This window comes from Caballeronia sp. LjRoot31, from assembly GCF_964253885.1.
Lineage (GTDB): Bacteria > Pseudomonadota > Gammaproteobacteria > Burkholderiales > Burkholderiaceae > Caballeronia.
In genome coordinates this window covers 341,651-456,993 of sequence record NZ_CAXURX020000001.1, presented here as the reverse complement: position 1 = coordinate 456,993, position 115,343 = coordinate 341,651, and the positions used below count along the sequence as shown (strand labels likewise).

82 protein-coding genes (1 of these 82 cut by a window edge) are annotated in these 115,343 nt (G+C 57.1%); 27 read left to right on the top strand and 55 right to left on the bottom strand.

What is annotated here, in order from left to right:
- Positions 1-30: 30 nt before the first annotated feature.
- The 10 genes from ACSQ8V_RS01970 to ACSQ8V_RS01925 all read right to left on the bottom strand — a co-directional run bounded on the left by ACSQ8V_RS01970 (position 31) and on the right by ACSQ8V_RS01925 (position 11,565).
- Complete coding sequence (locus ACSQ8V_RS01970; RefSeq protein WP_436204739.1) at positions 31-687, bottom strand: DUF502 domain-containing protein; 657 nt, start codon at positions 685-687, stop codon at positions 31-33.
- Positions 688-885: 198 nt separating this feature from the next.
- Positions 886-1,305 (bottom strand): FmdB family zinc ribbon protein, encoded by a 420-nt coding sequence (locus ACSQ8V_RS01965; protein WP_213765805.1) that lies wholly within the window; start codon positions 1,303-1,305, stop codon positions 886-888.
- A 190-nt stretch (positions 1,306-1,495) separates the two neighbouring features.
- Complete coding sequence (locus ACSQ8V_RS01960) at positions 1,496-2,191, bottom strand: methyltransferase (protein ID WP_436204738.1); 696 nt, start codon at positions 2,189-2,191, stop codon at positions 1,496-1,498.
- 7 nt (positions 2,192-2,198) lie between these two features.
- Entirely contained in the window at positions 2,199-3,776 is a 1,578-nt protein-coding gene (ubiB, locus tag ACSQ8V_RS01955) for a ubiquinone biosynthesis regulatory protein kinase UbiB (protein WP_436204737.1), read from the bottom strand.
- 11 nt (positions 3,777-3,787) lie between these two features.
- Positions 3,788-4,489, bottom strand: coding sequence for a ubiquinone biosynthesis accessory factor UbiJ (locus ACSQ8V_RS01950; protein ID WP_436204736.1), 702 nt, complete (start codon positions 4,487-4,489; stop codon positions 3,788-3,790).
- 180 nt (positions 4,490-4,669) lie between these two features.
- The gene (locus tag ACSQ8V_RS01945; protein WP_436204735.1) at positions 4,670-5,695 is read right to left on the bottom strand and encodes a Tim44 domain-containing protein; all 1,026 of its coding nucleotides are present in this window, start codon (positions 5,693-5,695) and stop codon (positions 4,670-4,672) included.
- Positions 5,696-5,720: 25 nt separating this feature from the next.
- On the bottom strand, positions 5,721-6,452 hold the full coding sequence (gene ubiE / locus ACSQ8V_RS01940) for a bifunctional demethylmenaquinone methyltransferase/2-methoxy-6-polyprenyl-1,4-benzoquinol methylase UbiE (protein ID WP_213765800.1): 732 nt from the start codon (positions 6,450-6,452) through the stop codon (positions 5,721-5,723).
- A gap of 96 nt (positions 6,453-6,548) precedes the next feature.
- On the bottom strand, positions 6,549-6,959 hold the full coding sequence (locus ACSQ8V_RS01935; RefSeq protein ID WP_436180707.1) for a gamma-butyrobetaine hydroxylase-like domain-containing protein: 411 nt from the start codon (positions 6,957-6,959) through the stop codon (positions 6,549-6,551).
- Positions 6,960-7,008: 49 nt separating this feature from the next.
- The gene (locus tag ACSQ8V_RS01930) at positions 7,009-7,437 is read right to left on the bottom strand and encodes an HIT family protein (protein ID WP_436183066.1); all 429 of its coding nucleotides are present in this window, start codon (positions 7,435-7,437) and stop codon (positions 7,009-7,011) included.
- Between the two features lie 36 nt (positions 7,438-7,473).
- Positions 7,474-11,565: a DUF3683 domain-containing protein gene (locus ACSQ8V_RS01925; RefSeq protein ID WP_436204734.1), complete on the bottom strand. Its 4,092-nt coding sequence runs from the start codon at positions 11,563-11,565 to the stop codon at positions 7,474-7,476.
- A 1,671-nt stretch (positions 11,566-13,236) separates the two neighbouring features.
- Here ACSQ8V_RS01925 and ilvA point away from each other — a divergent pair.
- The 3 genes from ilvA to queF are packed head-to-tail and all read left to right on the top strand — an operon-like array spanning position 13,237 to position 16,509.
- Positions 13,237-14,760, top strand: coding sequence for a threonine ammonia-lyase, biosynthetic (gene ilvA / locus ACSQ8V_RS01920; protein WP_436204733.1), 1,524 nt, complete (start codon positions 13,237-13,239; stop codon positions 14,758-14,760).
- 16 nt (positions 14,761-14,776) lie between these two features.
- Entirely contained in the window at positions 14,777-15,679 is a 903-nt protein-coding gene (locus ACSQ8V_RS01915; RefSeq protein ID WP_436204732.1) for a 5'-nucleotidase, read from the top strand.
- On the top strand, positions 15,679-16,509 hold the full coding sequence (gene queF, locus ACSQ8V_RS01910) for an NADPH-dependent 7-cyano-7-deazaguanine reductase QueF (RefSeq protein WP_436204731.1): 831 nt from the start codon (positions 15,679-15,681) through the stop codon (positions 16,507-16,509). The genes ACSQ8V_RS01915 and queF overlap by 1 nt, the downstream gene beginning before the upstream one ends.
- Positions 16,510-16,512: 3 nt before the next feature.
- On the opposite strand, the gene ACSQ8V_RS01905 is transcribed toward queF, so the two are convergent.
- From ACSQ8V_RS01905 to ACSQ8V_RS01890, 4 genes are all read right to left on the bottom strand, one after another.
- On the bottom strand, positions 16,513-17,532 hold the full coding sequence (locus tag ACSQ8V_RS01905) for a fimbrial protein (RefSeq protein ID WP_436204730.1): 1,020 nt from the start codon (positions 17,530-17,532) through the stop codon (positions 16,513-16,515).
- Between the two features lie 184 nt (positions 17,533-17,716).
- Positions 17,717-18,100: a RidA family protein gene (locus tag ACSQ8V_RS01900; protein ID WP_436204729.1), complete on the bottom strand. Its 384-nt coding sequence runs from the start codon at positions 18,098-18,100 to the stop codon at positions 17,717-17,719.
- 19 nt (positions 18,101-18,119) lie between these two features.
- Positions 18,120-19,601, bottom strand: coding sequence for an N-acyl-D-amino-acid deacylase family protein (locus tag ACSQ8V_RS01895; RefSeq protein ID WP_436204728.1), 1,482 nt, complete (start codon positions 19,599-19,601; stop codon positions 18,120-18,122).
- 41 nt (positions 19,602-19,642) lie between these two features.
- A complete protein-coding gene (locus tag ACSQ8V_RS01890) occupies positions 19,643-20,554 on the bottom strand; it encodes a MurR/RpiR family transcriptional regulator (protein WP_436204727.1) in 912 nt (303 codons plus the stop codon).
- Between the two features lie 146 nt (positions 20,555-20,700).
- Here ACSQ8V_RS01890 and ACSQ8V_RS01885 point away from each other — a divergent pair, with 146 nt between their 5' ends.
- On the top strand, positions 20,701-21,975 hold the full coding sequence (locus tag ACSQ8V_RS01885) for an amino acid deaminase (RefSeq protein ID WP_436204726.1): 1,275 nt from the start codon (positions 20,701-20,703) through the stop codon (positions 21,973-21,975).
- Here the strand turns inward: ACSQ8V_RS01885 and ACSQ8V_RS01880 are convergent.
- The gene (locus ACSQ8V_RS01880) at positions 21,972-22,460 is read right to left on the bottom strand and encodes a MarR family winged helix-turn-helix transcriptional regulator (RefSeq protein WP_213765904.1); all 489 of its coding nucleotides are present in this window, start codon (positions 22,458-22,460) and stop codon (positions 21,972-21,974) included. The two genes, ACSQ8V_RS01885 and ACSQ8V_RS01880, sit on opposite strands and share 4 nt — an antisense overlap.
- Positions 22,461-22,579: 119 nt before the next feature.
- Complete coding sequence (locus tag ACSQ8V_RS01875) at positions 22,580-24,178, bottom strand: MDR family MFS transporter (protein WP_436204725.1); 1,599 nt, start codon at positions 24,176-24,178, stop codon at positions 22,580-22,582.
- A 107-nt stretch (positions 24,179-24,285) separates the two neighbouring features.
- Here ACSQ8V_RS01875 and ACSQ8V_RS01870 point away from each other — a divergent pair, with 107 nt between their 5' ends.
- Positions 24,286-25,128, top strand: coding sequence for an EcsC family protein (locus tag ACSQ8V_RS01870; protein WP_436180696.1), 843 nt, complete (start codon positions 24,286-24,288; stop codon positions 25,126-25,128).
- Between the two features lie 20 nt (positions 25,129-25,148).
- On the opposite strand, the gene ACSQ8V_RS01865 is transcribed toward ACSQ8V_RS01870, so the two are convergent.
- The 3 genes from ACSQ8V_RS01865 to ACSQ8V_RS01855 all read right to left on the bottom strand — a co-directional run bounded on the left by ACSQ8V_RS01865 (position 25,149) and on the right by ACSQ8V_RS01855 (position 27,979).
- Positions 25,149-26,075 (bottom strand): alpha/beta hydrolase, encoded by a 927-nt coding sequence (locus tag ACSQ8V_RS01865; RefSeq protein WP_436204724.1) that lies wholly within the window; start codon positions 26,073-26,075, stop codon positions 25,149-25,151.
- A 101-nt stretch (positions 26,076-26,176) separates the two neighbouring features.
- Positions 26,177-26,593, bottom strand: coding sequence for a CHRD domain-containing protein (locus ACSQ8V_RS01860; protein WP_255631501.1), 417 nt, complete (start codon positions 26,591-26,593; stop codon positions 26,177-26,179).
- A 222-nt stretch (positions 26,594-26,815) separates the two neighbouring features.
- Positions 26,816-27,979, bottom strand: coding sequence for a porin (locus ACSQ8V_RS01855; protein ID WP_213765783.1), 1,164 nt, complete (start codon positions 27,977-27,979; stop codon positions 26,816-26,818).
- A 476-nt stretch (positions 27,980-28,455) separates the two neighbouring features.
- On the opposite strand from ACSQ8V_RS01855, the gene ACSQ8V_RS01850 reads away from it, so the two are divergent.
- Positions 28,456-29,376, top strand: coding sequence for a LysR family transcriptional regulator (locus ACSQ8V_RS01850; protein ID WP_213765782.1), 921 nt, complete (start codon positions 28,456-28,458; stop codon positions 29,374-29,376).
- A 174-nt stretch (positions 29,377-29,550) separates the two neighbouring features.
- Here ACSQ8V_RS01850 and ACSQ8V_RS01845 read toward each other — a convergent pair whose 3' ends face one another.
- The 11 genes from ACSQ8V_RS01845 to drmD form a co-directional block, all read right to left on the bottom strand.
- Complete coding sequence (locus ACSQ8V_RS01845) at positions 29,551-33,324, bottom strand: ATP-binding protein (protein ID WP_436204723.1); 3,774 nt, start codon at positions 33,322-33,324, stop codon at positions 29,551-29,553.
- Positions 33,325-33,338: 14 nt separating this feature from the next.
- Positions 33,339-34,115 carry an aquaporin gene (locus ACSQ8V_RS01840; protein ID WP_213765781.1) on the bottom strand — a complete coding sequence of 259 codons (777 nt, stop codon included), beginning with the start codon at positions 34,113-34,115 and terminating at the stop codon, positions 33,339-33,341.
- A 241-nt stretch (positions 34,116-34,356) separates the two neighbouring features.
- Positions 34,357-35,001 (bottom strand): response regulator, encoded by a 645-nt coding sequence (locus tag ACSQ8V_RS01835; protein ID WP_436204722.1) that lies wholly within the window; start codon positions 34,999-35,001, stop codon positions 34,357-34,359.
- Between the two features lie 97 nt (positions 35,002-35,098).
- Positions 35,099-35,776, bottom strand: a complete 678-nt coding sequence (locus ACSQ8V_RS01830; protein ID WP_436204721.1) for a response regulator — start codon at positions 35,774-35,776, stop codon at positions 35,099-35,101.
- 154 nt (positions 35,777-35,930) lie between these two features.
- On the bottom strand, positions 35,931-36,578 hold the full coding sequence (locus ACSQ8V_RS01825; RefSeq protein ID WP_213765778.1) for a response regulator transcription factor: 648 nt from the start codon (positions 36,576-36,578) through the stop codon (positions 35,931-35,933).
- Between the two features lie 1,144 nt (positions 36,579-37,722).
- Complete coding sequence (locus tag ACSQ8V_RS01820) at positions 37,723-41,253, bottom strand: P-loop NTPase fold protein (RefSeq protein ID WP_436204720.1); 3,531 nt, start codon at positions 41,251-41,253, stop codon at positions 37,723-37,725.
- Positions 41,254-41,598: 345 nt separating this feature from the next.
- Complete coding sequence (gene drmC, locus ACSQ8V_RS01815; RefSeq protein ID WP_436204719.1) at positions 41,599-42,420, bottom strand: DISARM system phospholipase D-like protein DrmC; 822 nt, start codon at positions 42,418-42,420, stop codon at positions 41,599-41,601.
- Between the two features lie 2 nt (positions 42,421-42,422).
- Positions 42,423-44,258 (bottom strand): DrmB family protein, encoded by a 1,836-nt coding sequence (gene drmB / locus ACSQ8V_RS01810; protein ID WP_436204718.1) that lies wholly within the window; start codon positions 44,256-44,258, stop codon positions 42,423-42,425.
- Entirely contained in the window at positions 44,255-47,815 is a 3,561-nt protein-coding gene (gene drmA / locus ACSQ8V_RS01805) for a DISARM system helicase DrmA (protein ID WP_436204717.1), read from the bottom strand. Before drmA ends, drmB begins: the two co-directional genes overlap by 4 nt.
- 29 nt (positions 47,816-47,844) lie before the next feature.
- Positions 47,845-52,107 carry an Eco57I restriction-modification methylase domain-containing protein gene (locus ACSQ8V_RS01800; RefSeq protein ID WP_436204716.1) on the bottom strand — a complete coding sequence of 1,421 codons (4,263 nt, stop codon included), beginning with the start codon at positions 52,105-52,107 and terminating at the stop codon, positions 47,845-47,847.
- Positions 52,108-52,110: 3 nt separating this feature from the next.
- Positions 52,111-55,293 carry a DISARM system SNF2-like helicase DrmD gene (gene drmD, locus ACSQ8V_RS01795; protein WP_436204715.1) on the bottom strand — a complete coding sequence of 1,061 codons (3,183 nt, stop codon included), beginning with the start codon at positions 55,291-55,293 and terminating at the stop codon, positions 52,111-52,113.
- A gap of 197 nt (positions 55,294-55,490) precedes the next feature.
- Between drmD and ACSQ8V_RS01790 the strand changes: the two genes are divergently transcribed.
- Together ACSQ8V_RS01790 and ACSQ8V_RS01785 are read left to right on the top strand one after the other, a co-directional pair.
- Positions 55,491-58,229, top strand: a complete 2,739-nt coding sequence (locus tag ACSQ8V_RS01790; RefSeq protein ID WP_436204714.1) for a hypothetical protein — start codon at positions 55,491-55,493, stop codon at positions 58,227-58,229.
- 3 nt (positions 58,230-58,232) lie between these two features.
- Positions 58,233-59,978 (top strand): hypothetical protein, encoded by a 1,746-nt coding sequence (locus ACSQ8V_RS01785; RefSeq protein WP_436204713.1) that lies wholly within the window; start codon positions 58,233-58,235, stop codon positions 59,976-59,978.
- Positions 59,979-60,229: 251 nt separating this feature from the next.
- Here the strand turns inward: ACSQ8V_RS01785 and tcmP are convergent, their stop codons facing one another.
- The 4 genes from tcmP to ACSQ8V_RS01765 form a co-directional block, all read right to left on the bottom strand.
- A complete protein-coding gene (gene tcmP / locus ACSQ8V_RS01780) occupies positions 60,230-60,979 on the bottom strand; it encodes a three-Cys-motif partner protein TcmP (protein WP_436204712.1) in 750 nt (249 codons plus the stop codon).
- 426 nt (positions 60,980-61,405) lie between these two features.
- The gene (locus tag ACSQ8V_RS01775; protein WP_436204711.1) at positions 61,406-62,839 is read right to left on the bottom strand and encodes a hypothetical protein; all 1,434 of its coding nucleotides are present in this window, start codon (positions 62,837-62,839) and stop codon (positions 61,406-61,408) included.
- Positions 62,840-62,954: 115 nt separating this feature from the next.
- The gene (locus ACSQ8V_RS01770) at positions 62,955-63,608 is read right to left on the bottom strand and encodes a glycoside hydrolase family 25 protein (protein WP_436204710.1); all 654 of its coding nucleotides are present in this window, start codon (positions 63,606-63,608) and stop codon (positions 62,955-62,957) included.
- Between the two features lie 358 nt (positions 63,609-63,966).
- Positions 63,967-64,362 (bottom strand): DUF5675 family protein, encoded by a 396-nt coding sequence (locus ACSQ8V_RS01765; RefSeq protein WP_436204709.1) that lies wholly within the window; start codon positions 64,360-64,362, stop codon positions 63,967-63,969.
- A gap of 1,151 nt (positions 64,363-65,513) precedes the next feature.
- Between ACSQ8V_RS01765 and ACSQ8V_RS01760 the strand changes: the two genes are divergently transcribed.
- The gene (locus ACSQ8V_RS01760) at positions 65,514-66,056 is read left to right on the top strand and encodes a hypothetical protein (protein ID WP_436204708.1); all 543 of its coding nucleotides are present in this window, start codon (positions 65,514-65,516) and stop codon (positions 66,054-66,056) included.
- Between the two features lie 667 nt (positions 66,057-66,723).
- Here ACSQ8V_RS01760 and ACSQ8V_RS01755 read toward each other — a convergent pair.
- The 7 genes from ACSQ8V_RS01755 to ACSQ8V_RS01725 form a co-directional block, all read right to left on the bottom strand.
- A complete protein-coding gene (locus tag ACSQ8V_RS01755; RefSeq protein ID WP_436204707.1) occupies positions 66,724-68,403 on the bottom strand; it encodes a CHAT domain-containing protein in 1,680 nt (559 codons plus the stop codon).
- 182 nt (positions 68,404-68,585) lie between these two features.
- Positions 68,586-69,086, bottom strand: coding sequence for a hypothetical protein (locus ACSQ8V_RS01750; protein WP_436204706.1), 501 nt, complete (start codon positions 69,084-69,086; stop codon positions 68,586-68,588).
- Positions 69,087-70,055: 969 nt separating this feature from the next.
- Positions 70,056-71,909 (bottom strand): DUF3732 domain-containing protein, encoded by a 1,854-nt coding sequence (locus ACSQ8V_RS01745; RefSeq protein WP_436204705.1) that lies wholly within the window; start codon positions 71,907-71,909, stop codon positions 70,056-70,058.
- Positions 71,906-72,352, bottom strand: a complete 447-nt coding sequence (locus tag ACSQ8V_RS01740) for a three component ABC system middle component (protein ID WP_436204704.1) — start codon at positions 72,350-72,352, stop codon at positions 71,906-71,908. Before ACSQ8V_RS01740 ends, ACSQ8V_RS01745 begins: the two co-directional genes overlap by 4 nt.
- A complete protein-coding gene (locus ACSQ8V_RS01735) occupies positions 72,349-73,560 on the bottom strand; it encodes a hypothetical protein (RefSeq protein ID WP_436204703.1) in 1,212 nt (403 codons plus the stop codon). Before ACSQ8V_RS01735 ends, ACSQ8V_RS01740 begins: the two co-directional genes overlap by 4 nt.
- Positions 73,561-74,277: 717 nt before the next feature.
- Complete coding sequence (locus ACSQ8V_RS01730) at positions 74,278-75,432, bottom strand: hypothetical protein (protein WP_436204702.1); 1,155 nt, start codon at positions 75,430-75,432, stop codon at positions 74,278-74,280.
- 84 nt (positions 75,433-75,516) lie between these two features.
- Positions 75,517-77,133: a hypothetical protein gene (locus tag ACSQ8V_RS01725; protein ID WP_436204701.1), complete on the bottom strand. Its 1,617-nt coding sequence runs from the start codon at positions 77,131-77,133 to the stop codon at positions 75,517-75,519.
- Positions 77,134-77,628: 495 nt separating this feature from the next.
- Here ACSQ8V_RS01725 and ACSQ8V_RS01720 point away from each other — a divergent pair, with 495 nt between their 5' ends.
- The gene (locus tag ACSQ8V_RS01720; protein WP_436204700.1) at positions 77,629-79,584 is read left to right on the top strand and encodes an ATP-dependent nuclease; all 1,956 of its coding nucleotides are present in this window, start codon (positions 77,629-77,631) and stop codon (positions 79,582-79,584) included.
- Positions 79,581-81,485, top strand: coding sequence for a UvrD-helicase domain-containing protein (locus ACSQ8V_RS01715; protein WP_436204699.1), 1,905 nt, complete (start codon positions 79,581-79,583; stop codon positions 81,483-81,485). The genes ACSQ8V_RS01720 and ACSQ8V_RS01715 overlap by 4 nt, the downstream gene beginning before the upstream one ends.
- A 216-nt stretch (positions 81,486-81,701) precedes the next feature.
- Here the strand turns inward: ACSQ8V_RS01715 and ACSQ8V_RS01710 are convergent, their stop codons facing one another.
- Complete coding sequence (locus ACSQ8V_RS01710; RefSeq protein ID WP_436204698.1) at positions 81,702-81,941, bottom strand: helix-turn-helix domain-containing protein; 240 nt, start codon at positions 81,939-81,941, stop codon at positions 81,702-81,704.
- A 352-nt stretch (positions 81,942-82,293) separates the two neighbouring features.
- Here ACSQ8V_RS01710 and ACSQ8V_RS01705 point away from each other — a divergent pair, with 352 nt between their 5' ends.
- The 4 genes from ACSQ8V_RS01705 to ACSQ8V_RS01690 all read left to right on the top strand — a co-directional run bounded on the left by ACSQ8V_RS01705 (position 82,294) and on the right by ACSQ8V_RS01690 (position 85,321).
- Entirely contained in the window at positions 82,294-82,836 is a 543-nt protein-coding gene (locus ACSQ8V_RS01705; protein WP_436204697.1) for a hypothetical protein, read from the top strand.
- Between the two features lie 32 nt (positions 82,837-82,868).
- Positions 82,869-83,657, top strand: a complete 789-nt coding sequence (locus ACSQ8V_RS01700) for a metallophosphoesterase family protein (protein WP_436204696.1) — start codon at positions 82,869-82,871, stop codon at positions 83,655-83,657.
- Positions 83,658-83,721: 64 nt separating this feature from the next.
- Positions 83,722-83,910, top strand: a complete 189-nt coding sequence (locus ACSQ8V_RS01695; protein WP_436204695.1) for a hypothetical protein — start codon at positions 83,722-83,724, stop codon at positions 83,908-83,910.
- A gap of 1,063 nt (positions 83,911-84,973) precedes the next feature.
- Positions 84,974-85,321 (top strand): hypothetical protein, encoded by a 348-nt coding sequence (locus tag ACSQ8V_RS01690; RefSeq protein ID WP_436204694.1) that lies wholly within the window; start codon positions 84,974-84,976, stop codon positions 85,319-85,321.
- 570 nt (positions 85,322-85,891) lie between these two features.
- Here ACSQ8V_RS01690 and ACSQ8V_RS01685 read toward each other — a convergent pair.
- On the bottom strand, positions 85,892-86,917 hold the full coding sequence (locus ACSQ8V_RS01685; protein ID WP_436204693.1) for an IS30 family transposase: 1,026 nt from the start codon (positions 86,915-86,917) through the stop codon (positions 85,892-85,894).
- 203 nt (positions 86,918-87,120) lie between these two features.
- On the opposite strand from ACSQ8V_RS01685, the gene ACSQ8V_RS01680 reads away from it, so the two are divergent.
- A complete protein-coding gene (locus ACSQ8V_RS01680) occupies positions 87,121-87,678 on the top strand; it encodes a nucleotidyltransferase domain-containing protein (RefSeq protein WP_436204692.1) in 558 nt (185 codons plus the stop codon).
- 72 nt (positions 87,679-87,750) lie between these two features.
- On the opposite strand, the gene ACSQ8V_RS01675 is transcribed toward ACSQ8V_RS01680, so the two are convergent.
- The gene (locus ACSQ8V_RS01675) at positions 87,751-88,032 is read right to left on the bottom strand and encodes a hypothetical protein (protein WP_436204691.1); all 282 of its coding nucleotides are present in this window, start codon (positions 88,030-88,032) and stop codon (positions 87,751-87,753) included.
- A gap of 313 nt (positions 88,033-88,345) precedes the next feature.
- Here ACSQ8V_RS01675 and ACSQ8V_RS01670 point away from each other — a divergent pair, with 313 nt between their 5' ends.
- The gene (locus ACSQ8V_RS01670; protein WP_436204690.1) at positions 88,346-88,546 is read left to right on the top strand and encodes a hypothetical protein; all 201 of its coding nucleotides are present in this window, start codon (positions 88,346-88,348) and stop codon (positions 88,544-88,546) included.
- 277 nt (positions 88,547-88,823) lie between these two features.
- Complete coding sequence (locus ACSQ8V_RS01665) at positions 88,824-89,588, top strand: type IV toxin-antitoxin system AbiEi family antitoxin domain-containing protein (RefSeq protein ID WP_436204689.1); 765 nt, start codon at positions 88,824-88,826, stop codon at positions 89,586-89,588.
- 663 nt (positions 89,589-90,251) lie between these two features.
- Here the strand turns inward: ACSQ8V_RS01665 and ACSQ8V_RS01660 are convergent.
- The 6 genes from ACSQ8V_RS01660 to ACSQ8V_RS01635 all read right to left on the bottom strand — a co-directional run bounded on the left by ACSQ8V_RS01660 (position 90,252) and on the right by ACSQ8V_RS01635 (position 98,631).
- Positions 90,252-90,755, bottom strand: coding sequence for a hypothetical protein (locus ACSQ8V_RS01660; protein ID WP_436204688.1), 504 nt, complete (start codon positions 90,753-90,755; stop codon positions 90,252-90,254).
- A complete protein-coding gene (locus ACSQ8V_RS01655; protein WP_436204687.1) occupies positions 90,748-92,784 on the bottom strand; it encodes a hypothetical protein in 2,037 nt (678 codons plus the stop codon). Before ACSQ8V_RS01655 ends, ACSQ8V_RS01660 begins: the two co-directional genes overlap by 8 nt.
- The gene (locus ACSQ8V_RS01650) at positions 92,781-94,553 is read right to left on the bottom strand and encodes a tyrosine-type recombinase/integrase (RefSeq protein ID WP_436204686.1); all 1,773 of its coding nucleotides are present in this window, start codon (positions 94,551-94,553) and stop codon (positions 92,781-92,783) included. The genes ACSQ8V_RS01655 and ACSQ8V_RS01650 overlap by 4 nt, the downstream gene beginning before the upstream one ends.
- Before the next feature lie 791 nt (positions 94,554-95,344).
- Positions 95,345-96,556 (bottom strand): tyrosine-type recombinase/integrase, encoded by a 1,212-nt coding sequence (locus ACSQ8V_RS01645; protein WP_436206574.1) that lies wholly within the window; start codon positions 96,554-96,556, stop codon positions 95,345-95,347.
- 159 nt (positions 96,557-96,715) lie between these two features.
- A complete protein-coding gene (locus ACSQ8V_RS01640) occupies positions 96,716-97,249 on the bottom strand; it encodes a single-stranded DNA-binding protein (RefSeq protein WP_213765777.1) in 534 nt (177 codons plus the stop codon).
- A 179-nt stretch (positions 97,250-97,428) separates the two neighbouring features.
- Positions 97,429-98,631 (bottom strand): MFS transporter, encoded by a 1,203-nt coding sequence (locus ACSQ8V_RS01635; protein ID WP_213765776.1) that lies wholly within the window; start codon positions 98,629-98,631, stop codon positions 97,429-97,431.
- 328 nt (positions 98,632-98,959) lie between these two features.
- Between ACSQ8V_RS01635 and uvrA the strand changes: the two genes are divergently transcribed.
- Both uvrA and ACSQ8V_RS01625 read left to right on the top strand, forming a co-directional pair.
- Positions 98,960-101,833, top strand: a complete 2,874-nt coding sequence (gene uvrA / locus ACSQ8V_RS01630) for an excinuclease ABC subunit UvrA (RefSeq protein WP_213765775.1) — start codon at positions 98,960-98,962, stop codon at positions 101,831-101,833.
- An 88-nt stretch (positions 101,834-101,921) separates the two neighbouring features.
- Positions 101,922-102,995: an AI-2E family transporter gene (locus ACSQ8V_RS01625; protein ID WP_213765774.1), complete on the top strand. Its 1,074-nt coding sequence runs from the start codon at positions 101,922-101,924 to the stop codon at positions 102,993-102,995.
- Between the two features lie 1,109 nt (positions 102,996-104,104).
- Here ACSQ8V_RS01625 and purU read toward each other — a convergent pair.
- The 5 genes from purU to ACSQ8V_RS01600 form a co-directional block, all read right to left on the bottom strand.
- The gene (gene purU, locus ACSQ8V_RS01620; protein ID WP_436180684.1) at positions 104,105-104,974 is read right to left on the bottom strand and encodes a formyltetrahydrofolate deformylase; all 870 of its coding nucleotides are present in this window, start codon (positions 104,972-104,974) and stop codon (positions 104,105-104,107) included.
- Between the two features lie 67 nt (positions 104,975-105,041).
- On the bottom strand, positions 105,042-105,887 hold the full coding sequence (locus ACSQ8V_RS01615; protein ID WP_436204685.1) for a DUF4743 domain-containing protein: 846 nt from the start codon (positions 105,885-105,887) through the stop codon (positions 105,042-105,044).
- Positions 105,888-106,091: 204 nt separating this feature from the next.
- The gene (locus ACSQ8V_RS01610; RefSeq protein ID WP_213764797.1) at positions 106,092-106,706 is read right to left on the bottom strand and encodes a LysE family translocator; all 615 of its coding nucleotides are present in this window, start codon (positions 106,704-106,706) and stop codon (positions 106,092-106,094) included.
- Positions 106,707-106,736: 30 nt separating this feature from the next.
- A complete protein-coding gene (locus tag ACSQ8V_RS01605) occupies positions 106,737-107,312 on the bottom strand; it encodes an adenine phosphoribosyltransferase (RefSeq protein ID WP_436206573.1) in 576 nt (191 codons plus the stop codon).
- 31 nt (positions 107,313-107,343) lie between these two features.
- Positions 107,344-109,344, bottom strand: coding sequence for a cation:proton antiporter domain-containing protein (locus ACSQ8V_RS01600; RefSeq protein WP_436204684.1), 2,001 nt, complete (start codon positions 109,342-109,344; stop codon positions 107,344-107,346).
- Between the two features lie 181 nt (positions 109,345-109,525).
- Between ACSQ8V_RS01600 and kdsD the strand changes: the two genes are divergently transcribed.
- The 7 genes from kdsD to hpf all read left to right on the top strand — a co-directional run.
- Positions 109,526-110,509 carry an arabinose 5-phosphate isomerase KdsD gene (gene kdsD, locus ACSQ8V_RS01595; RefSeq protein WP_213764794.1) on the top strand — a complete coding sequence of 328 codons (984 nt, stop codon included), beginning with the start codon at positions 109,526-109,528 and terminating at the stop codon, positions 110,507-110,509.
- Positions 110,509-111,072: a KdsC family phosphatase gene (locus tag ACSQ8V_RS01590; protein WP_213764793.1), complete on the top strand. Its 564-nt coding sequence runs from the start codon at positions 110,509-110,511 to the stop codon at positions 111,070-111,072. Before kdsD ends, ACSQ8V_RS01590 begins: the two co-directional genes overlap by 1 nt.
- Before the next feature lie 5 nt (positions 111,073-111,077).
- The gene (gene lptC, locus ACSQ8V_RS01585; RefSeq protein ID WP_213764792.1) at positions 111,078-111,677 is read left to right on the top strand and encodes an LPS export ABC transporter periplasmic protein LptC; all 600 of its coding nucleotides are present in this window, start codon (positions 111,078-111,080) and stop codon (positions 111,675-111,677) included.
- Between the two features lie 48 nt (positions 111,678-111,725).
- On the top strand, positions 111,726-112,436 hold the full coding sequence (gene lptA, locus ACSQ8V_RS01580) for a lipopolysaccharide transport periplasmic protein LptA (RefSeq protein ID WP_436204683.1): 711 nt from the start codon (positions 111,726-111,728) through the stop codon (positions 112,434-112,436).
- Between the two features lie 11 nt (positions 112,437-112,447).
- Positions 112,448-113,215 carry an LPS export ABC transporter ATP-binding protein gene (gene lptB / locus ACSQ8V_RS01575; RefSeq protein WP_213764817.1) on the top strand — a complete coding sequence of 256 codons (768 nt, stop codon included), beginning with the start codon at positions 112,448-112,450 and terminating at the stop codon, positions 113,213-113,215.
- Between the two features lie 164 nt (positions 113,216-113,379).
- Positions 113,380-114,903: an RNA polymerase factor sigma-54 gene (locus ACSQ8V_RS01570; RefSeq protein ID WP_436204682.1), complete on the top strand. Its 1,524-nt coding sequence runs from the start codon at positions 113,380-113,382 to the stop codon at positions 114,901-114,903.
- Between the two features lie 175 nt (positions 114,904-115,078).
- Positions 115,079-115,343, top strand: partial view of a ribosome hibernation-promoting factor, HPF/YfiA family gene (gene hpf, locus ACSQ8V_RS01565; RefSeq protein ID WP_213764789.1) — the 5' portion only. Its footprint extends 95 nt past the window's final position; only the first 265 of its 360 coding nucleotides appear in the window; the start codon lies at positions 115,079-115,081; its stop codon lies off the right edge, out of view.

Sequence of the window (115,343 nt, the reverse complement as noted above, 5' to 3'; positions counted from 1 at the left end):
CCCTCAAGCGTTGTTCGCGGCACGCCGGCATTACAGCGGCGGATCGACGGGGCGACGCGGCGCAGCGTGCGCTTGCGGCATGGACGGCGCGACTACTCCCATCGAGACGATGTACTTCAACGCAGCATCGACAGACATGTCGAGCTCGATGACTTCGCTTTTCGGCACCATCAGGAAGAAACCCGAGGTGGGATTCGGCGTGGTCGGCACGTAGACGCTCACATGATCTTCGGTCAGGTGATTGACCACGTCGCCGCCGGGAATGCCCGTCAGGAAACCGATGGTGTAGGACCCCGAATGCGGGTAACGGATCAGCAGTGCCTTGCGAAACGCGTTGCCGCTGCTGGAGAGCAACGTGTCCGACACCTGTTTAACGCTGGTATACAGCGGTCCGACCACGGGAATGTGACGCACGATCACATCCCACCACTCGACCAGTTTCTGGCCGACGAAGTTCTGCGTGAGCAAGCCCACGACGAAAATGAAGGCGAGCGTCAGCACAGCGCCGAGGCCCGGCAGATGAAAACCGAACAGCCGCTCGGGCTGCCAGGATTCCGGCAGCAGCAGGAGCGTCTGGTCCATGGTCCCGATCACGAGCCCGATCACCCACAGCGTGATGGCGAGTGGAACCAGCACCAGCAGGCCGGTCGCGAACACGGATTTCAACGTAGTCTTTTTGGTCGTCATTTACACAGCCGGAAGGCCGCCCCGCGTGGGCCTCAACGGTTTGGCTGGTTCGCCGCCCGGTGCACATTCATGGCGTCGGGCGGTCATCTTCTTGCGTGCGATCGGACAGATCGAGCAGATCGTGCAACTGAGCGCACTGGACGCACAGGTCGGGCAAGATTGCGTTGCAGGCTTCGCGCTTCGCTCCAGCCACAAGCATCAATTCGATGCAGGCGACGCCGGTTTGCCCGATGACGCAGCAGCCGACGTCGTGCTGCCTGCCGCCGGCGCGCTTGCAGTGGCCGAATCGGTCTTCGACGACTGATTACCTGAATCCTTGCTCGACTCTTTACTCGAATTACCCGAATCCGATGCGCCTTCGCTCTTCGTTTCGGCTTTGGCGCCCTCGTCCTTCTTACCGCCCTCTTCCTTCCGAGCAGCGGCGGCGCCATTATTGCCACCGCGGAAGTCGGTCACGTACCAGCCGGAACCCTTCAACTGAAAGCCCGCGGCCGTCACCTGCTTGACGAATGTTTCCTTCCCGCACTGCGGGCACTGTTTGAGCGGTGCATCGCTCATCTTCTGGAGCGCGTCTTTTTCGAAGCCGCAGGACTCGCAGCGGTACGCGTAGATCGGCATGTCACTCTTCCTACGATTAACGTTTCGGCGCTTGCAAAGCCTTGAATTATAGCCGCAAACCATCGGCCAACCCTTAATTTTGGGCTGGCAGGCCTAGGTTTCAAGGGGATGCGGCAGGTTTGCGCAGGTTTCTTTTGTCGAAACAGAGCGTGTGCAAGCGCAGGCCGCTTGATGCAGGTACGGGGTCGTGTCAGCCGACTACAGGCGACACGCTGGATACGATGGATTCAGGCAGGAGGGTAGCTGTCGGTGCACGCCGACGCCAGGTAAGCCAGCGTTCGCGTCCGGCGAAGACGTTGATAGATCCGGTCACTTCGTGCTCTTCCACGAGCTCGAAATACGGCGTCAGCAGGGCATCGAGCGCGCCCCGCTCAATGCCGAACGGCGGCCCCTTGGGCGTCTCGCCGAGGAAATAGAAACCCGCCAGCAGCGCGCCGGGCCGTAGCAGTTCGGCCATGCGCACGGCGTAATCCTGCCAGCGGTCTCGTGGCAAAGCGCACAGGAACGCGCGCTCATAAATCCAGTTCGTTTCGAACGGCGGCTGGTACGTGAAGAAATCGGCTTGCTCAACCACGCCAGCGTGTTCGCCCAATTGTTCACGTGCCGCCGCAATGGCGCTTGGCGAAAAATCGATAGCCCTGACCGGCCAGTTTTCGCGCGCAAGCCATAGCGCTTCGTACGCGCTGCCACAGCCGGGGATCAGGACATTCGCCGACGTGTTCCGATGTTCGAGGGCAAACGCCTTGAACGCTTCAGGCACGCCGGCCTGATCCCAAGGCATAAAGCGCTGGTCGAAGCGCTCGTTCCAGAAATCAGGGGAATTCGGGTCGCGCGTGTCGAAGCTGGGCGGAACAGCGGGCTCAGCAGGTTTGCGAGTGTCGATCATGGTGCCCTCAACCTCCGTATGCAAATACCTGCCAGAACTGGACAAGCACAGCGCCCGCGCCCACCGCCAACCCGAATATCAGCAACGCTTGCAGCAAACGATTCGTGCGTTTCTGCTCCAGCAGGATCATGCGCATGAGCTCGTCATTGCCGCCACCGGGCTGGTCGTGCCGGTCAGCCAGCACTTGATGGATCAGGCGCGGCAACTGCGGCAGCGTCTTGCTCCATTGCGGCGCTTCCAGTTTCAGCCTCTCGTACCAGCCGCGCCAGCCGACCTGCTCGTTCATCCAGCGCTCGAGATATGGCTTGGCGGTCTTCCAAAGATCGAGTTCGGGATCGAGCGACCGGCCGAGCCCTTCCACGTTCAGCATCGTTTTCTGCAGCAGCACGAGTTGTGGCTGAATCTCGACGTTGAAGCGGCGCGAAGTGGAAAAGAGCCGCATCAGCACCTGGCCCAGCGAAATATCCTTCAACGCCCGGTCGAAGTAAGGCTCGCAGACCGCGCGGATAGCACTTTCCAGCTCTTCGACACGCGTGCTCGGCGGCACCCAGCCCGATTCCAGATGCAGCGTGGCCACCCGGTGATAGTCGCGCTTGAAGAAGGCCAGGAAATTCTGCGCCAGATAGTTTTTATCGAAATCGGACAACGCGCCGACAATCCCGAAGTCCAGCGCGATATATCGCCCGAACGTCTCTTCCGCGAGACTCACCTGGATGTTGCCGGGATGCATGTCGGCGTGGAAAAAACCGTCGCGGAATACCTGCGTGAAGAATATCTCGACGCCTTCCTGCGCCAGCTTCGGAATATCCACGCCGGCCGCTCGCAGCACTTCCACCTGACTGATCGGCACGCCGACCATGCGCTCCATCACCAGCACGGTGGGCGCTGAATAGTCCCAATACATCTCGGGCACCATCAGCAAATCAAGGCCCGCGAAATTGCGGCGCAACTGGCTGCCGTTCGCAGCCTCGCGCATCAGGTCAAGTTCGTCGTGCAGATATTTATCGAACTCGGCAACCACTTCGCGTGGCTTCAGCCGCTTGCCGTCCGCCCATAGCCGCTCGGTCCAGTACGCGATGTCGCGCAGCAGCGCGAGATCCGAGTCGATCACGGGCAGCATGTTCGGCCGCAACACCTTCACCGCTACTGCCTTGCCCGCATGCGCTCCGGTCTTGATCTTGGCGAAGTGCACCTGCGCGATCGATGCGCTCGCCACCGGTACACGTTCGAAGTCGTCGAACAAAACGTCGATGGGTGAGCCCAGCGACTTCTCCACAAGGCCGATAGCAACATCCGAATCGAATGGCGGCACTTGGTCCTGAAGCTTGGCGAGTTCGTTCGCTATGTCGACAGGAAGCAAATCGCGCCGCGTTGACAGCACCTGCCCGAACTTGACGAAGATGGGTCCAAGGCTTTCGAGCGCGAGACGCAGCCGCACCCCGCGTGGAACGTCGAACTTGCGGCCGAACGTGGTGACGCGCATGAGCAAGCGGACACGGCGGTCCTGGATGCCGCTCATCACCAGTTCGTCGAGCCCGAATCGCACTACGGTGAAAAAAATCTTGAGGAAACGCAGAAGACGCATGGTTCAGCCCATTACTTGCTCGTGCCGCGCGCTGACGCGGCGCCGGACGCTGACGCGCCTCGGGCTTCGGCTTTTTGTTCGAGTCGCTCGATGCGTTTTTCGACGCGCGCAAGCGCGTCCCGGGCTTCCGACAGTTCGGCATTGAACGTGTCGAGGGCGCTGCGGCGCACGAGTTGAGGTTGTTCGTCGAGCAGATATTCAGCCACCGATTCAAGCAGATTCCGACCCGAGCGGCGCGCTTGTTCACCCACCTTGCGTACGGTCGAACCAATGCGGTGAGCGGGGCCGTCGCCAATTACGCGGGCCAGATCTTCTTCGGGCTCCCAGCGCAGATGTTCGGCCAGCTTCGCGATGGTCGTCGCGAACTCCGCGTCGCCTTCTATGCGGACGTGTTTCATCACAGCCGCCTGGCCGCCTTGCAGGAACGCCGGGACGGCCTCGGCGGGAACAGAGAGGGTAACGTCGAAAGTGCGCGCCTCGGTTTCGTCGACGGCGGCAATGAACCCGTCCGGCTGGACCATCAACAACAGCGAGAACGGCGAGAGTGCCAGCCGCGCGGTCTTGCCGGCGTAAGGCACAAGGCGCTCGCGAGCCCAGGATTCGCGCGCGAGCACATGGTTCACAGCGGCCGCGAACGCTTTCGATGCGGTTCTGGCTGCGGCCTGAGTGGCAGAAGGTGCTGCGGGGGGGGCGAATTCGTCTGCGTGCGTCATCGGCTCTGAGATGAAAAAACCCGCGCAAGCGGTCACTCGCGCGGGTTTCTATTCTACCTTTGCAACCGGCGTTATCGTTTGCCCCCTGTCTACGCGAACGTCACGTTAGCCATAAGGCCTACACTCCAACGCCCGGACGACCGGCTTTTTCAGCCCGTCATCCAGCTTGCTACCTGCCAATTAACTGACCTGCTGAATCCCGGCCAGCAACCAGCCTTCGTTGCCGTACTTCTGCTTCGACAAGTTCCAGATCTCGATGAACGGTTCGGCAGCAGCGCCTTCCGTTTCACGAATCAGGCCGTGGAAACGCACGCTGGCAAGGCTTTCCGTGCCACGCTCCTCGACGCCCAGGATGTCGGCGTTGAGTTGCACGACGTCAGTGCGGTTCGGCTGCGTACCGCGTGCATCGATATCCAGCTTCACTTCCGCGAACATTTCCGGCGTGGTGAATTCGCGGATATCGTTGGAATTGCCTCGGTCCCATGCGTCCTGCAAGCGCACGAAATAGACCTTGGCGTTACGCACGAACGCTTCGCTGTCGAAGCCTGCCGGCACCTCAACTTGCGGCGCCGCGTCCACGGCGCCCACCGTGTTCGCACTGGTCAGCGCAGCGGCGGACGGACCATAACCACCCGGCGCCGACGGCGGAACATAGCTCGGCTCGTGCTGGTTAAACCCGGTACGTGCCGATCCGCCGAACGGCGAACCCGCGCCGGCGGCTGCATACGCCGGTGTGTTTGCGTTTTTCCTGCGGTTCATGATGAAGCGGAACACCATCACAGCGGCCATCACGATCAACGCGATCATGATCATGTTTGCCATTGCGCCGGCGAACGCGCCGCCAAGACCGAAGTGAGACAACAGCGCTGCTATGCCAAGACCCGCGGCGAGACCGGCGAGCGGTCCCATCCAGCGATTACGCGCAGGCTGTGCAGCCGCGGCGGCAGGCGCCGCTGCCGGTGCTGCACGTTGCGCATTGGCGGCCTGGCTCGACTGCATGGACTGCGAGGGCGGCGTAGCTTGATTCTGTTGAGCTGCAGTCGTTGATTGACGACCCATGCTGCGGCCGCCACCCATGCGGCGTGCCTCTGCATCTTCAGCGATCAAAGCACCGGCCATGATTACGCCAGCCAGCGCAACGACCCCGGCTTTCCTGAATAACGACTTCAGGAAACCCCGAGTTTGGGGTAAGCGCGAATCGGACATTTCGAATCCTTATAAAAGTGGAACACTAAAATTTGGTCCCGACGTGTAAAGCTACCACGCCACCTGACAAATTGTAATATTCGACTCGATCCAATCCTGCGCGTTCCATCATTATTTTTAACGTTTCCTGGTCCGGATGCATCCGGATTGACTCTGCGAGATAGCGATAGCTATCCGCATCTTTCGCGAATTTGTCGCCAAGCCACGGTAAAAACTTGAAACTGTAGAGATCGTACGCCTTCTTTAACGGCTCCCATACCTTCGAGAACTCCAGAACCAGAACTCGGCCGCCCGGCTTCAGTACCCGGTACATTTCTGCTAACGCACCATCTTTGTGCGTCATATTACGAAGTCCAAAGGCAACTGTAACTATATCGAAATAATTGTCCGGGAACGGAATCTTCTCCGCGTCGCAGATCAGGGTGGGGGTGATCACGCCTCGATCGATCAGGCGGTCACGCCCGACGCGCAGCATGGATTCATTGATATCCGTGTGCCAGACTTCGCCTTTTTCGCCCGCCTGTTTCGCGAACGCTTTCGCCAGATCGCCCGTCCCGCCTGCCAGATCGAGCACTTTGTAGCCTGGACGAACCTTCGCCTGGCCGATCGCGAAGAACTTCCACGCGCGATGCAGACCACCCGACATCAGGTCGTTCATCAAGTCGTAATTGCTTGCGACCGAATCGAAAACGCCCGCCACCTTCTTCGCTTTTTCCTGTTCGTCGACCGTTTCAAAACCGAAGTGGGTCTTGCTCATCGCGTTCGTCCTTGTCTTGTTCATGTTGTTGGCCGCGCCCGAAAGGGGGTTTTGGCCAGTTGCCGCGACAAATTGCCGCGACAAGGTAAAAATCGGTCAATGGCAGTGGCCACCGGACGCTTTTGGCATCATTGGCGTGTCGCGGTCAACGCCCGCCGCTTCCAGTTTGGCGAGATAGCCTGCCCAGAGTTCATCCTGGCGGACCGCGAGGTCATGCAGGATGTCCCAGGAATAAAGACCGGTATTGTGACCATCGGAAAAATTGAGCTGCAACGCGTAGTGGCCGACCGGCTCGATCGCGATGATCAGCACGTCGCGCTTGCCCGTTTGCAGAGTTTCCTGCCCGGGACCGTGGCCCTGCACTTCCGCCGACGGCGAATATACGCGCAACAGCTCGAACGGGATCCGATACGTCTGATCGTTGCCATATTGCAACTCAAGGGCGCGCGTTTTCGAATGCACGACAATCCCCGTCGGAATCGGCGTTTGTTTGGTCAGTCCGCTCATGGTGAGCCTTTTTATTGAATCAGGAGGTCAGTTAGCCCGGGTCAGAGGGTCAGCCGAACGCCAGCGCCATCTCGGCGCGCACTGCTTCGCGCAACAAAGTGGCCTGTGCCCGGCGATTCGACAACAGCGCTTGGGACACCGTGCGCTGGCGCGGCGCCCAGACAGGCAGCGGGAAACGGGAATCGTTGGAATGGCGCGGAATGACGTGCCAGTGAACGTGAGGAACCTGGTTGCCGAGGCTTGCCAGATTGATCTTCGCCGGCGCGAGCACACGACGGATCGCGCGCTCCACGCCGTTTACCGCCGTCATGATCTTGAGCCGGGCGGCGTTGTCGAGATCGGACATCTCCGCCACGTGCGCATGCCAGATCACCCGGCAAAAGCCCGGCCATTCGGGCTCATCGGCGAGGACGACGCGCACCGCGTCATCCGACCACAAGACCTCGCCGCCGTCTTCACGGCAAAAGACACAGTCCATCATTTTCCTCTAGCGAAACAAGCCCCGGTTCCGCTATTACACCAGCACGCGCTCGATACCGCCATCGTTAGCGCGCGCCACGTAATCTTCCATCCAGCTCGCGCCGAGCACCTTGCGGGCAATTTCCACGACGATGTAATCCGCCTCGATGTTCGCGTCCTCGTTATACCGCGACAAACCCTGCAGGCAGGACGGGCAGCTCGTGAGGATCTTGACGTCGGTTCCGGTGGATTGTGCGCCGTCGCCTGCTTTTAACACTGAACCCGGTGCAGCACCCGCCGTTCCCGCCGACGCGTTCGCCATATTCACAGCGTTTGCACCCGCCTCGCCTACGAGCGGAATGTCGCGCAGCTTGGCCGCGCCCTTGCGGATTTCCTCTTCCTTGCGGAAACGGACCTGCGTGGAAATGTCCGGCCGCGTGACCGCGAGCGTGCCCGATTCGCCGCAGCATCGATCATTCTTCTCGATCTTGTAGCCGTCGTGCGCCGAACCCATGATTTCATTCACGAGCTTGATCGGGTCCATCGTCTTGATCGGCGAGTGGCAGGGGTCGTGGTACATGTAGCGCGTACCGGCCACACCTTCCAGCCGGATGTTCTTTTCCAGCAGGAATTCGTGGATATCGATAATCCGGCAGCCCGGGAAAATCTTCTCGAATTCATAGCCGGCCAATTGGTCGTAGCAAGTCCCGCACGACACCACCACCGTCTTGATATCCAGATAATTCAGCGTATTGGCCACACGGTGGAACAACACGCGATTGTCCGTGACGATCTTCTCGGCTTTATCGAATTGACCAGCGCCGCGTTGCGGATAACCGCAGCACAGGTAACCCGGCGGCAACACCGTCTGCACGCCCGCTTCCCACAGCATGGCTTGCGTGGCGAGACCGACTTGCGAGAACAGGCGCTCCGAACCGCAGCCCGGGAAGTAGAAGACCGCTTCCGTATCCGATGTGGTCGTCTTCGGATTGCGGATGATCGGAACAATCTTGTTGTCCTCGATGTCCAGCAACGCCCGCGCCGTCTTCTTCGGCAGGTTGCCCGGCATCTTCTTGTTCATGAAGTGGATGACTTGCTGCGTCACCGCCGGTTTACCGACCGTTGCCGGTGGTTTCGCCGTCTGTTTCTTCGCGAACTTCTTCAGCACTTCATTGCCCAGCCGCTGCGCCTTGTAGCCGACGCCCATCATCGCCGTGCGGGCAAGGTTGATGGTCTGCGGGTTCGTGGCGTTGAGGAAGAACATGCCGGCCGCGTTGCCCGCGTTGAACTTCTTCTTGCCCATCTTGCGCAGCAGGTTGCGCATGTTCATGGTGACATCGCCGAAATCGATCTTCACCGGGCACGGCGTCACGCACTTGTGGCAGACGGTGCAGTGATCGGCGACGTCGTTGAATTCGTCCCAATGCTTGATGGATACCCCGCGGCGGGTCTGCTCTTCATATAAGAACGCCTCGACCAGCAGCGACGTCGCGAGGATCTTGTTGCGCGGGCTATACAGCAGGTTGGCGCGCGGCACGTGGGTCGCGCAGACCGGCTTGCACTTGCCGCAACGCAGGCAGTCCTTGATGGAATCCGCAATCGCGCCAATATCCGACTGCTGCATGATCAGCGATTCGTAGCCCATCAAGCCAAAGCTCGGCGTGTAGGCGTTACGCAGATCGGCGCCCGCGAGCAACTTGCCCGCATTGAAACGGCCTTGCGGGTCAACGCGCTGTTTGTACGCGCGGAATTCCGCGATCTCGTCTTCGGTCAGGAACTCCAGCTTCGTGATGCCGATTCCATGTTCGCCCGAAATCACGCCATCCAGATCGCGCGCCAGCTTCATGATGCGTGCGACCGCGACATGCGCGTCCTGCAGCATCTCGTAGTTGTCGGAGTTCACCGGGATATTGGTGTGGACGTTGCCGTCCCCGGCGTGCATATGGAGCGCGACAAATACGCGACCGCGCAGAACCTTCTTATGGATGTTCTGCGCTTCTTCGAGGATGGGCTTGAACTCGCCGCCGTTGAAGATGTGACGCAATTCGGCGCGGATTTCCTGCTTCCAGGAAACGCGAATCGTGCGGTCTTGCGCGACGTCGAATACGCGGACGCCCGGCTGCGAATCCACCCGATCGGCCAGTTTTTCGGCGAGCCCTTCATAGCCGAGCTGAACCATATAATGCTGCGCTTCGCGCAACGGCAGATCCAGCTTCTCGCCGACGAACGTCCAGCGTTCACGCACTCGCTGCAACAGATCGAGCGCTTGCTGTACACGATCCTCAAGCAATTCGGCGCTCGGAATTTCGTTGGCGTCATCGCTCTTTCCGAGCGGCAGCTTGCCCGTCTTGAAGAACGTTTCGAGGGCATCCACGAGTTGCAGCTTGTTCTTGATCGACAACTCGATGTTGATCCGCTCGATCCCGTCCGTGTACTCACCCATGCGGTTCAGCGGGATCACGACATCTTCGTTGATCTTGAACGCGTTCGTATGCTTCGCGATGGCCGCCGTGCGCGAGCGATCCAGCCAGAAACGCTTGCGCGCTTCGGCGTTCACCGCGACAAAGCCTTCGCCGCTCTTGCCGTTCGCCATGCGGACGACTTCGGACGTGGCCTGGGCGACCGCATCGGGATCGTTACCGACGATATCGCCGATCAGCACCATCTTCGGAAACGCGTTGCGCTTGCTCTTGGTCGCGTAACCGACAGCGCGCAAATACCGTTCGTCGAGATGTTCGAGACCGGCGAGAATCGCGCCGCCCTGTTTCGACGTCTCGAACAAGTAATCCTTGATTTCCACGATGCTCGGAATCGCATCGCGTGCCTGGCCGAAGAATTCCAGGCAGACGGTGCGCGTATGCGCGGGCATCTTGTGCAGGATCCAGCGCGCCGATGTGATCAGACCGTCGCAGCCTTCCTTCTGCACGCCCGGCAGACCCGACAGGAATTTATCCGTCACGTCCTTGCCGAGCCCTTCCTTGCGGAATTTGCTGCCGGCAATATCGAGCGATTCAGTGCGCAGCAATTTCTCGCCCGGTGCACGCGATCCGTCGAACCAGTCGAGCCGGAAACGCGCCACGGGGATGTCATGAATCTTGCCGCAGTTGTGATCCAGGCGCGTGACTTCGAGCCAGTCGCCCTGCGGATCGACCATGCGCCACCAGGCCAGATTGTCGAGCGCCGTGCCCCACAGAACGGCCTTTTTGCCGCCGGCGTTCATCGCGACATTGCCGCCGACGCACGATGCATCCAGCGACGTCGGATCGACGGCGAACACAAAACCGGCATGTTCGGCCGCTTCCGTTACGCGGCGCGTGACCACGCCCGCGCCCGAGAAAATGGTCGCGACTTTATGGTCGACGCCCGGCAGATCCGTCATTTCGACGGGTCCGAGTTGCTCGAGCTTTTCGGTATTGATGACGGCCGCGAACGGCGTCAGGGGAATCGCGCCGCCGGTGTAACCCGTGCCGCCTCCACGCGGGATCACGGTCAGCCCGAGTTCGAAACACGCCTTGATCATGCCGGCGATTTCCGCTTCGGTATCCGGCGTCAGCACGACGAACGGGTATTCGACGCGCCAGTCGGTTGCGTCCGTCACGTGGGAAACCCGCGACAGGCCGTCGAACTTGATGTTGTCTTTCTCGGTGACCTTACTGAATACCTTCGATGCCTTCTTGCGCAGATCGTAGGTTTGCTCAAATTCCTTCTTGAAGTCTTCGACCGCGCGGCAGGCGGCGCTGATCAGCAGTTCCACGCGCGCTGCGCGATCCCGGCCGGCGTCGTCCTGATGTTGCGACAAATCCGCTTTGCGACGCTTTTCGATATCGCCCAGACGGTGATTCAACGCTTCGATCAGCAATGCGCGGCGTTTCGGGTTATCGAGCAGGTCGTCCTGCAGATACGGGTTGCGACGCACGACCCAGATATCACCGAGCACTTCGTACAGCATCCGTGCCGAGCGGCCCGTGCGGCGTTCGCTGCGCAGGATGGCCAACGCGGCCCAGGCTTCCTCGCCCAGCAGGCGGATTACGATTTCGCGATCGGAAAACGACGTGTAGTTATAGGGAATTTCGCGCAGGCGCGGCTCGGTATCCAGGGCCACGGCATGCGCGGCGCCGTTCGGATCGAAGGCTTGGGGTGCGTTCATATTCGACAGTTCGGTGAGCCGGCGCCTGTGCTGACAATGAAATCACGAGCAGCGCTATAGCCGGCATTGCGCGGGGAGGCGCAGATTTTCGAGTGATACTTTTTTTTGTGAAGGTGCTCGCCGGCAGCAGTTGGCAAACGATGCAAAACCTTCGGAGGGTCCGGAATCAGCGGCACGATCGCTGATGACGCGCATGTCGTTCCGAAGCCGCGTGGATAGCGCAGCAGAGCGCGCAGCACTCGCGTAGAGCGTCGCGGGGAACATGCGTCAAAAAGCCGGTCCGGGACTGCCGTTGCATCTTCCGATCCTGTATCGAAAAAGGAATTCTAACTCATCGGGGTGTTTGTCGTTCGCACTCGGTAGTGGGTTGAAGGGCTTTGTGCATGTCAGTTTTCGACGGGGTTTTGGTGGTTTTTTCAACTGTTGTTGGGTTTGGTGGGGATCGCGGGGGGGGGCGGGCAGCGGCGGGGATGTCGTTGGTTCTGGGGTTTGCGGTCGGGTTGGTGCCGGGGTGGTGGGTTCTAGGTTAGCGGTCGGGGTTCATGCCGGGTTGCTGCTTTCAGTGTTAGTGGTCTGCGTGAGTCGGATTTTCTCTTTATCACTATTAGCCACTGTGCGTGGCGGCACGTCATTTCTTTGTCCAAAGCGACAAAGAAACGAAGCAAAGAAAACGCTTTCAAACCACGCTACCCTAAGTGTCCACAGCGTGCAGTTTTGATTCATAGGTGCCCCAAAAGCACGGTGCTCGCCAGAGCCACGGATGTGTGAACCCCTCCTTCTCGCGAATCCTGACACGAACACGCTTCGCCCCGTACGCTCTCGGGCAAGCACCAGCGTTCAAGAATCAGCGCAGCCTCACGCGTTCTGGATGCCGCGCTCTTCGCGTGTCAGCTACGTGGTCTGACGGTTATGTCCATAGGTCACGGCACCACGCGTGTTGTTGCTCCGGTTTTGGTGAGTTACCCGCGCGGTCCGCACAGTTATTTTCGTCGGTTACGGCCGCGCGCATCTTCGCGACCTCGTTTCCAGCAGGGTTGGCGACGTGGTTCGAGGCGCGTACACATTTGGAGGGAGGTTGTTCGCGGATAGCGCGGGGTGTCCCTTGGGCAGGTTCAATCACCGGTGGCGAAGCGGTGGGTATCCGTGTTCGGAGAAGGAGGGGTTCACACATCCAAAGACGCGTGAGGCCGGGGTGGTTCCTTGGCAATGGTGCTTGCCCGAGAGCGTACGGGGCGAAGCGTGTTCGTGTCAGGATTCGCGAGAAGGAGGGGTTCAAACATCCTCAGCTCTGGCGAGCACCGTGCTTTTGGGGCACCTATGAATCAAAACTGCACGCTGTGGACACTTAGGGTAGCGTGGTTGAAAGCGCTTTCTTTGCTTCGTTTCTTTGTCGCTTTGGACAAAGAAATGACGTGCCGCCACGCACAGTGGCTAATAGTGATAAAGAGAAAATCCGACTCTCGCAGACCACCACGGCCGAAAGCACCAACCCGGCATAGACCCAGAACCGCTAACCCAGAACCTAGCAACCCAGCACCGACCCCGACCGCTCCCCCCAGAACCAACGCCCCCCAAAGCCCCAAAACCCGAGCGCCAGCGAGCCCCTACGCTATTATCAACGTTTTCGCTCACAAAAAATGGCGCGCAAAGCCGCGCGCGAACGGCTCCGCAATGACATACCCCGATTACCTCAAGAAAGTCCTGACCGCGCGCGTCTACGACGTCGCCCGCGAAAGCGAACTCGAACCCGCCCGCAATTTGTCCGCGCGGCTGCACAACTCGGTCTACCTGAAGCGCGAAGACAACCAGCCGGTGTTCTCGTTCAAGATTCGCGGCGCGTACAACAAGATGGTGCAACTTTCCTCTGACGTGCTGGCACGCGGAGTGATTACGGCATCGGCGGGAAATCATGCTCAAGGCGTCGCTTATTCAGCCACGCGGCTCGGCTGCAAAGCCGTCATCGTCGTGCCGGTCACCACGCCCCAGGTCAAGATCGACGCCATGCGAGCGTTCGGCGGCCCGACCGTGGAAATCGTCCAGCACGGCGAATCCTATAGCGACGCATACGGCCACGCCGTCAAGTTGCAGGCAGAACGTGGCCTGACCTTCGTTCATCCTTTCGATGACCCCGACGTCATCGCCGGCCAAGGCACCGTCGCGATGGAAATCCTGCGCCAGCACCAAGGCCCGATCCACGCCATCTTCGTCCCCATCGGCGGCGGCGGGCTCGCAGCCGGCGTCGCGGCGTACGTCAAAGCGGTGCGCCCGGAGATCCGCGTCATCGGCGTGCAAGCCATCGACTCGTGCGCGATGAAGCAATCCATCGCGGCAGGCGAACGCGTCACGCTGGCCGAAGTCGGGCTGTTCGCCGATGGCACCGCGGTGAAACTCGTCGGCGAGGAAACATTCCGGCTGTGCCGCGAATTGCTCGACGAAGTCATTACGGTGGACACCGACGCTCTCTGTGCCGCGATCAAGGACGTCTTCCAGGACACGCGCAGCGTGCTGGAACCGTCGGGCGCGCTGGCGGTTGCGGGTGCAAAGCTATACGCGGAGCGCGATGGGCTGGAAGCGCAGACGCTGGTCGCCGTGACGTCCGGCGCGAACATGAACTTCGACCGGATGCGTTTTGTCGCCGAACGCGCCGAAGTGGGCGAAGCGCGCGAAGCCGTGTTCGCGGTGACCATTCCGGAAGAGCGTGGCAGCTTCAAACGGTTTTGCGAACTGGTCGGAACACGCAGCGTGACCGAGTTCAACTATCGGATCGCCGATGCCCACGCCGCCCATATCTTCGTTGGCGTGCAGATCAAGACGCGCGGCGAAGCGGTGCAGATGGCGAACGCGTTTATCGAACACGGATTTGCTACGGTCGATCTCAGCCACGACGAGTTGTCGAAGCAACATATCCGCTACATGGTGGGCGGCCATTCGCCGCTCGCGCAAGACGAAAGGCTGCTGCGTTTCGAATTCCCCGAGCGCCCGGGCGCGCTGATGAAATTCCTGTCGTCGATGGCGCCGAACTGGAATATCAGCCTGTTCCACTACCGGAATCAAGGCGCGGATACGAGTTCGATTCTCGTTGGCGTTCAAGTGCCGGCGACGGAGAACGCGGCGTTCGGGCAATTCCTTGCGACCTTGGGTTATCAGTGGTGGGACGAAGGCGCGAACCCCGTGTACAAACTGTTCCTGGCCTGACGGGCGGATGTTTCGCATGGCTTTCACGCTGGACGACAAGCTGGTGGTCGCGATTTCATCGCGGGCGCTGTTTGATTTCGAAGAAGAGAACGAAGTCTATGAAACCGGTGACTTGCGCGAATACGAGGCGCTGCAGCGTTCGCGGCTTCATGTTCCGGCTAAACCCGGTATCGCGTTCTCGCTGATCGAGAAGTTGCTCGCGTTGAACGTGGACGGCGAGCGGCGCGTGGAAGTCGTGATCTTGTCGCGTAGTGATCCCATCAGCGGTTTGCGCGCGTTCAGTTCGTGCAAGGAACACGGCTTGGCGATCGAGCGCGGGGTCTTTACGCGCGGTGAATCGCCGTTCCGGTATCTGGAGCCGTTCCGAGCCTCCTTGTTCCTATCCGCGAATTCCACCGATGTCCGCGCCGCCCTCGCCGCCGGCTTTCCCGCCGCGACGGTCGTGCCGCGAGCGCCGCTTGCCGCGAGCCGGTATCCTGACGAAATTCGGATTGCTTTCGACGGCGATGCCGTGCTTTTCTCCGACGAAGCCGAGCAAGTGTTCCAGGCGCAAGGCTTGCCCGCGTTTGTGGCGCACGAAGTCGGCAAGAAAGACCTGGCGTTGGCGAACGGCCCGTTGAAACCGTTGCTGGAAGCGCTTCACAAGCTGCAAAAACTTAGCCACGACACCACGCGGATGCGGATTCGCACGGCGCTTGTGACAGCGCGATCCGCGCCGGCGCACGAGCGGGCGATCCGGACGTTGATGGACTGGAACATCGAAATCGACGAAGCGATGTTCCTCGGTGGATTGGACAAAGGCCCGTTCCTGGGCAAGTTCGAACCCGACTTTTTCTTCGACGACCAAATTGGCCATTGCGAGTCGGCCCGCGTCGTGACAGCGACGGGGCACGTCCCGAGCGGCATATCGAACGAATAATGAATACGCCCGAACACTCACCCCTTGGCAAGCCGGTCCAGTACTTCGAACGGTACGATCCGGCGCTGCTTTTTCCCATCGGCCGAAAGCCGGGGCGCGACGCGCTCGGTCTCACGGGTCCGCTACCGTTCTTCGGCACCGATATCTGGAACGCCTACGAACTGTCGTGGCTCAACCGTAAGGGCAAACCGCAGATCGCGGTGGCAACGTTTATCGTGCCGGCGGATTCGCCGAATATTGTGGAGTCGAAATCATTCAAGCTGTATCTGGGATCTTTCTCACAGACGGCGTTTGATTCTATCGATGAGGTTCGTGCGGCGATTCGCAAGGACGTTTCCGCGGTCTGCGGTGCGAACGTGTCCGTGCAGCTTGTCGCGCCTTATGAGTTTGGCGTGAAGCTCAAGATGGAAGAGTTTGAAGGTTTATCGCTGGATCGGCTGGATCTGGATACCGATGTTTATTCTCCCGATCCTTCGCTATTGCGCGCTTCGTTTGGCGAATCGCCGGTTGATGAAACGCTGTTTTCCAATCTGCTGAAATCGAATTGTCCGGTGACCGGGCAGCCGGATTGGGGCAGCGTGCAAATTCGTTATGTCGGCGCGCCAATTGATCATGCGGGATTGCTGCGATATATCATTTCTTATCGCGAACACACCGGGTTTCATGAGCAATGCGTTGAGCAGATATTTCTGGATGTGATGCGTGAATGCAAGCCGGAACGCCTCGCCGTTTATGCGCGATATACACGGCGAGGTGGTTTGGACATTAATCCGTTTCGGACCAACTTTAATTTGCCACTGCCGGATAACGCACGGTTGGCGCGGCAGTAACCACTATTGATACGTAAAGGTGAAGGTAGCTCTCCCGAGCACACTCCCGGGCGTTAAATTGCCGGTCCGTATATATCTCGCCGTGAATGGAAGATGAATACCACCGGAAACAGTGCCTAAATCCAGCGAATTGGTAATCGCAGCGCCCGATCCCGTGTAGAAGATTGGAGCAGGTCCCAGGCGTACCAGTGCGTCATTATAAAGAATCTGAATTGCGATGCCTGAAGCAGTAGAACCGGGGGCGAGCGTCAGCTCCGTAGATTGATTTAGCGGTGTGGCCGCATCTGTCAAAGTGATTTGAGGCCTGGCATTGCTTTCACACCGAAGATCTATTCCAAAATTCGTTGGATAGGCAATGGAACCTGGAGCCGGCAATTCGGAAACATGCACATTTTGCAGCGGCACCGCAATATCTGATTTTACGACGGAGCACGCGGCGACTGTCACCGGGTTGATGGTATAGCCCCAACTCAAAAGACTATTCGATCCGCTACCACCATTCGCATACTCGGTGCTTGGCGCGCTGACATATGCGCCAAATTTGAAAGACCCCGCCGCGACGGCGCTAGCGGTCTTAACTAGTTCGAATGATCCCTGGAGCACGCTCACGCCAGTTTGTGCCACACCGAAATCGAACGTATTTGATGTGCCGCTGTACGAAATGGGCTTCATGACTGTTCCATCAATCGCGCGCATCCGGAAGCCGATCCCTTGCGTTATCCCCGGAAACATATATACATCCGAATATCCATCCACCAGTGCGGCAGACAACCCGGACACTTGTGCGTACCAATGCACGGTTCCATTGAATTTATTTGTACAGGTAATGGTGATAGAAAAACTGGCCTTCGCGCCAGGAATATCTTGTCCGACTGCCAGGTTAGTCGGCACCGAAACTGACGGCAAGTTGACAAACGCTGGCAGCGGAGCAGTGCAGTCGGCATACGCTGAAAAGGCCTTTATCGGAAATAGCGCCGCCAGCATAAATACCGAATAGCGAATAGTGCTAATGAGGTAGCGCAAGAACATGTCCGTTTAATTAATTGAAACGATGACACCTCACCTGGATACGAGACTATAACTTGAAGAAGCCCCTTCGCTACGCTCGCTTACAGAAAAACGAATCGCAATTGAAACGGTTAATTTCACGTTACGCGCCCGGACGCTCAAGTTCGCGGACGCGCTCTGTCTTTGAATCGATTTTCCTTTAGATAGACTGCTTATAAGCCACGCAATCCACCTCGACCTTGCAATCGATCACCATCGATGAAACCACGCAAGCGCGTGCTGGCGGATGTTCCCCGAAGTACTCTTTGAATACCTTGTTAAACGACGCAAAATCCCGCGGATCGTCAAGCCAGACGCCGCATCGCACGACGTGCTCCGCGCCATATCCGGCTTCCTTCAAAATCGCGAAAACATTCTGAATCGCCTTATGCGATTGGGCAACAATCCCGCCTTCAATCACTTCGCCATTTTCCATCGGCGTCTGGCCGGAAACAAAAAGCCATCCGTCCGCTTCTACAGCCCGCGAAAACGGCATGACCGCGCCGCCTTGTCCTTTACCACCTTCCACGCCATATCGTTTCATTACACATCCTCAACGTTAATCAAAAGTGCCCAAGCGCATCGAGTCTGGAACCCTCGCCACGCGCCACAAAATGTCCTGCTCGCAATCCTGTCACCGCACCGTCGAGATACGACAGCACCCCATTCACCCAAACCGCATCAATACCAGTAGCCGCCTGTCGAGGCTCGACGAACGTTGCGGTGTCACTAACCTTGTCGGCATCGAAGAGAACGAGATCTGCGTGATATCCCACTTGAATCTGACCGCGCTCCGACAACCCAAACCGCCGCGCCGATAACCCCGTCATCTTCCGCACCGCTTCTTCAAGCGCGATCAGCGATGTATCCCGCGCGTAATGCCCCAACACCCGCGGAAACGCGCCCCATAAACGCGGATGCGGCAGCGGATCATTCGGCAAACCATCGGAACCGACCATTGTTGCGGGATGCGACAGGATCCGCCGCACGTCGTCTTCCGACATGTTGTGATAAACCGCCCCCGCCGGCTGCAAGCGCTTGCCCGCCTCCTGCTGCGTCACGCCCCACTCCGCCGCGATTCCCGAGATCAGCTTGCCCGCCATCTCCGGATGCGGCTCCGACCACGTGATCGTGATCTCGATATCGCCGGTCACCTGCTTCAAATCGAGTGTCGATGAACTCCGGTTGTACGGATAACAATCGCATCCGACCGGCTGACCCTCGCGCGTATTTTCAAGCGACTTCAACACCTCGGCGCTGCGCCCCCAGTTCGATGGCCCCGCGCACTTCAAATGCGAGATCACGACGGGAACACGCGCGTGTTTTCCCACCCGATACGCCTCGTCCATCGCGTCGAGAATGGCGTCGAATTCGGTGCGCATGTGCGTGGTGTACAACGCGCCGGCGTGGGCCAAAGGCTCGGCCAGCGCCATCACTTCTTCCGGCGGTGCACTGAACGCCGAGCCATAAGCAAGACCGCTGCTCAACCCAAGCGCCCCATGCGACAACGCTTCTTCCAACTGCGCGCGCATGCCATCGATTTCCTGCGCCGATGCACCGCGATCCAGCCGGTCCATATGATTGTTGCGCAGCGCCGTATGCCCGATCAACGCGCCCACATTTACGGCCGGCCGCGCCAGATTCACCGCGTCGATATAAGCCGCGAAGGTCGGATAAGAGAAATCGCGCCGCTCCCCTAATAAATTCATCGGATCGGGCGGATCGCCCTTCAACGTCACCGGCGACGCGCTGATGCCGCAATTGCCGACAATCACCGTCGTCACACCCTGCGATAGCTTCGGCAGCATCTGCGGGGACCGAATGACGTGGGTATCGTCGTGCGTATGGACATCGATAAAACCCGGCGCCAGCACGCGGCCTTCTGCTTCAACGACGTTCTCCGCTGTCCAGTCGTTCAGCGCACCGATCGCGACAACCCGGCCATCTTTCACCGCCACATCGCGCTGAACCGCCGGCGCGCCCGTTCCGTCGATCACCCGCGCGCCTTTGATCAGCGTATCGACGTGTTCTCCATCCGATGCCATGCTCTATCCCCTCACTATTCGCGCGCTTGTTTGAGCGCAGGTTAATCGCCCAACGGCTGACGTTCATCGACGCCGCCGCCTCGATACGCGTCCAGCGCATGTTTCATGCGCCGCAAAAGCTCGCGGCTCGTATCGCCTTGCTTCACGGCAAGTTCAGTGACGAGCAGGTCGAGCGCCATCAACATGGCGTATCGCGACGTCGAAGGCTTGTAGATAAAATCAGTTTCGTTCGCGATGATCGGGATCAGCCAGTTGGCCAGTTGCGCGAGCGGCGACGCGGGCGCGGTCAGCGCAATCACCCGCGCGCCATATTCCCGCGCGATCCGGCAACTCTCCACCATCTCGGGCGTCTGCCCCGTCACCGATAAAGCCACTACCACATGCTCGCGCGAGAGCGTCGCGGCGACCATCCGCTGCAGCAAACCATCCTGATACGACGCCACCGGCCGGCCCAGCCGAACCAGACGAAAACGCATTTCATCGGCTAAAGCGGTCGACCCGCCGCCCATGCCGAACACGTAGATCATCTGTGCATCGGCGAGCGCATCGGCAGCGGCGGCAATAGGCGCCGCTCGCAACGCGCCGCGATTGTGGGCGAGCGTGGTCTGGATATCGTCGAAAATACGGGCGGCGAGTGAATCGGCGGGATCATCGGCACCGGTTTCATCGTACGAACCGCCGCGCAGGAACCGCTGGCCGACCGCCGCCGCCTGAGCCAGCCGCAATTTAAGCTCGCGCACGTCATGGCACCCAACCGCCTTCGCAAAACGCGTCACCGTCGCAATGCTGACCTCGGCTTTTTTTGCGAGCGCACCAATGCTGGCGCGCGATGCGCCGGTCAAATCGTCGAGAATGAGCGCCGCGACCTTTCGTTCCGCCGAACGCAATTCGGGCGCGCGCTCGGCAATCCGGGCGACGATATCGAAGGCTGGTGGTTCGGACGACACATCCATGAAAACCCTTTCGGAGCGCTTGGTACTAAATAACAATGTCTGAGGCATCGTACTTTCTGTACCATTGTCGAGTCAATCTCGATATCAATCGAATCCAGCAAAATAAGCCTCCAACTCTATACAACCGAACGATGGAGTAGCAGCACATGAAAGTTACAAACTATCAAAGCGCGACAATCGACCCTTTCGGCAAGGGTCTGGGCATGGTGCCGGGTGTCAGCGTGCATCTGGCGGATGCCGCGCGCCTTGACTGGAATCTGCTGGACGAGGACGTGAGCCTGCCGGCCGCCGTGCTGTACGCGGACCGGATCGAGCACAACCTGAAGTGGATGCAGGCCTTCGTGGCCGAATATGGCGTAAAGCTCGCGCCGCACGGCAAGACGACCATGGCGCCGCAATTGTTTCGACGCCAGTTGGAAGCCGGCGCGTGGGGCATTACGCTTGCCACCGCGCATCAAGTGCGGGCGGCGTATCGCGGCGGTGTGCATCGTGTGCTGATGGCGAACCAATTGGTCGGCAAGCGCAACATGGGCATGATCGCGGAATTGCTGACCGATCCCAATTTTGAGTTCCATTGCCTTGTTGATTCGGCCGACAACGTCGATCAACTCGGCGCGTTTTTCAACGATGTGAACAAGCAGGTGAACGTACTGCTCGAACTGGGCGTGGCGGGCGGCCGAACCGGCATTCGCGACGACACGCAGCGCGACGCGGTGCTGGCCGCCATCGCGCGCTGGCCCAATGCCGTGAAGCTCACCGGCGTCGAGATTTACGAGGGCGTGCTGCAAGACGAATCGAAGGTACGGGCGTTTCTACAGAACGCGGTGGACGTAACGCGCGCGCTGGTCGCCGACGGCAAGATCGAACGCAAGCCGGCCATTCTCTCGGGCGCGGGGTCTGCCTGGTACGACGTCGTCGCCGATGAATTCGCGAAAGCGAATAGCGATGCAATCGAAGTGATCCTGCGTCCGGGCTGTTATCTGACGCACGACGTGGGTGTGTACAAGAAAGCGCAGAACGAGATTTTCGCGCGCAACCCGATTGCGAAGAAAATGGGCGAAGGGTTGAAACCGGCGCTGCAATTGTGGGCCTATGTGCAATCGATTCCGGAGCCGGATCGCGTGATCATCGGCCTGGGAAAACGGGATGCCGCCTTCGACGCCGGCATGCCCGAACCGGCTCGCCATTTCCGTCCGGGCACGCAATGGCCGCGCGACATCACGACGGATGAAGGCTGGGAGATCTTCGGCATGATGGATCAGCACGCCTACTTGCGGATCAAGCCGGGCGACGACATCAAGGTCGGCGACATGATCGCGTTCGACATCTCGCACCCCTGCCTTACCTTCGACAAATGGCGCCAGATTCTGGTCGTCGATACAAAATATCGCGTGAAGGAAGTGATCGAAACGTCGTTCTAGGCTTCGTCGGAGACGGCGCTGCCCGGCTCGCCCGGGCCGTTCAGTTCGGCGGTTCCGGCGGCAACTTCCTGGATGCGCTGCTCGAGCGCCCGCAGCGCGCCGGAGAGCGCCGTGACGGCGTCGTCGGGAAGGGTCGACAGTGTCTCGTGAAGGAAGGTATTGCGGCGCGGCATGCCGGCTTCGGTGACAGCGCGGCCGGTATCGGTCAGGACCACATTCGATACCCGGTTGTCACGCTGATCAACACTGCGCGCAATCCAGCCCAGCGCCTCCAGCGTCTTCAACTGCCGCGTGAGCGCGCCCGGGTCCACGCGCAGCCTCTCAACCAACCGCTTCTGCGACAACTCGCCCGCATGATCGTGCAGCGCGAGCAAGATGCGCCAGCGCGGCATCGGATGGCCGACCTGCGATTCGAACGCCTGCATGAACGCACGATAAGTGCGCCCGAACTGCTGTATGAAGGCGATACGTTCCGTCTCGTCCATGCTGAGTGGTTCCCGGCTGACTGCTTTGGTGCTGGTTACTTCCGTGTTGCGCGTTCGCGCGTCGTTCGTGGCAGTGGTGCGGGTGGTGCCGTCGGCGTGCCTGCTTTCTGCTGTCGAGCTCATTCCGCCACAATCGTCGGTTCGATCTTCGCGCCCTTCAGGCGCACCGGCGGTACGCGACGCGATTGCCACACAGCCAGCACCGCCACAACCGCCGCCACCGCCAGACCGATGTGAATGGCCGCAACCAGCGACTCGCGTGCCGATTCAAGCAGCATCGCGCCGTTATGACCCGCGGCCGCGAGTTGCGAAAGCAGCGTGGCTTGCGCGTCGTGGTTGATGAGAATCTGCGGATCGCTCAGGTCCCCGAGCCAGTGAGTGGCGCTGTCCTTGTCGAGTGCGAGCTGCACGCCGCTCGCATACAGATGGCCGATCAGCGTGCCGGTCAACGCCGTGCCGATCATCCCGCCAATCATGCGCAGCGACTGCAGCAGCGCCGTCGCAATCCCCAGATGCTCCCTTCCCGCGGTCAACTGCGCGAACACGGTCAGGTTCGGCATGACAAAACCCAGCCCCATTCCGCCCAGCACCATGAACATCATCAACAGCGGACGCGGCATTGAGCGCGTGGCGATCACCACGCCGAGACACGCCACCGCGAGCAGCGTGAAACCGACGAACAGCATGGCGTTGGGATTCTTCACGCGCGTCACGATCCGGCCATTCACGATACTGCCGATCGTAATGAACACCACCAGCGGCGTGATCATCAGACCGGCGTCTTTCGGCGACATGCCAAAACCGCCCTGAAACAGCAAAGGCGCGTAAAACAGCAACGAAAACATGGCGAAACCGCCAAGAATCGCCAGCGTAAAGAGCGCAGACAGGCTCTTGTTGCGGAACATATCGACGGGAAGAATGGCGTAATCGCAGCTACGTTCCCATTTCCAGAGCGCATAGCTGGACGCAACGCTCGCGGCCAGCAGCAGCAACGACTCGGCCGACAAGCCGTGCTTCGGCAACATTTCGACAAACAGTTGCAACGAACCCAGCGCAATCGCGATCAGGCCCGCGCCTTGCCAGTCCAGACGCATCTTGCCCTCGTGCTTGATGTGCCGAAGGTGCGGAAGGAAGCGCCAGACGAAAAACACTGACAGCAGGCCGACCGGCAGATTTACGTAGAACACAGAGCGCCAGCCGTAGTATTGCGTCAGAATCCCGCCAAGCGAGGGCCCGACCGCGTTCGCAATACCGAACGCCGAACTCATCATCACCTGCCACCGCAGACGCACGACGGAGTCAGGAAACAGATCGGCAATGCACGCAAACGCGGTCCCGACCAGCATGCCGCCGCCAATGCCCTGAAGTCCGCGCGCGAGCACGAGGAACAGCATGTTGTTGGCGAGGCCGCAAAGCGCGGACGCAACGGTAAACACGACGATAGACGCGATCACGAACGGTTTGCGACCGTAATAGTCGCCGAGCCGGCCGAAAATAGGCACGGTGATGACGGACGTAAGCAAGTACGAGGTGGCGACCCAGGCGTAAAGGTCAAAACCCCTGAGTTCGGCGACGATGGTGGGCAACGCCGTGCCGACCACGGTTTGATCGAGTGCGACCAGCATGGTCACGAAGCAGATGCCCAGCATCGCCATCAGCGATTCGCGAAACGGGAGCACTTGTCCCGCGGAGTGGTGCTCGGCAGTATGAACGGCCATTTTTTTGATACCGCAATGATTGACTTGTCAACAGAATGTGAATCATAGCACGCTGAAAGGCTCTAATCCAAGGCCAGACGCCTTCTCAACCTTTTTCTAAAATTGCCATGGAACCGACGCCGATCGCCGCTTCGCCCCTCTCGCAGGAAGATCTCGCGACCTTGCGCCGTGCCAAGGAAGCACTGGAAAGTCCATCGCTGACGATGAAACTGGCGAGCGTGGTTGGCTCGCCCATCGAAAAGCTGATGGCGCGGATGCCGAACGTCGCGCAGGAAAAAATCGACGACGCAACCCAGGCAGCGCTCAAAAAATGTCTGCAACTCGCGCTGCGCACGCTGAGTAAAAGTACGGTTGACGGCGTCTTGCTGCCGCCCGAAAAACCGCACAACCTGATGCACAAGCTGGCCGTCGCGACAACGGGCGCAGCGGGCGGTGCGTTTGGGCTGTTCGCGTTGCCGGTGGAATTGCCCGTCACGACCACGCTGATGTTCCGTTCGATCTGCGACATTGCGCGCAGCGAGGGCGAAGACGTGCATCTGATCGACACCCAGTTGCAATGCCTGATGGTGCTCGGCATGGGCGGCCCGAGTTCGAGCGACGATGCCGCCGATATCGGCTATTTCATTGTGCGTGGGACCTTGGCGCAGTCGGTATCGAAGGCGACGAGCGAGCTTGCGTCGAAGGGTTTGAGCGGGCACGGCTCGACCGCGTTACTCAAGTTCTTGCAGACGGTGGCGTCACGGTTCTCGGTGCAGGTCAGCGAACAAGTTGCCGCCAAGTCGATCCCGGCAATCGGCGCCGTGCTCGGGGCCATGGTCAACACGGTGTTCATCGATCACTTCCAGCAGATGGCGCATGGGCATTTCACCGTGCGCCGGCTGGAGCGGGAATACGGGCAACTGGCCGTCGAGCGCGCTTTTCAGACCATCGATATAGCGAGCGGGAAGTGAACCGCTAGCTTGTCTACTTTCTACAATGCTTCCACGGCTTGCGGAGCCGTCACCCGGCGCGCGAACTCCGCCGCCCGCTCCAGCGCGCGGTTCGCCTCCGGCACGAACGGCGCGAACATCTGGAAGACGTGCGGCATTTTCGGCCAGATCTCGAGGTCCACGTTCACGCCGGCCGCACGCGCTTTCTCGGCCACGCGCGTGGAATCGTCGAGCAGCACTTCGGTATCGCCGACCTGGATGAAGAGCGGCGGCAAACCGTCGAACCGCCCATAGAGTGGCGACACGTACGGGTTACGTACATCGGCATCGCCGGTATAAAGCTTGCCCGCCGGCGCGAATGCTCGGCCGTAGAACATGGGATCGAGGCCATCGTTGGTCGTCATCGACGCGCCGGTCGCCGCCAGATCCGTCCACGGCGCAAACAACGCCGCGCCTGCGGGAAGTGAATCGCCTGCATCGCGTAAAGCCAGCAACGTCGCGAGCGCGAGACCGCCCCCGGCCGAATCGCCGGCTATCACGATGGACGCAGGCGGCACGCCATCGGCCAACAGCTTTCGATAAGCAGTCAGTGTGTCGTCCAGCGCGGCGGGAAACGGGTGCTCGGGGGCAAGCCGGTAATCGAGGGAAAAGGTCCGCGCGCCTGACCGTCTCGCGAGGGGAAACACGAGCCCGCGATGCGTCGCGGGCGAGCAAAAATAATAACCGCCGCCATGCAGGTACAGGATCGTGATGCCAGACGGCTGAGCGGGCAACAGCCACTCACCGCGAAGCGGGGCATCGTCCTGGCCGTATCGCTCTTCAAGACGCCAGCCCGACGGCACTTTCGGCAACCACGCGCGCTTCGACGTCAACGCTCGCGCTCGCGCAACATCGATACCCGGCTTAGCCGTTTCGGGTCGCATCCGGCGACGTAAAACCCAGCAGGCCAACGCACTTTGCCAACTCATGGCGACTCCTCTTTCGATGAACGTCAATAGTACGATCGTTCGCGAAGCCGTGTATAGAGAAGAGAAGGCCGCAGCGCGTGTCCTGCAAACCAAACGCCTTGTCAGTTCGCCGGCATTACCTGGCCGCGAATCTCTCCGGTCGGGTTCTTCTCGGTGTGGATATTGAAGTAGTACTGCCCGGCCATCAGGTCGGTGGACTGTTGCTCAGAAAGCGTGGCCTGGCCGGCGATTGGACTGGGCAGCGCGTTCTTGTCGATAGCAACCTGCACCTTCGCGTTCTGCCCCACGGGCGCGGGGCCGTGGAAATGGGCCATGGTCGCGGGACCCGACAAGTCAGCGTACGTCACGGTCCACTGCAGCGTCTTCGTGGTGGTGTCGAAGGTGGCTTTCAGCACCCCATGACCCTTGCTCACGCGCGGCGGCACTTCACTCGACGGTTGCAGGTTCGCTTGCAAAGCGACGGTATCGGCGAAAGCTGAGCTCGACGCGATTGTCGCGACAGACGACATCAACACCATGCTCAGACCCAACACGCTGTTACGCAGACGAAATCTCGTGAACATGTTTGCTCTCCCCTGGGTGACTGACGAGCGGACGAGTCGTCTGCTCATCGACGCGCCATGGTAGTGCATTTTGCTTGTCAAGCCTTTACCCATGAACCCGGGTAGCCGATACCGGGCTGGAAATGCGAAAAGGCGCCTTGCGGCGCCTTTTCGTTACAACATCAAACTTTCAGCAATTTAGAAGCGGTGACGGATACCCGTCGATACCACAACCTGGTTGCCGTGAACCGAGTTGGCGTTCGTGCCATAAATCTGCGCTTCAGCACCTTGCTTACCAAGCTGAACGATGCCTTCAGCATAGATGTCCGTACGCTTCGACAACGAATAGTCCGTCTGCAAACCAAACTGATGGAACTTCATGTGGTCGTTGTTGTTCGGACCGGCGGTGTAACCCTTCACGTCGGTGTACGTATACGCGGCGCCAAGTGCCAATGCCGGCGTCAGTGCATAACGTGCATTCACTTCATAGTTGTTGAAGCGCGCAGTGGAATCGCCCACCGCGAACTGGAAGCGGCTTTGCGTCCATGCACCGCCAACCGTCACCGGCCCGATCGCGTAGTTGCCGCCAACACCGTACGTGCGTTGCGTCTGCACTGACGCGCCCGCACTTTGTGCCACCAGGTTCGTCCCGGCGCCGTTGTCCGTCATCGCACCGCCAGCGAGGTTGGAATCAGGATTTTGCAGTTGCAGGTAAGCCGCTGCAATCTTGAACGGACCGTTTGCGTACTGTGCGCCAGCGCTGTACGCACGGTTGTTACCGAATCCACCAGCCTGGTTCGAGAAGCCATACAGACCGCCAAACGTGAAGCCGGAGTAGTTCGCGCTTTGGTACTTGACCGAATTGTTGACGCGGAACGAGTTCTGCGTGTTGTCATTGTCGAACGGATGCGCGAAGTACGTACCACCCCAGCTACCGGTAGCCGTCATTGGGGCAAGATAGTCGACTACGGAGTCGTACTGACGACCCAACGTTACCGTGCCGAACTGAGCAGTCGAGATACCTGCGAATGCCTGACGACCGAACTCAGTACCGTTGGTGCCGCCGTTCTGCTTTTGAAGCGCCGAACCATCGCCCATGCTGAAACCGCTTTCCAACGTGAAGATTGCCTTCATGCCGCCACCGAGGTCTTCCGTGCCCCTCAGGCCCCAACGGCTGCCGTTGAGGTTGCCGCTCGACAGGCGGAATGCTGCAGCGCTGCCCTTGGCAACGTTCGTAGCAGCTTCATTGTTCACATAGCTGAAACCAGCATCGATAAGGCCGTACAACGTAACGCTGCTCTGCGCATTTGCGGCGGTCGCAAAAGAAGCGGCAACGGCCGCGACGATCAGAGTCTTTTTCATGTGTGATCCCTTTAATGAGTCTGACGACTCGACTGGTTGCATAACGCGACGCCTTCCTGCGTAACACCAAGGCGACTCGTTTCCGGTCTTCACCGGACACCGTGATTCGGCTGAAACAAAGTTTAGGGCGCTGGCTTTTAACCAAACCATCAAGACGCACACAAAAGGCTTTTTGAATAAATCAAAAAATGGGGTTCGTTTTCGCTCAAACGCTTGTTCCGTCAGGCATTCGTGTTATCTCGAATTAACCTCTGGATACCTAATTAGTTGAACGCGTTGCAGAGTTGCGACAGTAGCAACTGCGCGACACAAACGCGCTTTCATCAGCTTTCGTCTTATTCCTATTTCACCGACAACCCCACCGCATTAGCATCGCGCACGCGAGTGAGGCTTGAGAAAGAGCGCCCTCACTCGTGTCTTTTTTCGGCCCCGAGGCGTGACATACACGGGGCGACTCTTTGTTCATCGGTTGGTCAATGAATCATCTTCAAGCCATGCGCGTCTTCGTGAAAGTCGCTGAAACCGGGTCATTCGGCCGGGCTGCGGCTGCGCTCGATTTATCGAACGCTGTCATCACGCGTTACGTCGCGTTGCTCGAGGCGCACCTCAATACGCGACTGCTCAACCGCACGACGCGAAGCGTGTCGCTCACCGAAGCCGGCGCGTCGTACGCCGAAGGCTGCCGGGCGGTGATAGAACAGGTCGAGTCGATTGAATCGACGGTCTCGCAAACATCGTTCGATCCCTCCGGCACGCTGAAGCTCGTGGCATCGGCGTCTTTCTCACTGTTCGGACTCACGCCGCTGCTGTGTGAGTATCGCGACGCGTTTCCCAACGTGAAACTGCGTCTCACGCTGCTGCATCGGCCAGTGGATCTGGTGGATGAGGGTTTCGACGTTGGTATTGTCGTGCCGCGCATGGTGAACAGCGGCACGTTGATCAATCGGCCCTTGTTCAAGGTGACGCCGGTCATCGTGGCCGCACCGGATTACCTCGCGAAACACGGCGTACCGCTGCGGCCCGCTGATCTGGCCGCTCACGCGTTCCTGTCGCCGTCAGCGGACATACACGGGTCCACGTGGTCGTTCACGGGCGCGACCGGTGAGGACGAGGATATCGTCATCGATCCGGATTACACGGTCAACAATTCGCAAATGCTTCGACAAGCCGCGCTGTCCGGCATGGGCGTCACGGCACTGCCGGAAAGCCATGTCGCAGACGATCTTGAACAGGGCACGCTCGTGCGGTTGCTCACTGACTACGCGGTAAGTAACGCGGACAAGGAAGTCTCGCTGGTGTATCCAGGACGCCGTCACGTGTCCGCAAAAACGCGTTCGTTTGTTGATTTCGCGCTCGCACATTTCAGGAAAGACACGGCGATGAACGCCTTGTTTTAACGGGCTTGAAAACGCAGGCATGACGAACAAACGGGCCAATTCCAACCTGCGTTGAAATTGGCCCGTTTTGTTTGCAGCGCCTGGTTGAAACTTCAGCGCTCGATCACCATGCGTTTAGCCGCCGGCAAGAAGACCGGTGCTGCAGCACCAGACTAACGCCCCAATCCGCAAACATCACGCCATCTCCGCACGTTGCGCTTCAATCCGCTCGAGTAGAACCTCGCAGCGCACGATCAGCGCTGCGCCATCCTGGCGGCGAAGGCCGTCCGGTTTGTCGACGAGATCACGTCGGAACCTGTCGAGGGCAATCTGCAACGGCCGGTACTGCAAAATGCTAGCCGCTCCGATCACCCGGTGATGCCACTCGCGCAACTGCGCCACGCTACCGCCATTGAGCAAGGTTCTGAGCGTGTCGAGATCATCACGGAATGACGACACGAATGCGTCGAGCAACGCCTTGACCGTGGTCCCGCTGCCCCAGAGTTGCGTCATGTAGTCCAGATCGATCTCATCGGTTTCTGCGTCGAAGGTATCAACATCCTGTTCCTCGACAACAACCGGTTCCGGCGCCGCCGATGCGCTGTCCATGACACGCCATCGATTCAAATGGTCGCGCAACGTGACGAGCCGCGTGGGCTTGATGAAGCAGTCGTCCATGCCGGCGTCGCGGCACATGGACAACTCCTCGGGCGCCGTGCTCGCGGTAATGCCCAGGATCGGCAATCTCTTCGACAACCCCAGTTCGCTCGCGCGCACGCGCCGCGCCAGTTCATAGCCGGTCATGTTCGGCATGTGGCAATCGGTGATGAGGAAGCCGTAGTGCGTCTGCTTGAGCGCCGCGAGCGCCTCCACGCCGTCCTGCACCACGTCGCACGCAAAGCCCAGCAGCGCCAGTTGATGGCGGATCAGCTCCTGATTCACGGGATGATCTTCCGCGACGAGCACAAGCCGTCCCATGCGGATTGCGCGCTCGCGATCGGGCGGCTCGTTGTTCGTATCGATACCGCGCGTTGCACGCGAGACAAGCTGCGGCAACCCTGTCAACGCGGCCACGCATGCAGCGCCCAAACCGCGCCAGGAGATTGGATTGACGCTTACGCGAATGTCGTTGTCCAGAATGCGATAACCCGTGGGTTTCGGTTTTTCCGTGACGTGAATCACGCGCGTTTTCAGTGGCAGCGCTTGCGGATGGGTGTCGCTGAGAAACACGAGATCGATGCCGTCGAAGGTATGCGGATCACGCAGCGCGGCGTCGTCGCTGGACCGGATTGCCAGCTTGAGGCCGAGCGCCTGACCGTAGTCAACAAGCGCACGCGCCACCCGCTGATCGTCGATGGCGATAATCCCGCTCTTGCCCCGCAAGCCATCGATCTGATAGTTGGCCGTTTCGACCGGCATGTCGAGCCGCACGATCATTCGCGTGCCCACGCCTACCTGACTTTGCAGCTCCAGCGTTCCGCCCATCAGTTCGACCAGCTTGCGACAGATCGTCAACCCGAGGCCCGTGCCACCGAAGCGGCGTGTAGTGGACGATTCCGCCTGCACGAACGGCTCGAACAGACTCGCCTGGGCCTCAGCCGCAATCCCGATCCCTGTGTCTTCCACGTTCAATTCGACTGTCTGCACGCCGTGCTCGCTGTCGACCAGATTCACCGTGAGCGCGACCTCGCCTTTCATCGTGAACTTGATAGCATTGCTTATCAGATTGAAAAGCACCTGCCGCAGCCGAACGCTGTCACCGCGCAAACTCGCGGCAATATCCGGCGATACATCCACCCGCACGCGCAATCCTTTTTCGTGCGCGCGCCCCGCGAGCAAACCGATGGCGTTATCGACCAGTTCACGCAGGTCGATCGGCATGGATTCAATGGTGAGACGCCCCGCCTCGATCTTCGAATAGTCGAGCAGGTCGTCGAGAATCTGCAGCAACGCGCTCGCCGAGTCCTGGATCATGCCAAGCATCTGCGATTGATCGGGATTGAGCGGTGTGTTCTCGAATACCTCCACCAGTCCGAGCACCCCGTTCATGGGGGTACGGATTTCGTGGCTCATCATCGCGAGAAAATCATCCTTGGCGCGGGAGGCCGCTTCCGCCGCATCGCGCGCCGCGGCGAGTTCGTCGGCACGCGCGCGCTCGACACTGGCGTCGACCCAATAGCCATTCCAGACCACCGATCCGTCCGCTTCGCGGTGCGCCACGAGATGCGCGCGGATCCAGTGGCGGCCTTCGTCGACGATCGAGCGAAACTCCATGTGAACCGGATCCAGCGTGAGCGCCGAACGTTCGATCGCCTCGCCCAGACCGCGCTTGTCGTCGGCGTGAATCAGTGATAGACCCGCCACCTGGTCGCTGCCGAGCGCCGCGAGATCAGTGCCGAATAAATGACGCGTATCGCCGCCGATGTACGGGAAGCTGTACGCCCCATCCTTCGTGCGCCGCAACTGAAACACGATGGCCGGCAGGGAGCGTGTGACGTCGTGCAGGCGGCGTTCGTTTTCGCGCGCGCGCATTTCCGCGTCGCGAATGTCCGTGATGTCGATCATCGTGCCGACGACACCCGCCATTGCCCCATTCGCCGCCGCGAATGCGCCGGTCCAGAAGAGCCCGTGACGCAGCGCGCCGTCGCGATTGTGAAACGTGATTTCGATCTGCTCGCGCCGCCCGTGCTCGATACTCATGCCCACGAGATCATGCAGGCGCTGGCTGTTATCAACCCCCCACGACTGAACCTCGAGCGTCGTGCGTCCGATAATGTCCTCGCGCTTCAGCCCGAGCGTCTTTTCGAACGCGCGATTCACCGCGATGTAGCGATTCTCCCGATCCTTCGCGACCAGCGGATACGGCACGACCTCCATCATGGTCTGCTGGAAACTGAGTTGCGTAGCGAGACGCTGCTCCGTTTCCACGCGCCGTGCCATTTCGCGCTGGAGGAGGACGAACGCCCTCAACGTGACCGCCAGCACCACGGCAATAGCAATCAGCGCCGGTAGCAGCCGCATGGCATTGACACTCCAGCCGCTTGCCGGCGGGTCGAGCGCTGCCCGACGGACGGCGAGGATGCTCTGTTTGTCGGCGTCCGACATGGCGCTCAACGCACGGTCGATCAGTGGCACGAGACGGCCGAATTCCGGACGCAGCGCGAAGCTCATATGCTCGAAATTGCCGGCCGGCCCGACGATCTTCAATTCGTCCTCGTAACGCGCGGCGAGGGCGATATCGACAGTAACGAGATCGCCGACGAACAAATCCGCCTTGCCCCGGACCACGCGGTCGAGCGCGGCATTCAGGTTGGGCGCGATGATAAGCGCGGCGCCCGACGGCAAATTGCCAAGCCGCCCGCTAGCCGCCAGCCGCGCCGTCACGACGATCCGCCGCGATGACGCCTGCTCTATACCCTTCATCACCGGTTCGCCCAGCCGCCCGACTATGACGAGCGGATAGTCCACCACCGAGCCGGTCGGGATTCCGCCGGCAAGACGCGGCGTCTCGCGCTCGGTAGTCGCTACCATGTCGATCTGCCCGCGCGCGAAGGCGTTCAACACATCGCCCCAGTCCTGATACACACGCCGCTCGAGATCGATATCCAGCGCCTTCGACAAATAGCTTGCGTATGCCATTGCGATGCCTCTCGACTCGCCGCTGGAATCCACATAGGTGAACGGCGCCCAACTGGCGTCGACGCCGAGCGTAAGAGGCGGCAGCGAGTGCAAATAGGCGCGCTCGTCGGCGCTTAGGCTCAGCGTCTGCGGCTGTTCGGTACCGGTGCTTCCGGGAATGGGTTCTGAGCGGCGAGCCTGGGATTCGTCGCGGGTCAGCGTCGAATAGTCTTGCGTAGTTTGTTTCGCGGGTTGAACACGCAAGGGTCCGGCTGAAACGCCCGATGCTGCCCACACGAGCACCAACAGCGTCATCAGGCGAACCAGACGGAGGATGGAGGGAGAGGACATGATGTTCGCGCTCGTTACGACAGCTGCTTATCGAGCGCGCCGTCGATACCGAGCGCGCCGTCGATACGGCCGACGTGTGTCAGCGGCTCGCCGTTACTCGAAGCGCCGCGCTGGAGCATGGGATGGACGAGGCCTGCCAGCACGCCGCCCGCAAGGGGCGCCGCCCAAAACATCCAGAGCTGATCCAGCGGCCAGCCAGCCACCACGAGCGCGACGCCAGTGGAACGAGCCGGGTTCAAAGACGCATTTGTCACCGGAATGGCGAGCAGCGAACATAACGCCAGCGACAGCCCGATCAGCACGGCGCCGCTCAAACGCGCTTGCCGGTCAGACTCGACACAGAGATTCACGAGGACAAAGACGAAGGTCGTCAGCGCCTCGACGATCAGCGCCGCGTGCAACTGATATCCGGCCGGCGAATGAGCCCCGTAACCATTGGCGCCGAATGCGATGAGATGGGGCGAGACACCCGGGCGTGCGCTCGCAACGACATATAGGAGCCACGCGCCGGCGGTCGCTCCCCCGACCTGAGCAGTGATAGCCGGGATCAGGTCCCGCACGGGAAAACGGTTGGCGACGGCAAACCCGACGGTGACCGCGGGATTGAAATGAGCGGCGCAAACGGGACGTAGAACGTAGACCAGCGTGGTTGCCGCAAGGCCGAAGACCACCGCCTGGCAGACGAGTCCGATGTCGGGGCGAAAATTACCACTCGCCAGTGCGATGCTGCCGCAGCCGAAGAAGACAAGCGAAAAGCTTCCCACGCACTCGCCTATCAGTTTCTTGAACATCCCGTCACCCCGTCTGAAATTCGCCCTCGGCCGACACACGTCCGACCGCACAGAAAAGATTGGCTGGGTCACGCGCGTTGGCGAAGTAAAGCGTTCAAGTCTGGAGCGAAAGGCGAACCTATTTAATCAGAGCATTCCTAAACATTTCTGAGAAACAATGCGTGTCCGTTTGTTGCCTATGCGATTCCGGTGGTGTCGGTTGGAACGGGCGCTTCAACGTGGTTTCGACGTGGTTTCGACGTTATGTGAGGCCAATTTGCCTCAAGTAGTCGATCAATTCATTCTCGCTTCTCAGCCCAAGCTTACGCATCGCGCTGCGCCTTTGCGTGCCAATGGTTTTCACGCTGCGCTCCAGGCGTTGCGCAATGCTGATCAGCGACAAGCCGCTCGCGTACAACTGGAAGACTTCCCATTCGCGGGCGCTTAGTACGCCGGCGCGACCGGTGACATTGACGAGTTCGTTGCCCAGAAGCGCCCCCGCGTGCTTCGAGACGAAACGTCCGCCATCGACCACCTCGACAACCGCCTGGTTCAGCGCCTCCATGCAATCGCGCTTGTCGACCAGGCCGTCCACACCCAGTTCCAGCAACCCTGTCAGCATTTGGGGCTGAGCGATCATGGTCACAATGATTACTCGCGGCCGCCGTGCTTGCCTCAGGAAACGTCGTAGATACGCTATGGCATTGTTTTCGCCGTTGATACCCCGCATGCCAATGTCGGATATCACGACCTCGCACGGAAAGCTGTCTATCCGGTCTGCGAGCGATTCAGTATCTGCAGCCGTAGCCACTACCTTTACTCGCGGATCCCGCTCAAGCCAGATGCGGATCCCCTCTCGCACGACAGCATGATCGTCTGCCACGATAATCCGGATTTTCGAATCCATTTTTGTTTTATACGCCTGGTACGTGATGGCCCACGTGTCTCCTGGACCTGATGTATACAAGTCGTGCTTGTATTGCGACGGCTTTTAATGCCGTTGGCTAAACTCCCAGCCGTTGTGCCTGGACCAGGCCACTATCGAATGCAAACCGGTAAAGCTCGGCATCCGTCAATAACTCGAGCTTGCGCATGGCGGCGCATTTTTGCGCGCTGATTGTCTTGACGCTGCGACCGAGTTCGCGCGCAATTTCGGTGACGTTGCCACCGCGCGCATAGCGAGCAATGACGTCCAGTTCGCGGCGCGTGAGTTTCTGTCGAATGAGGTCCACCCGGTTTGCCGAACTCGCGTCCGCGAGCAGTGCGCGCACTGACGGACCGAGATAATCCTCGTGCGCGAGCACCGTCACGATAGCCACATAGATAAGCTCTAGCCGGTCCTGCTTGCTGACTACCGCGTTGGCGCCCGCATCAAGGGCACGCGCGATCAGGTCCGCATCCGTTGTCATGGATAAAACCACGATTGCCGCTTTCGGATGATGTTCGACGATGTATTTGATCAGATCGATACCATCACCATGCTCGCCGCCCGGCATATAAAAATCCATGATGACGACGTCGCATTCCTGCTTCTCGAGTGCTTCCACCAGCCCGGTTGAATCCTGCGCCCGAGACACAATTTCAATATTCTGCACATTAGCGATCAGGCGCTCGATGGCAAGAACAACTAATGGATGATCGTCCGCTACCGCCAATTTGATTCGTTGAGTGAACGCAATCATTTACTAACCTCTTCTAACCTGAAATTCGCCCAGGTGATGCGTCCGCTCGCGGCGGGTTTCAATTTACCGGTGGTTGCACGGCCCGCTGAAGGATCGTTGATTCGCGCCGTCATCGACATAAGATGCCTCCGAAAGCCTTTCGCAATCTGCAACATCACGTCATTCCGTGCGCGCGTGCAAACGCGAATAATCCCGGATCGTTCTGGACCCCGAGCTTGCCCATGGCGTCGCGTTTCTGACGGCTGATCGTGCGGACATCGCGCTTCATGAAACGCGCGATCTCGGTGATCGACAAACCGCTCGCGAACATCCGCACGACTTCGATCTCTCGCGGCGAAAGGCGCGGACCCTCTCCTAGTGCGTCGGTTTCTGCTCCGGCCACCGCCAGCGCCGAGACGATCGACGTGCTCAGGTAACGGCGTCCAACACCTGCAAACTTGACCGCTGCCGCAAGCTCGTCCATGGACTCGACCTTGTTGAGCAAGCTCATTGCGCCAGCGGCCAGGATTGAACGGAGGATTGCGACGTTGCTCATGCTGGTTAGCACGACAATGCTGATGGCCGGCCAGTCTCGCCGCAAGCGCTTGATGAGACGCAGGCCGTCTTCCGCCTGCGAGCCTTGCTCGGGCATGGCGAAGTCGGTCACCAGCACGTCGCATGGTGTGTACACCAGCAGCCTCAGCAGCTCTGCAGCGCTTGCAGCCTCGGCCACGACTTCCAGATTTTCATCCATGCTGAACGTCGCTCGAATGCCGAGCAAAACGAACGGATGATCGTCTGCCAGAACGATTCGCAGTTTCAATGCTGCCTCTCAGTTTTTTTTGTATGCACTTCGGGTTGAATCCGCGCCGAGTGGCAACAATCAATTTGGTAATGCGCCGTTGCACATAAGAACACGGCGATAAGCCGCTCCATATAGGAACACTCTCAATGTTCCTGGTACACAGCGCGTCACTTCCAAGAGTTGTCTTATTGCACGCGGATCGGCGCGCTCGTTTGCCTGGCTTGTGCCTGCTATGGGCGACTTGTGGCCGGCATGCTGTATCGCGCGGTTCAACGAGGATCAGAGTAGTTTTTAAGTGCCCGACGATTCCATACGAATTGTCCTAATCCTCTCGATCTAGAAACGACGCTCTAATTAGTCGAGAAATACGGAATCCGACGATGCGCACGGAGGACGGCTATATGTACCGGCCAACAGAGTGGCGGACAAAAATTGGGCGTTGTCGATATCCGTCGCTCATGGCACGGTCATCTGTCCACGCGCCTTTTATCCCGGTGATGAATACGCTGGAAACCCCTTCATCCTGACATCGTGCGCTGGAGCCGGCGAAGTGAGCGCGGCGACGTCCTGCGTTTCATATCGGACATTTTTTCCTGGTCTTCATATTTTTCGGCGATCGCGTGCTGGCCCGGTGGCACGTGGCGCGATCGCAACGCTTATCTTCTCGATACCACCGGTCGAGCCGCGCCGAGCCCCGAGAAGGCGGTGAACGCCAGCGACCGGCTGATCGTCGCCTCGACGTACGCACAACGCAAAAAGCCCGCGCGAGGCGGGCTTTTTAGTCAAACGCAGCGAAAACTGCTTTGGTGGGTTTAAAACGGTTAGCGGAACCCACGTATGTCAAATTCGCTTCAAACCCATGATTTATTTATAAAAATAGTGAATAAAAAAACAGCTTGTAAAAAATCTATGTGTTAAACAGCGCCGTTGCTTACTTAGGAAACGCCCGCTTAGCGGGCGTTTTGGTCTTTTCGTTATTCACTTTTGAATTTGCGACTTTCGCATGTCTTTCCAGCTTTTGGGAGAGGTGCAGGAGAGGGGGCGCTGAGGCCCGCCAGGAGCGAAAAGTTATCCACAGGGCGCGCCGACTCGATTGGCCGGGCGGCTGCAGAGGCCAGCCGGTCTGTATATTGGCCTCTTCAAGCTTCGATATCTTTTGCAGTTAGCGGTTGTCAAGAAACATTCGAGCGGTTAAGAATGAATACCGTGCGACTCTGGGCAACCACTCGCAAATGACTTTCGTGTCGTGAGGGAACAGTTCGCGTCCAGCGACTGAATCAATGGTCTTCAACATGCGAGCGACTCCCTCGTTTTCCGTCGCTCCTACCTTATCTATCCACCACTTTTCATCGTCCGCAGTCGCCTGCAGCAAAAACATGGGGAACGTAGCAGAGGCCGACGATGAATCTCCAATCAGTGCAGCAAGCAGTAGCATGGGCACCTGAAAAATGCCGGGCACCTCGGCTGTTCCCTCAAAGGCGGCAAGACTGCGGGGTGGCACCGAAGCTTTCAAGAGACGGTAGACGTTTGCAAACCTCTTCGCACTTCGCGGAGTTGATAGGAGCCCATATAACCCTCCTGCGAAAGCGGCTTCAGCTTTGTTGATGGAAAGCGCCTGAGCCAATTGCGTAAGGTCTCGCAGCGCCTCTACTTCGTTTTCCCGCGCACTTGCCAATGTCGAGCTTCGACTTTGCGTTGCATCCAGTGAAACTTCCGCCGCGATATGGTCCGGCACACCATCCAAGCGTGCACCGCGCTCTCCATCTTGGCCGGTATCGCTGGTAGCCGACGGAAGAGCTTTCGTCGGTGCTAGCAATCTTTGCATCATCCGCGCAAAGGCTGAGCCGTTCATTGGACGGACGCTAAATGGGATTTGAAAAATCTTGTCCAAATAATCCTGAGCTGTTGCAAAACTGCCTACGACCGGTCCTTCGTTCTTCAGGTGGCTAAACTTTGCTTCGAGTGAACGCAGCAACCAACGCGGGTCAACGCTGACCACGACAACAAACAATTCATAGGCCAGCAAAAGATGTACTGCTTGCAGGATTTCAACAACGACATCCGGCGGGCAGCGGTCTACGTCGTCTATGTACAGGACAATGCGGTCAACATGGCGTAACCCTTCTTGCCCCGTTCGCAGCCTTTGTACGAGACCGTCGAAATCTTTTCGCACTACCGAAATTAAGCCTAGATGTTGACGATAGTCCTCGGACCTCGCGCGCTCCGCGACAAAATAGCTCAGCGAACGCCCCTGCTGTGTCGCTGTTACACGGTCTTCTAATCCTTTGGCCCGTGCACTGACGACGGCCACTCGCTCAACCGCTGCCTGCTCGGTTGCCTTCGCTTGAGTAAGTTCGCTTTCGAGTTTGATTTCGGCGTCTGTCGGTTCGGAGCGTTTCTTCGCTAAGCGCTCATCGACTTTGCGTTTAGCCTCTGAAAGGGCATTTAGCGCTGTTTTCGCGCGACCGAGGGCTTTCCCAATGACCAGAGATGTCGAGCCGAGTATCACTGTCACTTGCGCGGCCAATGCAGATAGCGCAGCGGCGCTTGGCGCCACGAACCGCTCGGTAACCCATGCGACAGCCGGAGGCAAGATAAAGAGTAACGCAATGCCACCGACCATCCACGGAACGCTTCGGCCAGTAAATATAGAAACGATAAGAGAAGCCGCGCGGCCACCTATTGAATAGCTTTGCTCCACCACCCGGCTCAGTTCGTTGATGCTGTCGATTGCGGCTGGTGCACCAACTTGGCTCAAGGCCTTCTCGACCTCGGTCTTAAGGGCATCATCCCCGTTTAGCAGTTTGGCGAGGTCGCCGTACCGCAGGTCACGCAATTTGAGCTCTCGTCGCTCGCGTTCGACAATGCTCACCTGAAGGGCTTGTGACGCTTCCCTTAACTGACCAGCGGCTAGATTGCGTTCGGCCTCCGCAACTTTTACTTCAGCGCGAACGCTTTCGAGTTCGCGAGTCAGATTGGCATGCGCTTCGGACGGGTCGAGCTTGGGAGTTAGGTAGCTTGAGAGTTCGTCCAGAATGTTACTCACGAGACTAGCTAGGAGACTTGTATCGACATAGTGCCAAGCATTAAAGTGAATTTGAACTACGTCCGAGCAGAATTGCCCGTTATCCTGCGCCTTTGCTTTTCCTGCAATGCGGTCCACTGCTGCAGAGATTGAGCGCATAAAGAAACTCTTGCCAGCACCCCATTCTCCAAATAGTCCGATGGCAAGGGGCGGAGTAACCTCGCGAGCGAGCATTACAGAAGCGAGAGTCTCTACGTCTCGACTGATACCGATGTCGTCCTGCGAGATATCGATGGTATCGGATGCGTAGCCGGCTATAAGAGGGCCGAAGGGCGCCTCGATTTTTCGCGCTTCAGACATGTCTGAGAGCAAGCGATTCACTATCTCTCTATCTGATTCGCTTGCCAAGCCTAGCAACGCATCACGCACGTCGTTTGAATCAAATATCGAAAGCAGCTGACCAAATGGTCGCCGAGAAAGCGGTGTAGCAGAGCGAGCCTCATTTAAAACGAGTTCGCTGAATCGGCGCACGCCAAAGCGAGTTGCCAAAATGGGCATGGCCGCAAAAGCCATTTCTGGCAGTGCCAAAGCGTAAAGGGCGTCATATGTTAGGGGTTTTCCACCTGCCTTACGCTCGAGCAGTTCCACCACGTCTGGTGCGAGGTCCGGCACAGGGAACACGCGCAGCACTCGGAGAACGCACCACGCCGTCTCGTAATCTGCTGAGTGCATAGATGTTCGCAACCGCAAGAGCAGCGAAGCATCTTTGGGGTTGTCAGCAACCGAGGCGAGTGCTGCCACTTCTGGTGCGTTATCTTCCCGAGCTTCCTCTTGAGCACGCTTTCGATATGAAGGGTCGCGACGGATGATTCCTGCTAGGGTCCAGAATCGAATCGTCCTGTCCGGTTCGTGCTCGGAATGGATATGACGCAGAATCAAAGTGCCACTTGCTACACTATCCGCTTCCAGCCAGATAAGAACGCTTAACAACCAACCTCGGATTGAGGCAATCCGAGCTTGCTCTCTCGGCGGTCCACCGAACTGACTTGCCAGCGCCACGCTGTACTCGTCGCCAATACTTTTTCGGATTCGGACCGCCAGTTCCTCACGGTTTGCGATGTCCCCTCGGATTACACGGTCTAGCAAAGCCGTGCGGTCGATTTCCGACCCATCAACTATGACATTGAATATCTCGTCAAAGCGCGGCGTCACTCCGCTCTGTTCGTTCGCCGGAGTGGTGGATGGTTCATCTGCAGCAACAAGTAACAACGCAGCCCGCAACTGTTCGTACGCGGTGTCTCCTTGTCTGAGGTCGACCCTAAGACGGCGTCGAAAGAGGCTCTCAATATCATCAAGCGCAACATCTGGTGCAGGCCCGACCAAAGCCGGGATAATGTGTTTACCTAATGAAACCGCCCGCTCTGCCAACTTTCGCTGCGTTTGGCCCCATCCTTGCGCTCCCAGTACTGCGACCACAGCTAAAGCTTCGCGAAGCTCTAGTTCTTCGATTTTCTCGAGCTCGTCGCCCGCTTTTATATCGCGTCGAAAGTAGTAGGTTGGAATACCGAGCGACTGCAGGCGCTCGGAAATATCCTCAATTCCGGCTTCCCTTTCGTTGTATAGAAGAAAGACCTTCCGCTGTTCGTTGCTATGAAGTCCTGATGCCAATGTGTTCTCCTGTCGCGTCGAATTTGTCGACGCCATTAGCACGAGTACCAGACTCTCGGCCGCTCTGTAGGAGCGCTCGCACAGCAACTGCTTCGATGCATCGGCGCACTTGCGGCATTTGCGAAGAGGTCCGATAGCCGCTGTATTCGCACTCGTTTGTTATATGCCAACTCCGGTGTCGCGTTCACCTGCGCGAGCCGAACGCCCCAGGAGCTCTTGGACGAACGACGAACGTGCGCTGTGACGGTCGCGAACGGCCAGTCAAACCGTCTTGCCTATGTCGACTTGAAGTCATTGGCGTTCCTAATGGCATCAACCAACGCTATTTTCCTTTTTTGAGGCGTTTTACAAATTCACCCGCGATGCTTCCACCTGACAGAATATGCCACGCTGCACAAGTGCAGCGAGATTGGCGGCTGCTTGCTTCGGTGCATCTCCGCCACGTATCAACGTACCTAGCTCGACGTTGAGATTCATCGCATAGTCGGTCAAATTAGCGCTCGACACAAGGAGAACCTCGTCGTCCGCAACCATGAATTTCGCGTGGAGCGAGCCATGCTGGCCTTGGCTGCTTCGCGGCCTGCGTGAGGACGGCCAAACATACATTGTGACGCCCTTGAGGCGCGACAATGCAAGGGCAACAGCCGGGTCAAAGGTCACTTTCGCGGCGCTTTCCTCACGACTTTCCAACAAAAACGAAACACGAACACCTCGGGCCATTGCTAATTCGATTGCGCTTACGAGGCCATCGACCTTGTAGGCCGCAAACGTCACAATAAAGAGCGACCTCCGCGCAGCATTTATCAACTCGAGTAGCGCCTGCTCCGTGCTCCGTAATCCGGACCACGGGGTGGCTGGGCCGGACCACACCAGTTCCACACTACTCGCTCTGTGCAGCCTCGTAGCTTGGTAGAGTGCACCTTCAATCGACGCGGCAAGTTCAACCGGAGTAATTTGTCCGGTTTCTTGATGCCACGCTTGGATGACTCTCTCGAACTTCGCTCGAGCCGTCGCATGAAGCCGCTGCAGTATCGGCAACATTGCAGAAGATGACGTTGAAACGCTGTGGCCGTTTCGAAGCTGCTCCACCACCGCCCCAACAGCATCAGGGGACACGTGGGCGGCGAACTCCGTGATGGCGTCGAGCAAGGATATGGAAGTGCCCATGACTATTCAAAAAAGGGGACGTTTCCGCCACCAATCGTCTGGACGAGGAGTCCTCGGTCAAGATATTTGTTTCCTCGCTCGCAAGAGGTCTCGGGGGAAAACATGCAGGCATGGCACGCCGCTCCGTGTAGCGAGGAAGTGCCGTCCTGCGCTGGGTGGTGCTCACCGCACAGGGGGTCCGAGGCACAAAGCCGAATTTGCTCCAACGCAAGCCGTATCAAGCGTCCAAGCCTGTCTGGTTCACCAAGCGATACCAAACCACCCAGAGTCCCTTCACTGTCGGGAGCCGCCGTATAAAGAAGCAAGCCGGCCATAGGGGGGGCGTCTCCATTTCCGTCCTGAGCATATATCCGTTCACGAATGCTGGCTGATGAATACCCCGCCTCCATGGACAACTGCCGCATCAGAGCGTGTGAGAAGGAGTGAATCAGTGCATATCGAATCCCCGGGTACCCGCTCTCTGGCTCGGGAATGCGCCGCGCTTTCCGCCATGCCACATGAGCGCGGAACATTTCCTCGTCCTGTTGGGTGACGCGCTGCACCCACCCACATATAGCTTCTTCCGAAAATTGGAGAAAAACTCCTTCCCCCCTTACTTCTGAAACAGGCACCCAAATCGGCTTGCTTCGCCCCAACGGCGCGCGCAGCGAGTCCGGAATTTCGCTGGGGTCCGAATAGTCGCCAGGTGATTCGATGCGCGTGAATCCGGTTAGAGCACGCACCTCTCGCAGACGCTCTGCACGAACAACCTTCTCGAAATACGGTTCATATCCGTGTGGCGCTGCCACTGGGGTTAGCTGAAAATCCCGAGTGTTTGTGCCGGGGTCCGCACTGACGAAGACATTCCATTCAGGCAATTTCAAATTGCCGTCAGCTTCATCAGCTTGAACGCCATTCTTCTTGCTTTCAATGGCATCCAATACGGCAACGTCGCTGTAGTCCTCCAGTCCCTTCAGATTCCCCACCGCGCGGAAAGCTGTGATAGTCTCAAGTGATGGGATATGTTGCAGTATCGCCCAGCGCTCCTCTACCAACTGAGGTAACTTGTCCACGTACATCGGAATTGAGAGCGCCGAAAGGGATATGCCAAACCAACTGTTGGACGCGCCTAGCAGCATCGTCTGCGCATGCTCGTCGCAGCCGTTGGGCGCGAAGTCCCGCAAATGTGGTCGCCGCCCCCGACATCCGAATACGTCATCGCTTGCGGCGACCTCTCCGAATGCGTCTGACATGCGGCGGTCTAGCCCGCAGGTATCGCACTTCACTAGCAAATCGACCGCTTCGTCTGACGCACCGATTTTTTTCAGCCGCAATGGACCATTGCATGTTGCCGCACCACGATGCACAAAGCGCAACCACGGAAAGTCATCAAGATGGCCGTGACTGCATGCAATCTGGAACCGCACCGGCAGCGCGACGGGGGGCTGTCCGGCCTTGCTGCAGTTCGCATGGACAAAGCGTGCCCGGTCCGGTCGGTAAGGGTCCGTTTTCAGTTCGAACAGGCCGGAGCTGATTGGTGCCAATAGCTCACACCATGGACATCTAAACCACTGAGGAAACGCCGCAACCGGAACTCCAATTTTGGCGCCTCCGAGCGGGTCGGCAGAAGCGGTGTCTGGCTCGACTGGTGGAAGCAAGAGCTTCTCCACCTGGCCACCGAGTTGAACGCGCACGGCGCGAAGCAGGCGCTCTTCGCTGACCAATACCGAGTGCGTCGTGTCCCAGTCGTCCAACCCCATGACCATGCCAGCGATGTTGGGTAGGTCAATCATCGCCCCGACGCCATAGACGTTCAGGAGTTGCGTTGGTCTAATGTCACCCACCTTGTGTTTTGTCATTGCTGGCCTCCGGACGTCGACGACGGAATGCTTGCGCCACCGGCAGCGGCCAGCGCTGGCGCCGAATATCCTTGTCCGTAGCCGTCATCGAGCGGCTTGTCGTCCATGATTAGCCCGACACTCGGCTCAACGTCACGTAGCGAACCGAGGCAGGTGAAGTCTTCCCACTCTCCGGCGCCCGTTTTCTCGAGCAGCGCAACCGTAGTCCCGTCTCGCTGGCCTTGATATCCCAACCGCGCTCCGCCCGGTTTGGGTGCAGCCTTCTTGAGCCAGTAATCTATGCGGGCCTTCAACAACTTCTCCACCCGCTGTCCCTGCGCTGTTGACTGCGTCACGGACGCGGCGCGCTGTGTAATCACTTTAATTGCGTCCTTCACAATCGAGTGCGAACCGTCCAGACGTCCCGCTGCCAGGTTCTCGTTAAATTCGGACGCCGGCAAACGAACCAGTGCGGCCAGAACAGCAGACACCCCTCGGTCAACCGCTCGTGCTGCGAACGGGGTGACTGAAAGTGCTTCCACGTGCTGGTAAAAGGTGGCGTGGTAGTGCTCGAATCGCTCGTAATGAGAAAGGTCGCGCGGCCGCCCCCAGTTGTAGACCGTGCAAACAAGGCCGGGAGCCTGTGCATTCCGCCCGACGCGACTCGTTGCCTGAATGTATTCAGCAGTTCCCTTTGGCTGCCCACCGACAACCATCAAGCCCAAACGCTTGACGTCGACACCAACCGATATCATGTTTGTCGCCAGCACCACGTCAAGAGGATTGGCGCGGGTCGGCCTACTACTCGCCCGTGCATGGGGCGGCAACAACGGGTCATGCGCAAACTCGAGTCTGTCCAATAAGGCCGGAATATCGCGGGAGTTTTTCCGCGAGGTCAGTTCCTCTAGCGCCGGGGTGTGGCGCTTGGCCAGTCCACGACTTTCCATATCTCGCAGACGCGAACGGATGTCGTCATCCACCAGCCGTCGCATACCCCCGAGTTCACGCATAGAATTGAAATAGCCAAGTAAGGTCATCCACGGGTCCGCAGCCTTCCCATACCGCAAGAACAGAGCTTGCGACGCCGACAAATATGCTGAATAGACGCGAATTAGTGCGACCTTCAGGCGCCGCCCGAAAGCGCTGACGCCGACGTAACGTCTTCCAGGATATCGTTCGCTCGGTTCACGCTGCAGGCTAAAGAAGTTGTCGCGCACGTCCAGCCCCTGTGGCGGAAACACACGAACGTCACGCAAAAATAGCGACCGCACCTGTTCGGTTGCTTGCCGTATCGTCGCCGTAGAGGCAATCAGCTTCGGCCGAACGACCCTCCCGTCAACGGTCCAAGAGCACAGTTGGTCAACTGCCGTCTCATACAAACCGACGAGGCTTCCCAGCGGACCCGAGATAAGGTGCAACTCGTCCTGGATAATCAGGTCTGGTGGTCGAAGTGGGCCATGGGCTACCGCCCGTACGGCGGGCAGGCCGTTTTTTGTCGGATGCGAAGAAGCATCTTCGAGACAAGGTGATGTAAATCCATGGCGCGGGCAGTATCCATCAACCTGGCCAAACAGCATCTGAGTCGTTCCATTCCATGGCATCTGGGCGAATTTATCGACCGTCGCTATCAGCAATGCCGGCAGTCGACGATAGATTTCTTCGTCTACCGTCAGGACTGGAATTCCTTCATCGGGTGCCTTCACGCGGCTGAATTCACATTGGCCTAGACGGTCACTACAGTAAGTGAAAACGCGCGCCCGTCCTTGGGCGTACGTCTCCACTTTGACATCACGCCCGAGGTCCAGCCCTTCGCCACACCAAGGACAGTTAGTCAGCTGTAGCGGAGAACCGGTGCCGCTGCCCATGCCGGCGCCACGCCCACCCAGCGTCGATTGGTGTGCATCCGCGACAGTGTTGGGCGACGTCTTCATGCCGACCCAAAGGCCGACGCGGAACGGTTCGGTACCCCAAGTGTCTGGGGAAGCTCGGCGGATGACCTCGCATGCGCAAATCAGTGCGGCGGCACGCTGGAACTGCTGCAAGGTTAGCAACCGAAGCGTGTAGCGCATGATGACCGCGACGCCGGCGTGCCCGAGTCGGCCTCCCACGCTGCCCTGAAGTCGTCGCATGCCAAGCGTATATGCCGTAAGACCCAGATACGCCTCGGTCTTACCACCGCCAGTCGGGAACCACAGCAAATCTGCGATAGCAGAAGGTGCGCTGCTACGTTCGGGGTGGTCGAGTTGCATCACCCCTGGTAGATTGAGAAGCACAAATGCCAACTGGAAGGGCCGCCATGAGCGGCTTTCTGATTGGTCCAGTTCGTCGATGCTCACCCTTCGGCCGGCCCGCTTCGACTCCGACACGAGCGTGTGGATGCGCTGCTGCCACATCGCGCGATTAGCAAAACGGAACGCCTCGCGCGCCTTGGCGTCATGTTCGAGAAGGTCGATACCAACAGAGATGCGGTCACAGGCGACCTTGCAATCGACCATCGCGTTCTCGGCAACCTTGCGATAGGCCGCTAGTTCTTCCTGCGGGTCGTCGATTCGCGCCGACTCTTTGGTAATCCAGTCTTTATATGCGCCCGGCAGCGCACGAAGGGCGCGGAACAGGTCTCCATCGGGCATTTCGGCCAATGCCTTCATATCCAAGACAACATCGGCCAGAGCAGGGATGTCCTCAGCAGTGGGCGGTGTCGTCTGAGGCACCTCGTATGTCGGCATTGCACGCGTCCGCAAGCGAACGCACTTCGTGGGGTCCTCGGGGTCAACATCCGCATGTACGGCCACCCCGTGTCCCACCGCGAACTCTACCTGAGCTCGGTAAAGCATCTCGAGCGCCATTTGCTCTGCATGCTGTACAGAGTCCGCCTTGCTCTCATCACGGAACAACTGCCTTCGTCGAAAGACTGCCGAACCATCGGGGGCGGTAACCTCGAGCTCGGGCTGAAAAACCCACATTTCGTCCTTAAGGGTTTCGCTTTCCATCTGCCCATTTACCATGAACAGCGAAACTACCCAATCGCCGTTGAGCTTGCGAATCCTTCCCTGGAAGTAGACCTCGGGTTGCGACGCATCCAGAGGCGCGGGCGAAACATCTCCTTCGACCAAGCTAATTGTCAGGCCGACGTTACCCATCGGATACCGCTTCCACACCGTCAGCGGATTTCCCTTGTCGGTAACCTGGGTCGCGCTCTTTTCGCGCTTATAACGACCCCATCGCCCACTGACCAGAACGGACTGAACATCCCCCGCTATCGTGCACGTCAGGCCTATCGATGAGGGGGACAATGAATCAGTCGGAAGCGGCGCATCGTCTGTAGCCCCGTCCTCCCCTGAGGCCGACTCATCGTCAGCGAGTACGTCCATCTCGTTCGCTCGCAGACGCCTATTTCGTGGAGACAGCATACCCACCAAATAGCGGTCCTGCACGCGGGTTTCAGCGACCTCCTCATCAGGGCCGCCACGAGGTCCAAACAGTTCCTTTTCGACAAGGTCTTCGAGTTCGGCGCGCAGCCGAACTGGTGATGGCACGGCTGCAGCCAATACTAGGTGGTCATTCAAACTGTCTGGCATGGATGGTCCCCGACGTGTGTCCTGTTCTTTCAAAATAGGTCCGTTTGAACTTCTGAGGCGATGCTTTGCGTACGATTGATACGCTTGCGCGGACGCTTTGTCGCAGCATCTTTTGCCGCTATCGTCGCCGCATGAAATTGTTCGACTGCATAGTGCTCGCGGTTCAAACGTGAGAGGCGCCGCAGGATTTCAAGCCGCGCTTCCTCGCATATGGTAAAGCGCACGCGGTCATCCTCAGGTAGATACGGCACCGCGTGGAAATCATGTTTGAGGTCGATGTCGTGCCAGCCGTATGCAGAAATCACGGCATGGTCAATCCGGACATGAAGTTCGCGTAGTTTGCCAACGTCCGTCAATTGGGCCTCAGGAGCATGGAAGTGATTGTAGAGTTGAGTCAGCCCAACTCGCTCATCGCTCATTAACCGCCGGCGGAGCATCACATACGACTCACCCAGTTCCTCGAGCTCGTCATATTGTTCCGGGAACGGAAACGGCTCGAAGACGTCACTCGGGGTGTACCGAAGCCGAGACTCTAAGCTTGACGAGAGCTTCCACGCCCATTCACCATGGACTGAGGACTGCAATAAGGCGAACTTGCGGAATGAGTCCAAAGTGTTCACACACAGCGCGTCCGAAAATACCATCTGACTCGATACAAAGTCCGGACACCAGTACTTGCTGTGACGTGCGTACGCCAACACATGTGCCAGAGTGTTAGCTTCGTCGCCTTTCCAGGAGTCGGGATGAACAGCAAAAGCGTCCCCGCGCCCGATGGCATGGTACAGCGCCTTTGCGTCGCGGCCATAGTGCCACCAGCGTCTCTTTCGGCCTTCGGCGCTCGCGTTGCCTCCAAGGCGGTCGCGTTCCGGCTTCACTTTCTCTCTAACTATCTGCAACAATTCCTGGAAATCCGACGCGACTCGGCCAGGGTAGTCGACCGGGACGCGCCCCGTGCGTAGCCAGCTCTCTCGTTTCCCCTCATCCGCCCCCGTCCAGTGACCATCGGCATCACGGGAAAGTGGCCAGTCCCAGAAATTGATGACCCAACGCGAAGCCTTCTGCTCGGGGTGCGAATTCAAGTCCTCTCCGCTGAGATATGAATACAGCACTTCGGCATTCTTCTGGTCCCGTTCAATGAATCCTTGCGCAACTTCCTCACTTATCGTGAAACCACGTCCGAGAATAATGGAGCCTTGGTAGGATTGGTTCGCGTTGGACAGAAGGGGCTTTGGGCTCCACTCGTCCTCACCCGACAGGAATGCGGAGATGGTGAGTACAGGTTCGTCTTTGAGCCGATAGCCGCCGCGCCATCCACCGCGATGGATATGCACCGCGCTGGCAAGCACCGCCGCAACCCCGGGCCATGGGAAACTCGGGTTGGCAGCATAGATGCTGTACCCTTGACGGAGCATTGCTTCGAGCCCGACCTGCCGCGTATCTCCCTCTGCAATAGTGTTCACCGCCAACAGCCCCAGATTACCTCCGACCTTGAGCAGCTTGGCCGCGCGCAGAAAAAAATATGCGCAAAGGTCGGCGCTCCCCCGGCGACCTTCGGCATGCTGCAGAACCAGGAAATCCCTATAGTCGGTGCCCAAGTTGCCCGTGATTTTTTGGCCACCCACGAACGGGGGATTACCAATAACAGCGTCGAACCCAGGATTGTCGGGATTCGAAAACACTTCTGGGAATTCGACAAGCCAATGGAAGGTACGTCTTGGGGAAGGCGCGGATGGCGGACACAGCAAAGCGTCTGCACGCTCTTGCAAACCCTGGAGCTTCGCTTCTAAAATCAACGGCGGCGGTCCACTATCGAAAGCCGCCCCGGCGTCAAGCAAACATTCGTCCAATTTTGAATCCAGCAAGCTAAGGCTGCGTGAGGCCGTGCTGCTGGCGGTAGCAAGCCCAGCGCCTACGACCAAGTCTGCTAGAACCCGAATGCTTAGGAGGGCCACCTCGGCCTCGCGATGTAGCTGGCCTTTGACCTCAGCGTCACGCATATCGAGCACTGTAAAGCGCTCAAGCTGCTCCCGCTTCGTTCTAGCAACATCAAGTAGCCTCACGCACTCGCGCTTGATGTAGTCGTGCAGGCGCTCGGACGTACGCGACGGAATAAGATGAAAACTCTCTATTTGGTCCGTCGTGTGCAAACCCAAAAGGCTGTCGCCACATTTGATTGCATGGTCTACGAACGTGAAAGGGCGGCTTTTGTGGAGCGTGATAAGCCAGAGTGAAAGCTTGGCCATCTCCACGGCCATCGGGTTCACATCTACACCATACAGGCAGCGTTCCGCAACCAACCGGCGGGCAAGCGCAAGCCGTTCCTCCGTGTCGTGCGGGATGAGTTGCTCGCTATGATGTGAATCCGACGGAAACGCCTCTGGAATAACGAGTAACACGTCCGGTTGCGTCGCTTCCGCGAGGCTCCAGGCCTCTACCAGACGCTCAGATAGGTATCGACAGGCCTGTACTAGAAATGCACCGGAGCCACAGGCGAAATCGCAAATCTTTAGAGACAGGATTTCAGCGGGCGTCTTAAGTCGCTCAGGCGTCGGCACATTTCCTCGGTCGACCCCATAGTAGAGAAGTGGCTCCAGGGTAGTCTTTACGACAGGCTCGGTGAGGCTTCTGGGCGTGTAATGCGTTCCTGTGCTGCGACGGTCTGACCCTGACGCAACGTAGACGCTGCCTTGTTGCACAATTATTGGGTAACCATTGCTGTCCTCGCGTAGGAGAAGCGCGTACCGTTTGATTCGGTCGTAGAGGCCATCCGCCGTCCCGCAAGCCGAGTGCAGCATGAGCGAATTCGCATCGCCTGCCTGTGCGAACGCTCGGCGTATCGCTGCAGGTGTGCGTCCAGTTTTCTCCTTCAAGAACGCAACGAGCTCATCCTCACCAGCGGCCGCGCGTTCTTCGAGCTCGTTCAGAGCGATTTCAGTTTCGTCGCCACCGCTCGCTTTGAATCCCAGCACCGGCGAAGACGCGCGTTTCGCCGTATGGTCGAGCAGCCCCTCATACACGTGGCCAATCTGTTCGATATCGAGCGCGCGGAACGACAGCCGCCGTGACTCAGTCCCGCCTCCCGGAACGCGTATTCGCAGAAACTGCAGCGACTCCAATAGATGCAGTACCGTGCGGTTGTTGATTGGAAGGGGTGCTGCTGGCGTATCCACCCATGAGGTGTCTGCTTTCCGGCCTTCCAAAAATGGGTAGCGGTCCGGGTCGAACAAGTCTCCCCCGTAAGCCGGCAAACGCATCGCCTCGTGCTCGACTCCACCGTAGATTACTCGGCAGGTGGCCAAGAGTCGGCTCCACGCGTCATGTCGATGCTCGAGAAGGTGCTCGTCGGGTATCTCCCGCAACTGGTCGCGTAGCGTTGAGATGGCGTAATGGCGGTCGTACAACGCGTCGCCAAGCAGAAGAAGACCGCGCTCCTCTGCTGAAATCATAAACACCAATCGCATCATGACAGTCAGAGCGGCCTGGTAAAGGTCCTTCTCTCCGATACCCTGCAATAAGCGCCCCTGCTGGTCGGCGTCGATGCGGTCCAGCGCCTGAATCAATACCTCAACTGCCTTCAGAACCTGTTGACCAAGTTGGTCGGTGACTTCCTGCTGATTCAGCGCGCTTTCAGCCAGCATGAGCGGCAGTGTTTCGCTCTCTGCTGCATTAAAGAAACGACCCACTCCGAGCAGCGAGGCAAGGGCTCGTAGGGTAAGCGGCTCTTCAGACCACAGCCCTGCATCCCATGTGATGTAGCAGGTGGTTTCGCCTGGCTTCGCCGCGACCAGAAGCCATCTCTCTCCGTTCGTGACAAGACCGAGTGGAATGCCAGTCGCATGCAGCAACGTCATCATCCGAGTGTCGGGCGAACCTGTCTTCCAAGCTGTGCCGGGTACCGGCTTTGTGAGCGCCTGACTCGGCGGATATAGATTCACCAGCATTCGCGGAAGGGCTTCTTGGGGTGCTTTCAGTGCGTAGGTCGGACGCAGGGTTTCGCCATGCTCGAGAACGCGAGCTTCCAACCCATTCGGCAACGACTGACCTGTGAGCAAGTAGTCATCCGGATATCCGAGTGTCCGTTTGAGCACGAACTCGAGCCATGCGGTGTGAATCGCAACGTCCGTACGATGGTCCTCCCATTCACCGAACGCAAGACGAACATTCCTAGACACGTCGGTATCGAGTGCGTCCAAGCCCTGCGGGAACACCTTCAACAGCACCGGCAAGGACAAAAAAGGCCCTGAAACCTCGATTAGAGACAACCATTCATTATGTTGATGAGCAATGGACATGGGTTACGCCCCTCCCTGGCGCGCAAGGGCCTCTGGAACCAGATAGGTCACAGACACGGGAAAAAGGCGGGGTGTTGGCTCAGCATATCGAGCTGAGATGAGTTTCTCTTCCTGTTCCATTTCTCTCGGGAGCTCATCGACGCGCCGCTCCAATGCATTGCGGTCTCGCTCAAACTGGTCTTTCTCCGGCGTCGAGAAGAGCTCGAGCTGAGGGGTAACGTCGTGCAACTGTGACCGAATGCTCGCCCGGAGCTCATCCAGCACGGCGCGCATAGCGGAGATTTCGCGTGCGGCTCGCTCATCGAGTCGGCTCTGCAGCGTTCCCGTCCGGTCTTTCATGCGCGCATCGAGCGAACGAAGCAGTGCCCCCTCGTGGGTCGGCCACAGTGTCATGAGACGCCGCTGCATCGATTCTGCGACGCGTTGCGTCGTGGCAACATTCAGTAGCTGCTCCAAGCGACCAACTTGGGAAATACGCGCAAATCGCCCTTCGCGCAATTCACCGCCGGCGAAGATGATTTCCTCGTGCAGCCGTTTGTTATCGCCCCCTAGCACCACCAAGCGGCCATGGGCGATGACAACAGGGACATCTGACGCCTTGTTTGGAATCACCCTCGCCGTAATCCGGTGCAGGCGATGATGGCCCGCAACTGACCAAATCTCCGCTCGCAACCGCTGCAGACAGTTCTGTACTAGTCGATGGTTCAAGTGAGCCAGGACGACGTCGTCGCGACCGCTCGCCAAGGTGTGGTCGAACACAATCGGTCGAACCTCCTGGGTATGCGGATGCCGCAAGCCTTCCGTAACCCGGCCCCATGACCCGGCGAAATGCGGTAATCGAAAGACGGGACACTTCGTTCGCTTGCCGGTTGGGTCTGGCCAGATTCCGTCGAGAGAGCCTTCCTGCAGCGGCGGTTGCCCAGCGAGCGACAGTCCGACGGACACCACCGACTGAATACTTTCTGGGTCCAAATGCAGCTCGCGTTTGGTCTCGTTGAGCTGTTCGTGAAGCTTCTGGAGTTGAGCCCAGAGGTCTCGCTCGACGCGAAGCAGCTTGTGCGAGGCCTCACTATCGCGCTCGGCCTGTTCGGTGTTGAGATGCTTGCGGCGGCCAAGCATCGCATCTGTCACTTGCGCGGAGATAACCGGGCCCACTTTCCCGAGGTCTTCGCGAATATTTTCAACCTTCTGAACGGCACGCATCAGAAACTCAAGGTCGCCCTCGAGGTCGCCCGGTGGATGCTCGGCCGCGTTCTTCGCATTTTGGCGATAACCCTTGCCCACGAAGTGATAAATCATCACTTGCGGTTGGCGCTGACCGTGACGGTCAATTCGACCATTCCGCTGTTCCATCCGGTTCGGATTCCACGGAATCTCATAGTGGATGAGTCGCGAACAATGGTTTTGCAGGTCGATACCTTCGGACGCTGAGTCAGTTGCCAGCAAGATGCGAACTGGCGAGATATCCGGCGAAGTCTGGAACGCGGCTTTCACCCGCTCGCGGTCGTCACTCCGCATGCCGCCGTACATGGTCATCACCCGGTCTTCGCCGGTGAAGCCATTGAAGGCAAGCATGCCCTGCAGCCACTTCTGCGTTGCACGATACTCGCTGAAGATAATCACGCGCTCGCTGTTCCAAGGTTCGTCGGTCAAGACAGTCGACTTCAGCCAAGATATCAACTCGACCGCCTTCGAATCGAGGCGTCTCGCTGCGTCAGTTGCCCAGGCACGGAGCTCGGCGAGCAGTTGTTCCTCTTCAGCAGACAAGGGACTGAAGAGTGCGACAGCCGAGTCCACGGCCTCATCAGTAGCGAAATCTAGCTGATTGTCATCGGCCGGGTCTTCATCGAGCGCTTCGACTTGACGGCGTAGCATGCCAACAACTGGCATCTGCGTGCGACCTCCCGGTCGACGGGCGTTGCGGAGGGATTCGAGGTGCTTCTCGAGCGTGAGGCGAAACGCTTCCGGCGACGAAAAAAGCCGCTTTTTGAGCAGCTTCATAACGAACTCGCTCGCGAATCGTTCCATGTCGTCACGTGCGGTGCCAGCACGCAGTTCGGCATAGCGGGAGAGCGCTCGATGAGCCGCGCGCTCGGCGTCCGTGTACGCGACTTCCAACGGTTCGACGATGCGTTCTGGATAACGAGGCGTTCCATCCCAACGTGGCGGCAGCTCCCGCTTTAACCGCCGAACCATCACTGCTGCCAGTTGCTCTGGATTCGGTCGAACGCTACGCGCAAACCGCTGGTTATCCAGCAGTTCGAGAAGAGATGAAAAGCTTTCGGAATAGCCGTTGTGCGGCGTTGCAGACAGGAAAAGCTTGTGCTCGAAGTGGGGCGTCAGCAGCCGAATAGCCGCCGTCCGTTGTGAATCGGTCGCGTATCGCCCCGTGCCGGACGGCGCGACGTTATGAGCTTCGTCAACGACGAGCATATCGAACCGGCGCGGATATATCGGCTGCCCGGGCGCTGGCAGCGCCTCCCGCATCAATCGTAGCGGTCGTTCGCGCTTGAGAAAATCCATGGACGTGATGAGGCGCGGGAAGTGCGTCCATGGATTCACGCCCAAGCCACGCGTGCGACGAAGCTCCTTCATCAGTTCGCTGTCGACAATTCGGAACTCAAGTCCAAACTTGTCCCGCATTTGGTCGCGCCACTGAATCTGGATTGACGACGGACATACGATTAGCACCGTTCGGGCTCGGTGCCGCAGCAGCATCTCCTGAATGACCAAGCCACTTTCGATGGTTTTTCCGAGACCGACGTCGTCTGCAATCAGCAAGTTCACGCGAGGCATCTGTATGGCGCGCGCCAGCGGGTCAAGCTGATAGTCTTCTATTTCTACGCCGCTACGGAACGGAGCCTGAAGCGTTCGGGTATCACCTTGAGAAACGGCACCCCACCGAACCGCGTTGAGGAACGCATCGAGTCGTTCCGGCTCGTCAAATCCAGAGAACTCCGGCATGGAGGCACGCTCCAGAATCGAGGCGCCGGGTTCTAACTCCCAGATGACGCGCAATTCTTCGCCGGCGGCATCGTCCTCGACGGACGACAGCGATACTAAGTTCTCCGCGCTCGTGCCTTCGGTTATTCCACTTGCAGCGACAGCGGTCACTACGTAACGCCGATTCCGAACCGATACGAGCTGTCCGTTGACAGGTATTCCCAGTGACTGAACGATGGTCATCTATATTTTTTCTAGGTTGAGCAGCACATGATAGCCAAAGCGGCGCTTTCCACCATTGCAAATTTGTGCATAACCATCCGTAGATGGCGCGCTTGTTCGCTAACGTCGTAAATCACCACGTCAGGTTCACCGCGCTTACCTGAACGGATTAGAATCAGTTCAAAAGGGCGGAAACAACAAAAATAATCGGGGGTAGCATGGGGCTGCAAACTCGCTTGACCTCTTTAATAAAAGAACTCGAGCCTACGCGGACACTTTTCACGACATTTACGCTGCGCTTGAGTTGGTTCGAATCGTTTTGCATGCCCGTTTTGAAGCTGGGCGGATGCGAGCGCATCGACTTGCTGGTCGACTCTCGAGAGGCCTGCAAGACGCTAAACGAAACGACAAGCATTTACGCCGGTAACGCCTATCGGGTCATATCAGTGCAGATGGAAAAGGCGGGCGTCTTCCACCCCAAGATTGCCTATCTGCAGCGAGAAAGCAACGACGATGTCCTGGTGGTCGGCAGCGGTAACCTGACGTTTCAGGGACAGGGCGGCAATCTCGAAGTGATAGACGCGGTTAATGCAGCGTCGCATCCTCATGTTTTCAAAGAATTCGCAGAGTTTGTCCAAAAGTTCCTCGAACGCCCCGGACTTTCCGAGGAAACGCAAGAAGCCCTGAATTACTATGCGCAACGTGCGCGATACGCCGCGTCCCGCGCCAATGCGGCGATGTGGGACGCGCCTCGCACGACCTGGCTCATTCACACGCTGACCGATACAGCTGGTGACCAGCTCGCGCTTCTAGCCTCAGACCTAGACCGGGCGCATCGGCTCACCGTGCTTTCGCCATACCACTCGCCGTCGGGCGCGCCACTCGTGAAACTGGCGCAGAAGTGCTCCGTTAAGCGTCTGCGCGTAGCGCTCTCGAACCATCACTCGGGCGGTGTTTTGTATCTGCCCTTTTCGGAAGAAGCCTCCGTGCTTCCGAAGTCCACTCGATTCGTGCTCCCCGTTGCAGACGACCCGACGCGTTTTGCTCATGCGAAGTGCTTTGAGATTGAAGCGCGCGACGCCTACCTCACAATGTGCGGGTCGGTCAATGCCACCGAGCAGAGCTTATGGACGACGAGAAACGTCGAAGTGTCCCTCGCTCGCAAGTCACTCGAAAGTTCACTCCAATGGGAGGATGTCGCGAAGCCCGACGAGTATCGGCCTTGCGAATTCGACAATCTTTGCGATGAGATTATCCCACCTTCCCTGCAAGCGTCATGGATTGAGGGTGCTATCACCGGCACGCTGTCACCGGCGCTTCATGCGCGGCAAGTCCGCCTCGAAGTCTGGAATAGAACCGCGCTTCAGTTCCTCCTGGACGGTGTTGCACTCGACGAGCATGGGAACTTCAAGGCCAATACGACGGAGTCGTGTTCGACAGATACAGCGTTGCGCCTCAAACTGATTGCAGGCAAACGCGTCGCCACCGGTTGGCTCAACGTCGAACGGGAGCTCGCGGCACCTCCTCATGAAAAGGACCTGCAGCGCGCTGCTGGCCGCGTCTGTTCGGGACGGCCGGGCGCAAACGACATGCGAAAGATTTATGCGCTATTTCTGCGCATTCTCAAGCGAGCCTTGCACACGCCAATAGATATGGCCGCCGCCAACATCGCGTCGCCGCCGCCGAATAACTCGTCGCCTGACACGCCGCGAAACAAGCCCACGAATGCACCGTCGGTGAATTCGCCTGGCGCCTCGGCGCAGTCGCGTAGCGGTTCGAACACACGTTATGACAAATGGAATCAACCGGACCGGGAAAAACTCGGCGGCTCACCGGAATTGATGAAGTCCTGCCTTGCCGCAGCCTTTGTGAATCTGGCGCAACCCAGCCACCCAAAACTTGATGGGACGATGCGCAAGGGACCAGAGGAAGCAGATAACCCCGGAAATCAAGGGTCCGCTGCAAAGGGTGTTGACACCACCAGACGGAAGAAGTCCGGTTCACCCAAGCCAAAGCGCGCAAAAACCCTCATCGGTAAAGACCCGCAACAGGCGATGTTCGAAGTACTCCCCCGGGTGCTGGCTGTCGACGCATCAGCCCCGATGCTTTCCGGACTAGTTGCATTGTCGGCAGCATCCGTTCTCATGCGCGCCATTCTCGAGCCGAATGATGCAACCGAGACTGTTGAAAATCGCGCTGTGGACGGGCTGGAAGGCAATAGGGTGGAAGCGCAGAAGTGTGCAATCGATGTAAATACGTCGACGACGGGGGCCCTGTTTGACGGCACACCGGTAGCAATCTGGCTCGCGCAGTATTCCAGATTCGACTACAACGTCCATAACCGGGAGCGATTGCTCTCCGTCTTCTGTGGTATGGCCGCGTGTGCCGCGTACTTTGCCCCTGAGTTGAGCCGCGCTGCACTGAAGGACGACGTGGAAAAGGCGGCCGGAAAAGCACTTGATGAATCGCAGTGGCTCGTCAATGTCGAATCGGCGTTGAACACGAGCCCGTTTCGACAGGTACCACCGTCGGCGCATGCTGCCATCCTCGATTGCGCGGCGGCAATTAGCCAGTCTCGCACTTCGAAGGAACAGCTCGAAGAGTTGGTCTGCGCGATGCTGGGAAAGAAGGAGGTGGCTCGAGGCGACCTATCGGACGTGTATTTGGAAGTGCGCAGCGTGCTCGAGCGCATTCAATTACGTCGTAGAACCGGCCAAATCACTCGCACCCCAATCATGGGGGCATACGGTCCTAATGAGCCACCAGTGACCGCAGCTTCAAGTTGCGCCGCCTGCGGCACGGCACTTTTGCATGACAACGTGGTGAGCAATCTCAAGCTCTATCGAGCGGCCGTGCACCTGCCTGGATGCGGTAAGCCCATATTCCTCGGGCTCAACCTGCGCGCGCTCGAAGCAAGTGGTGTTGCGAAAATCGACGTACGTTTGAAAGGCTATTAAATCATGCTCGACTTTGCTCATTACGTATCGAAGGTCGTTGCGAGTAGCAGCGTGGACCCGCTCGGGACAGCTAGCGTAAATATGAACCTGTATCGCCAGGTGTTTCCCGGAATCAATAACCGGGCGCGCTACATTCGCGTCTATTCCGCGCTTTGCTGGCAAGTGCAGCAGGTCCTCGACACCATCGAAGGCAGAAACCTCCCTGATGAGGCCATTCAAGAGGCATTCAATCGAGGGCTTGAGAAGATGCAATTGCTTCTCGTCTGGAGCAACACGGCGTTAGAGGAGCGAATTACCCAGCTTCCTGGCTCCCAAAGGCTCTGGCCGAAAGACAATGAACCGGAGCAACTGAACTTTCGGAGAATCCCCAGCGCGAAGGCCGCGACCATTCTTGAAGAGGATGAAGAAGCAGATGCGCCCAAAGGGGCGGCCTTTATGAGCGCGCCTGAATACCAGCCGTCGATTACGCAGGGCCTTGGCTTCTTAATTCCTCATGCGCACCTGAAAGGCGTCTACGATTTATCTGACGGGGGACGTGCACTCGCGAAGGCCTTTCAGAGACACCTCGAGCGGCTACAACATCCGAAGGCTTCATGGCTATCGGACCCAGCAAAGACCACTATCCGCGAAACGGACGTCAAGAAGCTGCATCCGGTTCTTCGACTTGACAGCAAGCCTTCGCGCGACGAACAAGCCGCGTTCTTATTGCATTATTTTCCGAACACGGCCAACGTCAGAGCGCCCTTTAGTTGGCGGACCCGCCACAGCGGTCTGACGCTCGCGTTGCGAGCCATCGCGGCCGAGGAACAAGCAGAAGGCGCGAACGGCTTCGTCGACGAACAAACCATCCGTCATGCGATGGCGCGAGGCTTCGCGCGCGATGGCACCAAGGTGACTCTTGACGGACTTGCGCCTACCCAAGGCGTCTGGTCGAGCCTGCAACTGCGCCAATACCTGAGGTTGGCGCTTGACACCTTGTTTCGCATAACCGAGTGCCAGGTTCACCATGCGGTGGCTAAAAATCTCCCTAGGGAGATTGACGATATCGCGAGTGCGGTCGGCATGAAGGTGCAGGCCGCGCTGGCAGGCCCGATATCCGAAACGCTCGACGCGCTCATTGAGTACATAACGACACTACAGGCGCCCCATAGCACGCTTTACCTTGCAGGATGCCGCGACCCGCGTGTCGATATCGCGGCACTCTTTGACGCACTGCGGAAATGCGAGAATTTGAAGCCAGAGTCCGACAAAGAGCGCCAAGCGGCCGCGCTTTGTTACTTTGCTTTTCTCTTCTGTGCGAAGGAATCGGAGAATTTCGGCGCTCACCCTTACTTCAAGCGCGACGAAGGTGACCGCCTCGGGTTTGACGAGCTTGAGAGTCTCGTGGCGCTGTACCGGGATGCCACGCCGGGCGAGTTCATCTCCCATATCGTACGCGACTACACTATCAACCAGCACTTTGACGTCGTACGAGAACGCACCGAGGACGATTACGACAACGACCGCAGCCCCAAGAACCGATACCGGTTCATGTTGGGAGACAGGGGGCTTGCTCGCAACACCGAAGAAGAGCGCGATTTCTCAAGAGTTACGTTCCTCCAGGACCTGCTCCGTCATGCCCTTCTTTTGCTCTCCCAAGCCGGTCTGCTCGAACAACGGGTGGTCAAGCGTCGCGAAGTGTTTAGGCTGACCGCTGAGGGCCGAACCAGGCTTAATCAAACGCTCGACACTTTACCGCTCACGGCTTAGCCTCATCCAACAGCGGAACATGGTTGCCACGTTCACCGTCCGACACAATTTCTTAGGCTTCAGACGACCTCAGACCACGCTGTTTTCAGGAACGAAACGAGAGGCAGAAAACAAGCACACGGCCGGCGAATCTGGGGCACGGATACCGAGCGATTCATCCATAAGTGTTTGCAAGTGACGAGGATTTATGAGTATCTGAGTGAATGCTGCGGGATGTCGAGACTACAGACGAGACCGGTCGGCATAGAGTCTCAGTCTTCATCTGGAAACAGACTCAACTGACTTCGCTGCTGCCTTCCGACGTCGTTCCACAGCTTTTCCGCAAGCTTGTGACGGCTCAGGTGTATTAGCCGGTAAAGTGGCCCGCGCTTCTGATTAATGAATAGAGGCTTGGCGTCTGCGACCTGCAGCGTTGTCAGGCTGGCAACCCGTTGTTCCCAATAGTTCAGAAATGCGCCGACTCGGTCCCTAACTGGCAATTTCGCTAAATTGATTGACTGCCGCCACCCGGGTGCCGCACGTTCGAGGCGCGAGCTGCAGGCATCAAATTCTTGCCCTATGTTTCGTTGGACGTCCATGACGCTGAAATGCAGCAGGATGTCGATGTTCTTTCGCGTTGCGAGTTTTTGAATAATTGAAAAATCCAAATGTTCGATGTTGAAAGGGTCGGCGAATGCAAGATGCAGGCCGCCTGGTAATAGCGCCAAAATTTGGTCAACCGTTTCCGAGGCAGGTCCAACAAAGCTTTGAGCATCGGCGCCCAGACTTCGAAGGCGAGTCTCACAGGCGCCTACGGATGCCGCGTCGATGTCGGCTACCATCAACTTATCGAACGGCGACCCGCCCTTCATTGATATGCGCCAAGCTTGCAACGCAGCACTATCGTGAATAGCTCCCGTGTCTCGCACCAATACTCGTCCAGGCCCGGAGAACAGGTCAATGTACGCCGAGTAGCTGAATTTCCGTCGGGCGGCACGTGACGCATCCCCACCAGGGAACAATCAAGTTCATCGGCAACAAGCGTTCGCAACGAACAACATGGGGACGACCCGCACTACGCATCGTCGAGTCGCTCGAAAGTCGTATTCGCCAAGAGTGCCAAAAAGTAAATGCATGTCCAAAGCGCGGAACGATGGAGCTTGTCGGGATGGAAGCTAAATAAACTCCATAGCCCTGAATGAGCCGGCCTTTGGCGGTCAGGCGCGCGTGATTCGGGCTTGCCATGTTTGCTTCAAACACTGACGAGCCAGCGCCTCATCAGTGTCAGTCGGCGTGTCCGCGCATCGTCTCATCAAGACAGGAAACGTCAGCACCGGCTATCCGCTCGCTCCGCCTTTGCGGCGCTGCAAAAAAAACGAAGCAAAGTTTCTGGACAAGCATGTCGATAAAATGTCTCTTCCAGCCGTCGTCTTTACGGACTTCTTCGTCTAGTTCGTCGCTACTACCGAGCCCATGTTTTCTCGGATGCGATAGCCGCGCGGCGCAACGTGGGACAAAAATGTAGTGATGGGCGCCTCGGCGATTTGTTCGAAGGTCGTCCGAACGGTCGCATCACTGGGGGCGTTGATTGTGCGGTCGGTATTCGCGGCAAATCTGATTCGGTCTGCCGCATCTTTAAGCGTTGCCTGCGCTCGAGCACTTCGGTCGCCATCGGGGTCATCGAGGCTTTGGACCAACTGTCGTATCGCTTGCGCTTCTATGAGCCCCAGAGGCACAAGCGCCGATGCACTGGACCCGAGGTGGCGCCGCACTACAGCTTGCGAGGCCAAGTACAAAATAAAATCAAATTCCAGCCCGGTCCGAACAGCCAACAGGACCGGGTCCTTTGATTCGACCTGGCTAATCGACGAAATGCCCTCCGCAATGAGTAGAGCACTCGTCCTGACTGTAACGCCTTCCAAACTGAGAAGCTGGTCCGACTCTTGGCGCGCGTCACCGGCTTGCATCTGCCCCATCGTAAGCCGACGAATCTGCTTCTGTATCTCTTCTACCGGTAGTGCTCCCAAGCCAAACGCGACAAGGGTATGCGCATCGCCGTTCAACCCACTGACATTGCCCACCGCCACGCCTAGAGGTATCGCGACGACGAGCCTCAACGCGTACCAATACACATCTGCTATGTTTAGGCTGTTCTGCCTGACCGAGTTCACGGCGTCGCCAACTGCGAACATATAGGCGCCAGCAATTGCCGCTGTGGCTAAGTTGGGGTTGGCCCCGAAAACCATGCAACGTTCCGGATTCTTGGGATTCTCGAAGGGACAACCCCACAACCAGGAAACTATGGCTGCGCTTGCGAAAGTGGCAAGTAGGACTAGGGCGAATGGAACCACAAACGCCCTTATGCCGTATTGCTCGTCATACAGCTCCAAAAACAATTGGTCCGTTTTCCTCTGTGTTTCCAGACATGCCTTGATTTCCGGCAGCACTTCTCCCGTCTCGTCTAATGCCTCGCTAAAGTCAATTTTCTTACTGCTCGCGCGGCGCCACCAGTATCGTTCGAGATAACAGAGGAGCGCCCCATCCGACAACCGATTACGAAACTCGTTGCGCCTGACGTACCATTGCTTTGTCAAAAACACGATGAACGGCGCCGCGACAAGAACGACGACGATGGCTGAAAGAATAGCTGCGCGATTCAACCACGAACCGTGTAAATCGACCCAGAAGCGCAGGAATACGCAGCCAATAAACCAGCCGACCACGACAAATCCACACAGTCGCTTGAATCGAACCTGTCGTTCCATTGGTTCGTTAACGTCGGCCACTGATATTGGAATCCTCATCCGTCCTTTCCGCACAACGTCGGATGCCTGGTCTTGTCCACTCTGACTGGCGCCCTTATTTTTTTGCGAGTCCAGCATGACTTGCTCCAGAGGAGGTTGAAGGTCAAACGCGAGACAACGCGTGTTTTCGTCTGTCTTTATCGCACTCACGCCGAGAAGACTAGCGCACCAAGCCGTGAGACGCCGGGCGAACTCACGCCAGAGCGGGCCACGCTTGCTGCAGTGCAGCTTGCGTCCCCATGACGCAACTCCGGTCAAAACCTGACAAGGTGGGCCCCGGTCCATTTCGACCGTCAGAATATTGCCAAAGGCTCCACGACTTCCAGACCCGCTTCGGAACAGATTGCGGCTGGTCGTTGTAGTTTGCATACCATAAAGGACAGTTGCTCAAGGGGCACGCGGGGTCTGCTACTGCGTCAGCATGGGCAATAAGGTTGCTGCCATAGACCAGCGGCCAGCGACCGGTTCTCTGATTCACCAGCGACACAAATGTACACGCGTCCTCAACTGACATGTCCGGGCCACTCGTACTGGTTTCGTAGTCGAGAGCGAGCAGTGTCGCCGCGTCCGACACCTGGTCGACGCCCCATTGGATTGTTTTGAGAAAATTGTCTACTTGGGATTCCGGGGGCCGGCCACTCGAGAAATGGTAGGCGCCCCAGAGCAGACCCAGCGCGCTCGCTTCGTACCGACGTCGTTCGTAAAGAGGGTCCTGCCAACTGGCACCCTCAGTCGCCTTGTGAATCACGGCGATAATGCCCGCAGCTTGTGCATCACCCAACACCACCGGATTGTCGTGGTTAACGTCTAACACTCCGTCGTAGGTTCCGTTCATGGTAACTGGCATGGCTCACTCCTCAATCAGATTAAAGGTCAATTTGCACTTTCAAAAATAGAGGGCTCATCTGGGTCCTGAATCTAGCCACTGTGGTCAAGAACTGCCTTTTTTATCCATATGGAATCCGAACTACCAATTGCACTGTAATTCAACGTCGCTTTCCAGCGTGACCTCTCAACGGAACCTCTTCACGAACGAGTATCTGTTGGCCGTGTCGCGATGCTGGTGATGGTGCTCGCAAGTTAAGGACAAGCACCACTGAGGCCCACGCGGAAACCAAGTTGCGTTATCCGTCGTCTACGCGTTCTTTATCGCAGCAAGCTGAGCGACGAGCATGGGAGCTGGCTTCACAGTTATGTGAATGGGCTCATGGTTCTGCTGCGCGGCCGGTATCTTTGTCATTAGTGCAACAAACGCAAACTTTGCTGTTAAGCACTTGGTCGTTACCCATCTCGGTCCCGACCAGCATGCATCCCTCGGTGTCTCGTGGGAAGTTGCCAATGTGAATTCGGATACCGAGAAAGCCGGGGACGTTGTCGAGTATTGGGCTGTTGTAACCGTCTCGGGAAAAATAGGAAACCTCGACAGCATAGGTGCCTACGGGGATTGCAGTTTTCCCCGGCACCTTCCAGTATCCAACCGGCTGCCCAAGCATCTCGCGAACAACGGGTTCCAAGGTAAAGCATTCGAACTGGCTATCAACCAACAGTGTGCCCTCGACCGACTGAGGCGTCTGAGTGGTGCGTTGCAATAGCATCTGCATGATGCCCCCTAATTCATCGTCACTTTAAAGAACCTTTCGCTGATTTAATTTAGACGGGTACATTGAAAAAAGCAGGGAAAAACGGCCATAAGATGCAAAAGAATGTGCGGTAGCTCACAGTCGTGACCGGGTCGGTGGCCGAGTCAGCAGTCCTGAAAATAATAAGCGGTGACCGGGAATAAAAAGAAGCGCCGCAGAGCCAATGGTTAGCTATTGCGAGGACCCCCGAGCACGACAAGAAAACATGAGGGATTAAGCTGCGCGCGTGAGCCTTTTGTAACTGAAGCTCGAGAGCATCCGTAAGGGGTCATTCTGTCGGTTGTCGTACCAGTCGACGACGCCCAAACCCGGTAGGTAGCACGAAAAAATTGCGCGTTAGGCGATGACTTAACGGTGCCTCCTGTGGTTGCCCGTCCCTGCCATTCGAGGATGCAAAACGCCAAAACACGGCCCCTCACTTTCAGCTTGAACGTGCTAACTAGTTGCGAAACTTCGCGCTCTCTGACGCATTCCAGACCCTTCCTGCGACGCCGGACGACAAGTGAATTACCTCTTCATTGGAAGTTGTTTTCTTCCGAATCCGCTGATTTAGTCCTATGCTTGTTTGCTAGGGGGGCCTTTCGATATGAACTGTGAATCTGTCGTATCTCTGCCTACTCCGCCTGACTCGAGTTCAACGACAGAACGAGCAAATGACGGGAACCGCGCCCATTCCGAGCTTGGCTGTGTCGACGCTGCATTCTCGGTTGAGCTGAAAGCGAACATCGAACGTCAGCGTGCTCTCGCTCGCTCCGTTCTGCACACAACACGGACGAACGTTATTCAACTGCTCGCGTGCAGCGTGTTATTCGCGCTCGCCCTTGCGCCGCTCGCGATTGCAACAGTTGACTATTGGAGCGTCACAGGTCCATCCGCAATATTGGCAGCTATCGCGCCTGGTCTGTCAAAAGTGTCACAGTTCGCGCCGGCCGCGACGGTAATAGTCGGTTATCTTTTTCTTCAGTGTGTAACGACCGCCGTGCGATTATGGAAGGCTAGTGGTCCGCTTAAGAAAGTCGTGTGCTGGCAGGAAAGTACCAAAGCGGATTGAGCTAAATGTGGCTGAGGAATTTGCTGAAAATCCATATTTCTCTGCGCAGAGGTGAACTACGATGGGAAAGGTCGAAAACGTCGCGCAAATTGCCCCCGAAAAAATAGCAGAGGCTTTGACCGCCAGCATCGGTCACTTGCAGGCCATGGCCGCCCGGCTGCAGGAAAAACAAACCGAGATATTGACGGGTGTATTCGGTGCGATGCTCTGCATGCTGATTGGATATGTTGCGGAGCACGCGTTCCCTGTTTGTAGCGCGCTCGACACAGGAACACTCATGGCGTTGTGCGCCGGCGTTGGGTTATTCGGAGGTCTCCTTTTGTGTCGCACGGCGATGAGCATTCGCAACGCGCGCGCAGTGCTGGCGGCCTGGAAAACCAAGGCGGAAATTCGGGAAATCGAAATCGAGCGGCGGGAGTTAGCGACTGAGTTGAGCAAAGTTAAGGACGACGATGAATCCCGGGAAATATTTATGGACGCACTAAAAATGCGCGGCAGCGAAATTGCCACGCTTCACGCAAATTGGACGAAATCGATTAGTACAGCAGTCGTACCGCATACCGAAGCCTCATCGGTTCCCAAAACAGGGGAGAGAGCAGACTAAAAACTTCGCCCACAGTCCTACAGCCGTTGGGCAAGCCGCTCTTAGTGAGTTTGCCTGTCCCCGGAGCACCGACGCGGAGCCTATCGTGCCGATGCCGACGCGACGCCCCTGCTTGCAACACCCGCCATTCTTATGCTGCATCGGAAGCGACCAAATAAACCGAACGAGAAAAGCCTTTTCCTGGCTCGGACCTTTTGTGCATTCCTGAACGCGTCCATATGACGGTTGCGCCACCGCAGGGAGCTTTCACCTGCCCTCCGCCCGAACGTATCGCCGAAATGAAAAGGCCAGTCGGTAATTGAGTGTTTGTCAGACGTCGATGTGCGCAGGTGGGCTGAGTTCTTTGTAGCCACAACTGTTAATGTCGCCAATAGAAAAGTTCCTGGTGCGGCCCGAAGGCTAACCGCTCTGTCAGAATTTGGCTTTGCAAGCGCCGTGAACGACCGCAATTGCGAAATGTTGTCGACCACGCTCGGGCCAGCGACTCAAGCCGCACAGAGAAAAGAGCTATAAATTCGGTCTAAGTGCAAACGAACACCTTTGACCTCTTCCTCTTCTTCCTCTTCCAATCGGCGACCAATTTCAATCGTCGTCGGACTATACTGCCCGCAATGTAACTGCTTGCGTCGCTAGACTGGAAACTAAATCATCTTAACTCAACGTCGGGTCACTTTCGAGGGTGACGAACAGCGCCTAACGAACTGACGGTTCGCTTATGTTCTTCGGAAAAGTCTATTTTCAACAGACTATCAATCGCTTTTAACTGACGTTTATCCGCGACCTTTTCCCGACACTTTTCGTGGTCAAATGCCATGTGATTTAGACCCTTGACTAAGTCGTCTCTTTCCACACAATCGTCCAATAAGCAGCCAACTGTCTTTTTGTGAAATCCGATTTTTTCATCAGAATCCGTTGTCGCGAGCGTTAGTAATTGTCGCAATACCATATATATGACAGCTTTCGAGAAAGGAACGTTCGCTTCTGATGCATATTGGCGCAAATCGCACGTAGAGACGACGAACAAGTTGTCTTCGCCCTTAACTGACCCGGCGAACTCATTCCATTGTTGCCACTTTTTCGACTCGTTCGCAACGAGATGTTCCGTCAAGCCGCACACTACATTTAACTTTAAGCTGTTTCTGAGCGAATGTAGAAGGGGCGCGAGTCTCGGTACGTAAGTGTGTGTCTCTTTGTGCCTATCAAATCCTGGCCGGAGATATCCACTGGGGACCGCCTCATAGATGACCTCAAAAACGCAGTAATCCTGAGCTTTATTTGCAAGTGAAACAATATCTTTTAGAAATCCGACTTTCGCGTCAATATCAAGTAGCCCAACACGAATTTTATTATTTACATTCTTTCCGTTTTCTCCCTCGCTTCGATGCCAATCGAGGTGGTCAATATCTTCAGAAATAGCAGTCTTTTTTCCGTGCGCACAAGGAAAGAGAATGCAGGATGGGTCAGTCGTATAAAGAACGGGAAGTCCCCATTCGAAAAATTCCGCGTTTTCGGCAAGGCGCATTGAAGTTCTTCCTTCTCGAACTGCCGCCGCGACACTCTGCGAGGTTAGCAAAGCGCGATAGACGCTTGCGGCAAGAGAGTGAGCACTTATGTCGGGAAGTGAGAATTGCATGCCAACTACGGCTGGGATACCCGCGCTAAGAAGGCTAACTGCAACCGAGTTACGACCTACGCTCTCCGCCTCTGCGTCCCGAGCAGTCTGGCAAGCGTTCAAAAATACCAGGCGGACCTTTGAAGACATTAACAATTGCGCCAAATCGGCAGAATAAATTCGAAATGGTTCAGAACCTGCACGCTGTATAGCTAGGTATCCGGACTCATTGGCAAAGTCCACTCCCGCGTGCCCATAATAATGAACAATGTCATATCTCGAATTTTGAAATGCCGCTTGCAGTTTCTTATAATCGTTTGCTGGCAGTACATCCAGCGTATACTCGGTTGTTCCGAGTTTTGCCGAGAACACCTCTTCGAGGACACGTATCTCCTCGTCCGGCTTTGTATATTTATCTTCCGGAGAGACTCCTAAGATAAGCAAAATGCGTGTCGACTCTCGCGATTCCGCAAGCTTGTTCGATACTCTTCTGCTAAATATATTTCTCGATATCGGATGGACATCGTTCGCTATAAAGATTTTATTTTCGGGATGGTACATAAACTCCCAAGGCCATGCGGCAACCTCACTGTCCTCCGCAAAAATTTCGACCGGCAAATACCCATCTGTGTTTGCGGCATCACGTGTTGCATCGTGAAGCATGTCTCTTATTTGGTCTTGAAAAACCAAATCGAACATTTTTTTTCCAAGGGCCCTTAGGTCGGCTTCGCGCATCTTTGGATATCTACCTTCTGCGAAGCGACGTAGAGTGTTTATATCTTCACGTAGAGCCAGTAAGCTAGTCGCGCTCAAATTCGAGTTAAAAATCCCGCGACAGTCTTGATACTGAGAAAATATAATGAAGCTAAAGTTCTCTGTTGAACTAATCCGGCCAAATATGTAAACGTGAAATACAGTCATGGTGACGTGGTGAAAATATCAAGAAGTTTTTTTAGGAAATCTTCTGATAAGCTCTTACTGTTGACCTTCCCTTCGCAGACCCACTTACCATCCGGCCCCCGTTTTATTTTAATGTCGAGGTTAGTCTTCAGAAGCATCAAGACGCCGGCAATGGCTAACATCCCAGACACAGGCTCAAACAACATTTCTCTGGCGTTCACCTGCAGGGCGCCTTCCACCCTGTCTTGCATATTATCTGATTCGAGCGCAGCCAACAGGAGCGTTTTAGCGGCACTTCCTAGGTCAGGCAAATCGGCGTCTTTTAAAGGATGTACCATCCCGCCGTTTTTGGCGATGATGCCTGCGAGCATTTCAGGCAATTCGGCAGGGCTGCCGAAGATTGATGTTCCGTTGCTTACCTCATCATTCAACATGACCCTGAGACAGACGATTGCACGTTCACCCGAAAGATGGTTGATTATGCTTGAAAGCTCTTCAAATCGTGCGGAATGATGCATTGCAAACTCCCAGTCGGGCGGCCTTGTAAATTCGCAGATGACATGAGGTGCTCGCCCAGTACGCTCACGTGAGGCAGGCCGTTTTCGCGTCTATTTTGGTCAACAGGCCGCCTTATATGCCCCAAAGGAATTCAAAGCTCCGAGCTCCGCAACGTCGCTTTGAACACCGGGTGTTGACAGGTAGCTCGGTCGCCTGCTCTGTGAATTACCGCGACGATGCCTTGACTCATCGCCTTGCTCGATGAGATGTAATCATCGTGGTACATGTTGGGAATTCCGTCGAAGGTACCCATCATCAGCGGCATTTTAATCCTCCATTAAATGACTTAATTCGAAAAGGTTCCTCCTACCAAAGCCTTTGCTTTGTTCGGTACCACACATTAAACAGAGTTTTTTTTGTATGTTATCGAAGGGGGTTAGTCGACCACGAGCTACCGCCGAAGCTGGGCAGTGTGCCCGGAGCCTTGATGTAGCTCGCCTCGAGCACTTGGTCCGCGAGGAAGCACGCCAATGTAGTGCCGTTGCGGTAGAACAGCCTTCCGAGGCTGTTTCGCGCAGAATCGAGCGATTCGCAATCAAGCAATATCGTTGTTGTGGTCGTGCCGGGCTGCCATGGTGGACAGGAGACCCGAGCGGCGTTTTAGTTGCATCGCTACGGCGCTTCACATTGTTGTCTAAGGATGGATTCAGATTGGCCCGGGCGCGCGAGAACGAGAGCATTGCATGCCGACGAGGTCAACGAGGTTCTGGAGGAACCTACAAGCGGAGTGGTCGGCAATGTGGAGGGGAATTGAACAGTCATGGCATTCGAGCATTGACATCTCAACTTTCGCTCCGGCTGATGTTAGGTGCCTTGAGCAATTTTGCGGGCCCGTTCCCGAAGGCAGAAAAGCAGCGACCACATCGAAGACACCTTACGTCCTTGAGGTGGGCACCTGACCAACCTCATCCCTACTGTGGATACCCCAGCTACGCGGCAATCCACTTTTGAGGAATTAGGGCGTTTCCGTTGCGGAACTCTTCGACGAGATGAACATTCGGCATCTCCTTTAGCAACGACATCGGCACATGCTCGAAAACTATCATCTGAAATTCGGTCTGGTACTCCGAGTTCATACGCTCGATGAATCTATCTAGCAAACCGAATGCTGATGCGATTTTCGCGTCATCACTATGTTTGTCGCGCGCTGCACCGGTCTCATCTTTCTCGCCATAGTACGGTCGACTTGGTTGGTCCAGAACCAAAAAACTCGGAACAAACCTGGATTTCCTGTTGATTGCCACCTCATGCAGCGCCAGGAACTGGATGAGGTGCAGGAACATATGGTTCGAGCTACTGCCCACGTTCTCGATAAGAGTGGACTTTGGCTTACGCAGTTGCAGACGCTTTTCTCGGTAGTTGAAAACTGCCTGCCATTTGGCGTAGTTTTCAAGGGAAGCGCTAACTTCCGCCACCAGCTCGACGGCCACTTCCTCGATGAGGTGAACTACAGCCTCTCGCGCTTCGTCCACGTCCCGCACGTGTATCGCGTCGAGCTGAGTTTGCAACTCCGAGGAACCAGACGAGGCCACGGTCAACGATTGAGGGGGCTCAGCCTCACTGTAGGTCGTCAACTTCCCCCGCGCTTCTCCGAGGAAGAGATACAAGTCCCGCAGTGACTCGAACGACTTCGGCTTTTGAGGCAAAGCCTCCAACTGCGTCTTAAGCCCGGCCTTTTGCTTCTCGAGCTGTTTGACCATCGACGTAATTTCGCCATCAACCGGTCTCCTGGGCGCAATGGCCTCTTTCACCCGCTGAAGGTCGACCTTCAATCCACTGATGAGGTCATCAAACACCTCCGACTTGAGAAGTTCAGGCGAGCGTTCGAGAATGACCGCCAGTGGACGTAAGCTATCATTGGTTTTGCCTAGGGTCTCCTTGTATGCTTTGTACTCTCGTGTGAACTGCTGCAAATTGCGAAGCCGCCGGTCGACTGCGTACACTTGCGCGGAAAGGTCGGAATATTTGTCAAAACCCTTTGGTATCTCCGGAGAAGACGCCTCATGGATGACGTCTCGCAGACGCTCCGGCGTAATGTCCTTTACGGTTTCGTTGATGAGACCAAACTCGGCAGCCTTGGCAGCGATAGCGCGAGCCTCGCGGTCGAACGTACCTTGCCGCACTGTGAGCGTCTCAGACCGCCGCTCTTCGCGAGCTAGCTCCTTGCGCAACTGCTCCCTCTTCTCACGCGCCGCAATATTCTCTACATCATCAATCCCAAGTGCCAAGTCGAAGATGCGCGGCAGCGCCTCACGATAGCGCTCGTCGGACTGCTTGTCGAAAAACGTCTTCGTGCTCAAGATGATTTCATCCGAAATCGTGTTGAACAGGAAGAAAAACCTAAACGATACCTTCGAGCCCATACGAAGCGCTCGGCCGCCGTATGGAACGACAGTGCGTTCGTCGATTCCAAACTCGGCTTCAAGTATGTTCCGGATATCGTCCTCGGCAGCGTTTGGCACGGGGACGTCTGGTACAGTGCCGACACTTGAGAAGTAATAATCGCTCGATACGCGACTCTCATGCGGGCTGCGTCGTGCTACGACTAGCTCCTTCTCATTGACGTAAAGTTTCAGACCATACCATGCGGTGTTCTCATTGATGACGCTATGCGGCAGGTTATGGTCACTGGCCAGAAAGCAGTAGTCGATGATTCCAAGAAGCGCCGTTTTCCCTGTCTGACTTTCACCAGTGATAACGTTGACGCGATTCCTTGCGAACTTTATGTCTCGGCGCTCTCCCTTATGAGGCCATAGGCTGATGACATCTATACCGAAGTTCAAAGGTGCACCCTGAAATTTAAGTAAAGTTCCTCGACGGGGCTTGCTAATAGTGCGGCGATACTCGGCGTTGCCTTAACAATGCGCTGAGCCCTCGAGCCGTAGTCGGAAGTAATCTGCATCGGAGTGCTCGGGATGATATTCCCTTGCAATTTCACGTGACCGAGGTGAAGTAATAACTGGAGCGCATTTAGCGATAGCACTAAGCTGTCTTCGAAGCGCCTGTTAAAGTTGGCAAACAGCTCTGGCTTTACCGATGTGAGCGCGGCAGCTTCGCGTTTTCGCACGTTCGCATTGCTCAAGAATGCTAGTGTTGCGTCGTGCATAACCAATGGCATGACTAGCATCGCCTTCGCGAGCGGCAGCTCTCCCATGTGGGATATGACACTCATCAACGCAGTCGCGCATATGCCTATGTTGTTGTATCCATTCCAGTTCTGCTTCACAGCGACTCCCAATCACGGTGCCAGCCAATCTTTCCATCATCTGAGAGGTAATACAGTTCTCCGTTGCTCAACTCCGTGTTGAGCTCGGAGGGACCGACCTTGAAGCGCTCCTCCCGCAAAGCCACGAAGAGCTCGAGAGCTTTGTCGACTACGTCAGATGGGGTTGCGCATTTCTTGAACGCAAACTGAAATTTATTCCTCCACCTCGTAAACACCTCTTTGTGAAGTGCGTTGACCTCATCGGACAGCAGGTCGCCAGTTTGCAACCAAGCCTCGAGAAAACGCGCAATGCGGAGCTTTTGCGTCGTGTACTCAAGCGCGGTTTCTAGGTCGTCGGGGTCGATTGCTTCAATTTCTATCAACCGCTGTATAAAGAGTTGTGCGAATATTTTGTCGGGTAACACAGGGGTGAAGCTTGGTTCCGGGAGAATTTTGCTACGCCCGTCGACAAAGATATTCTTGTACTTTTCCATAAAGTCATCCCGCGCGATGAGTATGGGCTGGGCCGCCTTGATGCGATAGAAATTGTCTTCGCGAATACGCGAATTAAGACGAGCAAAGACTTCGTCAATTCTGGTCGGGTCTATGAACTTGTCGCGAATCGAAAGCTTGACGCGGCCGATGATGTCATCGAGAGACAGCTCGACGGAGACGCGTCGAAAGAACTGCTCAGAAATCTCGTCGTTCAGCGAGGCCACCGCCGCGATGTAACCTTTAATGGTCGCGTCGGCTGTCTTATTTTCTAGCGCCGTTAGCGCCGCCCTAAGCGGGGAGAAGTCGCTTTTACCTGCTTTAAATTCCTCAAGCAAAGCCAGAAAGTTATTTGTCTTGCTTTCCGACTTGTTGGTCACCAAATGGAACTCAGTCTTCCGGACAAACGCGAGTTGAGCGCTGATTGTCGAGCGCCCGTCGGCAGCGTCAACGATTATCTGAGTCCAGTTATAGAGGGTCTTCCAGAGGTCGACGTCCAACTCTGGTAACGCAATGGGTGCTCCCCCAGCAGCCTTTTTGACGGTGTGTTTGAGCTGGAAGAGGAGTTGGCAGTCGGCATCGAGGTCGGTATGGACGTCGTCCTTTACTTCCAGCCCGACCGACTGCCCGCTTTTTAAATTAAGCAGCCTATCGAGAAAGTAGTAATACTGATACTCGAAACCAATGCTTTTATCGTCAGCACTTGTTTTTTCGCTGAAGCTTTTTTCTGTAGCCACTTGCTGTGCCCGGTTTTAAGGCTTTGCAATGTCGTAAATACTGAACTTGATGCGTTTCGCATTTGCCAGTTTGCGACCCCGGAATGTCTAATGGTTACCGACGCGCTAACCGCGAGCGCCGACACGACCGGATGATACCTCCGGCCGGGTATTTATGGGTGTTGGAGGCAAACAAAATGGCGTCCAATCGACTGGATGCCAGTTCTTGACCAATGAAGCTACCTTTGCTGGCTGGGGATGGGCAAGAGCTTCTTAATGGCTGCCATAAGCTCTGTCCGGCTTTCCTGGGAGTTTTCATAACGACGTCAGAGGTTGTGACGCCAAGTGCCTTTGCGATATTGGAAACATATGGGCGAGTCCGACCGGGAAGCTGTTCAACAACCGGGCTCACTCGGCGAGTATCCGAACGACTCGACCAGATAGTAGTTGCGGCGTGTCTTTACGAGCTTACTTGCGTTGCTGTTACCGCGTGTGGGCAACGGATATGAAATTAAAATGAAAGAATTGTAATTTGAAAGGCGAGGGTGGTGATTGAAAGGCTACTGGAATAAATTTGAAAGATTGACAATCTTAAAGCGGAAAAAGCGAAGTGTCAGAATATTTTGGATGGTATGCAGCTATTTTTCGCGCATTCTACATTTCTGTATCCCGCAAGGCTACGGGTGCGTCGAAATCGGTATTCACATTATGAGATATGCTGTGACTGCGTGGCGAGGATTATTCCTCGCCGTAAAGCGGCGGAGCATTATCAACATCATCCCAACGATATTCGACGGTTGGGTCAAGCCAATCCGCTGCCCCGCGAATCCAAGCCGCATCTACGACGTCATCGGAAGACTTCAGCTTCTTCGCATCAAATTCGTCGGCTAAGGTGCGTAGCCGGTTCGCACGCTCCAGTTTCCCTGCCCAGCCCTCCACACGCTTTAGAAGCCCCATCGCGTGTCGGCGAATCTCCGCGAGTCTTGCCCGCTCGGCTGCCTGCGTCTCGAACCGCGCGTGTTGCTCACGCGCCATTTGGGCTCTGACCGTGTCACGAATGACCAGATGTCGAAGCTTTACAACGAACCCCTGAACTTTCGTGTCTAGTGACGCAGTCCGGGTGTCCGCGACGGTGGCGGTCGCGTACGTACTGTCGCCCGTGAATGCCGCGACTTCCAACTCATTGGTCGGGTGGAAGAGTACGGTCGGGCGGTGGTAGTCGTATCGCAACCGCTTGTTTTCGGCCTGCTGCTCGCGTGTGAGCGGAACGGTTTCCTGTCGAGCACGCTCTCTTAGGCGGAACGTTAATTTGGCATCGAGGATGGTCACGTTTGCCGGCTGACTTCCTTTGTCGCCCCAAGACAGCTTATAACCAGTTTTGGCAAGCGTTTCGAGTAGAAGATTCAGCACCAGTAGAGCGCGCTTTACATTCTCCGGCGACACCGCGACACGCATGAGCCCCTCGTCATCGCAGTAGGGCCAATTGCGCGAATCGCGCTGCTTTCCGTTCAGCTTTTTTTCAATTTTTCGGACGAGGGGTAAGCATTCCTCAACCGATTCGCGCAAGTAAACGATTGCGATTTGGGGCGCGTCATCTTCGTCGATTCGGTCCTGCGTCCGCTGCGAGAGCTCATCGTCCAGCTCGTTTTTGAACACCTGCCGGCGATAGGTTGTCGCCCCTTTTGTAGGCGGCAGTGCAGGCTTCACCACGGTCTTGCCAGCGGCGAGTTTTGCCCAGTAACCCGCCGGCGGAACAGGAACGTCAAGGCTTACGCATATCTTTCGGAGTCCGACATCCGAAATGTCGTACCGTTTCGATACCTTGGTTACCGGCTCTGCCCAAACTTCGTCATAAAGTTTTTGGCGTTCAAAGTCCTGAGGGACCTGGGACATATTTAACAAACACCTCATATGTGCACGAAGACTTCTGCGATAACGGCGCAACAGTCTCGTCGGCCAAACTCGTAGCTGACAGTGTCAGGCGGCCTTCAGGCCGCCCAACGCCACAAAGACAAAATTCGTCTTGTACTTGTCGAATACATAGACCGCTGACAGGGGCACCGCAGTCAAAACGACACCACTCAATACGGCCGTGACCTCACGGTTAAACACGTTGAGTATTGGAACCGGAGCGACCGCCTTCGAGATGACGTTCGCCACGTACACGCCAAGCACGGCCGAAGAGGTCCCGAGCATCACGACCTTGATGCTGTCGAACTTGTCCACGTCGTCGCTAATCAGGACCCGCACGCTGCGCACGACCGATAGTGTGCATTCCCGAATGATAGTGAGCATGAACGCCGGCATCCTTACAAAAAGCGAAATCAGGATTTGCGGAATGGCCGCCAACGCCCCGGCCACACCTCCTTCGAGACCTGCGGCGCGAGCCCGCGCCCATATCTGACGCTCTTCAAACCGCTGGGTCAGCCGGTCTGCGATGTTCTGGCGCCGCTGGTTGATATTGGCGAGCAGGCCGTTCTCGTCGAAGAGCTTACCGTTCACAGCAATGTCTCTGATTTCATCAACGAAAATGTCGATGGTCTCGACCACGATGAGTCCAACGACTTGTTGAGCCGCCATTCGCGCGCTGGCGCTCGCCACCGTTAGCCCAATCTCTTTCGCAGCGTTGAGATGCGCCTGATGCAGACGCTCCTGCGCCGCCTCATATTTGGCTTGCGCCTCGGCTTTGTTGATGGTCACATGGCCACTCTTCTCGTACTGGAAGTGAATGATGTTTGGGTCAAGCTCATCCGGCGTTCCGTAGTATTCGATGTACTGCATCAGGTCCCGACTGCTCTTGCCCTTATTGAAGCCCTCATAGGCGAAGGTCAGGTTATCTTGCGCATTTACCACGTCGACGAACTCGGTGTCATTCGTGGAAATGCGAACCAACATATCCTCGTAGTACTCCTTCTTCGATACGATATGGTCGATTTGGGCGTCAGCCGGATAGAGAACTTCCCCGCTGTTGTAGCCATTTTCAACGGGCGTTAGCGGCAAGGCATCGGACCGCTCATTCTCGAACTTGGCGTAGTTCGGATGATTGTCGAGAGGCTGTTGCTTGTATTCGTTGTAGCTAACCGAAAGATTGGCATAGCGTCCCGCCAGCTTGTCATCGAGACTGCTCATGAGGGGAGCAAGGCAGAAGGCCGAGATGGCGCGCTGGAAAGCCTCGCGCTTGACCCGCTCAAAGATGTCCTCCACGTCCTTGGCACGGGCGGGCAGCCGGCTGCGGAGGTCTGAAATCATCTCCAATGTCGTCTTGTCGACTTCGAAGGTAGACCGGTAGTAGGCTGTCACCTTCTCAGTTCCTAAGTCCTTGTACTTATGGAATTTGGTAACGTACGTGTCACTGCACTTGAGAGCGTCGTAGTCGATTTCGCCCAGCTTTTCGCTGGCTGCCGCCGTAAGCCGTGCTGCTTGTCCCTTGCCTGCGGTGTAGACCTCCGACACGCGACTGGTAGCCATATCGGTCAGGTCCGTCAGCGCAGCCGGCATTTCGATGTTCTCAGCGGCGGCGACTACCTTGTTCTTGGCCTCGTTGAGCGAATCTTTGAGCCCGCTACCGAGCGACGCCAGTTTGTTCCCAAACATCCCCATCTTATTATCCCCGTTTTAGCCTATCGTAGGTATCGGCACAAAACATCGAGGGCTGAAGGGGTACTCAACAGATTTGTCGACGCTTCCAACGATGCCATAACGATATTCTGCCCGAGCTGGCGTTATCATTAGCGCGTCGACTGGGAGTTCGCCGTAGGCACCAGCTAAGGGACGAACGGATGCCGGAAATTCGAAGCGTTTATCGACATCGGACTGAAAGATGCACCGCCTCGCCTGAGAATCTTTTCGAGACGGTGGGCGTTTGCGATTTAGCTGGAAATTCGAGCTATCAAGAAAAACCAACCATTAGTTACTCAGCTTGTGGGTCCCAGATTCTCAGATTATGCGTTTAGCTGCAGCGATATCTACGGCGCCCGTTTCATGCGAGAACATCAACCGAGGAAGCAGAAGCAAGAATTTACGCGCGAACGATGGTACGTCGTCGTTCGCATTGGATAAGACAAACTAAAAGCGAGCAAAGAACCGCCAATGTACGTTCACCGTGTTTTCGCAGAAAATTTTCGAGTTTTTGGCACACTCATTAATAACGAGCATCTTGAATTGAAACTCAGGAGAGGTTTGAACGTACTCGTTGGGGAAAACGACGCGGGAAAGACTTGTATCGTAGATGTTATCCGTTATGTTCTATTGACGACGAGTAACGATTGGCTCCGGGTTGAAGACGACGATTTTCATATAAAGAATGCACTTCAGGCTGACGAGTTGCAACTCGAGGTGGAGTTACGTGGATTAACCAAAGCACAGCAGGCGGGTCTGTTGGACTGGCTGACGCTTGAGGACGGTGTTGAGCCATACTTAGTGGTGCATCTTCGGGCAACTCGCAGACTCGAGAGTAGTAGGGGGAGTCGCCTAAGCAGTCCGGTGGTCAGTGTCAACTCAGGAAAAGGTGGCTCAGGTCCTGAAATTGGCTCTGCGGCACGCGAGCTGATTCGGGCGACGTACCTCAAGCCGCTCCGTGACGCGCTGGCGGAGTTGCGTCCAAAGAAGGGGTCACGGTTGTCCCAAGTACTGAGAGCCCACAAGGACGTAAAAAAAGAGAGCACGAACAATTTCGATAAAAGAAATCCAGACGCACCGCCAGCGACGTTGGTAGAAATCATGGCGCAGGCCCAACATCGGATTAGCACAAAGCAGGTGGTCAAGGATGTGAGGGATATTCTTAACGAAGATTATCTCAAACCACTGAGTTTCGAGAAGACTCCGCTCTCTTCGGAGATTCGTGTATCCGCCGAACTTACTCTCGCCCAGATACTAGAGCGGCTCGAACTCACGCTCAGCCCCCCTGGTGGGGTAAGCGAAGACATGGCATGCGAACGAGGACTCGGATACAACAATGTGTTGTTCATGGCGGCGGAACTGCTGCTACTCAGCGACGGGGACGGCGACGAGCTTTCTCTTCTCCTGATTGAAGAACCAGAAGCGCATCTACATCCACAGTTGCAAGCACGCGTCCTGTCCATGCTATCGGACAAAGCGTCCTCAAACGGCATCCAGATTCTGGTTACGACGCACAGCCCCAACATAGCATCCGCTGCCCCCGTTGACGCGCTCACCCTGATTACCGGAGGCAAGACGTATCGCTTGGACCGGGACGAGACCTGTCTCGACGGCTCAGATTACGAATTTCTTCGGCGCTTTCTCGATTCGACAAAAGCAAATCTCTTTTTCGCGCGTGGCGTACTGATTGTGGAGGGGCCGGCCGAAGCTATAGTACTTCCGGCTCTCGCCGAGGCCGCTGGCTGTTCGTTTGAAGCCAACAGTATTTCGACGGTAAGCGTTGGCGGGGTTGGTCTGTTCAGATTCGCTCGAATCTTGCAACGGAAGGATGGGCGGAAACTTCCGATTAGCGTCGCTTGCATCGGTGACCTCGACGTGGTGCCCGATGATGTCACTTTCATCAAAGGCCGCAAGGATAAAGAGGAAAATGGCGAGCCAAAGGCAAAGGATGGTAAAAACCATCAAAAGCGTAAGGCACGTGACTACACCGCACAGGAGATAGTGGAGCTTCGCCAGACTAAAATCGACCGAGCAAAAGGGGGAAGCACTGAAGTTTTTATCGCGGACCATTGGACGCTAGAGTATGACCTGCTGCGGTCCGGAGTGGCTAAACACATGTTCGTGGCGGTAAAGCTTGAACAGGCAGAAGGCAGCAAGGGCTATCTGACTGACGAGGAATACCAAACGAAGCGCACCGAAGCCGAGATGGAGTATGCGGCGCTCGTTTTGACTGACACCCAAGCGACTATCGCAGCCGACGTTTACGAGCTCTTACACACCAAAAAGGTGTCAAAAGCCATCGTCGCGCAATACCTTGCAAAGATGGCGAGGGAAGGTCATCTTGGCATTGGTACCGCTTTACTTAAGAGCCTTCCGCTCTATATCCGAGATGCTTTTAACCATCTAGTACCCGGAGCCGTTCAATGAATCGGCCCTTCTCGTTGACCGCAGACGACCTCTCAAAAATAAACCTTCTGTTTCCCAATCTTAATTTTTGCCGTCGAGAACAGATTGACGCGATACTTCAGTCCGATACAGCGGACTTCCAAGCGGCACCGGGTAGTGGGAAGACTACGCTACTAGGTGCAAAGCTCTCGTTGATGTCTGCGCGATGGCCCTATGCGCATCGGGGAATCTGCATTCTCACGCACACAAATGTCGCACGAGAGGAAATAGAGAGCTGCTTGAAGTCCGTTCCATATGGAGCCGCGTTGCTTGCCTACCCTCACTTCATAGGCACAATTCAAAGTTTTGTGAACAAGTTTCTTGCTCTTCCGTGGCTGCGCGAACTTGGAATTGATGTTCGAGAGATTGACGAAGATGGTTTTGAAGCCCAATTTCTAAGACGCGTGTGTGCGAATTGGAGCGCGAATACGTGGGTTTCACACAGTCAACAAAAACGAACCCGAATGGTTAAGGGAGTTCGTTACCAAGGCCCCGATTTGGCACTCGCGACTCACGATGACGAGACGCTGCCCGCGAGTGGGGCCACTATCGAGCACCTACGCCGCGTCAAAGACGCCATGGCTTCGGAGGGTCGACTCCGTCACGCCGACATGTTTGCATATGCTGAACAAGCCGCAAGCAAGGTTCCTGGGCTAGCTGATGCTGTCGAATTTCGTTTCCCAAATGTATTTATCGACGAGATGCAGGATACCAGCGACGTTCAATTAGGCGTCTTGTCCTTGGTGTTCAGAAACGGAGCGGTGGTCCAACGCTTTGGAGATGTCAATCAAGCCATCTTGAATCGTGGAAAGCGAACATCCCCTAACAGGTTCCCGAGCGCCAACTGCGCTGAAGTACACACGAGCCTCCGATTCGGGTCTGCTATCGCCAACGTTGTGAATTTGCTCAAACCTGTCGGCGGAGAAATCGATGGACAAGGACCGGATGCAGCGGCTCCACCGACTCTCATCTTATATTCAGATAAGACGGTGAAAGACGTGATTTCGCGTTTTGGGCTATGGGCTGCCACGCTCTTGCCAGCACACGAATTCGGTCAGTATCCAGTCAAGGCGATTTGTGCAATCAAGACCGAGGGTAATTCAAAGCAGAACGTCGGACGGCATATAAGCGACTATTTTCCAAACTTCGACGACGCAGTCACTCTTAGGAAAGCAAACCGGACAGTTCGGCAACTGCTGAGAGTAGCTTCGATTGCAACTGGAGCCAACCGCGTCGAAGCTGCCCGCACCGCTCTCCTCCAGGTATTACAGGCCTACGGAGTGCCCAGGTACAAGGACGCTCGAACTTGGCGTCAATTGGTTCAACTTGCATCAGCAAACGAGAAACACGCTAGTACGATTAAGCATTTGGCACTGGAAATTGTCATCGGTCCGGTCGAGCTCTCGACTGACATCGCAGCCCGCTCTGCAATCGCGACGATTCTAGTGAAGCTTAGTGACATGCTTGAGGCTGAAATTAATGCGACAGACATACCCGACGAATGGCTCATCGACACGGGAGCACAAAATACCCTGCCCAATGGCGTCAACTCATTGCTTGTCGAGAACGAATTGGTCAGGTTTTCGATACAGGTTGCTACGATAGCATCGGTAAAGGGTGAAACACATCTCGCGACCTTGGTCCTTGAGAGTTGTCGTAATAGAATTTACGACCTAAAAAGCATGTTGCCTTATCTATGCGGCTCCAAAGGGCCGGCAGGCGAAACAGACGAAGAAAAGCTTCGGTCGCTGATGAATGTTTTCGTAGCGGCTAGCCGCCCCAGACGGCTTCTAGCGTTCGCCATGCACGACTCGAGAGCGGATATGGGGTCTCGTACTTCGCTCACCGCTGCGGGTTGGGACATAAAGGATTGGACCAGCTAGAGTACTGAACACCCCCCGGTCGCCAGTCTCAAAATTCGTGACCTTTTTTAACGGTCCTGAGTAGTCGCCGCATGTTCGAACGGAGGGTGCTAACGCTAGCAAATCGGCCCCGGTAAGAACACACCAGCGGTTTATCCTTTTCTTGAAGACGACAACAACGGTTTTTTAAAGAGCGAGTCGATGCAGCCGCGTCAAAACCATCCAAATGCAAGTTGTCTATTCACCAGTGTCTACTGGAGGCGGTTCAATCTGGCGCAGCAACTCACTCGCCGAGACCCCTAATGCATCCGCCAGACTAAACAATGAGTCTATGGCGACCTGCGTGGAGCCGCGCTCGACCATCCCAACGAAGTTCCTGTGGAGGCCTGCTCGCTCCGCGAGTTCCTCTTGGGACCACCCTTTGGCTTGACGCAACTGTCTTAGGGCAAGCCCCAACTTTTTTACGCGCTGTTCCATGCACCACCTGTAAATTCCGATGCCGGAGTGTGGTGTTTTGCTGCAACGCGTTCTACACAATATATTGTGCAAATTGTATTTTTGCGGTATCGTGACCAATATATTGGTCATAACACTTCGATACATCTCGAGAGTTCGGCACGGCGTGCGTCCGACGCCTTCTAGCAACGACTTTGATTAGTTAAATCGTTTCATTGGTTCAGCGTCAATTTCTAGTTTGGTCAACGGGTAGCAAGGCCGAGTGGTCCGGATGTAATCGGTCGACGCCGAGAACCGGGCTGGACGACTCGTTAGTTATGAAGCCCGATTTAGGTGAAGGCGTAACCGCAGGGGTACTGCGATGGACAGTGAGATGGAAAATTTTGAATCGGCAGAGGGAGTAGCCCTGCCTCTCTCGATGACTCTTAGCTTTTTTCCTGTTCCTCGCGTCGCCGAGATTTGCTACGTTGAACCTGACGCGAGAATCACTTCAGCGTTCGGAAGGGCGGACGGTTCGTTCACGTTCTGGCATGTGGACGGGAAGCATACTTCGGTCGAAACCGCCGAATGGCCGGATTTTCATTTTCTTCGGCAATTTGCAGAAAATCTTTATCTTGCTGTATTCGACCACAACGACCGACGGTTTTCAGCTTCCATGAATGTGCCAAATGTATTGTCGATGACGCTCTCGTTCCTCCCTGAGTCGAAGCTGTCAGAGATTCGATACTTTGAACCCGACGGACGCATCACTTTGGCAAATGGATTTGACGAGCAACTTTTCCGGTTCATCTTTTCAAATGGAAGCGTGCATGTGCAACTGCTAAAAGGCACCCCGGACATCTCGATATTACGGCGTCTCGCAACCAACGTTCGCTTGGGGGTTATTGAAGGAGTACAGATTGATGACGCTAGCTGAGAATAGCATTTCACGTCGAGAGGAATAAGTAAGTGCGCATACAAATCGCGTCGGACCTACATCACGAGTTTCTCCACCATGGCGCGCCCGGGAGTGAAGCGCTAAGGCTAGCGAAGAACGTTGATGTTCTCATTCTTGCAGGGGACATCCACGTCGGCACTCAGGCAGTCGGTTTGTATGGCCAGTACCCCGTGCCAGTGTTATACGTCCACGGCAATCATGAACTGTACCGCCACGAATTTTTCACGTCGCAGCATCAGTTGCGCACAAACCTAGCACCATCATCACTGCGGTTTCTCGAACGGGATGAATCGATTCTAAACGGAGTGCGATTCCTCGGCTGTTGCCTATGGACAGACTACAATCTGAGGCCTGAATGGAAGACGGTAGCTCTACGTGAAGCTGAAATCGCGATGAACGACCACAGGCATATTCGATATGGCAGAGCGCATGCGTTTTCGCCGCGTGATGCGGAGACTGAACATCAGAAATCCGTGGAATGGCTAGCAGACAGATTGACTCAGCCCTTTCAAGGACGGACCGTCGTAATCACTCACCATGCGCCGCATGCGAATTCGATTCCGACGGAGTACGAGAGAGACATCCTGAGCGGGGCATTTGCGAGCGACCTTACTCCGTTGATGAAATACGTTGACGTCTGGGTTCATGGGCACATTCATCGCTCCGTGGACTACATGGTCGGCGGGTGCAGGGTTATATGCAATCCGCGCGGCTATCCAAAGCGCTATTCGATAAATCCTGCGGCACTTGTCTCGTTCGAGAATCCGGAATTTGCCCCCGGCTTGGTTATCGAAATCTGAACGACCGCCGCATGCTCAGGTGTCAATCGCTACGCAATTCGCCACCTGTAGAGGAGCTGACATCATGACGGTCGCCGAACTCATGGAAATATTGCGTAACGCTGACCCGCTAGCCAGAGTGACGTTTCTGAGGTGGGGTGCTGACGAGGACGAGGTCGAGGAGGTCGACGCCGTTCGTGTGCCGGGCAGGACGTGGACTCGTGAAACATATAGTCGGAGGGTCAAGAATACAAAGCCCTTCACCAAGAGGTGACCTTGCATGGACCTCCCGTCTGGATGCAAGAACGTTGTCGTGGAATCTGTGTCCGTCGTCATACTCTCGGTCGACGCAGATTTTCTGAGTTCCCATCAATTCATCTAATGCGCCTCGCCAGAATCTGGTTGTCAGTGCAATTCTGGTCCAGGACATTTAGCACGCAGCCGTGTCGCCGAAGGCAGGACGTGGATATGCCCGTCTCTGATGGTTGTCGAATTCGAACTGACCTAACATAGAGAGCACGATGGCCCAGAACTTTCAAGCTGTCGGTTCCAAACGGTGTAGAACAATGGTGGAAATTTATGGCGGGGAATATCTCAACCATGACGCCGTGTCGCTGCTGGTGTGCGCCGGCATCGTACAGGTTGACTCCACGTTTAGTGTTTGGAACCGCGCGCTTATAGCCCTTCGGCCAGGAGCGCTGCGACCAGCAGGTCCCTATTTGCGCACTAGAACTGCCACAGTCCTGATAACTCGAAGCAATGTCGAAGAGCGGATGTACTTCCGGGAAGCACGAATGGATTTGATATTGGTGAAAGGCGAGGCACACACGAGCGTCGTGATGCAAAACTTTCCACGGCTCGACGCTCCCCCGGTTCGGGTAGCCAGGTCGACCGACATCGTGACGGTTGTGCGAGCAGTTCTGAGGTCCTTCTAGTAAATAGCCTAAAGCGCAGAGAAGCAAATAATGGGACCGCCCAGCGCGTGTCGTGCACGAAACGCCGCTCCGGGTGCGAGAGCGTCTCGAGTCCCCATAAGCTCGACAAGCGGTCTGGTCTCACCGTCCTCAAAGTGAACTGTCGACTTCTCACGCGAACCGCCAGCATGCTTCGGCGCCAGCCCATGTGTCCATTATCAAGGTGCTGGCGCTGCGCGCGGGAGTTTGTGTCCGGTCATAACAACAACTTTTTCGTGACTATCAAATTCGTTATTGTCATGTCCTAAGCAACTTGCTCGGCAGGTCCGACAGGAAACGCCCCTATGCAGATATTTCCTTTGGAACGAGGCGTTCGATTGGGGTTAGTTGATTGATGTTTAACGCAAGATGGAGCAAACTGTCATGTCGATTTACGTGCATAACTCAAGTTCTCACGTGGTGCTCGAACGTTGGTCTATTCGAGAGGCAGGCGACGGCAGACGTCATTTCGTGGGCTTCAACATCATCGACTTTGAAGGTCGTGTTAGCACACCTATTCGTTCGTTCGACTCAGTCACGCGCACCGGGTCTACGGAAAGCGGGAGCACATATGAACTCGTTGGACGCGCTGGTAGCGATAAAGATGCGGAATACGTCTGGACTCAAGCAGCAAGGGCATGGAACATAAAAACATGGAAAGATGTGACGCAAAACCTCGTTCCAGATTGGCGACAGGGATTAGTGCTTGACAAACCTTCTCGAGACGACTGAGCGATACCCCACCGCTTAGGTGCAGCATATTTTCGCAGTTAACTTGTCGCGATTTGAATGATGTTGTTCGTTGCGCAGGAAGGGCAGCACCGGTCGGGGTCTCGCGTTTGCAACAACCAGGGTTGGTGTCAGTGTCGTAGCTAGAAGCAATGTTCCTTGCGATAAAGGCCGGCTCAGCAACTGTCTCTCAATTAAGAGGTAGAGGACGACTCGGGCTGCTTCTGGTTCGAGCTAAACAGATGGACCCGCAAATCTCGCATTACTGGTCGCCGCGCTCAGGTCCGACCAGTCCTTGCACCGTGGCGCTTACCTCAATCGACGCCTAAGTGTGATTGCGAGGACACTGGAACTGAAAGGATGTTCGATGAGTCCGGACGCTTACGAAGTTGCGACGCAGCGGATTGATGCGGAATTCGACATTCCGCAATACGACGTATCGGCGCTTATTCGTTCGATTGTCGCAAATCGAGGGCGGCTACCTCCTGATGGGCGTAAACGATACAGATATTTGCCAGACGCCGTCCTGCAGCGAATTGAGGGGCGGTTTCAAAGCTGAAATGCAACAGCGGGTTAATGAACGGAAGCTGAGGTTATCGAAGCGGTTGCGAGCATACGTTCGAAGACCTCGAATGGCGAATGAAATGCATGGGTAGCGCGAGGTCGGCTGTTGAGGCTGTCGGCGATGGCATCGAGTTCGTCCTGACTGTAGATCGAGAGGTCAGTACCCTTGGGCAGATACTGCCGCAGCAGCCCGTTGGTGTTCTCGCAGGTACCGCGTTGCCATGGACTGTGCGGATCGCAGAAGTACACGCGCACGCCGGTGGCGGCGCTGAGCTCCTGATGCCGGGTCATTTCCTTACCCTGGTCGTAGGTGAAGCTCTGGCGCAGTGGGGCGGCGATCGAATTCAGTTTGGCAGTGAAGCCCGCCAGTGCCGAGGCGGCGGTGGCGTCTTCCATCTTCGCCAGCAGCACCAGGCGACTGGTGCGCTCAACCAGCACGCCGACGGAAGACTGATTGCCGGCGCCCTTGATGAAGTCACCTTCCCAGTGACCTGGCATCACCCGGTCGTCGACCTCAGGCGGGCGCACATGGATGCTCACCATGTCGGGGATCTGGCCGCGCCGGTCAGTGCCCCGCTTGCGTGACATGCGGGTGCTGTGACCGTGGCGCAGACAGGCGATAAGCTGGCGGCGCAGCTCACCGCGTGGCTGCGCATAGATGGCAGTGTAGATGGTCTCATGCGAGACGTGCTGGGTTGGATCGTTGGGCCACATGCGCTTGAGCGTACCTGAGATCTGCTGGGGCGACCACTTCCATTCCAGCAGGGTGAGTACGACGCGCCACGACATGCTTTGAGGGTGCAGCTTGGGACATGGGCGCGCAGCCTCGCGTCGGCTCGTGCTGAGCGACTGCGCCGGGGCAGACGCATAGCCCACGACAGAACACGTGTTCCTGGTCAGCTCGCGGCTCACAGTTGATGCCGAGCGCCCGAGTGTTCGGGCCATGGCCCGAACACTCGAACCCAGCTGCTTCATGCTTGCAATGGTCATGCGCTCTTCAGGCTGAAGCTGTTGATACGTTCTTCTTTTTTGCATGTGCGCACCTTACACGAGGAAGGTGTTGCACTTCAGATTTGATGGCGCCAGGCCATCGTCTGCGAAGCTTTCTCGAATTGAAACTATTGGCTAGAGTAGCGTGTTCTTTGCTTTAGTTAATCCTCAATGCAGGGATGAGTATCCCTGCATTGAGGATTATAGAAAAATCCCTGTATTAAGGACAATCGTTTCGTTATAAATCCATGGGTCTTGCCGACTTTGTCCTCACGCCCAGCTTGCAACGAGTCCTTGGTGCCACGCTGCTGCAGCCTGACCGCAGTTTTACCCTGCAGGAACTGCTACGTTTGGCTGATAGTGGGCGCGGAAGCGCTCAAAAGCAGGTGGACCGAATGGTCGTGGTCGACGTTCTCCAGGAGGACGTCCGACGAGGCCAGCAAAGGAGTATCCGTGCGAATACCGAATTCGTCCCCTATCCGGAATTGGTTAGCATTGCTCAAAAGTCATTTTCCGTTGCGGAGCCATTGAGTGAGGCACTTAAACCTTTTGCCGAACACATCTCCTCAGCGTTCGTGTTTGGTTCCCTGGCGAAGGGCACCGACACTTGCCGAAGCAACATCGACTTGATTGTCATCGGAGGTGCACTGCTTCTTGAACTTTCTGAGGCGCTTCACTTAGCCGAGCAACGTCTGTTGCGCCCCGTCAACTTCTTTCTGTACGAGCCTGCTGAATGGGCTGTGCTGGCGGAAACTGACCCGATACTGGGTCAAATTGATAAAGGCCCTAAACTGATTATTCTGTGATGCCGCGCCCCGCCGGATGTGAGAACGTCATTAGACAAAAGCCTATGAGGTTCGCTTCATTGAAACGCTTCTTCAGTCATCTTTTTGGTCAGAGTCGTAGACACCGGCCTTTTGCGATATGGCGGCAAGCTCCTCCAACGCAATCCTAGCGTTAGCGTTTTGCGCCTTGCGGTAGGTTTCAACCGCTTCGGCAGAAATGAGTCGTTGCCCGTCTTCTGCTCTTTCTACTGAGCCTAGTTTGCCTAGGTCCGCCAGCCTGACAACATAGGGAAGAGACACATTCAAAATGAATGCAGCTTCCCCAGCGGATAACATCCGGTCGTACGCGGTAGCGGCATCGGAATCTGTTGGCATGGCACGTCTCGGTACTCGAGGGCTAGGTATCTATTGTGATGCAAAACGAGCAGTCTAAGGTCTTGAGTCGAATGAGTTATCAATCGCAGCTGCTCTGTACTTGAGGTAGTGAGGGGCGTACTGTCTTACGACAAGGGGTGCAGTGCACTATGTTCCACTATACGACGAACGCGGGCCGCAGCGAAATAGCGGCGTACTCACCGTGGTCAGGTTACGCGTCAAGAAGCGTTTTCGTGAACGACGGGTTCTTGTTTCAGACCCCGCCAGTGTCGCGGCGCAATCATCAACCTTGCCGTAATGGAGATAAAACGATATGCCGCCAGAAAGCCAAATCGACCTCGAAATTGCCCTTCGTAAAATTCACGAACTCGCCTCGGCGGAGGGAGACTTGGGTTATGCGTACTGGTACCAAGTCGGGCAGCTGCTCAGGCGAACGGCCGGCATGCAATCGGAAATAAACGCGCTCAGCAAAGACTTAGAGCAGTGTCGTGCGATGCTCCGCATGGAGGATTGAAATGGAAAAGAGTCACGAGTGTAGCTGAACGCATAACCTGGAAATCTGTGCTCATGGTTGAGAAACTTACGGGTCTCTTTTTCGTAATATGGGCACGGGTGTTATTTGACGTAGGAACACGGTGTCCGGTGCTTATGTCAGCGCGCCGGAGCTTCTGAGATAGCGAGCTATCGCGCTATCTAATTTGCGTGAGGTAACGTTTTCTGCAATGTTATGCAAATTGAATAGCGAACAATCCAGTCCTCTTTCCAGCCTCGGAGCCCTTAGAAAACTCCAGATGGGCGCGCATTACTGCTTCAGCTCCGAGCAGTTCGAAGCGCTCACAGGACGCGAGACGAGCGTATCAGCCAGCCGGGCCGCGCTTCATCGTCTTCACGTGCATGGCTTCATCAAGCCGCTGGCTCACGGTGCCGGCTTCTGGCTCATTGTGCCGCCAGAGCACCTCGACCGTGGAGCACCGCCCGTGTTGTGGTGGTTGCACGATTATTTAATACAGAAGGAGGACGCCTATCAACTAGCCCTCCTCTCTGCTGCGCAAGCTTACGGCTCCTCCCATTTCGCCGTTCTCGAAACTCAGGTGTTTGTGCCCGTATCTCGCCGGGTCCTGCACGTTGGGGTCTTCCGGCTTCGGTTCTTCTGCAAGCAGTCGGTCGCTCAGGCACCGACAGTGACGCTGTCGACGGAAAAGACCCGTGTCCGTGTGAGCTCCGTTGCGACGACCCTTATAGACCTGCTTCGGCACGCCCCGGTTATTGGTGGCATCGAACGCGCCGCACTTATTCTTCAAGACCTCGCTTCAAAGCTCACACCTGAAGATATCAGCGAATCGCTCAACGCCGCAGGTGACGTCGCCGCCGCTCAAAGATTCGGTTACCTTCTCGACCTTTACGGCCACCGTAAGCCCGCGAGTCGTGTTGAGAAGTGGCTGAGCCCGCACAGGATGCAGCGCACGCGGCTCGACGTCTCCAGCCCGGCAGCCGATTTTCAGGTTTCGCAACGCTGGAACGTAGTGTCCAATACCAATCTGGACCGTATCGATTGACTCCCTTGCAGGACTTGATTCGCTAACGGGCACATGCTTTGTCGTCCAGCGGTGTCCTAGTAGAGCAGGGCTACCTTTTGTCCCAATCGGTAGCGACCATCTTTCGGGATATCGCCAGACGCAGTTCGTCGCGATAAGGCACGGTACTGTATATAACGGACCTGGCCCTCAGCAAAAAAAATGACGGTGTACTCACCTAGGTCATGTTACGCATCAAGCAGCGTTTATGTGGACGACGGAATTCGTTCAGACCCCCGCGAGTTCGCGGCGCAATCATCAACCTTGCGGTACGGAGGAAAAAACGACATGCCTTCAGAAAGCCAAATCGACCTAGAAAATTGCCTTTCGTAAATTCCACGAACTCGCCATGGCCGAGGGGCACTTCGGTTACGCATACTAATACCAGCTCGGGCAGTTGCTCAGGCGAACGGCCGGCATGCAATCGGAAATAGACGCGCTTAGCGAAGACCTAGAGCAGTGTCGCGCGATGCTTTGCATGAAGGATTGAAACGGGAAAGATTGCCATTCTCGAGAGCTGCATTCTGACCGCAGGCGCGCGCCACCACGCGAAGTTCGCGCTTCGCGGTCTCATTGTTGATACGGACCAGATGATGCGCAACTTGATAATAACGAAAGTACTCAAGCGTATCTCATCTTTGGTCATCAGCCCGTCGTGCCGCCTTTTTTCGAATCGCGCCGGGTCGCGGGCTTCACATTGTGGTCGCTCTGTGCACGATACGGTTTCACCAGCGGAGCACCAAGTTGTTCCGCCGATACGCCGTGGCGAAGCGCGTTATGCAGGTATGTGGATAGCAGCTCATCGTACTTGCGGAGGGTTTCGCGAAGTTCTCTTATATCAGTGTGCGCCTTGTCAAGTTTCTGCTCCGACACCAACGATTCGGGCGCCTTGGTGCGCGGTCGTTTTCCAGTTTCCCGGTATTCCGTGCAACCGCGCCCGTGCTCATCATATGCATCTTTAATTTTCGCCTGGGCTTGCAAGGTTTGCCGCGTCCATTTATAGCCAATGTTTGCTTCGCCTATTCCGACGACATCATTCCACGTAAGAGTTCGACCTGCGGCTTGTCCCTTTATTAAAGTAGCAATCAGTTTGATTTCATCGGACGTGAGCCTCCGTCGCTCGTTTCGATGCACTTTGCGCTTACTCAACCTCGTCATCTTGCGCCCCCGCGTATGAAGGTAGTTGCACAAGGGTCCCGTCGGCAATTGAGACATCAGCGTGAACCGCAAGAGCCGCGCTCGCGCGGTTGCGTACCAACTTTTGGTGCGCCAACCAATTGTCTGCGCCGGACGTACCGGTTGCCACCTCTTCCTCAGCGAGTGCTATACACATATCGGCATCGTCCTTGATTACGCTTGTTCGCTGGATGTGGTCGAGATTTCCTTTTTCCAAAAGATGCTCATCGCACACCGTGCACTCGCGATGTTTTGGGCAGGGCAGCGCTGCCCAGTTGTGCTCGCATATCCCGATATCGGTTCGATGTGCTGTAACGCTAGAAGACACGATAAATTCCTGCTGGCGTATCGGGTCTTTTATTTTCAGTGCTGCTTCTGTGACAGGCCCCTGTACTTTGCCCAGCGTTCGCTTCTTATGGATGCTTGCCGCCAGTTGCAATCCTGTCATGTGGTTATACGCAGAATTGTGCCCGATGTCCTTCCTTCCGAACCATCTTGCAATCTCAAGCTGAGACATGCCTGCGTCTTCGGCCATCGTGTCAAGCCAATGGCGAAATTTGTACGCAGTCACCTTGAGCGGGTCTCCACTATCATCGCGATGTTCGAACCGCTCAAAAATGGACCGGACTCCTGTCCTTCCGACCATGTAATCCGTGAGCTGTCCGTATGTCATCAGCGTCGCCGTGCCATTCAGGCTTGTCCTACTCGCATGAAAATAATTAATGGGAAATACAAACAGACTATCTTTCAGCTTGTGGTGACCCTGCTCCTTGGGAAAAACTGTTTCTTGACCAGACCTTTCTACGAGATACCTCTCAAGTTCCCGCTTAGTTACAGCGGCAACTTTCTTTCCGTCTCGCACCAAATTGACAATGGTCAACTTTGCTTCCCGTACAAACCCCCTAGCGCTTTTAAGAGGCTCGGCCGCGCGCAGTCCTACCGCGTCATAAACGTCCAGAAGACTCAGCAACTCATCGCCCGGCAGAGCATGCCAGCGCTCCGGAAGCAAAGTTCGACCTTTATTACTTGCCATAAAAGCGGCGATGTTTCGGAACGGCTCAGAGCATATCTTTATATCGGCCACAGCCCTTCTTGCAACGTCAACCATAACGGCCGCAAGCCATTTGGTTTGGGTAATTTTATGTGCGCCCTTCGCAGGGATATACCTGATTCCGCAGCGGACCGCCGGTCTTCCAAGAGGGCCGAGCATCGGTCGTCCAGACTCATCAACCTGAATTTCTTCTATCCAGCAATTCGCGGCCAGCGTCAGCAGTTCGGATGGCCGGAACCCCCCGCAAACGCAAAGGTCCAAGAAACGCTGCCTTGCTAAGTCAGGACTGCTCAAGTTTGGCCTGTTTGAAATAGCTCCTACTATCTCTACGACTTCTGAAGTGGGAAGCTTCGCGTTACGCCTGTCATCAAACTCCTTGCCCACTCGCCACTGGTTAGCCCCGCCATCAACGGCATCCCGTGAAACCGGACTTATCCAATTCAACCTTACATCGCAGAGGCGTTCACTATCCATCGTGTGCGCGATGGCCGCCAAGGCGACGCCAATTCGATACGCCGAACTTCGCTCCTCTCGTGCTTGGCACATTCTTATAGCTGCGTCGAAATTCGTCGGCCGTAGTTCCCACGGATTTTGGCGACTATCTCCAAAAGCAGCGTGCAAGTAACGGAAGGCTCGGACTTGGACGTTGTGATAAATCGTCGAGAGCCCTTCTTCCGCCCGCCTCTCAATATGGCACGCATATGCTTTCACCAAATCCGCAAACGGCCTTGGAAATTCTTGGGCATTTTTGAGAGTGCTCTTTTCAACGAAAGCAGCGTTAAACCAGATTCGTTCAGTCTTTCTCCCATCGGAGGCCCGCGCCTTGTTGCCCACTACCCATACGATTTCATCCCAAATAGCATTCTTAAATGGGTTCTCTCCACGAGCCTTGTCAATAAATTTGTGAACTCTCGCCGCAACTGCTGACTCAGCCTTTGTTTTAAAGGTCACGGTTGAACCTCTGGTGGATTCATGGACATCTCCTGACAGCGCCGCACCACCTCCGCAACAGCAAGGATAGTGAGGTCGTTTGCCTCGACAACCTTTAGGTCCACACCACGCTCGAGCAAGTCCTGCCGCTCCTTAAAAAGTAAATCTAATACCTTCTCATGCGGACCCTCGAACCAAGGTTGGAATTTGATGCAGGTGTAGCACGCTCGATGGGCATTCAAGCCGCAAAAACTGAATGAACCACACGAGCCGACCGTACGCAGTTTTCGTTGGTCGGCAAAATGTATTCGACTTGCGGGGTCGTTGCCCCGCGTTGCTTTCGTTTCATCCCTAATGACCAATCCCAAGAAAAGTTGGGCGTAGGGGGCAAGGCGGAGCGCATAGGCCGCGTCGAGACTGATAACCGCGTCTGAGCGACTGTTAAAATAGACCATCACATGTTGCAGGTCAGAGTGGTCTAGTGCCTGTGCCAATTCTGTCGGACTTGCCCCCTCCCTCACGAGTCGTGTTGCGAATGTGTAGCGAAGCCGACGCGCGGTGATGCGCAGCGGGGAACCGTCTTGTGCCCGAATACCTGAGGCTTTGACAAATGCATTGAGTTGCTCGCCAAAAAAAGATTTCGGGCGGCGCATTGCTTGACGTTCAAACGGCGTCCCGATAAGTGTTGAATCGGGACTCCAAGACGGGAACATAGGCCGCTCCATGTCCCGACTATCACGCCCGAAAAATACGTATCTCCAGATAGACCGATTTTCGCGTTTTTTGTGTTCAAACAACGCTCCAACGCGAGGGTCCACGGGTCGCACGTGAAATTGTCCGCGCAGGTTCACACCGCGCTTTTTCAACCTGGGAATGCGCAACTCGTATCGAACGCCGCCGTCAGGCAAATCCGTCCGTATCAGGTCTTCCTCGTTCATGTACTGCATCGCCTTCGGATATATTCCGAAAGACATGCTTAACCACATAACAAGAAATGCATCGAGCGAGTCGAGCGATGCCTGCATCCCGGACAGCAGGCGTCCCTGCAGTGCGGCTATTTCGACGTACCGAAGTGGCCCCGAGTTTGGGTCATGACTGAGAACTGCATGGCCTTTCGGATTGCCACCTATCACCTTATTGTCGAGAACTGTTGCCAACTCTTGGTCAAATCCTTCGTACTCTTGGTCCGCGCAAAACACAAACCATCGCCGATATGCATCCATCGTGTTGACGACGGTACCCTTCGAGTAAGCCTTAGGTAATTTTTTGTTCCTCGCGGATTTTTCAAACCAAGTCGCTACATAAGTTTCTTTGTTGGTGACCACCCTCCGCCACTTTTCCGCCTTAAGAGATACTTCACGAGACGCCAGACGAGATACCTCACGAGACGCGTGACGAGGCGCCTTCCGGAGTTCGTTACGGAGCGCCTTACGGATTGCTACGAAAAAGGCTTCGTCATATGTCTCAGCAATGTCGACCTCGAACCCCGTCTTTTTAGCGCAAGTAAACAATCTGTAAAGGTTTTCGAATTGTGCGACTGCGTAGGTGGGGCTTAGCGTTCGAATCGAATTTTCGATATGTTTCTGAACAGCATGGCGGACTGGCCCATTTTGCAGTGGCAGGCGTGCCCAGTTGATACGCTGGTGTGCTGCTATCTGCCAAACTTCGGCGGCAGTGTCGATACGTTTGCCTTCCCGAGATAACACAGACTGTGGGTCGCCGCGTTCGGCAGCCGAAAATCCTAGTGCGTCGTTAGGCGCATCCAATGAATTCGTGCTTTTTTTAGCCATGGTTAGCCCCTCCGAACAATGCTGGAGTGGATGCCGGACGGCAAAGCACCAAAATGAAGAGCTCGAAATTTCGGTGGAACGTTGTAACCCATTAATCGCTCTCCGCCCCCCATGCCAGCCGAGGGCGGAACAACTTCAATGGTGCGCAGCGCGGCCGATGAACTAGTAATGCTGAGGCCGGTACCCACGCGTGAATAGAATGTCACAACGGTGAGCCCGAACTGTAAAGTCCCGGCGGAGAGCCACGGTGTCGAGGTGCAAGGGCGGCCGCTACACCACACAACCTGCGGCATACCACGCGTACAAGTGCGCGTCTTTAGAGGACCTGACCGGATAGTTCGGCTGGTGAATGCGGACGAATTTAACCGACCGTCATTACTTGACCAGTGGTCCGAGCTGGAAGAGAGAAAAAAAGAAGTGCTCCAACTGCGAGTCGACATAACGAATCCTCCAAAATGAATGGATGATTCGTCCGGTCGACTAGCCCGCTCGGTTCAAATTGGAGGCGGCTCGTTGGACAAATGTGATGTGACGCGACCCAGCCAAGTAATACGGTTTGTTTGCCTGATGCCACTTGAACGGCCCGCTACCACTCGGTCTTAGCTAAGTCGCAATCAATTTAATAGCGGCAGGGTGATATGTCAACCCCTTGCAATCGGCTGGTCCTGAAGTCGGTCATTTGCCTGTTCGAGGCAAATGCCTCGGGTTGCGAACAACCTTACGACCTTGTGCACTTGAAGCAACGTACAAATCATCGAAGTTGCCAACTTAAGTGCAGCAATTCTCTGCAATCATCCCCCACCTTTGGTCCGAGCGCTCCGGCCCATGGACTGCATCCGTAGAATCTTGCGGTTCGTCGAATTGCGAATCGAGCGCTTCCCGTACCGCAGCGGCATCGTCGATTTATCAGACCACCCCATCGCCGCTTTCTGGTCCCGAAGGTCTTCAGCGTGGTTTGTCGAGTTTTCGGTCGCTTCGTTCCAGCGGTCGTTCCAGTCGTGTCGAAGAATGTGTGCCTTGATTGGTGCGAGTTCAGGATATCGGTGCGTGAGCGTCGATATGATAGTTCTCAGCCCCCGGTCAGTCAGAGCTTCGCCTTTATAGTTGACGAATATATACGGGTGCTTTCGCGCGGCTTTAAATTGTTTTCTGTCCGACCGATGGCGGGTTATCCAGTCGTCCAACAAGTCGCGGAGTTCATCGTTAAGTAGAAGAATGCGTGCGTTCGTCTTTGTTGTTGCCGGATTTTGACGATTGTCGTCCGGGTCGTCGTGTCGCCGATGAATCGTGATTTCGGCCGGGTAGGCACCGAAATTTATGTCGGCACACTTCAACCCGAGAAGCTCGCCAGCGCGGGGGCCCAGGTCAAAAAGCAACATCAGCATCGCGTAATTACGAACTTGCAGCTTCGAACTGTAAGGGTTGCCTAGGTCCCCTGGCTGAATCACCCTTAAAAACAGCTCACGTTGCTCGGGAGTCATCCCGAGCCGCTCCTTTGGACTCCCATCGTCGTTCGTGGGATGTGAATCAGCTTTGGGAGCGAGACTCCTTGCGCGTTTCTCGAACTGGACCAAGGCGGCATTGGCGGCATCGTGCTGCCTCGCATCAGAGATGCGCGCGATGACAGGTTCAGCAACCCATTTAATGTAGTCAATACACGTTAAAAATCGTGTACTGGCATAGCGCGGGTCGACCATTCTGGAACCAAGTTCAGGAACCGATACACGGCAGCGGTCGGCGAGCACCACAAGCTCGTCGCTTGATAGAAAACGCCGCCGTGCGACCCGGTCCACAAGGCTGATACGGAGGTCTGCAAACACATCAAGACCGAGCGCAACTGCGCTCAGCGCTTGCTGCATCGTCTTGAGCGTATAACCGCGCGCCCTCAGCAGAAGAGCGTAGGGAGCAACCGGTATGACTGGGAGCCCTTGAGGACCTTCCACGAGCACGGCCATGCGCTCACCAGAACTCATTTTGAAAGTTCGAACTGTCAATTTCGCCATGGCATCCACTTATTTTCGTTGATACCAATTTACAGATTTTTTGTGGTTCCGCTTATCGAATCGTTTCTTCCAAATGAAAAGGCTGAAAAAGCTCTACGTAACGTGTTGATTACGCAGAGTTTTCCAGCCTAAAATTAACACCGAGGTTGGTGGTTCCGCCTAGAACGGAATATCGTCGTCCATTTCGTCGAAACCACCACCCGCCGGCGCGCTCGGCCGGCTCGCGCCGCCGGCGCTGCCGCCGCCTGCCGGACGTCCGGCCGCTGCTGCACCGCCCCGGCTAGCACCCCCGCCGCCGCTACGCTCGGCAGGCGCACGGCTATAGCCTTCATCACCACCACCGCCGCCACCCGCGCCGCTGCGTCCCCCCAGCATCTGCATTTGTTCCGCGACAATCTCGGTCGCGTACTTTTCCACGCCGGCCTGATCGGTGTACTTACGCGTACGAATCCGGCCCTCGATATACACCGACGAGCCCTTCTTCAGATATTCGTTCACGATCTCGGCCAGCCGCCCGAAAAACGACACGCGGTGCCATTCCGTCAGCTCCTTCATCTCGCCGGACGTCTTGTCCTTGAAGCGATCGGTGGTGGCAAGACGGATGTTGGCCACGGCGTCGCCGCTCGGCAGATAGCGGGTTTCCGGATCGGCTCCCAGATTGCCGACGAGAATGACTTTGTTGACGGATGCCATGATTTCTCCTGTTGATTCAATTCAATTCAATTTGACCTGATGCGGTGCGCTCGCAACGCGACACGCGGTGGCAGTCGACCTGTTCAGCAAGACCTGCAAAACCCGCAAACCTCATGCACCACTCTGCGGCAGAATTTCGCCGACACGGCGAAACACGCCCGACTAGAAACTAACATTGCTCAAACCGTGCGCCGGACTTTCTGCGGCGGCGGTTTCATGTTCGCCGCCACGATAAGCCATGCAAAAACCAACCCTGAGCACGCGAAAAATACAGCGCTCTGCCCATCTACTTTCAGCAGCCAGCCGCCGATCACCCCGCCTATGGCGAGGCCGATCGACTGCGTTGTGTTGTAGACGCCTGCCGCCGCGCCCTTTCTCGTGCCAGGCGCGAGTTTGGAGACGAGTGACGGCTGCGACGCTTCCAGCACATTGAAGCCCAGGAAGTACACGAACAAAACCGCTGCCACTGACCACAGGGTATGCGGAGCGGCGCCGAGTAACAACTGGCCAATCAGGATAAGACCTATGGCGCTGACCATCACGGCCTTCATTTTTCCACGTTTTTCCGCGGCAATAATGGCCGGGACCATCATGACGAACGCCAGGCCCATCACGGGTAAATAGACTTTCCAATGGGCTGCGACCGGCAAACCGCCCGCCTCCAGAATGCGTGGCACAACGAGAAACAGTGCGGTTTGCGTGGCGTGCAACACGAGCACGCCGAAGTTCAGTCGCAGCAATTCCACGTTGTGCAGCACTTCGGCGAACGGCGCCTTCACGTGCACGGGCGGCTTGGGCGCGTCCGGGACAACCCAGATCACGACGCCGACCGCGAGTATCGATAAAAAACCGATCAGCGTGAACAGTCCGCTCATGCCGACCCATTCGAACACGATCGGCGCGCCGACGATGGCCACCGCGAACGAGACACCGATGCTCGCGCCGACCATGGCCATGGCTTTCGTGCGGTTTTCTTCTGAGGTCAGATCCGCGATAAACGCAATCACCGCCGACGATACCGCTCCCATGCCCTGGATCACGCGGCCGACGATAATCCACGTCATGGAATGGCCGACCGCCGCCACGAAGCTGCCGATGGCGAACACGATCAGCCCGAACGCGATCACCGGCTTGCGCCCGAGTTTGTCGGAGACCCAGCCGTAAAAGATGTACAACAGCGACTGCGTGACCCCGTAAGCACCGAGCGCGATGCCGACCAACAGCACGTTGTCGCCGCCGGGAAGGGTTTTCGCATAGATGGAAAACACCGGCATGATCATGAAGAGACCGAGCATGCGCAGCGCGAAGATAGCGGCAAGCGACACGGTCGCACGCAACTCGGGCGCGCTCAAACGTGTGGACGTAGCAGACGGATTGGACATCGGGAAGAGGTAATGTGGAAACGCGTCTGGCCGTGCGCGCGGACGCGGAACTCAAGCACGGCCGCCTTGTGGTTGCCCGGAACGGCACTATATGAGACGGGTAGCTCAAGCGTCTGGACCTGCTCCAAACCTGCGCCAGGGCGGCACGCAAAACTCGCGCGATATTGCCCGAGCACCGCTTAAATGGACCGTCAGTGGACCATCAGTAATCCGCCAACACCCTTCGTAACCCCGCCGCACGCTTGATTGACGCCGATGAGCGCGGGCAACGCGCCCTCGAAAAGTCGTTATAGTAGCAGGTTTAGCCCCCTTACTTTCCGCCCGGTTCATGGAAGAAATTCGTATTCGTGGGGCTCGCACCCACAATCTTAAGAACATCAATCTCGACTTGCCGCGTCACAAGCTGATCGTGATTACGGGCTTGTCGGGTTCGGGGAAATCGTCGCTCGCGTTCGACACGCTCTACGCCGAAGGCCAGCGCCGCTACGTCGAAAGTTTGTCCGCCTACGCGCGTCAATTCCTGCAGTTGATGGAGAAACCGGACGTCGACCTGATCGAAGGATTGTCGCCGGCCATTTCGATCGAGCAGAAAGCGACTTCGCATAATCCGCGCTCCACCGTCGGCACCGTCACCGAAATTCACGACTACCTGCGCTTGCTGTTTGCCCGCGTCGGTACGCCGCACTGCCCGGACCACCACATTCCGCTCGAAGCGCAAAGCGTGTCGCAAATGGTCGACGCCGCGCTCGCCATGCCCGAGGAAACGAAGCTGATGATCCTCGCGCCCGTGGTGGCGGATCGCAAGGGTGAGCATCTCGAATTGTTCGAGGCCATGCAGGCGCAGGGTTTCATCCGGTTTCGCGTGCGTTCGGGTGGGGGAACAGCGAACGAAGGCGTGGCGAAAATCTATGAGATCGAGTCGCTGCCGAAGCTGAAGAAGAACGACAAACACACGATCGATGTTGTCATCGACCGGTTGAAAGTGCGGCCGGACATGAAGCAGCGGCTCGCGGAATCCTTCGAAACAGCGCTGCGTCTCGCCGATGGCCGCGCAATCGCGCTCGAAATGGATTCCGAGAAAGAGCATCTGTACAGCTCGAAGTTCGCTTGTCCGATCTGTTCGTACTCGCTGCAGGAACTCGAGCCGCGCCTGTTCTCGTTCAACAATCCCATGGGCGCGTGCCCTGAATGCGACGGCCTTGGCCAGATCACGTTCTTCGACCCGAAGCGCGTGGTCGCTCATCCGTCGCTGTCGCTCGCGGCGGGTGCAGTGAAAGGATGGGACCGGCGCAACCAGTTCTATTTCCAGATGCTGCAAAGCCTGGCGTCGTTTTTCGAATTCGATATAGACGCGGCGTTCGAGGATCTGCCCGAAAACGTCCGCAAGATCCTGCTGTTCGGTTCCGGCAAAGAGGTCATTCCGTTCTCGTATATCAACGAGCGCGGCCGGACGACGGTCCGCGAGCACGCGTTTGAAGGGATCATCCCGAGTCTGGAACGCCGCTACAAGGAAACGGATTCGGCGGCGGTCCGCGAGGAACTGGCGAAGTATCAGAACAACCAAGCCTGCCCGGCGTGCGAAGGCACGCGGCTGCGGACCGAGGCGCGCAACGTCAAGCTCGGCACGGGCGAAAATGCGCGAGCCATTTACGAAGTGAGCGGCTGGCCGCTGCGCGAGACGCTGGGTTACTTTCAGACGCTGCACCTGGAAGGCGCGAAGGGCGAGATCGCCGATCGGGTCATCAAGGAAATTGTCGCCAGGCTCACATTCCTGAACAACGTCGGGCTGGATTATTTGTCGCTGGAACGCAGCGCCGAAACGCTCTCCGGCGGCGAGGCGCAGCGCATCCGGCTGGCATCGCAGATTGGTTCCGGCTTGACGGGCGTGATGTACGTGCTCGACGAACCGTCCATTGGCTTGCATCAGCGCGACAACGACCGGCTCATCGCCACGCTCAAGCACTTACGCGACATCGGCAATTCGGTGATCGTGGTAGAACACGACGAAGACATGATCCGCATGGCCGACTACGTGGTCGACATGGGCCCGGGAGCGGGCGTGCATGGCGGCGAGATTGTCTCGCAAGGGACGGCGAAGCACGTCGAGAACGACCCGAATTCGATGACCGGACAGTATTTGTCGGGCAAACGAAGCATCAGCTATTCGACCGACCGCACGGCGCCGGACGAACGGCGGCTGCGGATCATCGAGGCCTACGGCAACAATCTGAAGCACGTGTCGCTCGATCTGCCGGTCGGGTTGCTGACCTGCGTGACGGGCGTGTCCGGCTCGGGCAAGTCCACGCTCATCAATGACACGCTGTACCACGCCGTGTCCCAGCATCTATACGGTTCGTCCGCCGAACCCGCGCCTTACGAGGCCATTGAAGGGCTGGAACACTTCGACAAGGTGATCAACGTCGATCAATCGCCCATCGGCCGCACGCCGCGCTCGAATCCCGCGACCTACACCGGTCTCTTCACGCCGATCCGCGAGCTGTTCGCGGGCGTGCCGGCGTCGAAGGAACGGGGCTACGATCCCGGCCGTTTCTCGTTCAACGTGAAGGGCGGGCGCTGCGAAGCGTGCCAGGGCGACGGCGTGCTCAAGGTCGAGATGCACTTTTTGCCCGACGTCTACGTGCCGTGCGACGTCTGTCACGGCAAGCGCTATAACCGCGAAACGCTTGATGTCCAGTACAAGGGCAAGAACATCCACGAGGTGCTCGACCTCACTGTGGAGGCCGCGCACGAGTTCTTCAAGCCCGTGCCCATTGTCGCGCGCAAGCTGAAAACCTTGCTCGATGTGGGTCTTGGGTATATCCGGCTCGGTCAGTCGGCGACCACGCTGTCGGGCGGCGAAGCGCAGCGCGTCAAGCTTTCGTTGGAACTGAGCAAACGCGATACGGGTCGGACTCTGTATATTCTCGACGAACCGACCACTGGGCTGCACTTCCACGACATCGCACTTTTGCTCGAAGTGATTCATCGGCTGCGCGATCAAGGTAATACTGTCGTAATCATCGAGCATAATCTCGATGTAATAAAAACTGCGGACTGGGTCATCGACCTCGGTCCGGAAGGCGGCGCCGGCGGTGGCCAGATCATCGCGCAGGGGACGCCGGAGCATGTCGCACAGTCGAAGGCCAGTTTTACCGGCCGGTATCTTGCGCCTTTGCTGCAAAGGCCGAGATCGGCTGCATGAGGGATTCGCCCGCATCGCCACTATGAGCCGCGCGCCGTTCGGGCCGCGGCAGTCCGTAACCCGTTAGCGGCAGGAGACTGAAGGATTCATGGCAAAGCGCAACGAAGCGGCCGAAAACAGGCCCGCTGTCCGGCCCGTCCGGCTGACGAGCGACATGAGCATGCCGACGTTGTCGGCGGTGGAGATTGGCAGCTATATCGCCGCGTTCGCCGGTTTGTTCCTCGTGCTGCATTTGCAGTTGCTCGGCGCGCTGCTGGCGGGGATGCTGGTATATCAGCTTGTGCACGCCATCGCGCCCCTGATCGAAAAGACCATGACGAGCGGACGTGCGCGCTGGGTCGCGGTCGTGATCGTGGCGGTGGTGATCGTGGGGGGGCTGGCGGGCGCCACGATCTTGCTCATCGATCATTTTCAGCGCGATGTTCCTAGCGTGCAGAAGCTTCTCGATCAGTTGATGAAACTCACGTCGCATGCGCGTCTGCAGGTGCCCGACTGGATAGCGAACTACCTTCCTGTCGATGCAGAGCAGATGAAGGACAAGGCGACCGAGTTGATGCAAACGCACGCCGCCATGTTGCAGCAGGGCGGGAAAGACGCGGCGCGCGGTTTCGGGCATGTGCTGATCGGCATGATCGTGGGTGCGATTATCGCGGTAGGTGTGCCGCGGACGACGCATCGCCTGCCGCTTTCTACTGCGCTCGTGACGCGCGTGACGCGTTTCTCAGAGGCGTTTCGGCGGATCGTTTTCGCGCAGGTCAAGATTTCCGCGATCAACGCGACGTTCACGGCGTTGTATTTGCTGGTTGCGTTGCCGGTGTTTCACGAGCGGCTGCCGTTGTCGAAGACGCTGGTGTTGGTGACGTTTATCGTCGGGTTGTTGCCGGTGATCGGCAATTTGGTCTCTAACGCGATTATTGTGGGGATTTCATTGTCGGTGTCGTTTGGGACGGCTGTGGCGTCGCTGGTTTTCCTGATCGTCATTCACAAGCTCGAGTACTTTTTGAATGCGCGGATTATTGGTGGGCAGATCGAGGCGCGTGCCTGGGAATTGCTGCTGGCCATGCTCGCGATGGAAGCCGCTTTTGGACTGCCAGGGGTGATTGCTGCGCCGATTTTTTATGCGTATCTTAAGCGCGAGCTGGTTTATTTGAGACTGGTCTGAGTGGGGGTGCTCGCGCCGGTGGACGGGGGGGTGGTCTGGTTCCGGGGTTGGTCTGGTTCCGGGGTGGGCGGTCGGGGTCAGTGCCGGGTTGCCTGGTTCTGGGGTTAGCGGTCGGAGTCAATGCCGGGTTGGTGCTTTCAGTGTTAGTGGTCTGCGAGAGTCGGATTTTCTCTTTATCACTATTAGCCACTGTGCGTGGCGGCACGTCATTTCTTTGTCCAAAGCGACAAAGAAACGAAGCAAAGAAAGCGCTTTCAAACCACGCTACCCTAAGTGTCCACAGCGTGCAATTTCTATTCATAGGTGCCCCAAAAGCACGGTGCTCGCCAGAGCGAAGGATGTGTGAACCCCTCCTTCTCCGAACACGGATACCCACACGCTTCGCCACCAGTGATTGAACCTGCCCAAGGAGCACCCCGCGCTATCCGCGGATAACCTCCCTCCAATGTGTACGCGCCTCGAACCACGTCGCCAAACCTGCTGGAAATGAGGTCGCGAAGATGCGGGTGGCCGTAACCGATGAAAATAGCTGTACAGAACGCGCAGCCAGTTCACACAAACTAAAACGGTAAACACAAACACGCATCAAGCTGTGGCCTATGAATACGGTCGCACAGATCAGGTGGCTAACCTGTCAAAAAACCGCAGCCGTAAATATCCGTAAGGCCGTGCGGGTTCATTGGCAATGGTGCTTGCCCGAGAGCGTACGGGGCGAAGCGTGTTCGTGTCAGGATTCGCGAGAAGGAGGGGTTCACACATCCGTCGCTCTGGCGAGCACCGTGCTTTTGGGGCACCTATGAATGGAAACTGCACGCTGTGGACACTTAGGGTAGCGTGGTTGAAAGCGTTTTCTTTGCTTCGTTTCTTTGTCGCTTTGGACAAAGAAATGACGTGCCGCCACGCACAGTGGCTAATAGTGATAAAGAGAAAATCCGACTCTTGCAGACCACCACGGCCGAAAGCACCAACCCGGCATTGACCCTGACCACTAACCCCAGAACCTACCCTCGGGCATACCTCCGACCGCTAACCCTGGAACCGAGCACAACCCCGCCCCCGGAACCCTCCCGCCGCAAACCCCCAAAACCCCAAAACCAAGTGCGAACGACCTACTTAAAGACCACTGTCTTACTCCCATTCAGCACGATCCGATGCTCCACATGCCATCGCACCGCACGCGCGAGCGTCACACACTCCACATCACGCCCGATCGCCGTCAACTGATCCGGCGCCATGCTGTGGTCCACACGCTCCACTTCCTGCTCAATGATCGGCCCTTCATCAAGATCCGTCGTCACATAATGCGCAGTAGCGCCAATCAACTTAACGCCGCGATCAAACGCCTGGTAATACGGCTTGGCGCCCTTGAAGCTCGGCAGGAACGAATGATGAATATTGATCGCCCGGCCATTGAGCGCGACGCACATTTCCGGCGACAAAATCTGCATATATCGCGCGAGCACAACAAGATCGATCTTGTGCTGATCGACGATCTCCAGCACCCGCGCTTCCTGCGAAGCCTTCCCCTCAGGCGTGGACGCAATCAACGGCAGATGATGAAACGGCACGTCATAACTGGCAGCAAGCTGATAAAAATCCCGATGATTCGAAACGATCGCCGGAATCTCAATCCCGAGCTGGCCGGTGCGATATCGGAACAGCAAATCGTTCAGGCAATGCCCGATCTTCGACACCATGATCATCACGCGCGGTTTCACCGACGCATCGTGCAGTTCCCACTTCATGCCGAACTCATCGGCAAGCGTGCTGAACGACGTCCGCAACGCAACGAGACCCGGGTCTCCGCCCACTTGCTGGAAGTGCACGCGCATAAAAAATTCGCCGGTGTGACTGTCACCGAATTGCGCGGAATCGAGAATATTGCTGCCGAGATCGAACAGGAATCCAGACACGGCATGCACAATGCCGGGACGATCCGGACACGACAACTTCAAGATAAAACTATGTTCGGTCGACATGAACCGATACTCCTTTGAGATGTTTCAAAGCACGTTCAACGCGCGTTCACAGCAGGTTCACAGGCGTTCAAACCGCCGGCGGTAAATAAATCGCCGGCATGCCCTCGCACGCTTCTTCGTCTATCCAGTTGCGGCGCAGCAGGCAATCCAGGGTGGCCAGACTGGCATCGACTGTCATGGCGCCGTCTTCAATCCATCGCGCGACTTCATCGATACGGGCAAGCCGGTGTTCGCCCACTTCCCCATCCTGATTGCGTGGCGCGAAATCCGCGGGCAAGCTCAAGTCGAAAACGTAAATCAACTCTGCCTGAGTGCCTTCGGGCAGCGATTGCAGCACGTAGAATTCACGTCCGCGCACGGCCTTGGCCGCAAGCTCCGGCTGCATTCCTGCTTCTTCCCAGCACTCCTTCACGAGCGTTTCCTCGATCCCCATCCCCCAGCCAATACCGCCCGCCACCACGTTATCGAGCATGCCCGGATCGGTCGCTTTTGTTTCGCTGCGCCGCGCGATCCATAACTCCGCCTCGCGGCCCGGCTCTTCGACAATACCGTTCAGATGGACGGCGTAGGTCATTGTGCCGAAGAACCGCGACGCAGCCCGTTCGATGAACGCAAGCGGCTCGGCGTCGAAGGCATTGCGGATCGCGTAGGTTTCGTTGCGCCAGCCGGGAATGCGGCCGTCAGCCGCCAGCATGCCGATGACTGCGCCCAGCGCGGCGCTGCGCGCGTTGAGATCGGAGAAGGTATTGGCGAGACGGATCGACGTTTGATCGATATGAAACACGTCCGGCCATGAGTGCAGCGCGGGCACGTCGGTGCGCCGAATCCAGCCGACCCGTTCACGGTCGATGTAAAACGGCAGGTGCGCCGAAGCATCGAAACGACGCGCGGCAACAATGGCAGGCAAGCTCACGATGGACTCCGGCGGCGGAAAGCCGGAAATTGTACAGGGGGTTTTGTTCGTACTCAGGTCGGGGTTCGGGTTTGGTCGGGAGGGTCAATGCCAGATTGCTGCCACTTGCCTTAATAGCAGCCCACGAACCCTGGAAAGCGGCAACCTGACATCCGCCCGGACCTGCCGAAGCAATCCTCGGCTGGGTGCGGCCGAAAACCCCTCTTAATCCTTCAACGCCACGCGAATCCCCAGCCCGATAAACGTCGCCCCGGCCAACCGGTCGAGCCACACCCCCACCTTCGGACGCCGCTTCAAATAAGCCCCGATCATCCCGGCGGCAACGCCAAAAACCGAGAACACCACCACCGTCTGCAACATGAACACGCCGCCAAGCTCGAACATCTGCAACATGACGCTTTGCCCGCCATGCGGATTCACGAACTGCGGCAGGAACACGATAAAAAACAGCGTCACTTTCGGATTCATCATATTGCCGATCACACTCTGCCGAAACACCACGGCCAACGGCTGACTCGGCCGCTCATGCGCGCTCGACAAACCCTTGCTACGAATCGCCTTGATGCCAATCCAGATCAGATAAGCAGCACCGGCCAGCTTGACCGCTTCAAACGCCATCGGGGAAGACTTGAGCAACGCTGCCACCCCAAGCGCGGCAAGCGTCGTGTGAAACGAAATCCCGGCGGCAAACCCAAGCGCCGCAACCAGCCCAGCCGCGCGTCCTTGCGAAATACCACGCGCGAGCACCTGGAGATTGTCCGGACCGGGCGCCACGGTAATAGCAATGGACGCAGCGAGAAACAAAAGAAAATTAGGCATGACTCGGAAAAATCGAAGAATTCGGAGAAATTAGTGGCCGCTGAATTCGCAGACCGTATAAAGCGGCAAACCCGATTCGCGCAGAAGTGTCGACCCGCCCAGCTCCGGCAAATCGATAATCGCCGCGCCCTCAACGACCACCGCGCCGAGCCGTTCGAGCAACATCTTGCCGGCCATCATCGTGCCGCCGGTTGCAATCAGGTCGTCAACCAGCACAACCCGCTCGCCCGGCTTGCACGCATCTTCGTGAATTTCGACGGTCGCGCTGCCATATTCAAGTTCATACGACTGCGACAGCGTCCTGAACGGCAGCTTGCCCTTCTTGCGGATTGGCACAAAACCCAGGCTCAATTCGTACGCCAGAATTGGCCCGATGATAAAACCACGCGCATCAAGCCCGGCGATCGTGTCGATTCGCGCATCTATATAGCGCTGCACCAGCAGGTCGATCAGCGTACGCAACGCGCGCCGATCCTGCAAAACCGGCGTGATATCGCGGAACTGCACGCCGGGCTGCGGCCAGTCCGGCACCGTGCGAATCCGCTCCCGGATAAAACAGGCTGGATTGGATAAATTCGGCACTGCGGGCGCTGCGAACTCAGGCATTTCAGACATGAATGATGTCTCCTGGAAAACGTCAGGCTACCGCGCCCGCACGGCGATTGCGCGACAGCCGTTCTTCCGCCAACTGCAACGCCTCGGGCAAACCACGCAGCACCACAATGTCGCTCGCACGCAGCTTGGTGTCAGGATCAGGCTCCACGCCGCGAATTCCATGCCGGCGAATTGCCGTCACTTCCACTCCGTCGCCCACCAGCCCAAGCTCATCGAGCGTACGGCCGACCGCGTCGGCGTTTGCATCGACGGGAACTGATTGTAGCCGGACCTGCTCGCGACGCTCATCGTCGTCCTCGTCCGCGCCGTGAAAATATCCGCGCAGCATGCTGTAACGCTCGTCGCGCATTTCTTCCACGCGCCGAACCACGCGCCGCATCGGCACGCCCATCAGCACCAGCGTATGCGACGCCAGCATCAAACTTCCTTCCACGATTTCCGGAATCACTTCCGTCGCGCCCGACGCAATCAGCTTTTCCAGATCGGCGTCATCGACAGTACGCACGATGGTGGGCAACGTCGGCTCCAGCTCATGAATACTGTGCAGCACGCGCAACGCCGACGGCGTGTTCGCGAAGGTGATCGCGACCGTGGCCGCGCGATGTATGCCGGCGGCGACCAGCGCCTCGCGCCGCCCGGCATCCCCGTACACTACGCTTTCACCCGCCGCCGCCGCTGCCGCCACGCGATCGGGGTCCAGGTCGAGCGCGACGTACGACAACCCCTCGTGTTCCAGCATCCGCGCCAGATTTTGCCCCGCCCGGCCGTAGCCGCAGATGATCACGTGGCCACTCTGCTTGATGCTTTGCGTCGCAATGCGCGTCATTTGCAACGACTGCCGCAACCATTCAGTGGATGAAAGCCGCAGCACGATGCGGTCAGCGTTCTGGATGATGAACGGCGCGGCCAGCATGGAGAGCAGCATCGACGAAAGAATGGCTTGCAGCAGCACCGGCTCGACCAGATGTTTATCGAGGATCAGGTTCAGCAGCACGAAACCGAACTCGCCGGCTTGCGCCAGGTTCAGGCCGGTGCGCATAGCCACACCCGGGGGCGAGCCGAACAGCCGCGCGAGGCCGGTGATCATCACGGCTTTCAGCAGGATCGGCAGGATGAAAAACGACGCCACGAGAAAGGGATGTTCCCAGATCACGCGCGGATTGAGCAGCATGCCCGTGGTCACGAAAAACAGCCCGAGCAGCACGTCGCGGAACGGCTTGATGTCCTCTTCCACCTGATGCCGGTAAGGCGTTTCCGCGATCAACATGCCCGCGATAAACGCGCCGAGCGCGAGCGAGAGGCCGAATTTATCGGTGATGAACGCCGCACCCAGCGTGACCAGCAGCAGGTTCAGCATGAACAGTTCTTGCGAGCGCCGGCGCGCGACAATATTGAACCAGCGCGTCATGAACTTCTGGCCGATGAACAGCAGCACCGTCAACGCGACCACGATCTTGATGGCTGCAAGCGCAAGCCAGAACGCCAGCTCTTTCGAATTCCCATTCCCGAACGCGGCAATGATGATCAGCAGCGGCACCACGGCCAGATCCTGGAACAGCAATACGCCGAAGATATTGCGGCCATGCTCGGATTCCAGTTCAAGCCGCTCGGCCAGCATTTTTGAAACGATGGCGGTGGACGACATCGACAACGCGCCGCCCAGCGCAATGCTCGCCTCCCACGACATATCCGTCCAGAAGTTCGCGATCCACCCAAACAAGAGCGCCAGCGCGATCGTCCCGGCTACTTGACTCGCGCCGAGGCCGAACACAATCCGCCGCATTGAACGCAATTTCGATAACGAAAATTCAAGCCCGATCGAAAACATCAGGAACACAACGCCGAATTCCGCCAGATGCTGCGCGCGGTCACTATCCGGTGCGATACCGGCGGCGTGCGGTCCGACAATGATCCCGACCGCCAGGTAACCCAACATGGGCGGCAGGTTGAAAAAGCGGAATACGACGACCCCTGCCACTGAACACAGCAGCAACAGCAACGTCATTTCAAGCGGGGAAGTCATCCGTCTAGCGTCCTCGTTTGTCGGCGGATGGCGGCTCGGGGAGCACATCCGGATCTTGTGTTTTTTTAACGCGCACAACGCTTGCGCGCAACAAAACACACGGCCTTTCGGGGGCGGATGAGCGGCTGAAGGCCGCCCCGTCTCCGGCGCGGCGCAAAGATGCCTTTGTTATACTTCGCGCATGATAGCGAAAATCAATGGCGACCGGGCACTCGCGCTGGCTCGCACCGTGCTGGAAATTGAAGCCGACGCTGTGCGCGGCCTGTCCGCGCAACTCGACGACAACTTCACCGGCGCCGTCGAATTCCTGCTCGGATGCAAGGGCCGCGTGGTGGTATCGGGTATCGGAAAATCCGGGCATATCGCCCGTAAATTCGCGGCAACGCTCGCGAGCACCGGCACGCCCGCCTTCTTCGTTCATCCGGCCGAAGCGAGCCACGGCGACCTCGGCATGGTGACCGCCGAAGACGTGTTCATCGCCCTGTCGAACTCGGGCGAAACCTCCGAACTCGTTGCCATTCTGCCCATCATCAAGCGCCTCGGGGCAAAATTGATCGCCATCACCGGGCGGCCGGAATCAAGCCTCGCGAAACTGGCCGACGTGCATCTGAACGCGCACGTCGATAAAGAAGCCTGCCCGATGAATCTCTCGCCGACCGCCAGCACAACGGCCGTGCTCGCATTGAGCGACGCGCTCGCGGTCGTCGTGCTCGACGCCCGCGGTTTCGGCCCCGACGACTTCGCGCGCTCGCATCCGGGCGGCGCGCTCGGCCGGCGCCTGCTCACTTACGTACGCGACGTGATGCGCGTCGGGCCGGAAGTGCCGGAAGTGCCGCTGAACGCCACCGTCTCCGACGCCCTCTTCCAGATCACCGCCAAGCGCATGGGCATGACGGCCGTGGTCAACGAAAAGCGTCATGTGGAAGGCATCTTCACCGACGGCGACCTGCGCCGGATTCTTCAAAGCGACGGCGATTTCCGTGCGCTGCCGCTGATCGACGTCATGACGCGTAATCCGCGCACGATCGGTCCGGACCATCTCGCGGTGGAAGCTGTGGAACTGATGGAGCGTTATCGCATCAATCAGATGCTGGTCGTCGATGAAAACGCGATCCTGATCGGCGCCCTGAACATGCACGACCTCTTTTCCAAGAAGGTAATCTGATGTCGACCTTGTCTTTCACGCCGGATATCGCCGCAACGGAAGACGCGCACGACCGCGCGAGCCGCGTGAAACTGATGATTTTCGACATCGACGGCGTGTTCACCGACGGCAGCCTGTTTTTTACCGCCAACGGCGACGCCATGAAGTCCTTCAATTCACTCGACGGCCACGGCGTGAAAATGCTGCAATCGGCGGGCGTGCAGACAGCGATCATTACCGGGCGCAACTCCGGCATTGTCGCGGCACGGGCGGGCGAGCTGGGCATTACGCACCTGCACCAGGGCGTCGCCGATAAAACCATCGCGCTGGCCCAACTGCTGCAAACCACGGGTATTCCGGCCACCGAATGCGGCTACATGGGCGACGACTGGCCCGATCTCGCCGTGATGCGGCTGTGCGGTTTCGCAGCGGCGCCCGCCAACGCGCATGAGGAAGTGCTGAGCCGCGTACATCTCGCCACGGCCAGGCGCGGCGGCGAAGGCGCGGTGCGTGAAGTCTGCGACGCCATCCTGCGCGCGCAGAATCGCTACGACGGCCTGCTTGCCGCGGCTATCGGAGCCTGAATCCCATGCAACGACCCAAGAAACTGACCTCAGCGTTGCCGCTGGTCGCGGCGGCCGCGCTGGCGGGCATCACCTACTGGCTGATGCAGGCTACGATGCCCAAGCCACAGGAACCGGAGCGCCCGAAGGAACACACGCCCGACTATTTCGCGACGAACTTTTCGGTCTCGGAACTGGACACCACCGGCACGACGCAGTATCGGCTGACCGCGATTTCGATGGTGCATTACGAGGACAATGAAGTCAGCGACCTCACGAAACCCGCCATGCGCATGTTCCAGCCGCTGCGGCCGACCGTGACGGCCACGTCCGAGCGCGGCACGGTGAACGGCGACGTCTCGATTGTCGACTTGTACGAGAACGCGCACATTTTGCGCGTGGCAGGCTACGGCGACCCGCAGATGACGGCGGACTCCGAGCACTTTCGCATCCTTGTGAACGACGATGTCATCGAAACAGAAAAGCCGGTTAAACTTCAGCGCGGTCCGTCCGTGATGACGGGCAACGGCATGAACTACAACAACGCGACCCGGGTAATGAAGCTTTTTGGGCAGGTGCGCGGCCAGATCGCCGCCTCCGACACCCTCGGCACCTCATCCAAATAAACCCGGCAGTTCCGACGAATTGCGCTTAATCCATTCAAGTGTGACTGCATGAACAAACCGTTTCTCCGACCCGAATCCGGCCGTCTGTGCGCAGCATGCGCTGCGTTTTCGCGCCGCGCCGCACATATCGTGCAATTCGGGATCGCGGCAACATGCGTGGCGTTGCCGCTGGCGGTCTCGCTATTGGCTTTCGCCCCCGCCGCGCACGCCGAACGCGCCGACAACGACAAGCCGCTGAATATTGAAGCGGACAACATGACCTATGACGACCTGAAGCAGGTCAACATCTTCACGGGCCACGTTGTCGCGACCAAAGGCACGATCATCATCAAGGCCGACCGTGTCGACGTGACGCAGGATCCGCAGGGGTACCAGTACGCGACCGGCACGTCTACCGGCGGCGCCCTCTCGTATTTCCGCCAGAAACGCGACGGCCTCGACGAATACATAGAAGGCAATGCCGTGCGGATCGACTATGACGGCAAGCAGGATCTCACCACGCTGACCACGCGTGCCGTTGTGCGCCGCCTCGTGGGTCTCACCACGATCCAGGACGAAGTACACGGCAGCGTGATTACCTACGACGGCCAGAAAGACTTCTATACGGCGAAAGCCGGACCTGACGTCGCCGGCCCAGGCAACCCGACTGGCCGCGTGCGCGCCATGCTCGCCCCGCGTAACGGCGGCGCCGCGCCGCTGAACGGCGCGCCGGCCACCCTGACGCCGTCCACCAAGATGCAAGGAACGCAGCAGCCGTGAATTCGCCCGCCATGCCTCATCGCAAGCCGGCCGGCACGAGCAGTTCGCTCACCGTCCGCAACCTGAAGAAACGCTACGGCTCGCGCACGGTCGTGAAAGATGTCTCGCTCGACGTGAAAAGCGGCGAAGTGGTCGGGCTGCTCGGGCCGAACGGCGCGGGCAAGACGACGTCGTTCTACATGATCGTCGGACTGGTGCCGCTGGACGCCGGCGAAATCCTGCTCGACGGCACCTCGATCAGCCTGCTGCCCATTCACAAGCGTGCGCGTCTCGGGCTCTCGTATTTGCCGCAGGAAGCGTCCGTGTTCCGCAAGCTGACGGTCGAGCAGAACATTCGCGCGGTGCTTGAATTGCAAACGGACGAAAACGAAAAGCCGCTCTCCAAGCAAGCGATTACGGATCGCGCGGAAGCGTTGCTGGACGAACTTCAGATCGCGCATCTACGTGAAAACCCGGCTTTGTCACTCTCGGGCGGCGAACGCCGGCGCGTGGAAATTGCCCGTGCGCTCGCGACCAACCCGGCGTTTATCCTGCTGGACGAACCGTTCGCCGGCGTTGACCCAATCGCTGTGCTCGAAATCCAGAAGATCGTGAAGTTCCTGAAGCAGCGCAACATTGGCGTGCTGATCACGGACCACAACGTGCGCGAGACGCTCGGCATCTGCGACCATGCTTACATCATCAGCGACGGCAGCGTGCTCGCAGCAGGGGCGCCAAGCGATATCATCGAAAATGAGAGCGTGCGGCGCGTTTATCTCGGCGAACATTTCCGCATGTGAGCGCGGGGACATAGTGTCCCGCGCCCCATGCAACACCGTTGTGGACGGCGTCCCGCGCCGCCAACAGATGTTACGTGCCGCCCGCGAGGCGGCACTTGTTTTTGGTCGATCCCCGCGAGGTGTCGCGCCCGTGGCAAACTCTCTACAATGAATACAACCTTGCCATGAAAGCCAGCCTCCAACTCCGCCTGTCGCAGCATCTTGCGCTGACCCCACAACTGCAGCAGTCCATCCGGCTGCTACAGTTGTCGACGCTCGAACTGCAGCAGGAAGTCGCGATGGCTGTCGCGCAAAATCCACTGCTCGAGAACGAGGACGACTGGACCACCAGCCCCTTGCGCGTGGCAGCGGACGGTTCGCTGATCACATCGGGGGCGTCGGTGAACGCGCCCGATCCCATGATGAGCAACGGCACGTCGTCGAGCAGCAGCACGACCACCACCGAACGTTCGGAAAGCGGCGACCCTCAAGGCGTAGACGAATACAACGGCATGAGTTCGTCGGACAACGGACCGGATTCGAGTTCGTGGAATCTGGAAGACTACGGCCGCTCGAATAGCGGCTCGGACGACGACGACCTGCCACCGCTGCAGATCCACGAATCCACTACTACGCTGCGCGACCACCTGACGTCGCAACTGCGCATGACGAAGGCGAATCAGCGCGACCGTGCGCTGATCACGTTCCTGATTGAATCACTCGATGAAGATGGATATCTCACGTCGTCGCTAGAGGAAGTGAAGGCGGATCTGCCGGATGAACTGGAAGTCGATGTCGACGAACTGAGCGCGGCGCTCGCGTTGCTGCAGAGTTTCGATCCGCCTGGAGTGGGCGGCCGTTCGGCGTCCGAATGTCTGAAGCTGCAGTTGTTGCGGCTCGAAGCATCGCCTATCCGCACGCTAGCGCTCGATATTGTGATACACCATCTGGAACTGCTCGCGGCACGCGATTTCACGCGTTTGCGCAAGCAGCTCAAAGCGTCCGATGACGCATTGCGCGATGCACACTTGCTGATCCGTTCGCTGGAACCGTTCCCCGGCGCCGCGTTCGGCAAGAGCGAAGCGGATTACGTGGTTCCTGACATTCTCGTGCGCAAAATGTCGAGTGGGTGGACGGCAGAATTGAATCCGGAAATCGTGCCGCGGCTTCGCATCAATCACCTCTACGCGAATATTTTGCGCAACAATCGCGGTGATCCGGGCAGTGGTTCGTTGCGTCAGCAGCTTCAGGAAGCGCGCTGGCTGATCAAGAATATTCAACAAAGATTCGAGACGATTCTCCGCGTTGCACAAGCTATTGTGGAGCGTCAGAAGAACTTTTTTGCCCACGGCGAAATTGCAATGCGGCCCTTGGTTTTGAGGGAGATTGCTGATACGCTGGGTTTACACGAATCCACTGTCTCACGTGTGACAACCGGTAAGTACATGCTGACCCCATTCGGGACGCTTGAATTTAAGTACTTCTTCGGATCGCACGTTTCAACCGACACGGGTGGCGCGGCATCGTCCACGGCGATCCGCGCACTCATCAAGCAACTGATAGGAGCTGAAGACTCAAAATCTCCTCTTTCAGACAGCCGCATCGCAGAGTTGCTGGCAGAACAGGGGTTCGTGGTCGCGCGCCGTACGGTGGCCAAATATCGCGAAGCTCTGAAAATCCCGGCAGTGAATTTGCGAAAGTCTCTGTAGCCCGCTGCATGTTGCGGCGGGCCTTTACCGGCCGCGTCGCGAAAGCGCGAGCGAGCTGGCCGATGCGTTTTCCCGTTCCGTACCACCGTTCAACAGAATGGACACGTGCGGGCAAGCAGCGGCCGGTTTGAGTAGCGTGATAGCGTCCAGGCGGCCATTAGCTTGGAGAGCAACTATGAATCTGCAGATCAGTGGACACCATCTCGAATTGACGCCTGCGTTGCGAGAATATGTGATCACCAAACTGGATAGAGTGCTGCGGCACTTCGATCAGGTGATCGACGGCAGTGTGGTCCTCTCGGTCGACAATCATAGGGAAAAGGAAAAGCGGCAAAAGGTCGAAATCAACCTGCATCTGAAGGGCAAGGACATTTTCATCGAGAGTTGTGACGTTGATATGTACGCGGCCATCGACCTGATGGTCGACAAGCTGGACAGGC

What these genes read in the sequence shown, in the direction of transcription:
- ACSQ8V_RS01970 (WP_436204739.1), bottom strand. Translation starts at nt 687, where the DNA reads ATGACGACCAAAAAGACTACGTTGAAATCCGTGTTCGCGACCGGCCTG.
- ACSQ8V_RS01965 (WP_213765805.1), bottom strand. Translation starts at nt 1,305, where the DNA reads ATGCCGATCTACGCGTACCGCTGCGAGTCCTGCGGCTTCGAAAAAGAC.
- ACSQ8V_RS01960 (WP_436204738.1), bottom strand. Translation starts at nt 2,191, where the DNA reads ATGATCGACACTCGCAAACCTGCTGAGCCCGCTGTTCCGCCCAGCTTC.
- ubiB (WP_436204737.1), bottom strand. Translation starts at nt 3,776, where the DNA reads ATGCGTCTTCTGCGTTTCCTCAAGATTTTTTTCACCGTAGTGCGATTC.
- ACSQ8V_RS01950 (WP_436204736.1), bottom strand. Translation starts at nt 4,489, where the DNA reads ATGACGCACGCAGACGAATTCGCCCCCCCCGCAGCACCTTCTGCCACT.
- ACSQ8V_RS01945 (WP_436204735.1), bottom strand. Translation starts at nt 5,695, where the DNA reads ATGTCCGATTCGCGCTTACCCCAAACTCGGGGTTTCCTGAAGTCGTTA.
- ubiE (WP_213765800.1), bottom strand. Translation starts at nt 6,452, where the DNA reads ATGAGCAAGACCCACTTCGGTTTTGAAACGGTCGACGAACAGGAAAAA.
- ACSQ8V_RS01935 (WP_436180707.1), bottom strand. Translation starts at nt 6,959, where the DNA reads ATGAGCGGACTGACCAAACAAACGCCGATTCCGACGGGGATTGTCGTG.
- ACSQ8V_RS01930 (WP_436183066.1), bottom strand. Translation starts at nt 7,437, where the DNA reads ATGGACTGTGTCTTTTGCCGTGAAGACGGCGGCGAGGTCTTGTGGTCG.
- ACSQ8V_RS01925 (WP_436204734.1), bottom strand. Translation starts at nt 11,565, where the DNA reads ATGAACGCACCCCAAGCCTTCGATCCGAACGGCGCCGCGCATGCCGTG.
- ilvA (WP_436204733.1), top strand. Translation starts at nt 13,237, where the DNA reads ATGACATACCCCGATTACCTCAAGAAAGTCCTGACCGCGCGCGTCTAC.
- ACSQ8V_RS01915 (WP_436204732.1), top strand. Translation starts at nt 14,777, where the DNA reads ATGGCTTTCACGCTGGACGACAAGCTGGTGGTCGCGATTTCATCGCGG.
- queF (WP_436204731.1), top strand. Translation starts at nt 15,679, where the DNA reads ATGAATACGCCCGAACACTCACCCCTTGGCAAGCCGGTCCAGTACTTC.
- ACSQ8V_RS01900 (WP_436204729.1), bottom strand. Translation starts at nt 18,100, where the DNA reads ATGAAACGATATGGCGTGGAAGGTGGTAAAGGACAAGGCGGCGCGGTC.
- ACSQ8V_RS01895 (WP_436204728.1), bottom strand. Translation starts at nt 19,601, where the DNA reads ATGGCATCGGATGGAGAACACGTCGATACGCTGATCAAAGGCGCGCGG.
- ACSQ8V_RS01890 (WP_436204727.1), bottom strand. Translation starts at nt 20,554, where the DNA reads ATGGATGTGTCGTCCGAACCACCAGCCTTCGATATCGTCGCCCGGATT.
- ACSQ8V_RS01885 (WP_436204726.1), top strand. Translation starts at nt 20,701, where the DNA reads ATGAAAGTTACAAACTATCAAAGCGCGACAATCGACCCTTTCGGCAAG.
- ACSQ8V_RS01880 (WP_213765904.1), bottom strand. Translation starts at nt 22,460, where the DNA reads ATGGACGAGACGGAACGTATCGCCTTCATACAGCAGTTCGGGCGCACT.
- ACSQ8V_RS01875 (WP_436204725.1), bottom strand. Translation starts at nt 24,178, where the DNA reads ATGGCCGTTCATACTGCCGAGCACCACTCCGCGGGACAAGTGCTCCCG.
- ACSQ8V_RS01870 (WP_436180696.1), top strand. Translation starts at nt 24,286, where the DNA reads ATGGAACCGACGCCGATCGCCGCTTCGCCCCTCTCGCAGGAAGATCTC.
- ACSQ8V_RS01865 (WP_436204724.1), bottom strand. Translation starts at nt 26,075, where the DNA reads ATGAGTTGGCAAAGTGCGTTGGCCTGCTGGGTTTTACGTCGCCGGATG.
- ACSQ8V_RS01860 (WP_255631501.1), bottom strand. Translation starts at nt 26,593, where the DNA reads ATGGTGTTGATGTCGTCTGTCGCGACAATCGCGTCGAGCTCAGCTTTC.
- ACSQ8V_RS01855 (WP_213765783.1), bottom strand. Translation starts at nt 27,979, where the DNA reads ATGAAAAAGACTCTGATCGTCGCGGCCGTTGCCGCTTCTTTTGCGACC.
- ACSQ8V_RS01850 (WP_213765782.1), top strand. Translation starts at nt 28,456, where the DNA reads ATGAATCATCTTCAAGCCATGCGCGTCTTCGTGAAAGTCGCTGAAACC.
- ACSQ8V_RS01845 (WP_436204723.1), bottom strand. Translation starts at nt 33,324, where the DNA reads ATGTCCTCTCCCTCCATCCTCCGTCTGGTTCGCCTGATGACGCTGTTG.
- ACSQ8V_RS01840 (WP_213765781.1), bottom strand. Translation starts at nt 34,115, where the DNA reads ATGTTCAAGAAACTGATAGGCGAGTGCGTGGGAAGCTTTTCGCTTGTC.
- ACSQ8V_RS01835 (WP_436204722.1), bottom strand. Translation starts at nt 35,001, where the DNA reads ATGGATTCGAAAATCCGGATTATCGTGGCAGACGATCATGCTGTCGTG.
- ACSQ8V_RS01830 (WP_436204721.1), bottom strand. Translation starts at nt 35,776, where the DNA reads ATGATTGCGTTCACTCAACGAATCAAATTGGCGGTAGCGGACGATCAT.
- drmC (WP_436204719.1), bottom strand. Translation starts at nt 42,420, where the DNA reads ATGGGCACTTCCATATCCTTGCTCGACGCCATCACGGAGTTCGCCGCC.
- drmB (WP_436204718.1), bottom strand. Translation starts at nt 44,258, where the DNA reads ATGACAAAACACAAGGTGGGTGACATTAGACCAACGCAACTCCTGAAC.
- drmA (WP_436204717.1), bottom strand. Translation starts at nt 47,815, where the DNA reads ATGCCAGACAGTTTGAATGACCACCTAGTATTGGCTGCAGCCGTGCCA.
- ACSQ8V_RS01800 (WP_436204716.1), bottom strand. Translation starts at nt 52,107, where the DNA reads ATGTCCATTGCTCATCAACATAATGAATGGTTGTCTCTAATCGAGGTT.
- drmD (WP_436204715.1), bottom strand. Translation starts at nt 55,293, where the DNA reads ATGACCATCGTTCAGTCACTGGGAATACCTGTCAACGGACAGCTCGTA.
- ACSQ8V_RS01790 (WP_436204714.1), top strand. Translation starts at nt 55,491, where the DNA reads ATGGGGCTGCAAACTCGCTTGACCTCTTTAATAAAAGAACTCGAGCCT.
- ACSQ8V_RS01785 (WP_436204713.1), top strand. Translation starts at nt 58,233, where the DNA reads ATGCTCGACTTTGCTCATTACGTATCGAAGGTCGTTGCGAGTAGCAGC.
- ACSQ8V_RS01775 (WP_436204711.1), bottom strand. Translation starts at nt 62,839, where the DNA reads ATGCTGGACTCGCAAAAAAATAAGGGCGCCAGTCAGAGTGGACAAGAC.
- ACSQ8V_RS01770 (WP_436204710.1), bottom strand. Translation starts at nt 63,608, where the DNA reads ATGCCAGTTACCATGAACGGAACCTACGACGGAGTGTTAGACGTTAAC.
- ACSQ8V_RS01765 (WP_436204709.1), bottom strand. Translation starts at nt 64,362, where the DNA reads ATGCAGATGCTATTGCAACGCACCACTCAGACGCCTCAGTCGGTCGAG.
- ACSQ8V_RS01760 (WP_436204708.1), top strand. Translation starts at nt 65,514, where the DNA reads ATGGGAAAGGTCGAAAACGTCGCGCAAATTGCCCCCGAAAAAATAGCA.
- ACSQ8V_RS01755 (WP_436204707.1), bottom strand. Translation starts at nt 68,403, where the DNA reads ATGCGCGAAGCCGACCTAAGGGCCCTTGGAAAAAAAATGTTCGATTTG.
- ACSQ8V_RS01750 (WP_436204706.1), bottom strand. Translation starts at nt 69,086, where the DNA reads ATGCATCATTCCGCACGATTTGAAGAGCTTTCAAGCATAATCAACCAT.
- ACSQ8V_RS01730 (WP_436204702.1), bottom strand. Translation starts at nt 75,432, where the DNA reads ATGTCCCAGGTCCCTCAGGACTTTGAACGCCAAAAACTTTATGACGAA.
- ACSQ8V_RS01725 (WP_436204701.1), bottom strand. Translation starts at nt 77,133, where the DNA reads ATGTTTGGGAACAAACTGGCGTCGCTCGGTAGCGGGCTCAAAGATTCG.
- ACSQ8V_RS01720 (WP_436204700.1), top strand. Translation starts at nt 77,629, where the DNA reads ATGTACGTTCACCGTGTTTTCGCAGAAAATTTTCGAGTTTTTGGCACA.
- ACSQ8V_RS01715 (WP_436204699.1), top strand. Translation starts at nt 79,581, where the DNA reads ATGAATCGGCCCTTCTCGTTGACCGCAGACGACCTCTCAAAAATAAAC.
- ACSQ8V_RS01710 (WP_436204698.1), bottom strand. Translation starts at nt 81,941, where the DNA reads ATGGAACAGCGCGTAAAAAAGTTGGGGCTTGCCCTAAGACAGTTGCGT.
- ACSQ8V_RS01705 (WP_436204697.1), top strand. Translation starts at nt 82,294, where the DNA reads ATGGAAAATTTTGAATCGGCAGAGGGAGTAGCCCTGCCTCTCTCGATG.
- ACSQ8V_RS01695 (WP_436204695.1), top strand. Translation starts at nt 83,722, where the DNA reads ATGACGGTCGCCGAACTCATGGAAATATTGCGTAACGCTGACCCGCTA.
- ACSQ8V_RS01690 (WP_436204694.1), top strand. Translation starts at nt 84,974, where the DNA reads ATGTCGATTTACGTGCATAACTCAAGTTCTCACGTGGTGCTCGAACGT.
- ACSQ8V_RS01685 (WP_436204693.1), bottom strand. Translation starts at nt 86,917, where the DNA reads ATGCAAAAAAGAAGAACGTATCAACAGCTTCAGCCTGAAGAGCGCATG.
- ACSQ8V_RS01680 (WP_436204692.1), top strand. Translation starts at nt 87,121, where the DNA reads ATGGGTCTTGCCGACTTTGTCCTCACGCCCAGCTTGCAACGAGTCCTT.
- ACSQ8V_RS01675 (WP_436204691.1), bottom strand. Translation starts at nt 88,032, where the DNA reads ATGCCAACAGATTCCGATGCCGCTACCGCGTACGACCGGATGTTATCC.
- ACSQ8V_RS01670 (WP_436204690.1), top strand. Translation starts at nt 88,346, where the DNA reads ATGCCGCCAGAAAGCCAAATCGACCTCGAAATTGCCCTTCGTAAAATT.
- ACSQ8V_RS01665 (WP_436204689.1), top strand. Translation starts at nt 88,824, where the DNA reads ATGGGCGCGCATTACTGCTTCAGCTCCGAGCAGTTCGAAGCGCTCACA.
- ACSQ8V_RS01650 (WP_436204686.1), bottom strand. Translation starts at nt 94,553, where the DNA reads ATGGCTAAAAAAAGCACGAATTCATTGGATGCGCCTAACGACGCACTA.
- ACSQ8V_RS01645 (WP_436206574.1), bottom strand. Translation starts at nt 96,556, where the DNA reads ATGGCGAAATTGACAGTTCGAACTTTCAAAATGAGTTCTGGTGAGCGC.
- ACSQ8V_RS01640 (WP_213765777.1), bottom strand. Translation starts at nt 97,249, where the DNA reads ATGGCATCCGTCAACAAAGTCATTCTCGTCGGCAATCTGGGAGCCGAT.
- ACSQ8V_RS01635 (WP_213765776.1), bottom strand. Translation starts at nt 98,631, where the DNA reads ATGTCCAATCCGTCTGCTACGTCCACACGTTTGAGCGCGCCCGAGTTG.
- uvrA (WP_213765775.1), top strand. Translation starts at nt 98,960, where the DNA reads ATGGAAGAAATTCGTATTCGTGGGGCTCGCACCCACAATCTTAAGAAC.
- ACSQ8V_RS01625 (WP_213765774.1), top strand. Translation starts at nt 101,922, where the DNA reads ATGGCAAAGCGCAACGAAGCGGCCGAAAACAGGCCCGCTGTCCGGCCC.
- purU (WP_436180684.1), bottom strand. Translation starts at nt 104,974, where the DNA reads ATGTCGACCGAACATAGTTTTATCTTGAAGTTGTCGTGTCCGGATCGT.
- ACSQ8V_RS01610 (WP_213764797.1), bottom strand. Translation starts at nt 106,706, where the DNA reads ATGCCTAATTTTCTTTTGTTTCTCGCTGCGTCCATTGCTATTACCGTG.
- ACSQ8V_RS01605 (WP_436206573.1), bottom strand. Translation starts at nt 107,312, where the DNA reads ATGCCTGAGTTCGCAGCGCCCGCAGTGCCGAATTTATCCAATCCAGCC.
- ACSQ8V_RS01600 (WP_436204684.1), bottom strand. Translation starts at nt 109,344, where the DNA reads ATGACTTCCCCGCTTGAAATGACGTTGCTGTTGCTGCTGTGTTCAGTG.
- kdsD (WP_213764794.1), top strand. Translation starts at nt 109,526, where the DNA reads ATGATAGCGAAAATCAATGGCGACCGGGCACTCGCGCTGGCTCGCACC.
- ACSQ8V_RS01590 (WP_213764793.1), top strand. Translation starts at nt 110,509, where the DNA reads ATGTCGACCTTGTCTTTCACGCCGGATATCGCCGCAACGGAAGACGCG.
- lptC (WP_213764792.1), top strand. Translation starts at nt 111,078, where the DNA reads ATGCAACGACCCAAGAAACTGACCTCAGCGTTGCCGCTGGTCGCGGCG.
- lptA (WP_436204683.1), top strand. Translation starts at nt 111,726, where the DNA reads ATGAACAAACCGTTTCTCCGACCCGAATCCGGCCGTCTGTGCGCAGCA.
- lptB (WP_213764817.1), top strand. Translation starts at nt 112,448, where the DNA reads ATGCCTCATCGCAAGCCGGCCGGCACGAGCAGTTCGCTCACCGTCCGC.
- ACSQ8V_RS01570 (WP_436204682.1), top strand. Translation starts at nt 113,380, where the DNA reads ATGAAAGCCAGCCTCCAACTCCGCCTGTCGCAGCATCTTGCGCTGACC.